Source organism: Oceanicella actignis (assembly GCF_900111545.1).
GTDB lineage: Bacteria > Pseudomonadota > Alphaproteobacteria > Rhodobacterales > Rhodobacteraceae > Oceanicella > Oceanicella actignis.
The window spans coordinates 1-83,304 of the sequence record NZ_FOHL01000011.1; the positions used below are offsets into that span (position 1 = coordinate 1).

The 83,304-nt window shown below is 72.6% G+C and carries 83 protein-coding genes and 2 pseudogenes; 56 read left to right on the forward strand and 29 right to left on the reverse strand.

The annotated features are described in order from the left end of the window. On the forward strand, positions 1-1,887 hold a 1,887-nt coding region (gene acs / locus BMW67_RS14035; protein ID WP_072747826.1), incomplete at its 5' end, for an acetate--CoA ligase. 567 nt (positions 1,888-2,454) lie between these two features. On the opposite strand, the gene BMW67_RS14040 is transcribed toward acs, so the two are convergent. The 6 genes from BMW67_RS14040 to BMW67_RS14065 all read right to left on the reverse strand — a co-directional run bounded on the left by BMW67_RS14040 (position 2,455) and on the right by BMW67_RS14065 (position 7,623). Then, positions 2,455-3,270: an arginyltransferase gene (locus BMW67_RS14040; protein WP_072748309.1), complete on the reverse strand. Its 816-nt coding sequence runs from the start codon at positions 3,268-3,270 to the stop codon at positions 2,455-2,457. A 133-nt stretch (positions 3,271-3,403) separates the two neighbouring features. Then, complete coding sequence (locus tag BMW67_RS14045; RefSeq protein ID WP_083581585.1) at positions 3,404-3,862, reverse strand: DUF2852 domain-containing protein; 459 nt, start codon at positions 3,860-3,862, stop codon at positions 3,404-3,406. Between the two features lie 98 nt (positions 3,863-3,960). Next, a complete protein-coding gene (locus BMW67_RS14050) occupies positions 3,961-4,650 on the reverse strand; it encodes a TetR/AcrR family transcriptional regulator (RefSeq protein WP_072748310.1) in 690 nt (229 codons plus the stop codon). Between the two features lie 42 nt (positions 4,651-4,692). Next, positions 4,693-5,580, reverse strand: coding sequence for a polyphosphate kinase 2 (ppk2, locus tag BMW67_RS14055; RefSeq protein ID WP_072748311.1), 888 nt, complete (start codon positions 5,578-5,580; stop codon positions 4,693-4,695). A 136-nt stretch (positions 5,581-5,716) separates the two neighbouring features. Further along, positions 5,717-6,655 carry a homoserine O-succinyltransferase gene (locus tag BMW67_RS14060; protein ID WP_072748312.1) on the reverse strand — a complete coding sequence of 313 codons (939 nt, stop codon included), beginning with the start codon at positions 6,653-6,655 and terminating at the stop codon, positions 5,717-5,719. Positions 6,656-6,750: 95 nt separating this feature from the next. Further along, positions 6,751-7,623 carry an ATPase gene (locus tag BMW67_RS14065; protein WP_072748313.1) on the reverse strand — a complete coding sequence of 291 codons (873 nt, stop codon included), beginning with the start codon at positions 7,621-7,623 and terminating at the stop codon, positions 6,751-6,753. 170 nt (positions 7,624-7,793) lie between these two features. On the opposite strand from BMW67_RS14065, the gene BMW67_RS14070 reads away from it, so the two are divergent. Beyond that, positions 7,794-8,273 carry a DsrE family protein gene (locus BMW67_RS14070; protein ID WP_072748314.1) on the forward strand — a complete coding sequence of 160 codons (480 nt, stop codon included), beginning with the start codon at positions 7,794-7,796 and terminating at the stop codon, positions 8,271-8,273. A 77-nt stretch (positions 8,274-8,350) separates the two neighbouring features. Here BMW67_RS14070 and rplI read toward each other — a convergent pair whose 3' ends face one another. From rplI to rpsF, 3 genes are read right to left on the reverse strand one after another with little or no spacing between them, the layout of a single operon-like run. Next, positions 8,351-8,992, reverse strand: coding sequence for a 50S ribosomal protein L9 (rplI, locus tag BMW67_RS14075; RefSeq protein WP_072748315.1), 642 nt, complete (start codon positions 8,990-8,992; stop codon positions 8,351-8,353). An 11-nt stretch (positions 8,993-9,003) separates the two neighbouring features. Then, positions 9,004-9,231, reverse strand: a complete 228-nt coding sequence (gene rpsR, locus BMW67_RS14080) for a 30S ribosomal protein S18 (RefSeq protein ID WP_072748316.1) — start codon at positions 9,229-9,231, stop codon at positions 9,004-9,006. Between the two features lie 32 nt (positions 9,232-9,263). Further along, positions 9,264-9,647, reverse strand: a complete 384-nt coding sequence (gene rpsF / locus BMW67_RS14085; RefSeq protein ID WP_072748317.1) for a 30S ribosomal protein S6 — start codon at positions 9,645-9,647, stop codon at positions 9,264-9,266. 230 nt (positions 9,648-9,877) lie between these two features. Between rpsF and fabD the strand changes: the two genes are divergently transcribed. The 26 genes from fabD to cysE all read left to right on the forward strand — a co-directional run bounded on the left by fabD (position 9,878) and on the right by cysE (position 30,896). Then, positions 9,878-10,822 (forward strand): ACP S-malonyltransferase, encoded by a 945-nt coding sequence (gene fabD, locus BMW67_RS14090; RefSeq protein ID WP_072748318.1) that lies wholly within the window; start codon positions 9,878-9,880, stop codon positions 10,820-10,822. Positions 10,823-10,826: 4 nt separating this feature from the next. Next, complete coding sequence (gene fabG, locus BMW67_RS14095) at positions 10,827-11,564, forward strand: 3-oxoacyl-[acyl-carrier-protein] reductase (protein ID WP_072748319.1); 738 nt, start codon at positions 10,827-10,829, stop codon at positions 11,562-11,564. A 243-nt stretch (positions 11,565-11,807) separates the two neighbouring features. Continuing rightward, entirely contained in the window at positions 11,808-12,041 is a 234-nt protein-coding gene (locus BMW67_RS14100) for an acyl carrier protein (protein WP_072748320.1), read from the forward strand. A 134-nt stretch (positions 12,042-12,175) separates the two neighbouring features. Further along, complete coding sequence (fabF, locus tag BMW67_RS14105; protein ID WP_072748321.1) at positions 12,176-13,435, forward strand: beta-ketoacyl-ACP synthase II; 1,260 nt, start codon at positions 12,176-12,178, stop codon at positions 13,433-13,435. Positions 13,436-13,442: 7 nt separating this feature from the next. Beyond that, a complete protein-coding gene (gene mltG / locus BMW67_RS14110; RefSeq protein ID WP_072748322.1) occupies positions 13,443-14,426 on the forward strand; it encodes an endolytic transglycosylase MltG in 984 nt (327 codons plus the stop codon). Between the two features lie 147 nt (positions 14,427-14,573). Further along, the gene (locus BMW67_RS16070; protein ID WP_125459057.1) at positions 14,574-14,960 is read left to right on the forward strand and encodes a hypothetical protein; all 387 of its coding nucleotides are present in this window, start codon (positions 14,574-14,576) and stop codon (positions 14,958-14,960) included. Between the two features lie 4 nt (positions 14,961-14,964). Next, complete coding sequence (locus tag BMW67_RS14115; RefSeq protein ID WP_370426857.1) at positions 14,965-16,179, forward strand: DNA-packaging protein; 1,215 nt, start codon at positions 14,965-14,967, stop codon at positions 16,177-16,179. A gap of 135 nt (positions 16,180-16,314) precedes the next feature. Then, entirely contained in the window at positions 16,315-17,478 is a 1,164-nt protein-coding gene (locus BMW67_RS14120) for a phage portal protein (RefSeq protein ID WP_072748323.1), read from the forward strand. Then, a complete protein-coding gene (locus BMW67_RS14125; protein WP_072748324.1) occupies positions 17,478-17,729 on the forward strand; it encodes a GTA head formation protein, RCAP_rcc01685 family in 252 nt (83 codons plus the stop codon). Before BMW67_RS14120 ends, BMW67_RS14125 begins: the two co-directional genes overlap by 1 nt. 61 nt (positions 17,730-17,790) lie before the next feature. Next, the gene (locus BMW67_RS14130; protein ID WP_072748379.1) at positions 17,791-18,366 is read left to right on the forward strand and encodes an HK97 family phage prohead protease; all 576 of its coding nucleotides are present in this window, start codon (positions 17,791-17,793) and stop codon (positions 18,364-18,366) included. A gap of 148 nt (positions 18,367-18,514) precedes the next feature. Beyond that, entirely contained in the window at positions 18,515-19,678 is a 1,164-nt protein-coding gene (locus tag BMW67_RS14135) for a phage major capsid protein (protein ID WP_072748325.1), read from the forward strand. Between the two features lie 201 nt (positions 19,679-19,879). After that, the gene (locus BMW67_RS14140; RefSeq protein WP_072748326.1) at positions 19,880-20,164 is read left to right on the forward strand and encodes a phage fiber-tail adaptor protein; all 285 of its coding nucleotides are present in this window, start codon (positions 19,880-19,882) and stop codon (positions 20,162-20,164) included. Positions 20,165-20,189: 25 nt separating this feature from the next. Beyond that, on the forward strand, positions 20,190-20,765 hold the full coding sequence (locus BMW67_RS15870; RefSeq protein WP_072748327.1) for a head-tail connector protein: 576 nt from the start codon (positions 20,190-20,192) through the stop codon (positions 20,763-20,765). After that, positions 20,762-21,121: a head-tail adaptor protein gene (locus tag BMW67_RS15875; protein ID WP_245728541.1), complete on the forward strand. Its 360-nt coding sequence runs from the start codon at positions 20,762-20,764 to the stop codon at positions 21,119-21,121. Before BMW67_RS15870 ends, BMW67_RS15875 begins: the two co-directional genes overlap by 4 nt. Then, positions 21,118-21,534 (forward strand): DUF3168 domain-containing protein, encoded by a 417-nt coding sequence (locus BMW67_RS14155; RefSeq protein ID WP_072748328.1) that lies wholly within the window; start codon positions 21,118-21,120, stop codon positions 21,532-21,534. The genes BMW67_RS15875 and BMW67_RS14155 overlap by 4 nt, the downstream gene beginning before the upstream one ends. Positions 21,535-21,554: 20 nt before the next feature. After that, positions 21,555-21,962: a phage major tail protein, TP901-1 family gene (locus BMW67_RS14160; protein ID WP_072748329.1), complete on the forward strand. Its 408-nt coding sequence runs from the start codon at positions 21,555-21,557 to the stop codon at positions 21,960-21,962. Positions 21,963-21,965: 3 nt separating this feature from the next. Beyond that, positions 21,966-22,289, forward strand: a complete 324-nt coding sequence (locus BMW67_RS14165) for a gene transfer agent family protein (protein WP_072748330.1) — start codon at positions 21,966-21,968, stop codon at positions 22,287-22,289. Next, positions 22,286-22,510, forward strand: coding sequence for a rcc01693 family protein (locus tag BMW67_RS14170; RefSeq protein ID WP_072748331.1), 225 nt, complete (start codon positions 22,286-22,288; stop codon positions 22,508-22,510). The genes BMW67_RS14165 and BMW67_RS14170 overlap by 4 nt, the downstream gene beginning before the upstream one ends. Positions 22,511-22,512: 2 nt before the next feature. Further along, entirely contained in the window at positions 22,513-23,145 is a 633-nt protein-coding gene (locus BMW67_RS14175) for a phage tail tape measure protein (protein WP_072748332.1), read from the forward strand. 34 nt (positions 23,146-23,179) lie between these two features. Further along, complete coding sequence (locus BMW67_RS14180; RefSeq protein ID WP_072748333.1) at positions 23,180-23,803, forward strand: DUF2460 domain-containing protein; 624 nt, start codon at positions 23,180-23,182, stop codon at positions 23,801-23,803. Then, entirely contained in the window at positions 23,803-24,690 is an 888-nt protein-coding gene (locus BMW67_RS14185) for a DUF2163 domain-containing protein (RefSeq protein WP_072748334.1), read from the forward strand. Before BMW67_RS14180 ends, BMW67_RS14185 begins: the two co-directional genes overlap by 1 nt. Beyond that, positions 24,665-25,129, forward strand: coding sequence for an NlpC/P60 family protein (locus BMW67_RS14190; protein ID WP_072748335.1), 465 nt, complete (start codon positions 24,665-24,667; stop codon positions 25,127-25,129). The genes BMW67_RS14185 and BMW67_RS14190 overlap by 26 nt, the downstream gene beginning before the upstream one ends. Positions 25,130-25,133: 4 nt before the next feature. Next, on the forward strand, positions 25,134-29,057 hold the full coding sequence (locus BMW67_RS14195; RefSeq protein ID WP_072748336.1) for a baseplate multidomain protein megatron: 3,924 nt from the start codon (positions 25,134-25,136) through the stop codon (positions 29,055-29,057). Further along, a complete protein-coding gene (locus BMW67_RS14200; protein WP_072748337.1) occupies positions 29,050-29,748 on the forward strand; it encodes a DUF2793 domain-containing protein in 699 nt (232 codons plus the stop codon). Before BMW67_RS14195 ends, BMW67_RS14200 begins: the two co-directional genes overlap by 8 nt. 27 nt (positions 29,749-29,775) lie before the next feature. After that, a complete protein-coding gene (locus BMW67_RS14205) occupies positions 29,776-29,994 on the forward strand; it encodes a hypothetical protein (RefSeq protein WP_072748338.1) in 219 nt (72 codons plus the stop codon). A 95-nt stretch (positions 29,995-30,089) separates the two neighbouring features. Then, on the forward strand, positions 30,090-30,896 hold the full coding sequence (cysE, locus tag BMW67_RS14210) for a serine O-acetyltransferase (protein ID WP_072748339.1): 807 nt from the start codon (positions 30,090-30,092) through the stop codon (positions 30,894-30,896). Positions 30,897-30,905: 9 nt separating this feature from the next. Here cysE and BMW67_RS14215 read toward each other — a convergent pair whose 3' ends face one another. From BMW67_RS14215 to mazG, 9 genes are all read right to left on the reverse strand, one after another. Then, the gene (locus tag BMW67_RS14215) at positions 30,906-32,984 is read right to left on the reverse strand and encodes a calcium-binding protein (protein ID WP_072748340.1); all 2,079 of its coding nucleotides are present in this window, start codon (positions 32,982-32,984) and stop codon (positions 30,906-30,908) included. A 176-nt stretch (positions 32,985-33,160) separates the two neighbouring features. After that, complete coding sequence (locus tag BMW67_RS14220; protein ID WP_072748341.1) at positions 33,161-34,483, reverse strand: pyruvate dehydrogenase complex dihydrolipoamide acetyltransferase; 1,323 nt, start codon at positions 34,481-34,483, stop codon at positions 33,161-33,163. Between the two features lie 10 nt (positions 34,484-34,493). Next, the gene (locus BMW67_RS14225) at positions 34,494-35,891 is read right to left on the reverse strand and encodes a pyruvate dehydrogenase complex E1 component subunit beta (RefSeq protein WP_072748342.1); all 1,398 of its coding nucleotides are present in this window, start codon (positions 35,889-35,891) and stop codon (positions 34,494-34,496) included. A 14-nt stretch (positions 35,892-35,905) separates the two neighbouring features. Further along, positions 35,906-36,940, reverse strand: a complete 1,035-nt coding sequence (pdhA, locus tag BMW67_RS14230; protein ID WP_072748343.1) for a pyruvate dehydrogenase (acetyl-transferring) E1 component subunit alpha — start codon at positions 36,938-36,940, stop codon at positions 35,906-35,908. 329 nt (positions 36,941-37,269) lie between these two features. Further along, positions 37,270-37,575 (reverse strand): FtsB family cell division protein, encoded by a 306-nt coding sequence (locus BMW67_RS14235; protein WP_072748344.1) that lies wholly within the window; start codon positions 37,573-37,575, stop codon positions 37,270-37,272. A gap of 128 nt (positions 37,576-37,703) precedes the next feature. After that, positions 37,704-38,984, reverse strand: coding sequence for a phosphopyruvate hydratase (gene eno, locus BMW67_RS14240; RefSeq protein WP_072748345.1), 1,281 nt, complete (start codon positions 38,982-38,984; stop codon positions 37,704-37,706). Between the two features lie 59 nt (positions 38,985-39,043). Then, positions 39,044-39,463 carry a Fur family transcriptional regulator gene (locus BMW67_RS14245; RefSeq protein WP_072748346.1) on the reverse strand — a complete coding sequence of 140 codons (420 nt, stop codon included), beginning with the start codon at positions 39,461-39,463 and terminating at the stop codon, positions 39,044-39,046. 136 nt (positions 39,464-39,599) lie between these two features. Then, positions 39,600-40,613, reverse strand: a complete 1,014-nt coding sequence (locus BMW67_RS14250; protein ID WP_072748347.1) for a Fe(3+) ABC transporter substrate-binding protein — start codon at positions 40,611-40,613, stop codon at positions 39,600-39,602. 82 nt (positions 40,614-40,695) lie between these two features. Next, a complete protein-coding gene (gene mazG, locus BMW67_RS14255; protein ID WP_072748348.1) occupies positions 40,696-41,613 on the reverse strand; it encodes a nucleoside triphosphate pyrophosphohydrolase in 918 nt (305 codons plus the stop codon). A 199-nt stretch (positions 41,614-41,812) separates the two neighbouring features. Between mazG and BMW67_RS14260 the strand changes: the two genes are divergently transcribed. From BMW67_RS14260 to lpdA, 5 genes are all read left to right on the forward strand, one after another. Continuing rightward, positions 41,813-43,087 (forward strand): RSP_2647 family RNA methyltransferase, encoded by a 1,275-nt coding sequence (locus BMW67_RS14260; protein WP_083581590.1) that lies wholly within the window; start codon positions 41,813-41,815, stop codon positions 43,085-43,087. Positions 43,088-43,157: 70 nt separating this feature from the next. After that, complete coding sequence (queA, locus tag BMW67_RS14265) at positions 43,158-44,210, forward strand: tRNA preQ1(34) S-adenosylmethionine ribosyltransferase-isomerase QueA (protein ID WP_072748349.1); 1,053 nt, start codon at positions 43,158-43,160, stop codon at positions 44,208-44,210. A 90-nt stretch (positions 44,211-44,300) separates the two neighbouring features. Beyond that, entirely contained in the window at positions 44,301-45,593 is a 1,293-nt protein-coding gene (locus BMW67_RS14270; protein WP_072748350.1) for an MFS transporter, read from the forward strand. A gap of 81 nt (positions 45,594-45,674) precedes the next feature. Further along, positions 45,675-46,250: a DUF924 family protein gene (locus tag BMW67_RS14275; RefSeq protein ID WP_072748351.1), complete on the forward strand. Its 576-nt coding sequence runs from the start codon at positions 45,675-45,677 to the stop codon at positions 46,248-46,250. A gap of 123 nt (positions 46,251-46,373) precedes the next feature. Beyond that, a complete protein-coding gene (gene lpdA, locus BMW67_RS14280; RefSeq protein ID WP_072748352.1) occupies positions 46,374-47,774 on the forward strand; it encodes a dihydrolipoyl dehydrogenase in 1,401 nt (466 codons plus the stop codon). Positions 47,775-47,810: 36 nt separating this feature from the next. Here lpdA and BMW67_RS14285 read toward each other — a convergent pair whose 3' ends face one another. Together BMW67_RS14285 and BMW67_RS14290 are read right to left on the reverse strand one after the other, a co-directional pair. Continuing rightward, on the reverse strand, positions 47,811-48,527 hold the full coding sequence (locus BMW67_RS14285; protein ID WP_072748353.1) for a VIT1/CCC1 transporter family protein: 717 nt from the start codon (positions 48,525-48,527) through the stop codon (positions 47,811-47,813). After that, the gene (locus BMW67_RS14290; protein WP_072748354.1) at positions 48,524-49,339 is read right to left on the reverse strand and encodes a crotonase/enoyl-CoA hydratase family protein; all 816 of its coding nucleotides are present in this window, start codon (positions 49,337-49,339) and stop codon (positions 48,524-48,526) included. Before BMW67_RS14290 ends, BMW67_RS14285 begins: the two co-directional genes overlap by 4 nt. Before the next feature lie 105 nt (positions 49,340-49,444). Here BMW67_RS14290 and BMW67_RS14295 point away from each other — a divergent pair, with 105 nt between their 5' ends. After that, positions 49,445-50,422, forward strand: a complete 978-nt coding sequence (locus tag BMW67_RS14295; RefSeq protein WP_072748355.1) for a LysR substrate-binding domain-containing protein — start codon at positions 49,445-49,447, stop codon at positions 50,420-50,422. On the opposite strand, the gene hpt is transcribed toward BMW67_RS14295, so the two are convergent. Beyond that, positions 50,377-50,931 carry a hypoxanthine phosphoribosyltransferase gene (hpt, locus tag BMW67_RS14300; protein WP_072748356.1) on the reverse strand — a complete coding sequence of 185 codons (555 nt, stop codon included), beginning with the start codon at positions 50,929-50,931 and terminating at the stop codon, positions 50,377-50,379. The genes BMW67_RS14295 and hpt overlap by 46 nt on opposite strands. 126 nt (positions 50,932-51,057) lie before the next feature. Between hpt and BMW67_RS14305 the strand changes: the two genes are divergently transcribed. Beyond that, positions 51,058-51,522 carry a type II toxin-antitoxin system RatA family toxin gene (locus BMW67_RS14305; protein ID WP_072748382.1) on the forward strand — a complete coding sequence of 155 codons (465 nt, stop codon included), beginning with the start codon at positions 51,058-51,060 and terminating at the stop codon, positions 51,520-51,522. Between the two features lie 336 nt (positions 51,523-51,858). Here BMW67_RS14305 and BMW67_RS14310 read toward each other — a convergent pair whose 3' ends face one another. Next, positions 51,859-53,799, reverse strand: coding sequence for a putative bifunctional diguanylate cyclase/phosphodiesterase (locus BMW67_RS14310; protein WP_125459059.1), 1,941 nt, complete (start codon positions 53,797-53,799; stop codon positions 51,859-51,861). A gap of 144 nt (positions 53,800-53,943) precedes the next feature. Between BMW67_RS14310 and BMW67_RS14315 the strand changes: the two genes are divergently transcribed. Then, positions 53,944-55,920 carry a hypothetical protein gene (locus BMW67_RS14315; protein WP_125459060.1) on the forward strand — a complete coding sequence of 659 codons (1,977 nt, stop codon included), beginning with the start codon at positions 53,944-53,946 and terminating at the stop codon, positions 55,918-55,920. Positions 55,921-56,067: 147 nt separating this feature from the next. On the opposite strand, the gene nusB is transcribed toward BMW67_RS14315, so the two are convergent. The 7 genes from nusB to BMW67_RS14350 form a co-directional block, all read right to left on the reverse strand. Next, positions 56,068-56,589, reverse strand: a complete 522-nt coding sequence (gene nusB / locus BMW67_RS14320) for a transcription antitermination factor NusB (protein ID WP_072748359.1) — start codon at positions 56,587-56,589, stop codon at positions 56,068-56,070. Then, entirely contained in the window at positions 56,586-57,125 is a 540-nt protein-coding gene (locus BMW67_RS14325) for a 6,7-dimethyl-8-ribityllumazine synthase (protein ID WP_072748360.1), read from the reverse strand. Before BMW67_RS14325 ends, nusB begins: the two co-directional genes overlap by 4 nt. 1 nt (position 57,126) lies before the next feature. Continuing rightward, complete coding sequence (gene ribB, locus BMW67_RS14330; RefSeq protein WP_072748361.1) at positions 57,127-58,245, reverse strand: 3,4-dihydroxy-2-butanone-4-phosphate synthase; 1,119 nt, start codon at positions 58,243-58,245, stop codon at positions 57,127-57,129. 340 nt (positions 58,246-58,585) lie between these two features. Continuing rightward, the gene (locus tag BMW67_RS14335; RefSeq protein ID WP_072748362.1) at positions 58,586-59,188 is read right to left on the reverse strand and encodes a riboflavin synthase; all 603 of its coding nucleotides are present in this window, start codon (positions 59,186-59,188) and stop codon (positions 58,586-58,588) included. 508 nt (positions 59,189-59,696) lie between these two features. Beyond that, positions 59,697-60,734, reverse strand: coding sequence for a tRNA (adenosine(37)-N6)-dimethylallyltransferase MiaA (gene miaA / locus BMW67_RS14340; protein WP_083581594.1), 1,038 nt, complete (start codon positions 60,732-60,734; stop codon positions 59,697-59,699). Positions 60,735-61,222: 488 nt separating this feature from the next. Next, positions 61,223-62,173 carry a pseudouridine-5'-phosphate glycosidase gene (locus BMW67_RS14345; RefSeq protein WP_072748363.1) on the reverse strand — a complete coding sequence of 317 codons (951 nt, stop codon included), beginning with the start codon at positions 62,171-62,173 and terminating at the stop codon, positions 61,223-61,225. Beyond that, positions 62,170-63,354 carry a PfkB family carbohydrate kinase gene (locus tag BMW67_RS14350; RefSeq protein WP_083581596.1) on the reverse strand — a complete coding sequence of 395 codons (1,185 nt, stop codon included), beginning with the start codon at positions 63,352-63,354 and terminating at the stop codon, positions 62,170-62,172. Before BMW67_RS14350 ends, BMW67_RS14345 begins: the two co-directional genes overlap by 4 nt. 377 nt (positions 63,355-63,731) lie before the next feature. On the opposite strand from BMW67_RS14350, the gene rpsB reads away from it, so the two are divergent. The 20 genes and pseudogenes from rpsB to istB form a co-directional block, all read left to right on the forward strand. Further along, positions 63,732-64,529, forward strand: a complete 798-nt coding sequence (gene rpsB / locus BMW67_RS14355; RefSeq protein WP_072748364.1) for a 30S ribosomal protein S2 — start codon at positions 63,732-63,734, stop codon at positions 64,527-64,529. Between the two features lie 156 nt (positions 64,530-64,685). Then, positions 64,686-65,579 carry a translation elongation factor Ts gene (tsf, locus tag BMW67_RS14360; protein WP_072748365.1) on the forward strand — a complete coding sequence of 298 codons (894 nt, stop codon included), beginning with the start codon at positions 64,686-64,688 and terminating at the stop codon, positions 65,577-65,579. A 186-nt stretch (positions 65,580-65,765) separates the two neighbouring features. Next, positions 65,766-66,566, forward strand: coding sequence for a UMP kinase (pyrH, locus tag BMW67_RS14365; protein WP_083581598.1), 801 nt, complete (start codon positions 65,766-65,768; stop codon positions 66,564-66,566). 33 nt (positions 66,567-66,599) lie between these two features. Further along, the gene (frr, locus tag BMW67_RS14370) at positions 66,600-67,163 is read left to right on the forward strand and encodes a ribosome recycling factor (RefSeq protein WP_072748366.1); all 564 of its coding nucleotides are present in this window, start codon (positions 66,600-66,602) and stop codon (positions 67,161-67,163) included. A gap of 57 nt (positions 67,164-67,220) precedes the next feature. After that, complete coding sequence (uppS, locus tag BMW67_RS14375; RefSeq protein ID WP_072748367.1) at positions 67,221-67,988, forward strand: polyprenyl diphosphate synthase; 768 nt, start codon at positions 67,221-67,223, stop codon at positions 67,986-67,988. Continuing rightward, positions 67,985-68,797 carry a phosphatidate cytidylyltransferase gene (locus BMW67_RS14380; RefSeq protein ID WP_072748368.1) on the forward strand — a complete coding sequence of 271 codons (813 nt, stop codon included), beginning with the start codon at positions 67,985-67,987 and terminating at the stop codon, positions 68,795-68,797. Before uppS ends, BMW67_RS14380 begins: the two co-directional genes overlap by 4 nt. Positions 68,798-68,808: 11 nt before the next feature. Beyond that, on the forward strand, positions 68,809-69,993 hold the full coding sequence (gene dxr, locus BMW67_RS14385) for a 1-deoxy-D-xylulose-5-phosphate reductoisomerase (protein WP_072748369.1): 1,185 nt from the start codon (positions 68,809-68,811) through the stop codon (positions 69,991-69,993). A gap of 27 nt (positions 69,994-70,020) precedes the next feature. Continuing rightward, entirely contained in the window at positions 70,021-71,346 is a 1,326-nt protein-coding gene (rseP, locus tag BMW67_RS14390; RefSeq protein WP_072748370.1) for an RIP metalloprotease RseP, read from the forward strand. A gap of 63 nt (positions 71,347-71,409) precedes the next feature. Then, the gene (gene bamA, locus BMW67_RS14395) at positions 71,410-73,929 is read left to right on the forward strand and encodes an outer membrane protein assembly factor BamA (protein ID WP_177174519.1); all 2,520 of its coding nucleotides are present in this window, start codon (positions 71,410-71,412) and stop codon (positions 73,927-73,929) included. A 67-nt stretch (positions 73,930-73,996) separates the two neighbouring features. Further along, positions 73,997-74,722 carry an OmpH family outer membrane protein gene (locus tag BMW67_RS14400; protein ID WP_072748371.1) on the forward strand — a complete coding sequence of 242 codons (726 nt, stop codon included), beginning with the start codon at positions 73,997-73,999 and terminating at the stop codon, positions 74,720-74,722. A 169-nt stretch (positions 74,723-74,891) separates the two neighbouring features. Beyond that, positions 74,892-75,386, forward strand: coding sequence for a 3-hydroxyacyl-ACP dehydratase FabZ (fabZ, locus tag BMW67_RS14405; protein WP_072748372.1), 495 nt, complete (start codon positions 74,892-74,894; stop codon positions 75,384-75,386). 19 nt (positions 75,387-75,405) lie between these two features. Continuing rightward, a complete protein-coding gene (lpxA, locus tag BMW67_RS14410; RefSeq protein WP_072748373.1) occupies positions 75,406-76,218 on the forward strand; it encodes an acyl-ACP--UDP-N-acetylglucosamine O-acyltransferase in 813 nt (270 codons plus the stop codon). Between the two features lie 4 nt (positions 76,219-76,222). Next, positions 76,223-77,155: an LpxI family protein gene (locus tag BMW67_RS14415; protein WP_072748374.1), complete on the forward strand. Its 933-nt coding sequence runs from the start codon at positions 76,223-76,225 to the stop codon at positions 77,153-77,155. A gap of 25 nt (positions 77,156-77,180) precedes the next feature. After that, positions 77,181-78,362 carry a lipid-A-disaccharide synthase gene (gene lpxB, locus BMW67_RS14420; protein WP_072748388.1) on the forward strand — a complete coding sequence of 394 codons (1,182 nt, stop codon included), beginning with the start codon at positions 77,181-77,183 and terminating at the stop codon, positions 78,360-78,362. Between the two features lie 88 nt (positions 78,363-78,450). Beyond that, positions 78,451-79,149: a ribulose-phosphate 3-epimerase gene (gene rpe, locus BMW67_RS14425; protein WP_072748375.1), complete on the forward strand. Its 699-nt coding sequence runs from the start codon at positions 78,451-78,453 to the stop codon at positions 79,147-79,149. A 378-nt stretch (positions 79,150-79,527) separates the two neighbouring features. After that, a complete protein-coding gene (locus BMW67_RS14430) occupies positions 79,528-79,785 on the forward strand; it encodes a sulfotransferase family protein (protein ID WP_072748376.1) in 258 nt (85 codons plus the stop codon). A gap of 52 nt (positions 79,786-79,837) precedes the next feature. Beyond that, a pseudogene (locus BMW67_RS14435) lies at positions 79,838-80,425 on the forward strand (helix-turn-helix domain-containing protein); the annotation flags it as partial. A gap of 76 nt (positions 80,426-80,501) precedes the next feature. Then, a pseudogene (locus BMW67_RS14440) lies at positions 80,502-80,804 on the forward strand (hypothetical protein); the annotation flags it as partial. Between the two features lie 185 nt (positions 80,805-80,989). After that, the gene (gene istA / locus BMW67_RS14445) at positions 80,990-82,498 is read left to right on the forward strand and encodes an IS21 family transposase (RefSeq protein WP_072746054.1); all 1,509 of its coding nucleotides are present in this window, start codon (positions 80,990-80,992) and stop codon (positions 82,496-82,498) included. Then, positions 82,495-83,304, forward strand: an 810-nt coding sequence (gene istB / locus BMW67_RS14450) for an IS21-like element helper ATPase IstB (RefSeq protein ID WP_072746055.1), incomplete at its 3' end; no start/stop codon positions are given. The genes istA and istB, both read left to right, overlap by 4 nt.

An 83,304-nucleotide genomic window follows, 5' to 3' on the forward strand; every position in this document is an offset into this window, starting at 1 on the left:
GACGCGGCGGGCTACGAGCGGATGTATGCGCGCTCGATCTCGGATCCCGAGGGTTTCTGGGGCGAGCATGGCCGTCGGCTGGACTGGATCCGGCCGTATGCGAAGGTGAAGAACACGTCCTTCGCGTATCCCGACGTGTCGATCCGCTGGTTCGAGGACGGGACGCTGAACGTGTGCGCGAACTGCGTGGACCGTCACCTGAAGGAGCGGGCGGACCAGACGGCGATCATCTGGGAATCGGACGATCCGGGGGTGAGCGAACACATCACCTACGCCGAGCTTCACCGCCAGGTGTGCCGCTTTGCGAACGTTCTGCGGGCGATGGGGGTGTCGAAGGGCGACCGGGTGGTGCTGTATCTGCCGATGATCCCGGCGGCGGCCTATGCGATGCTGGCCTGCGCGCGGATCGGGGCGATCCACTCGGTGGTGTTCGCGGGCTTCAGCCCCGACGCGCTGGCCGACCGGATCAACGATTGCGGCGCGAAGCTGGTGGTGACGGCGGACGAGGGCCCGCGGGGCGGGCGCGCGACGCCGCTCAAGGCGAATGTGGACAAGGCGCTGGCCAAATGCGGCGGCGACGTGCGCACGCTGGTGGTGCGGCGCACGGGGGCCGAGGTTCCGTTCGATCCGGCGCGCGACGCCTGGTACGAGGACGAGGCGGCGCGGGTTTCGGACGACTGCCCGATCGAGGAGATGAACGCCGAGGACCCGCTGTTCATCCTCTACACCTCGGGCTCGACGGGCAAGCCCAAGGGGGTGCTGCACACGTCGGGCGGCTACCTGGTCTACGCGTCGATGACGCACCAGTACGTGTTCGACTATCACGATGGCGACATCTACTGGTGCACGGCGGATGTGGGCTGGGTGACGGGGCACAGCTACATCGTCTACGGGCCGCTGGCGAACGGGGCGACGACGCTGATGTTCGAGGGCGTGCCGACCTGGCCCGATCCGGGGCGGTTCTGGCAGGTGTGCGAGAAGCACAAGGTGAACATCTTCTACACGGCGCCGACGGCGATCCGGGCGCTGATGGCCAAGGGCCCCGAATGGGTCGAGAAGCACGACCTGTCGAGCCTGCGGATCCTGGGCTCGGTGGGCGAGCCGATCAACCCCGAGGCGTGGGAGTGGTATCACCGCCATGTCGGCAAGGGGCGCTGCCCGATCGTGGACACGTGGTGGCAGACCGAGACGGGCGGGATCATGATCGCGCCGCTGCCCGGGGCGATCCCGGCCAAGCCGGGCTCGGCGACGAAGCCGTTCTTCGGGGTGCGCCCGGTGGTTCTGAACGAGAAGGGCGAGGAGATCGCGCAGACCGAGTGCGAGGGCGTGCTGGCGATCGCCGACAGCTGGCCGGGGCAGATGCGCACGGTCTACGGCGATCACGCGCGCTTCGTGCAGACCTATTTCGAGATGTTCAAGGGCTACTACTTCACCGGCGACGGGTGCCGGCGCGACAAGGACGGGTATTACTGGATCACGGGCCGGGTGGACGACGTGATCAACGTGTCGGGGCACCGTCTGGGCACGGCCGAGATCGAGAGCGCGCTGGTGGCGCATCCCAAGGTGGCCGAGGCGGCGGTGGTGGGCTTCCCGCATGACGTGAAGGGGCAGGGGATCTATTGCTACGTCACGCTGATGGAGGGCGAGGCCTATGACGACGCGCTCAAGGCCGAGCTGCGCAACTGGGTGCGTCAGGAGATCGGCCCGATCGCGACGCCGGACGTGATCCAGTGGGCGCCGGGTCTGCCCAAGACGCGCTCGGGCAAGATCATGCGGCGCATCCTGCGCAAGATCGCCGAGAACGAGACCGGCGCGCTGGGCGACACCTCGACGCTGGCCGATCCGTCGGTGGTCGAGGAGCTGATCCGCAACCGCGCCGCAACCTGACCGCCCGCCGCCCCGCGCGGCGAACCCGCCGGGGCGCGCCGCCCGGGGCCGCGCGCATCCGCGCGCCGGCCCCCCGCAACAGGCCCCGCGCCGCCCGACCGGCGCGCGGGCGAAACGAACCACATCCCGCGCCGCCGCGGGGGCGAGGCGCGGGGGCGTTTGACCTCGCCGCAGGATCCTGAAACGCGCCGCCCGTCGCCGCCCGGCGCGGCGATCTGGCGGCGCATCAGTCGGCACATCAGACGGCATGGCGGGCGGGGGCCCGTCGCCCGTTGCGCCGCGCGGCGGGGAATGCGGCACGGCGCCATTGCGCGCCGCACAAGGTTTGCGCCGACGGACCCGCCATCGGTCAGACCCCGCCCTGGCGCGGGACGCCGGCGGCTGGGCAGGATGAGGGGATGAGGGCTGGCTTGGCGCCGCCGCCGCGTCTTCGCCCCAGCCACGGCGCGCCCCGAAGGCGCGCGCCGGCGCTGCGCCCGACAACGCGGGACGCACGGTCGGGCAGGGCGGCGCCGGTCCTTTCTCGGCCCGGGCCGGCGCGCCCTGGCGCGGGGGATGGGCGGCCGCTCAGCCGCCGATCAGGCGCGCAACCTGATCGGCCACGGGGTCGACGGAAAGGACCTGATCCTCTTCGACCGACACCTCGGCGGGGTCCTCGACCCTGCGCCAGGCCTCGCGCTGGTAGATCTCGAAGGGGCGGAAGCGGGCCTTGTAGTCCATCTTCTCGGAGCCGGGCACCCAGTAGCCCAGATAGACATAGGGCAGCCCGGCCTGGCGGGCGATCTCGACATGATCGAGGATCATGAACGCGCCGAGGCTGCGGCGCGGCATGTCGGGATCGTAGAAGCTGTAGACCATGGACAGCCCGTCCTCGAGCACGTCGGTCAGACAGGCGGCGATCAGGCGCTCGCGATCATGTTCGTCGCGGATCGTGTATTCGATGACGCGCGTGCGCACGGGCGTCTCCTCGATCATGGCGGCGAACTCGTAGACGTCCATCTCGGCCATGCCGCCATCGGCGTGGCGACTGTTCAGATAGCGGCGGAAGAGGGTGTATTGCTCGTCCGTCGCGACGGCCGCGGCGGCGTGGCGCGCGACGTCGGCGTTCCTGCGCAGGATGCGCCGATGCGTGCGGCCGGGGCGGAAATCGGCGACGGGAATGCGGCTGGACAGGCAGGCCGAGCAGCCCAGGCACGAGGGCCGATAGACCACCCCCTGGCTGCGCCGGAAGCCGCGCAGCGACAGAAGATCGTTGAGCTGCGCCGCATCCGGGGTGCGCAGGGTGGTGAAAAGCTTGCGCTCGGATCGCCCCTCGAGATAGGGGCAGGGCTGCGGCGCGGTCACGAAGAACTGCGGCGAGATCTTGCCCGAGTGATGAGTCATCTTGATCCGATGCCGTGATGCGCGCGGAGGAAAGAAACGTCCGTCGGCCAGACTAGCAAGGCGCGGGGCGCGCGTCACCCTTTTCGCGCGTCGCCCGCGCCTCGGTTGCGCGGCGCGGGCGGGCTGCGGCGCGTCAGGCGCGCGGGTCCGGAGCCGGTGCGGCCGGGGTCGAGGCCGCCGCGGCGCGGCGCTCGGCCATGAACTGGTCGAACTCGGCCTGATCCTTGGCGCGGCGCAGGCGGGCGAGGAATTCCTCGAAGGCGGCCTGTTCCTCCTCGAGGCGGCGCAGCGTGGCCTCGCGATAGGCGTCGAAGGCGGCGTTGCCTGTGCCCTCGGCGCAGGCGGCGCGGCGGCTCCAGCTTCGGTTGCGGCAGTTCTTGCGTCCCATGCGTCCGCTCCAGATCATGTAGAAGAGAAGGGCCAGTCCCACCGGCCATGCGAGAACGAATGCCGCCACCATGGCGGCGATCCAGGCCGGCCGGCCCATGGCGTCGAGGCGCTCTTCGGCGACGCGCAGCCAACCGGCCACGGCGTCGAGCCCCGTTCGCGGCGCGCCCTCGTCGGTTCGGGCGGCGTGTGCGGCATGCGTCATCGAGCGATCTCCCATCCTGCGGGGTGAATGTTATTAACATTAACATAAGTGGCGCCGCGGGCGCCGCGCCGCAAGGGGCGCGGCGAAGATTTTCGCGCTCAGCCGCCGGCGGCGTCCGGGCCGTGCGGCGGCGCGCCGCCAGGGGCTTCGTCCTCGCGCAGCACGCCAAGGCCGCGCAGATAGACCAGCGCGCCGCTTTCGAGCAGCTCGTCCGGCGCCCAGGGGGCGCGCAGGCCCGCATCCTGGCGCGCGACCAGCTCGACCACGCCATGGGCCAGCGCCCAGACATGCATCGAGACCATCAGCGCCGGCGGGCGGCGGTCGGGGGGCAGGCGGGCGATCAGCGCCTCGGCCGCGGCGGTCATCGCCGCCATGGCCCGGTCGGACGCGGCCTGAAGCGCCGGATCGTCGGCCGGGCGGATGCCGGATTCGAACATGGCGACGTAGTAGGCGGGCTCGCGCCTGGCGAAGGCCAGATAGGCGCGCCAGACGGCCTCGAAGGCGGCCAGCGGGCTGGGGCCGCCCATGGTGCGCGCATGTTCGAGCAGATCGGCGAACAGGGCGAAGCCGCGGCGGGCGACCTCGGCCAGAAGGGCCTCGCGATCCTTGAAGTGGCGATAGGGCGCGGCGGGCGACACGCCGGCCTCGCGCGCGGCCTCGGCGAAGGTGAAGCCGTGCGGCCCCTTGCGCGCGATCAGCGCGCAGGCCGCCTCGACCAGCGCCTCGCGCAGGTTCCCGTGGTGATATCCCTTGCGCCCGCCGCCGGGCGCGCCTTCGGCGCCGGTCATGGCGCCGTTATATGTGGGCCCGCGGCGGGGGGCAACGCGCGCTCAGGCCAGCGGGATGGTCAGCGGATCGCCGGCGATGGCCGGATCGCGCCGCCCGATCGCGCCAGGGTCGCGGCCCTCGTAATCCACGGCCGAGAGGATGGCGCGCATGATCTCGAGCCGCGCGCGGCGCTTGTCGTCGGCGCGCACCACGGTCCAGGGCGCGGCGGCGATGTGGGTGCGGCCGAACATCTCGCGGATGGCGTCGGTGTAGTCGTTCCAGCGCCCGAGGGATTCGACGTCGATGCGCGACAGCTTCCATTGCTTGAGCGGGTCGCGCTCGCGCGCCAGAAAGCGGCGCAGCTGCTCGGCCCGGCTGATGGTGAGCCAGAACTTGAGCAGGGTGACGCCCTCGCTGACCAGGGCCTGCTCGATGCCGGGAACCTGCAGGAAGAAGCGCTCGCGCTCTTGCGCGGTCGAGAAGCCGAACACCCGTTCGACGACGGCGCGGTTGTACCACGAGCGGTCGAACAGCGCCATTTCGCCCGAGGTGGGGAAGTGGCGCACGTAACGCTGGAAATACCACTGGCCGCGCTCGGCCTCGGTGGGGGCGGGCAGGGCGACGACATGCGCGCGGCGCGGGTTGAGGTTCTCGGTCACGCGGCGGATGGCGCCGCCCTTGCCGGCGGCGTCGCGGCCCTCGAACACGGCGATCAGGCGATGGCCCGAGGCGGCCATCCAGGCCTGGAGCTTGACCAGCTCGATCTGCAAGATGCGGTAGGCCTCGCGGTATTCCTTTCCGCCGAGGCGGCGCGGGTAGGGATAGTTCGGGTCGAGGATGACCGAATCGTCCCTGGCCTTGCGCACGGTCTCGCGAATCTCGTCCGGCGCCTCGGATTCGAAGAAACGGGTCACGGCGCCGTCGAAGGGCGTGCGGGCTGGGTCGGTCATCGGGCCTCCTCGGGCGTGGCGAAAGCGTGCGCGCCCAGCTTGCGCGCGGCGGCGGGGCCGGCGCAAGGGGCGCGGCGGCCCGAGGCCCGGCCCCGCCGCGAGGGGCGGCGTAGGCCGCGCCGCGCGCTCGGCCGGGTCAGGCGGTCTGCGGCTGCGCCTCGACGGGGGTTCCGATGCGGGCGATGTCGTAGGGCGTGGTCTGGTAGATCTCGTTGATCCAGTTGCCGAACAGCAGATGCGCGTGGCTGCGCCAGCGGTTCTCGGGCGGGCGCGAGGGATCGTCGCCGGGAAAGTAGTTGACCGGCAGCTGGATGTTCTCGCCGCGGGCGACGTCGCGCTCGTATTCCTCCTGCAGCGAGGTGGTGTCGTATTCGATGTGGTTGAACATGTAGAGCGCGCGCCGCCCGGCGTCCTCGATCAGGCAGGGGCCGGTCTCGTCGGCGGCGGCGAGGATGCGCAGATGGGCCGGCACCTCGTGCGCGCGCACCTCGGTCCAGCGGCTGACCGGCACGACGAAATCGTCCGAGAAGCCGCGCAGATAGGGCGAGGCCGGGGCCAGGTTGCGATGGCGGAAGCAGCCGAAGGCCTTGCGCGCGAGCGGGTGCTTGGGCACGCCGTGGAAGTGGTGGATCATCGCCTGCGCGCCCCAGCACACGGCGAAGGTCGAGTGCACGTTGGTCTGGGTCCACTCGAAGACGCGGGTCAGCTCGGGCCAGTAGGAGACCTCTTCGAACTCTAGCAGCTCGACCGGCGCGCCGGTGATGATGAGCCCGTCGAACTTGCGCGCGCGCGCCTCGTCGAAGGTGACGTAGAAGGCCTCGAGGTGGTCGGGCGCGGCGTTGCGCGGCGTGTGGCTGCCCATGCGGATCAGCGTCATCTCGATCTGCAGGGGCGTCGCGCCGATCAGGCGGGCGAACTGGGTCTCGGTGCGCTCCTTGTTCGGCATCAGGTTCAGAAGCCCGATCTGGAGCGGGCGGATGTCCTGCCTCAGGGCGGTCTCCTCGGACATGACCATCACGCCCTCGCGCGCGAGGACGTCGATGGCGGGCAGTCCAGAGGGGATCTTGATGGGCATGGATCAGGTCTCCGTCACGGCATGATGCAGGTCGCGCGGGGCGTTCCCGCCCGACGATCTAACGCGGCGCGCGCGCGCGGGCAAATCCTGCGCGTTCACGACGGCGCATGGGCGCGCTCGAGCGCCTCGGCGACCAGGCGCAGGAAGTCGTCCTCGGTCTGGACGGCGGCCACGTCGTCGGCCTCGACCGCGACGCCCCAGTTGCGCGCCAGCGCCTCGTAGAGCGGGCGGCGGTGGGCGATGATGCGCGCGAAGCCCCAGCGGATGAAGGCGTCGGGGTCGGCGTCGCCTTCCTCGCAGCCGGTCTCGTCAAGGAACTCGCGCCACAGCCGGTGCAGGAGGTCTTCGTTGTAATACATGGGCTTGGGGGCGCGGTCGAAGCGGGCCTTGAGGGCGTCTTCATGCTCGCGCCCGCCGCGGATGTAGACCAGCAGCACCGCGCGCGACAGGGCGCTGAGCACGGGGTCGTGGCGGTCGTCGGGGTTGACGACCTCGCAGATCGAGCCCGACGTGTCGCAGATGAAGTTGGCGTAGTCGTAGATGTCGCGGGCGCGGTCGATGAAGGCGCGCGCGTCCAGCGTCGCGGCGATCTCGGCCTCGCGGTGCAGGCGCTGGCGGCGCAGATACTCGTCGAAGGGCATGCCGCCGCGCGCCGGATCGCCGGGCTTGCCCAGCCAGGTGGAGAGCGGCGTGAGGTTATGGAAGCTGAGCTTCGAGCGGATCTGCAGCGAATCCGAGCGCAGCAGCGCGCGCAGCGTCGGGTTCTTCATCGCCTCGCGCTTGAAGTCGTCGTCGATGCGCTCGCCGAGATAGCGCGTGCCGATGCGGTAATCGACCGAGTAGTGGAACCAGTCGCCCTGCTCGCGCAGCAGCGAGGACAGGCGCGTCTTGCCCACGCCGGACATGCCGATGAGCGCCACCGCCTTGCGCGGGGCTTCGAGCCAGGAGCGGGCGTCGGGCAGGTGCATGTGTGATCTCCGATGGATGGTCCGCGCCGATGGTGTTAGCCGCGCGCGGCGGCGAAGGGAAGCGGCGCCCGACGTGATCGCCGCCCCGTTGCGCGCGGGCCCGGGGCGGGTCATGCTGACCGCGCGGGCCGCCGGGTTGCGGCCGGCCCGCCGACAAGGGAGGAGCCGAGATGTTCGCAAGACCGATGCTGGCCGCGCTGGCGGCGGGGGCGCTGCTGCTGGCGGCGCCGGCGGGGGCGCGCGCCGAAGGGAGCGCCGCCGAGGCCGCGCAGCGCGACGAGGCGCCGATCCGCGTGGCCATCCACGTGGACGAGAGCGATCCGGCGCGCATCAACATGGCGCTGAACAACGCGGCCAATCTGCGCCGCCACTATGCCGAGGAGGGCCGCGAGGTCGAGATCGAGATCGTCGCCTACGGCCCCGGCCTGCACATGCTGCGCAAGGACACGAGCCCGGTGGCCGAGCGCATCGCGGCCATGTCCATGGAGTTCGAGAACCTGACCTTCTCGGCCTGCGGCAACACCATGCGCGGCATGAGCAAGCGCGAGGGCAAGCCGGTCGAGCTGCTGCCCGAGGCGCGGGTGACGCCCTCGGGGGTGGTGCGGCTGGTCGAGCTGCAGCGCGCGGGCTGGGCGTATGTGCGGCCCTGACGGGGGCAAGCGAAAGGGCCGCGGCTTGCGCCGCGGCCCTTGATGCGCATCGCCCGCGGGCGGGCGATCGGGCTCGATCAGACCTGGGGCTGATCGTCCGCGCGGCTGTCCTCGTCCACGATCGGGCCCTCGTCGCCGCGGGCGTCGATCACGTCGTCGGCGGCCGCCGCGCCCACATCGTCGAACAGCTCGGCGATGTCGAACTCGGCCTCGGCCTCTTCCTCGGCGCGCAGCTGCTGGATGGTCTTGCCCGAGGCCTGGATCTCGGCCTCTTCGGGCGAGCGGGCGACGTTGAGCGTGATGGTCGCCGTCACCTCGGGATGCAGCGTGATCACGACCTGGTGCAGGCCCAGCTCCTTGATCGGGCGCGACAGCTCGACCTGGCGGCGCTCGATCGAGAAGCCGCCCTCGGTCGCGGCCTCGGCGACGTCGCGCGGGGCGACCGAGCCGTAGAGGGCGCCGGCCTCGGAGGCCGAGCGGATGATGACGAACTGCTGGCCGTCCAGCTTGGCGGCGACGGCCTCGGCCTCCTTGCGCAGCTCGAGGTTGCGGGCCTCGAGCTGGGCGCGCTGCTCCTCGAAGCGGGCGAGGTTGGCCTTGGTCGCGCGCAGGGCCTTGCCCTGGGGCAGCAGGTAGTTGCGGGCGTAGCCGGGCTTGACGTTCACGACGTCACCCATCTGGCCCAGCTTGGCCACACGTTCCAGAAGAACGACTTCCATGGCGCCTCTCCTCACTTCACGACGTAGGGCAGCAGGGCGAGGAAGCGGGCGCGCTTGATGGCGCGCGCAAGCTCGCGCTGCTTCTTGGCCGACACCGCGGTGATGCGGGAGGGCACGATCTTGCCGCGCTCGGAAATGTAGCGCTGCAGCAGCTTGACGTCCTTGTAGTCGATCTTCGGGGCGTTCTCGCCCGAGAAGGGGCAGGACTTGCGACGGCGGAAAAACGGTCTGCGGGACATGGCTCTTTATCCTTCCTCAGTCTTGCGCCGGATCAGTCGCGCCGGGGGCGGGGCGCGCGGTCGCGGCCGCCGCGGCCGCGGTCGTCGCGCGAGGCCTTGGCCTGGAGCACCGCCGAGGGACCTTCCTCGTGCTCCTCGACCTTCACGGTCAGCACGCGCATGACGTCGTCATGCAGGCGCATGAGGCGCTCCATCTCCTGCACCGCGGCCGAGGGCGCGTCGGTGCGCATGAAGGCGTAGTGGCCCTTGCGGTTCTTGTTGATCTTGTAGGCCATGGTCCTCAGGCCCCAGTATTCCGAGCCGACGACCTTGCCGCCATTGTCCTGAAGGATCTGCCCGAAGTGCTCGATCAGCCCTTCGGCCTGCGCGTTGGACAGGTCCTGACGCGCGATGAAGACGTGCTCGTAGAGAGCCATGCGTCACCCATTTTCTTGCGGGCGCTTCAAAATGCGGATCGGCCATCCCCTGGGCCCGCATACGAGAGGCGCCGCGGCGTTTTCGGACGGGGATCGGGGCCGTATCGCGCGAATCGGGCGTCGATGCAAGGGGGCCGTCTGGACGGCACGCCCCCGCGCGGGTAGAAGCGCCCGCAGGCGCGCCGCCCGGGCGGCGCGGCCAAAGGCGGTGCAGCAGTGCAGGAGCGGTCATGACGCGCGCTTTCATCTTTCCGGGCCAGGGCGCCCAGACGGTCGGCATGGGCAAGGACCTGGCCGAGGCCTACCCGGCCGCCGCGGCGGTGTTCGAGGAGGTGGACGACGCGCTGGGCGAGAAGCTCAGCGCGCTGATCTGGGAGGGTCCGGCCGAGGCGCTGACGCTGACGGCCAACGCGCAGCCGGCGCTGATGGCGACCTCGATCGCGGCGCTGCGCGCGCTCGAGGCCGAGGGCGCGGGCGTCGCCGACGCGGCCTTCGTGGCGGGGCACTCGCTGGGCGAATACTCGGCGCTGTGCGCGGCGGGGGCGTTCTCGGTGGCGGACGCGGCGCGGCTTCTGCGCCGCCGCGGCGAGGCGATGCAGGCCGCCGTCCCGGTGGGCGAAGGCGCGATGGCGGCGATCCTGGGGCTTGACCTGGCGGCCGTGCGCGAGGTCGCCGCCGAGGCCGCCCAGGGGCAGGTCTGCGAGGCGGCCAACGACAACGACCCGGGCCAGGTGGTGGTGTCGGGCGCGCGCGCGGCGGTCGAGCGCGCGGTCGAGCTGGCCAAGGCGCGCGGCGCGCGGCGGGCGGTGCTGCTGCCCGTGAGCGCGCCCTTCCATTGCGCGCTGATGGCGCCGGCGGCCGAGGCGATGGCCGAGGCGCTGGCCGAGGTGACGATCGAGGCGCCGGCCGTCCCGGTGGTGGCGAATGTGCGCGCCGAGGCGGTGAGCGATCCCGAAGAGATCCGCCGCCTGCTGGTCGAGCAGGTGACCGGCTCGGTGCGCTGGCGTGAGAGCGTGATGTGGATGGCCGCCCAGGGCGTGACCGAGACGGTCGAGCTGGGCGCGGGCAAGGCGCTGTCGGGGCTGGTGCGGCGGATCGACCGCAACCTGTCCTGCCATGCGGTGAACACGGCCGCCGACGCAAGGTCGGTGGCCGAGGCGATCAGGAAGGGATGAATCGATGTTCGATCTGACGGGCAAGCGCGCGCTGGTGACCGGCGCGTCGGGGGGCATCGGCGGCGCGATCGCGCGGGCGCTGCATGGCGCGGGCGCGACGGTGGGGCTGAGCGGCACGCGCGTCGCGCCGCTCGAGGCGCTGGCCGCCGAGCTGGGCGAGCGCGCGCATGCGCTGCCCTGCGATCTGACGAAGGACGCCGATCTGGCCGAGCTGCCCAGGCGCGCGGCCGAGGCCATGGGTGGCGTGGACATCCTGGTCAACAACGCCGGGCTGACGCGCGACAATCTGATGATGCGCATGTCCGACGAGGACTGGGAGCTGGTGCTGCGGGTCAACCTGACGGCGGCGTTCAAGCTGTCGCGCGCGGTGCTGCGCGGCATGATGAAGGCGCGCTGGGGCCGCATCGTCAACGTCACCTCGGTGGTCGGGGTGACGGGCAATGCCGGGCAGGCGAACTACGCGGCCTCGAAGGCGGGTCTGACGGGCATGAGCAAGTCGCTTGCGCAGGAGGTCGCCTCGCGCGGGATCACGGTGAACTGCATCGCGCCGGGCTTCATCGAGACGGCGATGACCGAGGTTCTGAACGACGCGGTGCGCGAGCGCACCCTGGCCGCGATTCCGGCCGGGCGCATGGGAACGCCCGAAGAGATCGCCGCGGCGGCGCTGTATCTGGCCTCGCCCGAGGCGGCCTATGTGACGGGGCAGACGCTGAACGTCAACGGCGGCATGGCGATGATCTGAGCGCCCCGGCATCCGGGCGGAAAGCATTTGCCACCGCCCGGGCGTATGCTATAGGCGCGGCCATCGCGGTCCGCGACGCGCCCGCGCCCCGGGCGGGCGCGGCCCCGGTTCGGAAGGCCGGCGCCCTGGGGCGCGGATCGGAAGACGAAACGGAACACGGTCCGGCTTCGCCGAGGCGAGACCGGGCGAGCGATTCGGAAAATGCGTAAGCCCGCGGGGCTTCGACAAAGTGAGGACCAAGAAATGAGCGACATCGCCGAGCGCGTTAAGAAGATCGTCGTCGAGCATCTGAGCGTGGACGAAGACAAGGTGGTCGAAAGCGCCAGCTTCATCGACGACCTGGGCGCCGACTCGCTGGACACCGTCGAGCTGGTCATGGCGTTCGAGGAAGAGTTCGGCATCGAGATTCCCGACGACGCCGCCGAGTCGATCCAGACCGTCGGCGACGCGATCAAGTTCATCACCGAGAACTCCTGATCGCCCGCGGGCCCGCGCCATCAAGGCGGCGCCCGGACCGGGCGCCGCTTTCGCGTTGAGGCCGGCGCGCGCTTGCCAGCCGGCGGGCGCGCGGCTAAGTTCCCGCATCGTTCACGAATAGTGAGGACGCTGAAGTGAGACGTGTTGTCGTCACCGGGCTGGGCCTGCTTACCCCGCTGGCCTGCGGAGTGGATGAGACCTGGTCGCGGCTTCTGGCCGGCAAGTCGGGGGCGGGGCGGATCAAGCATTTCGACCCCTCGCATCTGGCCTGCCACATCGCCTGCGAGATCCCGCTCGGCGACGGCTCGGACGGAACCTTCAACCCCGACGACTGGGTGCCGGCGAAGGATCGGCGCAAGTTCGACCGCTTCATCACCTACGCGCTGACCGCGGCCGAGCAGGCCGTGCGCGACGCGGGCTGGACTCCCGAGGACGAAGAGGCGCGCCAGCGCACCGGCGTGCTCATCGGCTCGGGCATCGGCGGCGTCGAGTCGATCGCCGAGACGGCCGTGACCCTGAAGGAGCGCGGGCCGCGGCGCGTGTCGCCCTTCTTCATCCCCGGCGCCCTCATCAATCTGTGCTCGGGGCAGGTGTCGATCAGATACGGCTTCAAGGGCCCGAACCATGCCGTGGTCACGGCCTGCTCGACCGGGGCGCACGCCATCGGCGACGCCGCGCGGCTGATTCGCCACGGCGACGCCGACGTGATGATCGCCGGCGGCGCCGAAAGCCCGATCTGCGAGATCGGCGTGGCCGGCTTCGCCGCCTGCAAGGCGCTGAGCACCGCCTTCAACGACCAGCCCGAGAAGGCCAGCCGCCCCTACGACCGCGACCGCGACGGCTTCGTGATGGGCGAGGGCGCGGGCATCGTCGTGCTCGAGGAATACGAGCACGCCAAGGCGCGCGGCGCGAAGATCTACGCCGAGGTGCTGGGCTACGGCCTGTCGGGCGACGCGTATCACATCACCTCGCCCGCGCCCGATGGCGACGGCGGGTTCCGCTCGATGTCGGCGGCGCTGCGCGATGCAGGGCTGACGCCCTCGGACATCGACTATGTGAACGCGCACGGCACCTCGACCCCGCTGGGCGACGAGATCGAGCTGGGCGCGGTGGCGCGCCTTCTGGGCGACGCGGCGAAGAACGTGACCATGAGCTCGACCAAGTCGTCGATCGGTCACCTTCTGGGCGCAGCCGGCGCGGTCGAGGCGATCTTCTGCGCGCTGGCGATCCGCGATCAGGTCGCCCCGCCCACGCTGAACCTCGACAATCCGTCGGTGCAGACGGATCTGGACCTTGCGCCGCACAAGGCGGTGCGGCGGCGCATCGACGTGGCGCTGTCGAACTCGTTCGGCTTCGGGGGCACCAACGCGTCGCTGATCCTGGGCAAGGTCTGACCGGCCCATGCGCCACCTGGCCGCGAACGCGCTGACGCTGCTGGTCGTTCTGGGCGTGGCCCTTGCGGCGGCGGTGGGTTGGGGCGTTCGCAGCTTTCACGCGCCGGGGCCGCTCGAGGCGCCGGCGACGGTGATCCTGGACAAGGGCGATTCGCTGGCCGTCGCCTCGCGCAAGCTGGCGCAGAGCGGCGCGATCTCGGACCCCCTGATCTTCCGCCTTGGCGCGCGCTATCGCGGCGATGCGGGGCGGCTGCGCTTCGGCGAATACGAGATCCCCGCCCGCGCCTCGATGGCGCAGATCCTCGACATCCTGGTCTCGGGGCGGGCGGTGCAGCACCTGGTGACGATCCCCGAGGGGCTGACCTCGTGGGAGGTGGTGCAGCGGCTCAACGCCGCCGAGATCCTGTCGGGCGAGATCGCCGAGATCCCCGAGGAAGGCTCGCTCGCGCCCGACACCTACGCGGTGGCGCGGGGCGAATCGCGTGCGGCGCTGATCGCGCGGATGCAGGCTGCGCAGGAGCGGATCCTGCAAGAGGCCTGGGCCGCGCGCGACAAGGACCTGCCGCTGGCCAGCCCGCGCGAGGCGCTGATCCTGGCGTCGATCATCGAGAAGGAAACCGGCGTGCCGGACGAGCGGCGCGTGGTGGCCTCGGTGTTCGTGAACCGTCTGCGCAAGGGTATGCGGCTGCAGACCGACCCGACGGTGGTCTACGGGCTGACGCAGGGCAAGGGAGGGCTCGATCGCGGCCTGCGCCGCAGCGAGCTGGCCAAGCCCACGCCGTGGAACACCTATCTGATCGACGGGCTGCCGCCGACGCCGATCGCCAATCCGGGGCGCGAATCGATCTTCGCCGCCGTGCAGCCGGCGCGCACCGAGTTCCTGTATTTCGTTGCGGACGGCAGCGGCGGACACGCCTTTGCGCGCACGCTGGCCGAGCACAACCGCAATGTGGCGCGCTGGCGCAGGATCGAGCGCGAGCGCGCGGACTGAATGCGCGCAACCCTGAAGATTCCTGTTGACAGAGCGCGCGCTGTAAGGTAGTAGTTCACGCACACTGGGAGAGGTGGGCGAAGAGGCCCCGGCGCAAGCGCCGGGGCCTTCGCTTTTGCGGCGCATCCGTTGGGGGAAGGACGCTGCATGAACACGCATGACATGGCGGCGGCGGGGCGCAGGTTGCGCGACCGCCCGCTCGAGGCGCTGCGCAACGCGCGGGCGCTCTACCGGCAATTGTCCGAGATCATGGCCGCCGAGATCCGCGCCCTGGGCGCGGGGCTGGCCGCGCTGCCCGAGGACGACCGGCTGCGCAAGCTGGTCGAGCTTCACAACAAGACCCTGTCGCAGCTGATGGAATTCGAGGCGCGAGTTGAAAAGCAGATCGCCGAACGCATCGGGCGCGGCCGAGGAGAGCTGGACCTCGGCGCCGCCAGAAGGGAAATCCTGGGCAAGCTGGCTCGCCTCAAGGCCGCGCTCGGAGCAGGAGCGGATTCTGGCGCAGCTCAGCCCGAATGCGCTGCGGGCGCTTGAATACATCTTCGATGTGTGGGCGCTGCCGGGGCATCAGCTGCCGCCGCCGGGCGAATGGCGCACCTGGCTGATCCTTGGCGGGCGCGGCGCGGGCAAGACCCGCGCCGGCGCCGAATGGGTGCGCAGCATGGCCGAGGGGCCGACGCCGCTTGCGCCCGGGCGGCGCCGGCGCGTGGCGCTGATCGCCGAGACCTTCGACCAGGCGCGCGAGGTCATGGTCGAGGGCGAAAGCGGCATCCGCGCCGTCTCGCCGCCCGACCGGGCCCCGCATTACGAGGTCACGCGCAAGCGCCTGGTCTGGCCGAACGGCGCCGAGGCGCGGCTGTTCTCGGCGCAGGATCCCGAAAGCCTGCGCGGGCCGCAATTCGACGCCGCCTGGTGCGACGAGCTGGCCAAGTGGAAGCATGCGCGCGAGGTGTGGGACATGCTCCAGTTCGGCCTTCGCCTGGGCGACGCGCCGCAGCAGATCGTCACCACGACCCCGCGCCGCGTGCCGCTCCTGACCGAGCTGATGCGCGCGCCCGACACGGTGGTGACGCACGCGCCGACCGAGGCCAACCGGGCCAACCTGGCGCCGGGCTTCATCGAGGCGGTCGAGCGCCGCTTCAAGGGCACCTCGCTGGGGCGGCAGGAGCTGATGGGCGAGCTGCTGACCGAGGCGCCGGGCGCGCTGTGGACCCGCGCGACGATCGAGCGCGGCCGCGCGGCGCCGCCCGATGCGTTCGAGCGCATCGTCGTGGCGGTGGACCCGCCGGTGACGGGCAAGGCCGGCTCGGACGAGTGCGGGATCGTCGTCGCGGGGCTGGCGCGGGGCGTCGCCTGGGTGCTGGAGGACGCCAGCGTGCAGGGCGCGGCGCCGCGCGCCTGGGCCGAGCGCGCGGTGGCGGCCTATCACGCGCATGAGGCCGATCGGCTGGTGGCCGAGGTCAACCAGGGGGGCGATCTGGTCGAGGCGCTGGTGCGCCAGGTGGACCCGCTGGTCAGCTATCGGGCGGTGCGGGCCACGCGCGGCAAGGCGGCGCGGGCCGAGCCGGTCGCCGCGCTCTACGAGCAGGGGCGCGTGCGTCACGGCGGCCTGTTCCCGGCGCTCGAGGACCAGATGTGCGCCTTCACGGGCGACCGCTCCGAGGGCAGCCCGGACAGGGTCGATGCGCTGGTCTGGGCGGTGACCGAGCTGATGCTGAGCGCGGGCGGCGCGCCGCGCGTGCGGCGGCTTTGACCGCGCCATGAGCGGGGCGCGCAGGCGCCCGGCAAGGACGATCGACGCGGGGCGCGGCCCCGGCTCCGGGCGCGGGGCCGGGGCCTTTTCGCGCCTGCCGGACATTCACGAGCATGCGGAGGGCAAGGAAGCGACATGGTGTTCAACTGGCTGCGGACGGCGAAGGCCTCGCCGGACGAAAGGAAGGCCTCGGCGACGGGGCCGGTGATCGCTTATCAGAGCTCGGGGCGGGTGGCTTGGTCGCCCCGGGACAAGGTCTCGTTGACGCGCAACGGCTTCGCCGGAAACGTCATCGGGTTCCGCTGCGTGCGGATGATCGCAGAGGCCGCCGCCTCGGCGCCGCTGGTGCTGACCGACGGCGAGCGGCGGCTCGAGGATCACCCGGTGCGGCGGCTGCTGCGCGCGCCCAATCCGGGCCAGCTGGGCGCGGCCTTCATGGAGGCGCTCTATGGGCATCTGATCCTGCACGGCGACGCCTATGTCGAAGCGGCGGGGCGGATGAGCAACGGCGCGCCGGCCGAGCTGCACGCCTTGCGCCCCGACCGCATGCGGGTGGTGCCGGGCCCCGACGGCTGGCCGCAGGCCTATGAATACGCGGTGGGCGCGCGCAAGGTGCGCTTCGAGATGGGCGAGAGCCGGCCGATCCTGCATCTGAAAAGCTTCCATCCGCTCGACGACCATTACGGGATGTCGCCGCTCGAGGCCGCGGCGGCGGCCATCGACGTGCACAACGCGGCGGGGCGCTGGTCGAAGGGGCTGCTCGACAACGCCGCCCAGCCTTCCGGCGCGATCATCTACAAGTCGCCCGACGGCGCGACGCTGACGCAGGATCAGTATGACCGCCTGGTCGCCGAGCTCGAGGCCAACCACCAGGGCGCGCGCAACGCCGGGCGGCCGATGCTGCTGGAAGGGGGCCTCGACTGGAAGCCGATGGGCTTCTCGCCCTCGGACATGGAGTTCCAGGAGACGCGCGCCGCCGCCGCGCGCGACATCGCCATCGCCTTCGGGGTGCCGCCGATGCTGCTGGGCCTGCCCGGCGACGCCACCTACGCCAATTATCAGGAGGCCAACCGCGCCTTCTGGCGCCAGACGGTGCTGCCGCTGGTGCGCCGCGTGTCGGGCGCGCTGGCCGCCTGGCTGGGCGAGGAGATGGGCGAGCGCCTCGAGCTGACGCCTGACATGGACGCCATTCCCGCCCTGGCGCCCGAGCGCGAGGCGTTGTGGCGTCGGGTCAGCGCGGCCGACTTCCTGACGGATGCCGAGAAGCGGGCGCTTCTGGGCCTGCCGCCGGCGGCGTGATGCATACGAGCTTGCGCGGCCGCACGCCTGGCTCGCGCTACCTCTATGAGCCTTTCGACAGCGCGCATGCGCGGGTCGAGGCCTTGGAGCGGGTGCTGGACGAGCGGTGGGCGGCGCTGGAGCGCACGCTTCAGCACGTGGAGAGCGGCCTTGACCGCATGGAGCGGCGCATGTGGCTGGCCGTGTTCTCGGTGGCGGCGGCGCTGGCGGGGCAGTTCGCGGCCATGTTGATCGGCGGGCTGGCGCGCTAGCGGCCCGCCGGGCGCGGCCTTGGCCGCGCGCAATTCAGGGGAAAACCGGATGCAGGCAACGATGACGCCCGCCCCTTGGGGGCTGCGGGCCTTGGAAGGACTCGAGACGAAATACGTCGCCTTCGACCAGGCGGCGACCGTCGCGGAAAACGGAGCGATCGAGGGATACGCTTCGCTTTTCGGCGCGACGGACCAGGGCGGCGACGTGGTCGAGCGCGGCGCTTTCGCGCGCTCGCTGGCGGCGCTGCGCGGCGCGGGACGGTCGGTGAAGCTGTTGTGGCAGCACGATCCCGCGCAGCCCATCGGCGTGTGGGACGAAGTGCGCGAGGACGAGAAGGGTCTGTTCGTGCGCGGCCGTCTGATGCCCGAGGTGCGGCAGGGCGCCGAGGCGCTGGCGCTTTTGCGCGCGGGGGCGGTGGACGGGCTGTCCATCGGCTACCGGGCCGTGCGTTCGTCGCGGGCGCCGGGCGGCGGACGGGTCCTGCACGAGATCGAGTTGTGGGAGGTGTCGCTGGTCACCTTCCCGATGCTGCCCCAGGCGCGGGCGCAGCAGGCCAAGGCCGATCCCGAGGCCGATGCGCTGAGCCTGGCGCTGGCCGAGGCCTTCGCCCAGGCGCGACGTCAGCTGCGCGGGTGAGGCCCGGGCGCGAGACGGCCCCAGCTCCGGCGCGCGCGCCGGGCTGGCGGCGGGGGCGCTCGCCGCCCCGAACGGGATGCGGGCCGGGCCTTGCCCGGCCTTGCGCCGAAACCTTGTCTTCCTCAACCAGATCCAGGGAAATCGAAGCATGACCATCTCCAACGCCGGCGCCCTCGAGACCAAGTCCGCCGTGCAGAGCTTTCTGAACGAGTTCAACGCCTTCCAGGAGGAAATGAAGATGCGCTTCCAGCGTCAGGAGGAGCGCATCGAAGCGCTCGACCGCAAGTCCGCCGTCGCCGCCCGCCCCGCGCTGAGCCGCGCCGCCGAGGCCGAGCCCGCGCACAAGAAGGCTCTGTCGGCCTATCTGCGCACCGGCGAGGATGACGGGCTGCGCGGGCTCGAGATCGAGCGCAAGGGCCTGACCACCGCGGTCAACGCCGAGGGCGGCTACCTGGTCGACCCGCAGACGGCCGAGCGCATCCAGAGCGTGCTGACGGGCGCGGGCTCGCTGCGCGCGGTGGCCAATGTGGTCCAGGTCGAGGCCAACAGCTTCGACGTGCTGGTCGATCGCGGCGATGTCGGCAGCGGCTGGGCGACCGAGACCGACCCCGCGGCCGAGACCGGCTCGGCGCAGATCGAGCGCATCTCGATCCCGCTGCACGAGCTGTCGGCCATGCCCAAGGCCTCGCAGCGGCTGCTGGACGACGCCGCCTTCGACATCGAGGGCTGGCTGGCCGGGCGCATCGCCGACAAGTTCGCTCGCGCCGAGAGCGTGGCCTTCATCTCGGGCGACGGCGTGAACAAGCCGCGCGGCATCCTCAGCTATCCGACCGCGCCCAACGGGACCGAGACCTGGGGCCAGATCGGCTACGTCACCACGAACGAGGTGGGCGACTTCAGCTCGGTCAACCCGGCCGACGCGATCGTGGACCTGGTGTATGCGCTGGGCGCGCAGTATCGCGCCAAGGCGGTGTTCGTGATGAACTCGAAGACCGCCGGCGCCGTGCGCAAGATGAAGGACGCCGACGGCCGCTTCCTGTGGGCCGACAGCCTGGCGGCGGGCGAGCCCTCGCGCCTCATGGGCTACCCGGTCGTGATCTGCGAGGACATGCCCGACGCCACGGCCGGCGGCTACGCCATCGCCTTCGGCGATTTCGGCGCCGGCTACACCATCGCCGAGCGGCCCGACCTGCGCATCCTGCGCGACCCGTTCTCGCAGAAGCCGCATGTGCTGTTCTACGCCACCAAGCGCGTGGGCGGCGACGTGACCGACTTCTCGGCCATCAAGCTGCTGAAGTTCGACATCGCGTGACGCCGCGGGCGGGGCGCGACCCCGCCCCGGCTTGCCGGACGCGCCGCCTCGCCCGCCCGGGCGCGGCGGCGCGCAAGGCCCCCGCGCCGCGCCGCAAGGCGCCTCTCCCTCCCGTCAGCGGCGCGGGGGCCGCTCGGGCGCGCGGCGCCCATGACCGGCCGGGCGCCGGCCCTTTCGTCGTCTCAAGCCAAGGAGCATGCGATGAGCAGCTTCGTGACCAAGACCGCGGCCGAGATGCGCCGTTTCGTCGTCGACTGGCCGCTCGAGCCCGGCGAGACGCTGGAAGGCGCGCCGGGCTGGTTCGTCATTCCGCAGGAGCTGGACACGCAGGGCGTGCGCGTCGCGGCGGTGCGCGATCTTGGCGCGCGCAGCGAGGTGACCCTGGCGGGCGGGCTGGCGGGGCGGCTCTACCACGTGGCCTGCCGCGCGCGCACCAGCGCGGCGCGGGTGCTGACGCGCGGCTTCCTGCTGCGCGTCGAGGCCTGAACTTCTGGATCGGAGACATGTCGGGATGCTGACTGAACTCGCTTCGCCGCCCGTCGAGGCGCTGCCGCTGGCCGCGCTGTCGGATCACCTGCGGCTGCCGTCGGGCTTTGCCGGGCACGAGGAGCCGGGGCTCGAGGGCTACATGCGCGCGGCCCTGGCGACGGTCGAGAACATGACCGGCAAGGCGCTGCTGACGCGCCGCTTCCGCTGGCGCGTGCGCGAATGGCCGCGCGGCGACCGGGCGACGCTGCCGGTGGCGCCGGTGCGCGCGCTGGCGTCGGCGGCGCGCATCGGCCCGGACGGCGCCGCGTCGGCGCTGGACCTTGCGCGCCTTGCGCTGATCGAGGACGCGCACGCGCCCGCCCTGACGGGCGCGGGCGGCGGGCTTTTGCCGGGCATTCCCTGCGGCGGCGCGATCGAGGTCGAGTTCGACGCCGGCTACGGCGCCTCGTGGGACGAGGTTCCCGCCGATCTGCGCCAGGCGGCGATGATGCTCGCCGCCCATTTCCACGAGCAGCGGCACGTCGCGGCCATGAGCATGCGCGCCGCCCCGATGGGCGTGCAGGCGCTGCTGGCGCCTTACCGGAGGGTGCGGCTGTGAGCTGGGCGCGCGAGACGGTCCTGGCGCCGGTGCTCAATCGCCGCCTGACGCTGGAGGAAGAGGTGCGCGCCCCCGACGGGGCGGGCGGCTGGACGCGCGCATGGCGCGAGCTTGGCGTTCTGTGGGCGGCGGTGCGCGCGCGCGCCGGGCGCGAGCTGGACGAGGGCGGCCGGGCCCTGTCGCGCGTCTCGCACCGGATCCTCGTGCGCGCGGCGCCGATGGGTTCGGCGGCGCGGCCGCGCGCGGACCAGCGCCTGCGCGAGGATGGCCGCGTTTTCCGCATCCGCGCGGTGACCGAGGCGGATGCGCGCGGCCGCTACCTGTTGTGCTGGGCGGATGAAGAGGCCGAACAATGACTTACGCGCTGTCTCTCGTCTTGCAGGAGGGGGTGTGGCAGGCGCTGGCGAACGCGCCGCAGCTGGTCGGGCTGATCGACGGCCGCGTCTATGACGCGCCGCCCCACGCCGCCGCGCCCGACGCCTCGGACCTGCCCTACGTCACGCTTGGCGACGAAGAGGCCGAGGCCTGGTCGGCCGGCGGGCTGGAGGGCGCGGTGCACGATCTGACGATCTCGGTGCACGCGCGCGGCGAGGGCTTCGCCGAGGCCAAGCGCATCGGCGCGGCGATCAGCGAGGCGCTGACCGAGGCGCCGCCGCCGCTGGCGCAGGGGCGCGTGGCGATGGTCGAGTTCCTGTCGGCGCGCACGCGGCGGCTGAGCGACGGGCGGCGCCGGATCGACCTGCGATTCCGCTTCAGGGTTCACAAGTAACCAACGGCAAGGAAACGAAAATGGCGGCTCAAAAGGGCAAGGATCTGCTGCTCAAGATCCATGACGGCACGGCGTATCGGACGGTGGCGGGGCTGCGCGCGACGCGCATCTCGTTCAACGCCGAGACGGTGGATGTGACCAATGTCGGCTCGACCGATCGCTGGCGCGAGCTTCTGGCCGGGGCGGGGGTGCGCTCGGCGGCGGTGAACGGCTCGGGGGTGTTCCTGGACGACGCCACCGACGCGCGCATGCGCGAGCTGTTCTTCAACGGCGAGATCGCCGACTGCGAGGTGATCGTGCCCGATTTCGGACGCATCTCGGGTCCGTTCCAGATCACGGCGCTGGAATATTCGGGCCAGCATGACGGCGAGGCGGTCTACGAGGTCGCCCTGGCCTCGGCCGGCGCGCTGACCTTCGCGGGGATCTGAGCCATGGCCAATCCTGCGCGCGGCGAGGTCGAGATCGTTCTGGACGGGCGCCCGCACGTCATGCGCCTGACGCTGGGCGCGCTGGCCGAGCTGGAGGCGGCGCTGGGCGCCGAGGGGCTGGTGGGGCTGGCGCGCCGCTTCGAGGAGGGCAGCTTCTCGGCCGCCGATCTGCTGCGTCTGATCGGCGCGGGGCTGCGCGGCGCGGGCGCGTCCATCAGCGACCAGGAGCTGGGCGCGATGCGCATCGAGGGCGGCGTGCACGGCGCGGCGCGCGCGGCGGCGCGGCTGCTCGAGGCGACCTTCGCGCCGCTGGAGGAGATGGGATGAGCGCCGGCGCCGGGTCCCGGGTGGACTGGGCGGGGCTGATGCGCCTGGGGCTGGGCGAGCTGCGCCTGGCGCCCGAGGCGTTCTGGTCGATGACCCCGCGCGAGCTGGAAGCGGCGGCGGCCCCGTGGCGGCGGCGCTTTGCGCGGCCGATGAGCCGCGAGGCGCTCGAGCGGCTGCGCGCGCGTTTTCCGGACGCGGCGCCGGGTGAGAAGCAGGAGTGAGCATGGGCGATTTCGAGGATCTGCGGGGGGCGGCCGAGGGCGCCTCGACCTTCCGCGAGGAGATGCGGCGGGTGCGCGCCGAGATGCGCGCCTCGAGCGAGCAGGCGCGCAGCCTGTCGAGCACCCTCGGCGGCTCGCTGCGCGGCGCGTTCGATCGGCTGATGTTCGGCGGGGCGCAGGCTTCGGACGTGCTGCGTCAGCTGGGGCGCGATCTGGCCGGACGGGTGTTCGACTCGGCGGTGCGTCCGGTGCAGGGGGCGGTGGCCGACGGCATCGGCGGCGCGCTGACCAAGGGGTTGGGCGGCCTGCTGGGCGGGATGAGCCTGTTCGCCGACGGCGGTGCGTTCTCGGCCGGGCGGGTGAGGGCCTTTGCCGGCGGGGGCGTGGTCGAGGGGCCGACCATGTTCCCCATGCGCGGCGGGACCGGGCTGATGGGCGAGGCGGGGCCCGAGGCGATCCTGCCGCTGCGCCGCGGCGCCGACGGGCGGCTGGGCGTGGCGGCGGCGGGCGGCGGAGGCGGCGCGCGGGTGACGGTCAACATCACCACGCAGGACGCCGAAAGCTTCCGCCGCTCGCGCGCGCAGGTGGCCGCGCAGATCGCCCGCGCGGTGCGCGCGGGTCAGAGGCATCAGTGAGCCGCGCGCGCCGCGGCAGGACGAGGAGGGCCCGATGAGCTTTCATGAGGTGCGGTTCCCGACGCGGCTGTCGGTCGGGTCCACGGGCGGTCCCGAGCGGCGGACCGAGATCGTGACGCTGGCCAACGGCCACGAGCAGCGCAACGCCGCCTGGGCGCATTCGCGCCGGCGCTACGATGCGGGCATGGGGCTGAGCTCGCTGGACGATCTGCACGAGGTGCTGGCCTTCTTCGAGGCGCGCATGGGGCCGCTGCATGGCTTCCGGTGGAAGGACTGGATCGACTGGAAGTCCTGCGCCCCCTCGGCCGCGCCCGCGCCCACCGACCAGACGCTGGGGGTGGGCGACGGGGCGGCGGTCTCGTTCCAGCTGACCAAGAGCTACGCCTCGGACGCGCAGACCTATGTGCGCCCGATCCGCAAGCCCGTGGCCGGCACGGTGCGCGTGGCGGTGGACGGGATCGAGCGGACGGACGTCTCGGTCGATCCGACCACGGGCGTGGTCACCTTCGCCTCGCCCCCCGCCCCCGGCGCGCTGGTGACGGCGGGGTTCGAGTTCGACGTGCCGGTGCGCTTCGACACCGAGCGCATCGAGATCAGCCTGACGGCGATGGAGGCGGGCGAGATCCCCTCGATCCCGGTTGTGGAGGTGCGTGTCTGATGCGCGAGCTGACGCCTGCCATCGACGCCGCGCTGGAAAGCGGCGTCACGACGCTGTGCCGGTGCTGGGCCATCGAGCGGCGCGACGGGGTCGTGCTGGGGTTCACCGATCACGACCTGCCGCTGTCCTTCGAGGGCATCGACTTCGCGCCCGAGACGGGCTTCACGCGCACCGAGCTCGAGCGCAGCCTGGGGCTGAGCGTGGACAACATGGAGGCGACGGGCGCGCTGCGCTCGGACGCCATCACCGAAGAGGACATCGCGCTGGGCCTTTACGACGGCGCGCGCGTCACGCAGTGGCTGGTGGACTGGACCGCGCCCGAGAACCGCATGGTCGCCTTCGCCGGCCGCGTGGGCGAGATCCGGCGCGGCGCCCAGGCCTTCGAGGTCGAGTTCACCGGGCTGTCCGATGCGCTCAACCGGCCGATGGGGCGGGTCTATCTGCGCTCGTGCGACGCCGAGCTGGGCGATGCGCGCTGCGGCGTGACGCTGACGGCGGCGGCCGGCTCGGTGCTTGCGGTCCTTGACGGGCGGCGGCTGCGCGTCGCCGGCTTCGAGGATGCGGAGGCCCATCCCGAGGGCTGGTATGCGCTGGGCCGCCTGGTCTGGCGGACCGGGGCGAATGCGGGCCGGACCGAGTCGGTTCTGGGCTTTGCGCGGCGCTCGGGCGGGGTCGAGATCGAGCTGTGGAAGGCGCCGGCGGCCGCGCCCTCGGCGGGCGATGCGTTCGACCTTTATCCCGGCTGCGACAAGAGCGCGGCGACCTGCCGCGACAAGTTCGCCAATCTGACGCGCTTTCGCGGCTTTCCGCACATGCCCGGCGAGGACTGGGCGGCGGGCTATCCGGGCTCGGAGGAAGATCATGACGGCGGATCCCTGTTTCGTTGACGCGCGCGCCGCGGCCATCGTCGCCGCGGCGCGCGGCTGGCTGGGCACGCCCTATCGCCATCAGGCCAGCCTGCGCGGGGCGGGGGCCGATTGCCTGGGTCTGGTGCGCGGCGTCTGGCGCGAGGTGATCGGCCCCGAGCCCGAGGCGCCGCCGCCCTACAGCCCCGACTGGTCCGAGCCCAGCCGCGACGAGCGGCTGTGGCGCGCGGCGGCGCGGCACATGACGCCGCTTGCGCCCGAAGAGGCGCGGGCGGGCGACGTTCTGCTGTTCCGGATGCGGCGCACGGCGCCGGCCAAGCATCTGGGCATTCTGACCTGCATGGGCGGCGAGGGCGAGCCGCGCATGATCCACGCCTACAGCGGCCGCGGCGTGGTGGAATCGTCGCTGGGGCCATCCTGGCGGCGGCGCATCGCGGCGGCTTTCCGGTTTCCGAGGTAAGCACATGGCGACATTGGTTCTGGCCGCGGCGGGCGCGGCGCTGGGCGGCGCCGCGGGCGGCGCGGTTCTTGGCGTGGGCGCGGCGACGATCGGGCAGGCTGCGGGCGCGATCGTCGGCGGGCTGATCGACCAGAAGGTTCTGGGCTCGGGGTCCGAGGCGGTGGCGCGGGGCAAGGCCTCGACGCTGCGGATCCAGACCTCGCAGGAGGGCGCGCCGATCCCGCGCGTTCAGGGCCGCATGCGCGTGGCGGGGCAGGTCATCTGGTCCACCCGCTTCAAGGAGCACGTCGCCCGGCGCGGCGGCGGCAAGGGCGGCGGGCCGACGGTCAGCGAATACAGCTACACCATCAGCTTCGCCGTCGCGCTGTGCGAAGGCCCCATCGAGCGCATCGGCCGGGTCTGGGCCGACGGCAAGCCGCTGGACATGGAGGCGATCTCCTGGCGGCTGCACAAGGGCGACGAGAGCCAGGGCCCGGACCCGCTGATCGAGGCGGTCGAGGGCGAGGCCCCCGCCTATCGCGGCGTCGCCTATCTGGTGTTCGAGGACCTGCCCGTGGGTTCCTTCGGCAACCGCATGCCGCAGATCAACGTCGAGGTGTTCCGCCAGCCGCGCCCCGGGGCGGTGCCGACCGGCGAGGACGGCCTGCCGCTGCGCGAGGTGGTGCGGGCGGTGGCCATGTCGCCGGGCACGGGCGAGTTCGTCTACGACACCATCCCCGTGCGCGAGATCCGCGACGAGGGCGACGAGCGCTACGTGAACGTGAACACCTCGTCGGGCAAGGCGGATGCGCTGGTCTCGCTCGATCAGCTCGAGACCGAGCTGCCCGCCTGCCGTTCGGTGTCGCTGGTCGTGAGCTGGTTCGGCACGGATCTGCGCGCCGAGCAGTGCGAGCTGCGCCCGGGCGTCGAGAACGCCGAGGCCGAAACCGCGCCCGAGCCCTGGTCGGCGGGCGGGACCGACCGCGCCGGCGCGCATCTGATCGGGCGCGACGCGCAGGGCCGGCCCGTGTTCGGCGGCACGCCCTCGGACGCCTCGGTGGTGCGCTTCATCCGCGAGATGAAGGCGCGCGGGCTGCGGGTGATGTTCTACCCCTTCATCCTGATGGACATTCCCGCGGGCAACGGGCTGACCGACCCGTGGAATCCGTCGCAGGAGCAGCCCGCCTATCCCTGGCGCGGGCGCATCACCACCAACCGCGCGCCCGACGTGCCGGGCACGACCGACATGACGCCCTTCGCCGAGGTCGAGGCGCAGGCCTTCTTCGGCGACGCCGAGCCCGAGGATTTCGAGCTGTCGGGCGATCGGGTGATCTATTCGGGGCCCGACGAATGGCGCATGCGCCGCTTCATCTTGCACTATGCGCATCTGTGCAAGGCGGCGGGCGGGGTGGATGCGTTCTGCATCGGCTCGGAGCTGCGTTCGCTGACGCAGATCCGCTCGGGCCGCGAGAGCTACCCCGCCGTCGAGGAGCTGCGCCGCCTTGCGCGCGACGTGCGCGCGGTGCTGGGCCCGCAGACGAAGATCGGCTACGCTGCGGACTGGTCCGAGTATTTCGGCCATCAGCCCTCGAACGGCGACCGCATCTTCCACCTCGACCCGCTCTGGGCCGACGAGGCGATCGACTTCGTGGGCGTCGACTACTACATGCCCCTCACCGACTGGCGCGACGGCGAGGATCATCTCGACGCGCGCGAGGCGCGCTCGATCTACGACCTCGACTATCTTAGCAGCCGCTTCGCCGCGGGCGAGGGGTATGAGTGGTATTACGCCTCGGAGGCGGACCGCGACGCGCAGATCCGCACGCCGATCGTCGACGGCGCCCATGGCGAGGACTGGATCTGGCGGCCCAAGGACCTGCTCAGCTGGTGGTCGAAGGCGCATCGCAACCGCGTCGACGGCGTGCGCTCGGCGGCGCGCACGCCCTGGCGGCCGCGCATGAAGCCGATCTGGCTGACCGAGATCGGCTGTCCGGCCGTGGACAAGGGCACGAACCAGCCCAACGTGTTCGTGGACCCGAAATCCTCGGAGAACGCGCTGCCGCGCTACTCGAAGGGCACGCGCGACGACCTGATCCAGCGGCGCATGCTGCAGGCGGCGGCGCGCCATTGGTCCGACCCGGCGAACAACCCGGTCTCGGACGTGTATGGCGGGCCGATGCTCGACCTCGACAACGTCTATGTCTGGACGTGGGACGCACGGCCCTGGCCCGAATTCCCGTCCCGCTCGGACATCTGGTCGGACGGCGCCAATCACGAGCTCGGCCACTGGCTGGACGGGCGCACGGCGGGCGCCTCGCTGGCCGAGGTCGTGGCCGAGATCTGCGACCGCGCGGGGGTGACCGAGGCCGACGCCTCGGAGCTGCACGCGATCGTGGACGGCTTCGTGCAGGAGCGCACCGCCAGCGCGCGCGAGGCGCTTCAGTCGCTGATGCTGGCCTATGCCTTCGACGCCTACGAGACGGGCGGGCGGCTGCGCTTCGTGATGCGGGGCGGCGCGCCGCGCGCCGAGCTGGCTTCGGGCGATCTGGTCGAGGACCCCTCGGGCGGCGCGCCGTTCGAGCTGGTCCGCGCGCCCGAGGGCGAGGCGCTGCGCGACGTGCGCATCGGCTATCTTCGCGGCGACGCCGACTACCTGGCGGGCGCCGAGGAGATCCGCTCGCCCGAGAGCGGGGCGCTCGGGGTGCAGGGCTCGGAGCTGCCGCTGGCGCTGACGCGGGCGACGGCGCGGCGCATCGCCGAGCGCTGGGCGCTCGAGACGGCGGCTGGGCGCGAGACGGCGCGCTTTTCGCTGCCGCCTTCGCGCCTTGCGCTCGAGCCCGGCGACGTGGTGCGGCTGCTGGACGCGGGCGGGGCCGAGTATCGCATCGAGCGCATCGCCGACGGCGTGGCGCGGCGCATCGAGGCCACGCGCGTGGACGGCGCGCTTTATGCGCTGGGGGCGCGGCCGGTGTCTTCGGACCCCGGCGCGCCGCTGCCCGGAAGCGACGCGCCCACGCCGCCGGCCTTCCGGCTGCTGGACGTGCCCTTCGCGCGCTTCGGCGGGTCCGAGACCGAGGCGTATCTGGCGGCCTGGTCGGCCAACTGGCCCGGCTCGGTCAGCATCTACGCCTCGGACCGCGACGAGGGCTACGCCTTCGCCGCGCGGCTGCGCCGGCCTTCGACGGTGGCGCGGCTCGTGGACCCGCTTCCCGCCTCGCAGCCCTGGCGCTGGAGCCGGGGGGGGCGCGTGCGGGTGAAGATGCTGTCGGGCGAGCTGCTGTCGGCCGACGAGCTGGCGGTGTTCAACGGCGCCAATCTGGCGGCGCTGGCGGCCGCCGACGGGCAGTGGGAGCTGCTTCAGTTCCGCGAGGCGGCGCTGGTCGGTCCTGGGGAATACGAGCTCTCGGGCTTTCTGCGCGGGCTTGGCGGCACCGAGGCGCTGATCGGCGATCCGGCCCCGGCGGGGGCGGTGCTGGTGATGCTGGGCGAGCAGCTGGCGGCGTTCGAGGCGCCGCGCGGGCTCGAGCGGCATTACCGCATCGGCCCGAGCGGGCGGGACCTGAACGACGACAGCTTCCAGCACGCCGTGTGGACGCACCAGGCCACGGGGCTGCGGCCCTGGGCGCCGGCGCATCTGCGCGCCGAGCTGACGGCGGGCGGAGACGTGGCGCTGAGCTGGGTGCGGCGCTCGCGCCGCGACATCGACGCCTGGTCCGACGGCGAGACGCCGCTGGACGAGGCGTTCGAGCGCTACCGGGTGCGGGTCTACGCGCCCGGCGGCGCCGTGGCGCGCGAGGTCGAGGCCGACGGCCCCGGCTTCGTCTACGACGTCGCCATGCAGGCGGCGGACGGCTTCGGGGGCGGCCTTGCCGGGGTGAGCTTCGGCGTGGCGCAGATCTCGGAAGCCTTTGGTCCTGGAATCGAAGGAAAGGCGACGCTCAGTGGTTGAGACGGCAAATCTCTCGTTGCCGCTTCTGGCCGCCGGTCAGGCGCAGAAGCACGTCACGGTGAACGAGGCGCTGACGCGCCTCGATTCGCTTTTCATGCTGGCGGTGGAAAGCCGCGCGGTCATGTCCCCGCCGGCGGGGGCGGCCGAGGGCGACCGCTACATCGTGCCGGCCGGCGCCTCGGGCGACTGGGCGGGGCGGGACGGCGACATCGCCGTCTTCGTCAATGGCGGCTGGGATTTCGTCACCCCGAGGACGGGCTGGCGGGCCTTCGTCGCCGACGAGGGGCTGGACGCGGTGTTCGCCTGGGGCGTGTGGTCGGTTCCGGCGGCGGCGGCCGGCGGCGCGCAGATGAGCGTGCTGCAATTCGATCACGCCATCGCGCCGGGCGGGGCGCAGGATACGGCGGGGCTGATCCCGGCGGGCGCGATCGTGATGGGCGTGACCGCGCGTGTGATCGGGGCCATCGGCGGCGTCACGGGCTGGTCGCTGGGCGTGGCCGGGGCGCCGACGCGCTATGGCGCGGGGCTGCCGACGGCGCTCAACGCCGCCGCGGCGGCGGGCTGCGGCGGGCCGCTGGCCTATCCGCAGGCGACGCCGCTGCGCCTGACGCCCGAGGGCGGCGACTTCGCCGGCGGGCAGCTGCGCATCGCCATCCACCACCTGACGCTGACGGTCCCCGATGCGGTGTGAGGCGCGCGCGAGCGGCGGAGCGGCGCCATGACGCTTGCGGCGCTGGGGGCGGCGGCGCTGGACGCGCTGCTGGCGGCCTGCGTGCTGAGCACCGCGGCCTCGATCATCGTGGCGGCCACGCCGACGCCGCGCGACGACGGCCCGGCGGGGCGGCTCTATCGCTGGCTCGAGGTGCTGGCCTTCAATTTCGGCCATGCCGGCGCGCCGCCGCCGAACCGGGTCGGGGGGCGCTTTCGCCCGGACTGACGCGCGGGCTCGTGAAGGGGGCGGGGGCGGGTTTCGCTTGAACTCGCCCCCGAAAGCGCGATGTTGTGACATGAGTCCATTCGCCGGAGCCGCTCATGACCACCGCATCGCGCACGCGCGCCGCCGTCGCCAAGATCGACCCGATTTGGGAGCGCATCCGCGCCGAGGCAGAGGAGATCGCGCGCAACGAACCGCTTCTGGGCAGCCTTGTGCACGCCGTGGTCCTGCATCACGACTCGCTCGAGGGCGCGCTCAGCTACCGCATCTCGCAAAAGCTGGAATCGCCCGAGATGCCGGCGCTGCTGCTGCGCGAGATCGCGGACGAGGTGCTTGCCCGCGACGAGGGCGTGCGCGAGGCCGTGCGCGCCGACATCCTTGCGGTCTACGAGCGCGACCCGGCCTGCCACCGTCATGTGCAGCCGCTGTTGTTCTTCAAGGGCTACCTGGCGCTGCAGGCCTATCGGATCGCGGCGCATCTGTGGCGCGCGGGGCGGCGCGACATGGCCTATCACCTGCAGATGCGCACCTCGGAGCAGTTCGGGGTCGACATTCACCCGGGCGCGCGCATCGGCAAGGGAATCATGATCGACCATGCGCACTCCATCGTCATCGGCGAAACGGCGGTGGTGGGCGACGACTGCTCGATGCTGCATTCGGTGACGCTGGGCGGCACGGGCAAGGAGGACGGCGACCGGCACCCGAAGGTGGGCCGGGGCGTGCTGATCGGCGCCGGGGCGAAGGTTCTGGGCAACATCCGCATCGGCGATTGCAGCCGCATCGCCGCCGGCTCGGTGGTGCTCAAGGACGTGCCGCCGTGCAAGACGGTGGCGGGCGTGCCGGCGCAGGTCATCGGCGACGCCGGCTGCGAACAGCCGGCGCGCAGCATGAACCAGCAGGTCTGACGGCGCCGGTCAGAGCAGGAAGTCGCCCGCGTCGAGGGCCGGCTTGCCGTTGAGGATGATCGCCAGATCCGCCGCGCCGTCGCCGTCGACGTCGCCCTGCACATGGGTCTTGCCGCCGGCGTTGAAGATGATGAGCTCGCCCGCCGCGCCGGTGAACTTGGTCCCGGCCAGGGCGAAGGCCTGATCGCCCGCGGCGCCGAGGTCGGCGTCGATGCCGCCGAGGTCGATCTTGTCGGGTCCGTCGCCGAAATCCTGGATCACGTCGGCCGCCCCGGGCGCGCTGTCCTCGACCTTTTCGAAGACGAACACGTCGGCGCCGGCGCCGCCGCGCAGCTTGTCGGCGTCTCGGCCGCCGATCAATCTGTCGGCGCCGCGGCCGCCCGTCAGCGTGTCGGCGCCCCGGTCGCCGATCAGCGTGTCGCGCCCGTCATTGCCGATCAGCAGGTCGTCGCCGACGCCGCCATCGACCGTTTCGTCGGCGGCCAGGCCCCGGAACACGTCGTCGACGCCGAAGGCCTTGCCGTCGATGACCGAGTATCCCTGCGAGAAGTTGAAGGCCTCGAGACCATGAAAGCGCGACCCCTCGGCCGCGCCGGCGTTCTTGGACTGGTTGGCGAGGTTGATGATCCAGCCTTCCTTCTCGATGTCGAGCGCGCCGAGATTCACGGTGTCGAAGCCGGCGCCGCCGCGCAGGACGTAGGTCGATCCGGGCTGAACGGTGATCTCGTCGTCGCCATGCCCGCCATGGACCATGGCGTCGCCTTCGCCAAGCTGAATGCTGTCGTTGCCGCGGCCGCCATAGATGCGGTCGTCGCCGCCGCCGCTCGAGATGGTGTCGTCTCCGGCATAGCCGCGAATGATGTTGGCGCCGGCATTGCCGCTGATGTCGTCCGCGTTGTTCGAGCCAAGACCCTTGATGTCGTCGGTTCCCATCAGAAAGAGGCGTTCGATGCTGGACGACGTGATGCGGAAGCTGACGCTTGAAAAGACGGAGTCTTCGCCTGCGCCGCCGGAGATCGCGGCGCCGCTTTGGTAGATCTCGAAGACGTCGTTTCCGTCGCCGCCGTAGATCTCCGTGCGTTGCGAGAAGCCCTTGTTGGGCTCGATCGTGCCGCCGGCGTAGACGAAAAGGTCGTCGCCGGCGCCCAGAAACACGTTGCCGAGCAGCGTGCCGTCCAGCATGTGAAACGCGTCGTTGCCGCCGCCCAGATTCACACGGCCGCGGATGTCGCCCGAATTGGTCACGATCTGCGACGCGTCGTCGCCGCTGACCACGTCGCTCTGCCGGAACAGGAAATCGGGCGTTTCGATCACGCCCGTGTTGTCCAGAACCGCCCGCCCGGTCATCTCGACGGCGGTTTCGCCGCCGCTGATCACGCCCGAGTTGACGACCTGGCCGAAGCCGGCTCCGTAGAGGTCGTTGGGCCCCGCGACGACGACGCCGACCGGGGCGTTGATGACGCCTGAATTGCCGAGAACGGCCACGCCATGCATCTCGACGGCGGTCTGACCCGCCGAGATCGTGCCCGTGTTGACGATCTGGCCGGCCTTGCTCATCGCATCAAGGTTGCCCGCCTCGACCACCACCCCGCGCCAGGCGCTGATGAGGCCCGAATTCTCGACCCTCAGATAGCCGGTCGCGGAAGGGTCCTGGACGATGACGCCGATGGCGTCGTCGATCGCGGCGGAGCCGGTGCTGATCGTTCCGACGTTGACGACCGTGGCGCCCCATCCCTCGAGCCAGACGCCCTTGCCGGCGACGATCTGGCCCTCGTTGATCACCGAGCCGCCCTGATCCCCGTCATTCTGGACCAGCAGGTAGACGCCCGTGGATGGGCGCGCGGCGCGGATCGAGCCCTCGGACCCGATCTCGACCGAGTTGCGGGGGCCCGCATTCGCGGCCACGCCCGCCGAGGTGGTGACGAGGTCGCCCTCGATCACGACCCGGGCGTTCGATACGCCGCTCTCGATCAGGAAGCCGTATGAATTCGCGTAAAGGCCGCTTCCCTGGGTCAGCACCCATGCGTCGGTGGAGCCGGCGACATTGACGCTGCTGGTCGAATTTCCTGAAATGAAGTTGACGGCCATAATATTTCCCCCTTGAGCCTCGCCGCGCCGGGTCTGCGCGAACCAAGTTGGTCCATTTTTCCTGTCAGCGACGCAGCGGCAATTTCGTTTTTCGTTCATCATTGCGCCCGAAAAAGGGCCGCCGGGCGATGCGCCGGCGGCCCTTGAAGGCGTTTGGGTGGCGTGGCGGGCGGCGCTCAGGCCAGAAGGGTCATCGGGTTTTCGAGGTTCTCCTTGATCGCGGCCAGGAAGCGCGCGCCAAGCGCCCCGTCGATGACGCGATGATCGACCGACAGCGTCACGCGCATCACCGTGGCCGGGACGATCTGGTCGCCCTTGACGACGGGTTTGCGCACGCCCGCGCCCACGGCCAGGATCGAGGCGTGGGGCGGGTTGATGACGGCGTCGAAATCGTCGATGCCGAACATGCCCAGATTCGAGATCGCGAAGCTGCCGCCCTGATACTCGGCGGGGGCGAGCTTGCGCGCGCGGGCGCGCTCGGCCAGGTCGCGCATCTCTTCCGACAGGGCCGAGATGGACTTGGCGTCGGCGCCGCGCAGCACGGGGGTGAAGAGCCCGCCCTCGACCGCCACCGCCACGGCGACGTCGGCGCGGCTGAACTTCAGGATCCGGTCGCCCGCCCAGACCGCGTTGCAGTCGGGCACCTGGCGCAGCGCCAGCGCGCAGGCCTTGATGATGAAGTCGTTGACCGAGAGCTTCACCCCGCGCGGCTCGAGCGCCTTGTTGAGCTGGGCGCGGAATTCGAGCAGCGCGTCCAGCTCGATGTCGCGGCGCAGGTAGAAATGGGGGATGGTGCTCTTGGCTTCGGACAGGCGCGCGGCGATGGTGCGGCGCATGCCGTCGAGCGAGACCTCCTCGAAGGGCGCGTCGGCGTAAAGCTTGCGCACGTCCTGGGCCTCGGCGCCCTTGGCGGGCTGGGCGGGGGCCTGCGTCTGCGCCGGCGCGGCGGGGGCGGGCTTGGCCGGGGCGCGCGCGGCGGCCTCGACGTCGGCGCGCACGATGCGCCCGTGCGGCCCGCTGCCCTTGATCGCGGCCAGATCGACGCCCAGCTCGCGGGCAAGGCGCCGGGCGAGGGGCGAGGCGAAGATCCGCCCGCCTCCGGCCGCCGCCGGCGCGGGCGCCGCGGTCTGCGGCTGGGCGGGGGCGGCCTGATCGGCCCCGGCGGGGGCGGCCCCGACCTCTGCCTTGGCCTCCGCCTTGGCCGGAGCGGCCGCGGGGGCTTCCTGGGCGCCGGCGGCGGCCTCGGCCGGGTCTTCGCCCTCTTCGGCGAGGATGGCGATGGGCTCGTTGACCTTCACCCCCTCGGTTCCCTCGGGGATGAGGATGCGGGCGATGACGCCCTCGTCGACCGCCTCGAACTCCATGGTCGCCTTGTCGGTCTCGATTTCGGCGATGACGTCGCCGGCCGAGACCTTGTCGCCCTCCTTGACGTGCCACTTGGCGAGGGTGCCTTCCTCCATGGTCGGCGAGAGGGCGGGCATCAGGATCTGGATGGCCATGGTCGCCTCCTCAGCGGTAGCAGACGGATTTGCAGGCGGCGACGACCTCGTCGGTCGTGACCAGGGCGAGGCGCTCGAGATTGGCGGCGTAGGGCATGGGCACGTCCTTGCCGGTGCATGAGAGCACGGGCGCGTCGAGCCAGTCGAACGCCTCGCGCGAGATGGTCGCGGCCAGGTGATCGCTGATCGAGCACACGGGCCAGCCCTCTTCGACCGTGACGCAGCGGTTGGTCTTGCGCACGCTCTCGAGCACGGTCGGCATGTCCATCGGACGCAGGGTGCGCAGGTCGATGACCTCGGCCGAGATGCCCTCGTCGGCCAGGCGTTCGGCCGCCTCGAGGGCGTAGGTCATGCCGATGCCGAAGCTGACGATGGTCACGTCCTCTCCCTCGCGCCAGATGCGCGCCTTGCCGAAGGGGATGGTCAGATCGTCCACCTGCGGCACCTCGAACGAGCGGCCGTAGAGGATCTCGTTCTCGAGGAAGATGACCGGGTTGGGGTCGCGGATGGCGGTCTTGAGCAGCCCCTTCGCGTCGGCCGCCGAATAGGGCATGACGACCTTGAGGCCGGGCACATGCGCATACCAGGCGGCGTAGTCCTGGCTGTGCTGGGCGGCGACGCGGGCCGCGGCGCCGTTGGGGCCGCGGAAGACGATGGGGCAGTTCATCTGCCCGCCGGACATGTAGAGCGTCTTGGCCGCCGAGTTGATGATCTGGTCGATCGCCTGCATGGCGAAGTTGAAGGTCATGAACTCGACGATGGGGCGCAGGCCGGCGAAGGCGGCGCCGACGCCGAGGCCCGTGAAGCCGTGCTCGGTGATGGGGGTGTCGATGACGCGGCGCGCGCCGAACTCGTCGAGCAGGCCCTGGCTGACCTTGTAGGCGCCCTGGTATTCGCCCACTTCCTCGCCCATGAGGAAGACGCTTTCGTCGCGGCGCATCTCTTCGGCCATGGCGTCGCGCAGGGCCTCGCGCACGGTCTGCTTCTTCATCGGGGCGTCGGCGGGCCAGTCGGGGGCGCGCTCGGCCGCCCGGGGCGCGGCCGGGGGCTGCGCGGCGGAGGGCTGCGCGGCGGGTTCGGCGGGCGCCTGCGCCGCGGCGGTCTCGGCGGCGGGGGCCTCGGCCGCGGGGGCCTCGGCGCCGGCGGCGGCCTCGGCCGCGTCTTCGCCCTCTTCGGCGAGGATGGCGATGGGCTCGTTGACCTTCACCCCCTCGGTCCCCTCGGGCACGAGGATTCGGGCGACGACGCCCTCGTCGACGGCTTCGAACTCCATGGTCGCCTTGTCGGTCTCGATCTCGGCGATGACGTCGCCGGCCGAGACCTTGTCGCCCTCCTTGACGTGCCACTTGGCGAGGGTGCCTTCCTCCATGGTCGGCGAGAGGGCGGGCATCAGGATCTGGATGGCCATGCTGCGCTCTCCCTTCAGGCGTAAATGTCGGTCCAGAGCTCGGAGACGTCCGGCTCGGGGCTTTCCTGGGCGAAGCGCGCGGCTTCGTTGACGATGGCGCGGATCTCCTTGTCGATGGCCTTGATGTCGTCCTCGGAGGCCATGCCGGCCTTCACCAGCAGATCGCGCACATGGTCGATGGGGTCGCGGGTCTCGCGCACTTTCTGGACCTCTTCGCGGGTGCGGTACTTGGCCGGGTCCGACATGGAGTGGCCGCGATAGCGGTAGGTGTTCATTTCCAGGATGTAGGGGCCCTTGCCGGCGCGGCAGTGCGCGGCGGCCTTGCGCGCGGCGTCGCGCACGGCCAGCACGTCCATGCCGTCGACCGCCTCGCCGGGAATGGCGAAGGCCTCGCCGCGGGTGTAGAGCGCGGGGGTGGACGAGGCGCGGTCAAGCCGCGTGCCCATGGCGTACTGGTTGTTCTCGATGATGAAGATGCAGGGCAGCTTCCACAGGCTGGCCATGTTCATGGCCTCGTAGATCTGGCCCTGGTTGGCGGCGCCGTCGCCGTAATAGGTGAAGCTGACGTTGTCGTTTCCGCGGTAGCGGTTGGCGAAGGCGAGCCCGGCGCCGATGGGCACCTGCGCGCCGACGATGCCGTGCCCGCCGTAGAAGTTCTTCTCGCGCGAGAACATGTGCATCGAGCCGCCCTTGCCCTTGGAATAGCCCGTGGCGCGGCCGGTCAGCTCGGCCATCACGCCCTTGGGGTCCATGCCGCAGGCCAGCATGTGGCCGTGGTCGCGATACGAGGTGATGCGCTGGTCGCCTTCCTTGGCGGCCGCCTCGGCGCCGACCACGACGGCCTCCTGCCCGATGTAGAGATGGCAGAAGCCGCCGATCAGCCCCATGCCGTAGAGCTGGCCGGCCTTTTCCTCGAAGCGGCGGATGAGCAGCATGTCGCGGTAGTAGCGCAGCAGCTCGTCCTTGTCGGCGTCGGGCTTGGCGGGCGCCTTTCCGGCGGCGCTGGTCTTGGCGGGCGCTTTGGCGCCGGCGCGTCTGGCGGTGGCCATTCGGTGTCCTCCTCGACCGCTTGAGCGGTTCGTCGACCGTTGAACTTTCGTAGCACTCTAGAGCCGCCGTGCGGGAAAATCACGCGCCTATCGCAACGTCAGCCCTGCGGCGGGCGCATGGCCGGTTTGCGCGCAGCCGGCCGGAGCGCGCCGGGCGCGCCGGTTCCCGCGCCCCTCGTGCGATGGTGGGCGGCGTGGGGGTGAGGCGGGCGGCGTGGGGGTGAGGCGGGCGGCGCATGCAATTCAGCGCTTGGTCGCATGAAGATGGCGCACGCGCCCGGCCCAGATGCGTCAAGCGCGCGCTCGGCGCACGACAACGACGCGCGCGCTCAGCGCACGACGATCTCGTCGGGGCGGATGTAGCCGAGGGTCTTGCGCGCGCGCTCGTCCAGAAGGTCGAGGTCGAGGCTGCGTTCCGACAGGCGCTCGGTCAGGTTCTGCATGCGCGCGCGCTCCTGGCGCAGCATTTCGAGCTCGGCGCGCAGCCGCGCCTCCTGCGCCTCGAGCCGCATGCGCGCCAGAATGCCGGTGTCGCCCTGAATCGCGGCGTGGGCGAAATAGACGGCGGCCCCGAGGATGGCCAGGCAGAACAGCGCGGCGGCGGCGGCGCGGGGCGTTGCGACGGCGTCGGGCATGGGCGTGCGACCTCGGTTCGGCGGCTGCTGCCGGCTTGCGCGCGCCACGTTTGCGGCGCGTTTGAGGAAAATCGCACGAAAACGCGGCCCCGCCAAGGGGCCGCGCATGGGCTTGTCGCCGCCTCGGCTCAGCCGCGGCCGCGGATGAACGAGCCGCCGGCATAGACGGCGGCCTCGCCCAGCTCCTCTTCGATGCGGATGAGCTGGTTGTATTTGGCCAGCCGGTCCGAACGCGCCAGCGAGCCGGTCTTGATCTGCCCGCAGTTGAGCGCGACGGCGAGGTCGGCGATGGTCGCGTCCTCGGTCTCGCCCGAGCGGTGGGACATGACCGAGGCATAGCCGGCGCGGTGGGCGATCTCGACCGCCTCGATGGTTTCGGACAGCGTGCCGATCTGGTTGACCTTCACCAGCAGCGCGTTCGCGCAGCCCTGGGCGATGCCGTCGCGCAGCCGCGCGGGGTTGGTGACGAACAGATCGTCGCCGACCAGCTGGCACTTGCCCCCCAGCTGCTCGGTCAGGATGCGCCAGCCCTCCCAGTCGTCCTCGGCCATGCCGTCCTCGATCGAGACGATGGGATAGTCGGCGACGAGCGCGGCCAGATAGTCGGCCATCTCGGCCGAGCTCAGGGTCTTGCCCTCGCCCTCGAGCCGATAGGCGCCCTCGACGTGGAATTCGGTCGAGGCGGCGTCGAGCGCCAGATGCACGTCCTTGCCGGGGGCGTAGCCGGCCTTCTCGATCGAGGCCATGATGAAGTCGAGCGCCTGGCGCGTCGAGCCGATGTTCGGCGCGAAGCCGCCCTCGTCGCCGACCGAGGTCGCGTGCCCGGCGGCGGCCAGCTCCTTCTTGAGGGTGTGGAAGATCTCGGCCCCCATGCGCACCGCGTCGCGCATCGTCGCCGCGGCGGTGGGCATGATCATGAATTCCTGGATGTCGATCGGGTTGTCGGCGTGCTGGCCGCCGTTGATGATGTTCATCATCGGCGTGGGCATGACGCGCGCCGAGGTCCCGCCGACATAGCGGTAGAGCGGCAGGCCGACGCTTTCGGCCGCCGCGCGCGCCACGGCCAGCGAGACGCCCAGGATGGCGTTGGCGCCGAGGCGGCTCTTGTTCGGGGTTCCGTCCAGCTCGATCATCGCGCGGTCGATGGCCAGCTGCTCGGTGGCGTCCACGCCGGCCAGGGCCTCGAAGATCTCGCCGTTGACGGCGTCGACCGCCTTCTGCACGCCCTTGCCCAGATAGCGCTCGCCGCCGTCGCGCAGCTCGACGGCCTCGTGCGCGCCGGTCGAGGCGCCCGAGGGCACGGCGGCGCGGCCGAAGCTGCCGTCCTCGAGCGTGACGTCCACCTCGACGGTGGGGTTGCCGCGGCTGTCGAGGATCTCGCGTGCGGTGATGTCGATGATGGCGCTCATGCGGTGGTCTCCAGCTGGTCGGGGCGCGGATGCGGCCCCAGGGGTGGATGCGGCGGGCGTCAGCCCTTGCGCTTGATGGGGACGCCGTAAAGCTCGAGCTTGTGGCCGCGCAGCTCGTAGCCCAGACGGCGGGCGATGCGTTCCTGAAGCTCCTCGATCTCGGGATCGACGAATTCGATCACGTCGCCGGTGGTCAGGTCGATGAGGTGGTCGTGGTGTTCGCGCTCGGCGTCCTCGTAGCGGGCGCGGCCGTCGCCGAAATCGACCTTCTCGAGAATCCCGGCCTCTTCCAGCAGCTTGACGGTGCGGTAGACGGTGGCCAGCGAGATGTTGGCGTCCTCCTGCGCGGCGCGCCGGTGCAGCTCCTCGACGTCGGGATGGTCGTCGGCCTCTTGCAGAAGGCGCGCCAGCAGCCGGCGCTGGCCGGTCATGCGCAGCCCCTTGGCCTCGCAGCGTTCGATGATGCTTTCGCCGGGCATGGCGTCTCCGTCCGGGGCGAAACGGGAGGGTCGCCGGGTTGATAGCGCATCGCCGCGGCGGGCGAAAGAGCCGAGGGCCGGATGCGCGAGCGCCCCCGCCGGGGGCGGGGGCGCGGTCGGGCGCGGGGCGCGCGGGTCAGCCGTCGAAATCCACCTTCTCGACCAGCTTGAGCGCGGCGGGGCGGTTGCGCGCGATCTCGACCAGGGGCAGGTCGTCGGGGGTGAACTCGCCCCAGCTGCGGATCAGCTCGGAGGGCGGCACGCCGGGCTTGACGGGGTATTCGGCGTTGAGCTCGGCGTAGAGGCGCTGCGCCTCGTCCGAGACGAGGAACTCCATCAGCTTGAGGGCGTTCTCGCGGTTGGGCGCCGAGCGGGTCATGGCCACGCCCGAGACGTTCATGTGCGCGCCGCCGTTCTCGAAGGTGGGGAAGACGATGCGCACGCTTTCGGCCCATTCGCGCTGCTCGGGATCGGCCAGCATCTTGGCCATGTAGTAGGTGTTGCCGATGGCGACGTCGCATTCGCCGGCCCAGACGGCCTTGACCTGGGCGCGGTCGTTGCCCTGGGGCTTGCGCGCCAGGTTGGCCTTGACGCCGCGCAGCCATTCCTCGGTCGCCTGTTCGCCGTGATGGGCGATCATCGCCGCGGTCAGCGCCAGGTTGTAGGGATGCGCGCCCGAGCGGGTGCAGATGCGCCCGCGCCACTTGTCCGAGGCGAAGTCCTCGTAGGTGGTGATCTCGCCGTCCTTCACGCGCTCCTTCGAGGCGTAGGCGACGCGCGCGCGGGCGGTCAGGGCGAACCAGCGCCCCTCGGGGTCGCGGAAGGCGGCGGGGATGTTGGCCTCGAGCGTCGCCGAGCGCACGGGCTGGACGACGTCGGCCTCGACCAGCTCGTTCAAGCGGCCGATGTCGACGGTGAAGACCAGATCGGCGGGCGAGCGGCGGCCCTCGGCCTTGAGGCGCTCGACCATGCCCTTGTTGAGGAAGACCGAGTTGACCTTGATTCCGGTCTTTTCGGTGAAGGCCTCGAACAGGGGATCGATCAGCTCGGGCTGACGGTAGGAATAGACGTTCACCTCGTCGGCGGCCGCGGCCGGCAGGACGGCGGCGGCGCTCAGGGCGAGGGCGGCGAGAAGATCGGTTTTCCGCATGGATGGGCTCCGTCGTTGAGGGACGGCCCTGCTTTAATCCGAGAAAAAGAGTCGGGTCAATGCCTGATGAAAAAAATCTGGATTAGCCGCCGCGCGCGCCTCCGTCCCCTTCTCCGTCCCCGTCTCCGTCCCGGTCCGACGCGGCGCGCTCGCGCGCCTTCTCGGCGTTCCAGAGCGCGTCCATCTGTTCGAGCGTCGCCTCCTCGGGGCGCAGCCCCTGGGCGGCCAGGGCGCGCTCGACGGCGCGGAAGCGGCGCTCGAACTTGGCGCAGGCGCGCCTGAGCGCGGTTTCGGGATCGACGTCCAGCCGGCGCGCCAGATTGGCGGCGGCGAAGAGCAGGTCGCCCATCTCCTCCTCGATCGCGGCCGGATCGGACGCGGCGGCGGCCTCGGCCAGCTCGCGCGCCTCTTCGGCGATCTTGTCGGCGACGCCGCCGGCATCGGGCCAGTCGAATCCGACGCGCGCGGCGCGGGCCTGCAGCTTGGCCGCGCGGGTCAGGGCGGGCAGGGCGCGCGGCAGCCCGTCCAGCGCGCCGGCGGGAGCGTGCTGCGCGCCTGCGCGCTCGCGGGCCTTCATCTCTTCCCAGGCGCGGGTCTGCGCGGCGGCGTCGCGGGCGGGGTCGGGCGCGGCGAAGACGTGCGGATGGCGGCGGACCATCTTGTCGGATATGGCGCGCAGCACGTCGTCGAGACCGAACAGCCCGCGCTCTTCGGCCATCTGGGCGTGGAAGACGGCCTGGAACAGAAGGTCGCCCAGCTCGGCGGGCAGCTCGTCCCAGGCCTCGCGCTCGATGGCGTCGACGACCTCGTGCGCCTCCTCGATGGCGTAGGGGGCGATCGAGCGGTGGTCCTGCTCGAGATCCCACGGGCAGCCATGGCCGGGCTCGCGCAGGCGGCGCATGATCTCGCGCAGGCGTTCGAGGCCGCCCTCGGGGTCGTTCACCAGCCGGTCCGACAGCGGACGGGGCAGGGGGCGCGCGGGATGGGGACGGTCGGACATGGTCGGCTCCTGGCGGGGACGGGTTCGGCGGCCGGGGATCGGCGCGCGCAGTATGGCGCGCGGGCGCGGCGATGCAACGGCCGGGGGCGCGGGGTCGCCTTGCGCGGGCCGGGCGCCTTGGCCGCGGGCGCGCGCATGGGCTGTTCCGTCGGATGCGCGAAGGCTGTAGTGAGGGGCCCGACGAGTCAGGAGAGCCCCGATGAGCAGCGCAGACAGCGATCACCCCTCCGCCCGGGCCCGCGAGGCGGCCGAGGCCGCGCACCCTTCCGCGCCGGCGGGCGACGACCCGGCGACGCGGCCGACGGTCCGCCTGCGGCCCAAGGCGGGGCGGCGTCTGTCGGCGGGCGCGCCCTGGGCCTATGCGGACGAGCTGGTCATGGACCGGCGCACGCGCAAGCTGGCGCCGGGCAGCCTGGTCGAGCTGCAGGACGCCGAGCGCGCGCCCCTCGGGCTGGCGGCCTTCAACCCCGACAGCGTGATCGCCGCCCGCCTTCTGGACGAGGACCCGGCCGCGCGCGTGGACGCCGACTGGTTCGCCGCGCGCATCGCCCGCGCCCAGCGGCTGCGCGAGGCGCTGTTCGACGCGCCCTTCCACCGCCTGATCCATGCCGAGGCCGACGGCCTTCCGGGGGTGGTGATCGACCGCTTCGGCGACGCGGCGGCGGTGCAGCCGAACGCGGCCTGGGCCGATGCGCGGATCGAGGCGCTGGTCGATGCGCTGGTCCGCGTGACGGGGGTGCGGACGGTGGTGCTGAACGGCGCCTCGCGCGCGCGCCGGGCCGAGGGGCTGGAGGACGGCGTGCGGGTGCTGCGCGGCGGGCTGGACGGCCCCGTGCCGACGCCGATGAACGGGGCGGTCTACATGGCCGATCTGACCGGCGGGCAGAAGACTGGCCTGTTCTACGATCAGCGCCCGAACCACGCCTTCGTCGCGCGGCTGGCGCGCGGGGGGCGGATGCTGGACGTGTTCAGCCATGTGGGCGGCTTCGCGCTGGCGGCGCTGGCGGCGGGGGCGACGCATGCGCTGGCGGTGGACGGGTCGGCGCGCGCGCTCGAGCTGGCCGAGGAGGGCGCGCGCCGCTCGGGCGTGGCGGATCGCTTCGAGACGCGCCGCGCCGACGCCTTCGAGGCGCTGGCGGCGCTGGCCGAAGAGGGCGCGCGCTTCGAGACGGTGGTGTGCGATCCGCCCGCCTTCGCGCCCTCGCGACAGGCGCGCGAGGCCGGGCTGCGGGCGTATCGGCGCCTTGCGCGCATGGCCGCGCCGCTGGTGGCCGAAGAGGGATGGCTGACGCTGTGCTCGTGCTCGCACGCCGTCGACGCCGAGGCCTTCCGCGCCGCCTGCGCGCAGGGGCTGCGCGCGGCGGGAAGGCGCGCGCGGCTGATCTGGTCGGGGCGCGCGGGGCCCGACCACCCCGTTCACCCGGCGCTGCCCGAGACGAGCTATCTCAAGGCGTTGGTCTTCGCCCTCGACTGAGCGGCGCGCCCCCTTGCGCCGCGCCGCGCGCGCCGGTAAGGGGGCGCCTTCGCCGCAGACGGAGAACGAAATGCGCGTCGACGAATTCGATTTCGACCTGCCCGAAGAGCTGATCGCCCTGCGCCCGGTTCGCCCGCGTCGCGCGGCGCGTCTGCTGGCCGCGCGGGGCGATGCGATCGACGATCTTCGCGTGGCCGATCTGCCGCGGCTGCTGCGCGCGGGCGACGTTCTGGTGTTCAACGACACGCGGGTCATCCCGGCGCGGCTTTTCGGCGAGCGCCGCCGCCAGACGGCCGACGGCTCGGGCGTGGCGCGCATCGAGGCGACCTTGCTCGAGCGCGCGGGCGCGGATGCGTGGCGGGCCCTGGCGCGGCCGGCGAAACGTCTGCGCGAGGGCGACGAGATTCTCTTCGCCGGCGGGCTGCGCGCGCGCGTGGCCGAGCGCGGCGCGGGCGGCGAGGTGGCGCTGGTCTTCGACCGCGCGGGGCCCGAGCTGGACGCGGCGATCGCGGCGGCGGGCGTGATGCCGCTGCCGCCCTACATCGCCGCCCGCCGCCCCGCCGACGCGCAGGACGAGGAGGACTACCAGACCGTCTTCGCCGCGCGTCCGGGCGCGGTGGCCGCGCCCACGGCCGCGCTGCATTTCGACCAGCCCCTTCTGGCCGCGCTCGACGAGGCGGGTGTGCGTTCGGCGCGCGTGACGCTGCATGTGGGGGCGGGCACCTTCCTGCCGGTCAAGGCCGAGCGCGTCGAGGATCACCGCATGCACGCCGAGTGGGGCGAGATCTCGGCCGAGGCGGCCGAGACGATCGCGCGCGCGCGCGCCGAAGGGGGGCGGGTCATCGCAGTCGGAACCACGGCGCTGCGGGTGCTCGAAACCGCGGCGGACGAGGACGGGCGCCTGCGGCCGTGGTCGGGCGAGACCGACATCTTCATCACGCCCGGCTATCGCTTCCGCGCCGTGGACGGGCTGATGACGAACTTCCACCTTCCGCGCTCGACGCTGATGATGCTGGTCTCGGCGCTGATGGGGGTCGAGCGCATCCGGCGCATCTACGCCCATGCGGTGGCCGAGCGCTACCGCTTCTATTCCTACGGCGACGCGTCGCTGCTGATCCCCTGAGCGCCGCGGCGGCGCGTCCAGAAGTCGCTTCGGTCACGAAACATTCCGTCTTCGCGGCTATCATGCCGGCGAATCTCACGCGAGGCGCGCATGCTTTCCATTCTTTCCAACTCCTGGGCGCTGCTGTTCGGCATGTTCCTGCTGATGCTGGGCAACGGCATGCAGGGCACGCTGCTGGGTCTGCGCGGCGCCATCGAGGGCTTTTCGGTCGACGAGATGGCCTATGTCATGTCGGCCTATTTCCTCGGCTTCCTGGGCGGCTCGCGGCTGACGCCGCTGCTGATCCGGCGGGTGGGGCATGTGCGCGTCTTCGCGGCCATGGCCTCGATCATCTCGGCCGTGTTCGTGCTTTATGCGCTGGCCCCCAGCGTGCTCGGCTGGGCCTTGATGCGCCTGGTGGTGGGGTTCTGCTTCTCTGCCGTCTATGTGGTGGCCGAAAGCTGGTTGAACGACTCGGCCACGAACGAGACGCGCGGGCAGCTGCTGTCGATCTACATGATCGTGCAGATGGTCGGCATCGTCACGGCGCAGTTCGCCATCAACCTGGGCGATCCGGCGGGATACGAGCTGTTCATCGTCATCTCGGTGGCGGTGTCGCTGTCCTTCGCGCCGATCCTGCTATCGGTCAGCCCGGCGCCCGTGTTCAAGGCCAGCAAGCCGATGTCTTTCCGCCGGCTCTACGAAAGCTCGCCCCTGGGCTGCGTGGGCACCTTTTTCCTCGGCGCGGTCTTCTCGGCCATGTTCGGCATGTCGGCGGTCTACGGCGCCGAGGCGGGGCTGACGACCCGGCAGATCTCGATCTTCGTGGCGGCGATCTATGTGGGCGGGCTGGTGTTCCAGTATCCCGTCGGCTGGCTGTCGGACCGGGTGGACCGGCGGCTGCTGATCATCGGCGTGACGGCGGTCGCCGCGCTGTCGGCGGCGGGGGCGATGGCGTCGGGCGGGCGCTTCGAGGCGCAGGTGGCCGCGGCCTTCATGATCGGCGGCATGGCCAACCCGCTCTATTCGCTGCTGATCGCCTACACGAACGATTTCCTCGATCCCGAGGACATGGCGTCGGCCGCCGGCGGGCTGATCTTCATCAACGGCGTCGGCGCGGTGAGCGGGCCGGTGCTGATCGGCTATGCCATGAGCGCCTTCGGCACGCTCGCCTATTTCGGCTTCATGGGGGCGGTGATGGGCGCGATCACGCTTTACGCGCTCTACCGCATGACGCAGCGGCCCTCGGTGCCGGTGGACGAGACGATCGCCTACGCGCCCGTGGCGCCGACGGCCTCGGCGGTGGTGGTCGAGCTGGCGCAGGAATACGCGGTCGAGCAGAGCGAGGCGCATGACGCGGAGCAGGCCGAGGCCGAAAAGGCCGAGGAGCGCCAAATTCCTTGACATGACCTTGCGTCGGGTATGCGCTGAAGACAGGCGCCGGCCGGCCCGTCGGCGCCGGGGAATGCCGAAGGAGACGCGGAGATGAGCGCGACGCCGCAGGAGATACTCGAGTTCTGGCTCAACGATGTGGGCGAGAAGCGTTGGTACGAGGCTTCCGACGATCTGGACGAGGCCGTGCGCCGCCGCTTTTCGGGCGGCTGGCGCGCGGCGCGGCTCGGGGCCTTCGATCACTGGCTGGTCGATCCGTCCTCGGCGCTGGCGTTGATCATTCTGCTGGACCAGTTCCCGCGCAACATGTTCCGCGGCCGCCCGCAGGCCTTCGCGGCCGATGAACGCGCGCTGCGCCTGGCCAAGCTGGCCATCGCCCGCGGGCACGATCTGCGCGTGCCCGAACCTGCGCGGCAGTTCTTCTACCTGCCGCTGATGCACTCCGAGGCGATCGCCGACCAGGACCGCTGCGTGCGCCTCGTGGCCGCGCGCATGCCGCAAGGCCGCGCCCGGAACCTGCCCCATGCGCGCGCCCATCGCGAGGTGATCCGCCGCTTCGGGCGCTTTCCCTTCCGCAACGCCGCGCTGGGGCGCGCATCGACGCCCGAGGAAGAGGCCTATCTGGCGGCCGGCGGCTATGCGCGCACGGTGCACGACATGGCCGCCTGAGCGCCCCTCGCGGCCGAGCGTTGCGCGCGGCGCAGGGCGCCCTTGCGTCATTGAGCGGTTGCCTTCGCCCGCGCGGCGCGCTTGTCTTGCGTCAACACGCAATCGCGCGCGAGGGAGATCCGCATGAGCTCGTCCAAGGACAATTTCGACGTCATCGTCATCGGCGCCGGCCCGGGCGGCTACGTCGCCGCCATCCGCGCCGCGCAGCTGGGCCTGCGCGCGGCGGTGGTCGAGCGCGAGGCGCTCGGCGGCATCTGCCTCAACTGGGGCTGCATCCCGACCAAGGCGCTGCTGCGCTCGGCCGAGGTGCTGCACCTGATGCGCCGCGCGGGCGAGTTCGGGCTGAGCGCCGACAAGGTCGGCTTCGACCTGGGCAAGGTGGTCGAGCGCTCGCGCAAGGTGGCGGGGCAGCTGTCCTCGGGCGTGCAGCACCTGCTGCGCAAGAACAAGGTCGAGGTCGTGATGGGCCAGGCCGATCTGCCCGCGCGCGGCCAGGTGCGCGTGCGCTCGGACAAGGGCGAGCGGATCCTGCGCGCGCCGAACGTGGTGCTGGCCACGGGCGCGCGCGCGCGCGAGCTGCCCGGGCTCGAGGCCGACGGCGATCTGGTCTGGACCTACCGCCACGCGCTGCGCCCGCCGCGCATGCCGCGCAAGCTGCTGGTCGTCGGCTCGGGCGCGATCGGCATCGAGTTCGCCAGCTTCTACCACGCGCTCGGCGCCGATGTGACGGTGGTCGAGGTGATGGACCGCATCCTGCCGGTCGAGGATGAAGAGATCTCGGCCTTCGCGCGCAAGCAGTTCGTCAAGCAGGGCATGAAGATCATGGAGGGCGCGAAGGTCGTCGCCCTGGATCGGGCCGGGGGCCGGGCGACGGCCCATGTCGAGCGCGGCGGCAAGACCGAGACGCTCGAGGTGGACACGGTGATCTCGGCCGTGGGCATCGTCGGCAATGTCGAGGGGCTCGGGCTCGAGGCGCTGGGGGTCAGGATCGACCGCACCCATGTGGTGGTGGACGAGATGTGCCGCACCGGCGTCGAGGGGCTGTGGGCGATCGGCGATCTGGCCGGGCCGCCCTGGCTGGCGCACAAGGCCAGCCACGAGGGGGTGATGGTCGCCGAGGCGATCGCGGGCGGCAAGCCGCATCCGGTGCGTCCCGAGTCGATCCCCGGCTGCACCTACTGCCAGCCGCAGATCGCCTCGGTGGGCCTGACCGAGGCCGAGGCCAAGGCCGCCGGCCACGAGGTGCGCGTGGGCCGCTTCCCCTTCATCGGCAACGGCAAGGCGATCGCGCTGGGCGAGCCCGAGGGCATGGTCAAGACCGTGTTCGACGCGCGCACCGGCGAGCTTCTGGGCGCGCACATGGTCGGCGCCGAGGTGACCGAGCTGATCCAGGGCTACACGGTCGCCCGCACGCTCGAGACCACCGAGGCCGAGCTGATCGAGACCGTCTTCCCGCATCCGACCCTGTCCGAGATGATGCACGAATCGGTGCTCGACGCCTTCGGCCGCGCCATCCACTTCTGATCGCCCGCGCGCCCCGCCATGGCGCGCGGGGCGCGCTCAGCGAAAGGCCAGACCCACCGCGAAGGCCGAGGCGGCGCCCGCGCCGCCCACCAGCAGGGTCTCGGCCAGGCGCCGGCGCAGGCCGCCGCCATTCACCCGCCAGCGCATGACGCCAAGCCCGCCAAGCGCCAGCGTCGAGGCGCCGAAGGACAGCGCCAGCGCCAGATCGCCCGGCGCCAGCGCGAACCAGGGCGCCAGCGGCGCGAAGCCGAAGGTCACGAAGCTCAGAAAGGTGGCCAGCGCGCGCAGCGCCGCGTTGCCGGCGTCCGGGTCGGGCAGGCCCAGACCCAGCCGCACCGCCAGCTCGGCCCGCAGCCGCGGGCGGCGGGCCAGGATGCGGGCGATGACGGCGGCCTCGTCCTCGGTCAGCCCGGCGCGGCGCATGGCCGCCAGGGAGGCGTCGTCGCGGGGCGCGCGCGTGCGCGCCAGCGCGCTCTCGCGTCGAAGGGCGGCGTTGACCATGTCGCGCTCCGAGCGCAGCGACAGATACGCGCCCAGCCCCATCGACGCCCCGTCCGCCACCAGATTGGCCAGCCCGAACAGCAGCACCGCCGCGGCGCCGATCTCGTGCGCCTCGTCCGCGCCCGCGCCGGCGAAGCCGGCGACGACGGCCAGGGTGGTGACGATGCCGTCATTGCCGCCATAGACGATCTCGCGCAGATAGGTCTCGATGCGGCCGCGCGGGGCGGGGTCGGCGGGAGGCTGCGCGCTCACAGCTCGTCGAAGGCGCCGCCGCGCCCCTTGCCGGCGGCGAAGCGCGCCGCGCCGTGCACGCCCTCGGCGGCGAAGGCGTCGGCCGAGCGCCACTCGAGCGCGAAGGCCTCGGGCGCGCTCAGCGACCATTGCGCCAGCGCCACCCGCCGGTCGGCGCGCATGCAGGCCTGGGGAAAGCGCGCCAGCTCCTGCGCCAGCTCGAGCGCGGCGCTCAGCGCGCCGCCGGGCGGGGCCGCGCGCTCGGCCAGCCCGATGGCCAGGGCCTCTTCGGCCGCGACCTTCCTTCCGCTCAGGATCAGATCCAGCGCCCGGCCCTGGCCGATCAGCCGCGGCAGGCGGATCGCGCCGCCGTCGATCAGCGGCACCCCCCAGCGGCGGCAGAACACGCCGAAATATCCCTCGGGGGCGACGACGCGCAGATCGCACCACAGCGCCAGCTCCATGCCGCCGGCCACCGCCGCGCCGTTCACCGCCGCGATGGTCGGCTTGGACAGGCTCAGCCTTGTCGGGCCCATGGGACCGGGGCGGGGCGGCCCCTCGAGATCCTCGGGCGCGCGGATGGCCATGCGTTCGAACCACGCCTCGGGCATGCCCTGCGCCGCGCGGGTCAGATCGAAGCCGGCGCAAAAGGCCTCGCCGCAGCCGGTCAGGACGGCGACGCGCGCCGCCGGATCGGCGTCGAAGGCCAGGAAGGCCTCGAACAGGGCCTGGGCGGTTTCGGGATCGACGGCGTTGCGCCGCTCGGGGCGGTCGATGGCGATGACCCGCACGGGGCCCTCGTCGCGGATGCGCAGCGTGGAATCGGCGGTCATGGGGCGCTCCTGGCTTGGCGACGGGCCGAGCATGGCCGCGCGGCGCGGCCGCCGCAAGCCTTGCGCGCCCTTCGCGCCGGCGCGCGGCGGTGGTAGGAAGGCGGCATGAACATCACGCTTCGTCAGCTGCGCTACTTCCTGGCCGTGGCCGAGCATCGCCATTTCGGCCGCGCGGCCGAGGCCTGCGCCGTCTCGCAGCCGGCGCTGAGCATCCAGATCCGCGAGCTTGAAACCGCCCTCGGCGCGACGCTGATCGAGCGCGCGCGCGGCGAGGCGATCCTGACCCCGGCGGGGCGCGAGGCGGCCGAGCGGGCCGCGCGCGTGCTTGCCGAGGCGCGCGAGCTCGAGGCGATGACGCGCCGGGGGGGCGGCTTGCGCGGGCGGCTGTCGCTGGGGGTCATTCCGACGGTCGCGCCCTATCTGTTGCCGGCGGCGCTGCCGCTGATGCGCGCGCGCGACATCGCGCTGGAGCTGGGCGTGCGCGAGGCGCAGACGGCGCGGCTGATGGACGAGCTGCGCGCGGGCCGCCTCGACGCGGTGATCGCCGCGGCGCCGCTGGGCGACGCCTCGCTCGAGGAGGCCGAGCTGTTCGAGGATCGTTTCCTGCTGGCAGGCTCGCCGGCCAGGCTGGCGGCGCTGCGCGGCCGCGGCGGCCCGCTGCGTCCCGACGGGCTCGACGCCGAACAGCTGCTGCTGCTGGACGAGGGGCATTGCCTGGCCGATCAGACGCTGGCCGCCTGCGCGCTGGCGCGTCCGCGCATGGCCGATCTGCGCGCGGCCAGCCTCGCCACCCTGGCGCGCCTGGCGGCCGAGGGATTCGGCATGACGCTGCTGCCCGAGATCGCCGCCGCCCCCGAGGCGGCCGCCGCGCCGGGGCTGGAGCTGGCGCGGTTCGATCCGCCCGAGCCGGGGCGGCGCGTGGTGCTGGCGCGCCGCGCGGCCGCGCGCGCGCCCGGCGGCGGGCGCGACTGGTTCGACGAGCTGGCCGAGCTGCTGCGCGAGGCCGCCGCGGCGGCGCCGCGCCCGCCGCTGGGCGCTCAGCCCTCGGCGGGCGGTTCGATGAAGCGCACCTTGCCGATGTAGCTCAGGTTGCGGTTGCGCTGGGCGAAGTCGATGCCATAGCCGACGACGAACTCGTCGGGGATCTGGAAGCCGATGAAGCGCGCGGTCACGTCCACCTCGCGCCGCGCGGGCTTGTCGAGCAGCGCGCACACCTCGAGCCGGCGCGGATTGCGCGCGCGCAAAAGGTGCAGCACGTGATGGAGCGTGAAGCCGGTGTCGACGATGTCCTCGACGACCAGCACGTCCTTGCCCTCGATCTCGCCGCGCAGGTCCTTGAGGATGCGCACCTCGCGGCTCGACTCGGTCGCGTTGCCGTAGGACGAGGCCTCGATGAAGTCGATCTCGACCGGCAGGTCCAGCTCGCGCGCAAGATCGGCGATGAACACGAAGCTGCCGCGCAGCAGGCCGATGACGATCAGCTTCTCGGTGTCCTTGAAATGCGCGGTGATCTCGCGCGCCAACCCCTCGACGCGGGCGGCGATCTCCTTGGCCGAGATCATCTGGTCGATCACATAGGGCTTGTCGGTCATCCGTTTCTCCGGCGCTGGGGGGCCTGGGCGCGTTTTGCCTCATCGGGGCGGCGGTGGAAAGGGGTTGAAGGCGCGGGGGGCGCGGGGGTATCGATGCGCGGCCGCGACCGCACGCACGGAGCCATCATGCCGACTCACGCCGAGAAGCGCCGCGTTCCCTACTCCGCGGCCGAGATGTATGCGCTGATCGCCGACGTGAAATCCTATCCCGAGTTCCTGCCCTGGTGCGAGGCGGCGCGGGTGCGTTCGCGCCGGCCGGGCGACGAGCCCGGCGTCGAGGTGATGGAAGCGGACCTGGTCATCTCGTTCAAGGTGTTTCGCGAGCGCTTCGGCAGCCGCGTGACGCTGCGCCCCGACGAGCGGCGCATCGACGTCGAGTATCTGGACGGCCCCTTTCGCCACCTGCGCAATCACTGGCGCTTCGTCGAGGTCGAGCCGGGCAGCTGCGAGATCGATTTCTTCGTCGATTTCGAGTTCCGCTCCTCGGTGCTGCAGGCGCTGATCGGGATGGTGTTCAACGAGGCGATGCAGCGCATCGTGCGCGCCTTCGAAAGCCGCGCCGAGGCGCTTTACGGCCGCCGCGCGCTCTAGGCTGCGCGCCGCCGCCGGGGCGCGGCGGGTTTCTTGGACGGCGTCGCGGTCCGTTCTTCGCCGATCCGCGCAGGAGATTCGTCGCCGGCGATCGGCGGCGCCGTCCTTTCCGGCGTCGACGAGGGATGCGGCCGCGGCCCGCAAGGCCCGCATGCGCGGCGCCGACGCCGCGCCCGGCGAGGGATGGTCTGCGGCGGGCGGGTCGCGAGCTCGGCCCGCGCCGAAGACGCGCGGGGCGGCGGGCAGCGATGCGCATGCGCGGGCGGGCCATGCCGGGCGTTTGCGCAGGCGCAGGGCGCCGCGGCATGCGCCGCCGCCCGGGCGCCGCGCCGGCGCTCAGGACGCCGCGACGGCGAGGCGGCGCCCGAGCAGCCAGGCGCGCGCCATATGGGCGGGCATGGGGCGGGCGATTCCGAAGCCCTGGAGCAGGTCGCAGCCCATCTCGGTCAGGATGCGCCGCTCCTCTGCGGTTTCGACGCCTTCGGCCAGCGCCTCGATCTCGAGCGAGCGCGCGAGGCCGATCATCGCCGCCGCCAGCTTGCGCTTGCGCGCCGAGCGGTCGAGGCCCGAGATGAAGCCGCGATCGATCTTGATTCGGTCGACGCGGAACTTCTGCAGGTTCGAGATCGATGCGTGGCCGGTGCCGAAATCGTCGAGCTCGATCGAGAAGCCGACCGCGGCCAGCGCGGCGACGTTGCGGATGATCGGGTCCGAATCGTCGTCGATCAGCGCCGATTCCAGGATCTCGACGGCGACGTCCTCGGGGCGCAGGCCGGCGCCTTCGACGTCCCAGGCCAGCTTGTCGACGAATTGCGCGTCGCGCAGCTCGCGCGCCGAGACGTTGAGCGCGACGCGGCCCGAGAACAGCCCCTCGGCGCGCCAGGCGGCGCATGCCGCCAGGGCGCGGCGCGCGCACAACTCTCCCATCTGGTCGATCAGACCGCTTTCCTCGGCCAGGGCCAGGAACGCCCCGGGCGCCAGAACGCCCTGTTCGGGATGGCGCCAGCGCATGAGGCTTTCGAAGCCCAGCGTCCGGCCCGTGCGTGCGCAGATCTGGGGCTGGAACCACGGTTCGATCTGCGATTGTGCGATGGCTTCGCGCAGCTCGGACAGCATGCGGCGGCGGCGCTCGATCTGCTCGCGCCCGCCATCGGACAGGATCTCGATCCGCGTCCGGGCGGTCTTCGCGGCGGCCAGCGCCGCGTCGGCCGAGACGAGCAGCTGCTCGGCCGTCCTCTCGGACTGATCGGCCTTGGGCAGCGCCGCCGCGATCCCCGCCCGTGCCGCCACGCGGATCTCGCCCACCGACCTGTCCGCGGCCACCATGGGTTCGGCCAGGCGCGCGATGGCGCGTTCGGCCAGCTGGTTGAGGCGCTCGACCGCATCCTCGCCCATGGCGATGACGTAGAACTCGTCCGCGCCGGCGCGGGCGAGCACGTCGTCCGCGCGCGCCTCGGCGCGGAGGATGCGCGCGACGTGGCGAAGGACCTGATCGGCGACGGCGTGCCCCCAGGCCTGGTTGAGGCTGCGGAAGCGGTCGATGTCGATGCGCAGCGCCGCGACGCCGGTTCTTGCGGCCGCCGCGCGCGTCGCCAGATCCCTTGCGCTCTTGAGCAGACGGCGGCGATTGGCCAGGCCGGTCACGGGGTCGAGATTGGCAAGGCGCATGCTGCGCGCGGTTTCCTCCTCGAGCCGGCGCGCGCGGGTCTCGATGCGGCTGAGGGCGGGGCCGACCGCGAACACCGCCAGGAGGGCGAGGATCGCGGGCACGCCGAGGGCCGCGCCGTGCCAGGCGACGCGCGCGGCGAATCGCGATCGCTCCGCTTCTTGCCGGTGGATCGGGCGCGCCTGTTCGAGCCGGGCGATGAGCGCGTCCAGATCGCGCTCGAGCGCATCCGGCGCCGGGGCCTGCGCGCCATCGAGCAGACGCCGCGCCAGCGCCGCGGCGCCGTCCTCGCGCGCGAGGTAGATGCGGGCGAGCGGATCGCTCGGGTCGCGATCGGCCATGGCCGCGGACAGGGCGCCGAGCCGCGCAGCCGCCTCGCGCGCATGGGCGTCGAGCCGCGCGCGAAGGGCCTCGCCCGCATCGGCCGATTTCATTTCCTCCACGTCCGCGCGCATCGCCTGGGCCGCGCCCAGCGCGGCTTCCATCTGTTCGGCGCAGATCCGCGCCTCGAAGGCCTTCGCTCCGAGGTGGCGCACCAGGAACAGGCCGCCGCTCAGCGAGACGGCGACGACGAGCATGGTTGCGACGAGGGTTGCGGTCAGTCTGCTCACGCAAGAAGATCCTTCGAGGGGCGCGGCAGGGCGGCGGGCTTGACCCCCGCAGCCGCGATCTTCTATCGCGCGCGGCGTTTCCGGGACATTCTCGGCACAAGGCGTAAACAAGACGCCAACGGGCGTTGCTTGGACGGGGCGGGCATGAGCGAAAGACTCACGACGGCGGCGTTCGCCGCGTTGGCGGCGTTCTGGCTGTGGCTGGCGCTGGCCGCGGCGCCGCCGGGTCCGTTCACGGTGGACGATTTCTTCTACATCGTTTCCGCGCGCCGGATCTGGCAGGGCGCCTGGCCCGTGTTCGACAACGGTTTCGCCGATCTGGGCGCCGAGGAGCTCAAGCTCTGGTTCCTCGTCGAGGGGCCGCGGGGGCTGACGCCGCAATATCCGTTGGGCTTTGCGCTGCTGGCGGCGCCGTTCGACGCGCTGCTGGGGCTGCGGGGGTTCTTCGTCGTCAACGCGCTGGGGGCGCTGGCGATGGTGTGGGGGTGCTGGCGGCTGGCGCTTGGCACGCTGGGGGATCGGCGCTGGGCCTTCGCGGCCGCCGCGACGCTGGCGCTGGCCAGTCATCTGGTCGAATACGCGACCGGGCTCTGGCCGCATGGCGCGTCTGCGGGCGCGGCGGCGGTCTCGGCGGCGCTGTTCTTCGAGGCCGAGGCGCGCGAGGGGCGGGCGCGGGCGCGCGGGGCGGCCTTGGCGGGGCTGATCGGCGCGGTGGGGCTGTCGATGCGGCTGGATGTCGGCCTGCTTGCGCCGACATTGTTGCTCTGGGCCGTGCTGTGCGCGCGCGCGCCGCTTGCGCTGCTGGCCTGGGGAGGGGTCGGGGCGGCGCCGGTTCTGGCGCTGTCCTCATGGGCCAATTTCCAGCGTTTCGGCACGCTCAACCCGGTCAGCTACGGCGTGGGGCGCGAGGGCGGGGTGGATCCTGCCGCGCATATGGGCCCGGCGCTGGCGGTCCTGTCGGCGCTGGGGGCGGCGGCGCTTTGGCGGGCGCTTCGCGCGCGCGGCGCGGCGCCGGGAAAGGCGATGGCGGCCGCCCTGGGCGTTCTGGCCGCCGCGGGGCTGGGCGCGGCGCTGGCCGCGCCGCACGCGCTGTGGGCGGCGTTGGCGCGGGCGGCGCAGGGCGCGCATGCGATCCTGATCGACATCGGCGCCTATTCGCGCGCGGACGAAGAGGCGCGCATCATGCGCGACGCCGCCGGCTATCTGACCTTCGTCGGGCATTACAAGAAGGCGCTCTTGCAAGGCGCGCCATGGATCGGGCTGTGCGCGGCGGCGCTGCCTTCGCTGGCCGCGCCGGGCGCCGAGAGGCGGGGCGTCGCGCTGTGCCTGCTGGCGCTGGCGACATGGGCCGCGCCTTTCGTCTGGCTTGAATGGCACGGGGGGCTGGCCAGCAACATGCGCTACCTGACGCCGGCTCTGGCCTTCGCGGCGGTGGCGGCGGCGGTCGGGGCGCGGCGCCTTGCGCGGATCGCGGGGCGGCCCGAACCCCGCGCGCTGCGCCTGACGGCGGCGGCGGTTCTGGGAGCGACGGCGGCTTCGATGGCCTTCGGGCTTGCGAGCGGGGCCGCGGCGGCGCCCTATGCGATGCTGTCGCTGTCCAGGCAGGCGGGGCTGGCCGCGGCCGCGTTCGGCGCCGCGGCGTTGGCGCCGCTTGGCGCGTCGGCGCGACGCGTCGCGGCCCGCGCCGCCCTGGGCGCGGCGGCCGTGGGCGTGGTCGCGGGGGCGGTCACGGCGCATCTCTACGACCTGCGCATGAGCTTCGCACGGCGCGAAGCGGCCGTTCAGCTCGCCGCGCTGCACTCGGATCTGCCCGACGATGCGCTGCTGCTCACCTTTCACCCGCAAAGCTTCGCCGACCGTTTCCTGCGGCATGGCCAGCTTTACAATCTGCGTCGCACGACGCGGGATGCGCTGGATCTGGATCGGCGGCCGATCGACCGGGCGTTCGACGAGGGGCGGCGGGTGTTCGCGGACGAACTGTTCTGGACCTACGTCCTTTCGCTTCAGCCCGGCCTGCGCGCAAGGCCGACGGGGCCCGAGACGCAGCCGGGCTTCGGCATGGTCGAGGTCTTTCGGGATGCGCCCGCGAAGGATGGGGCGCGCGCGGCCGAGGGGCGCTGAGCCCCTGCCTGCGCGCCTTGGCGCGCGCGGCGACTGCGGCGCAGCCGCGCCGAGGGCGCGGCGGCGAAGACGACCGATGGGCGTTGAGCGCGGCGCCGGGGGCGCGCCCGCGTCCTCGGCCGCGTCCGGCCCCCGCTCGCGCCCGCCTCAGGCGAAGGCGTCGGGGCGGATGCGGCGCGCCATGTGGTCGAGCACCGCGTTGACGAAACGCGCCTCTTTGCCCTCGGGATAGAAGGCCTTGGCGACGTCGACGAATTCGTTGATGACGACCTTGTGCGGCGTGCGGCTTTCGGTCAGCAGCTCGGCGCCGGCGGCGCGGAACAGCGCGCGCAGCGTCGGGTCGATGCGCCCCAGCGGCCAGCGCTCGACCAGCGCCTGGTCGGTGATCTGGTCGATCTCGATCTGCCGCGTCACCGCCCCGGCCAGAAGCGAGCGGAACAGGGCGATGTCGGCCTCGCGATACTCGACGTCGTCGATGCGCTGGCCGAGGCGGTGGGTCTCGAACTCGGCCTGAACGGCGCGCATGTCGGCGCCGGTCGCCTCCATCTGGAACAGCGCCTGCACGGCCGCGAGCCGCGCCGCCGAGCGGGCGAGGCGCCGCTCGAGCCGCGGATCGGGGCGATCCTCGGGCGCGGCGGGGGGCTCGGGGGCGTCGGTCGGGGCGCTCATGCCAGCCCCTCCGCGTCCGGCCCGCCGGCCGCTTGCGCGATCTGCACGCCCTCGCCGATGCGGGCGGGGCGGAAGCGGCGCGCCAGCGCGATGAGGTGCAGCGCTGCCTCGGCCGCGCCGCCGCCCTTGTTCATGCGCGCGGGGTCGGCGCGGACCTCGGCCTGGGCCATGTTCTCGACCGTCAGGATGCCGTTGCCGATGCACAGCCCCTCGAGCCCGAGCAGCGTCAGCCCGCGCGAGCTGTCGTTGCACACGGTCTCGTAATGGGTCGTCTCGCCGCGGATGACGCAGCCCAGCGCCACGAAGCCGTCGAAGCGCCCGGCGCGCGCGGCCAGGCGGATGGCGGTGGGGATCTCGAGCGCGCCGGGCACCTCGACCAGCTCATGCGTCGCGCCGGCCGCCTCGAGCGCGGCGCGCGCGCCCGCGATCAGGTCGTCGGCGATGCGGCGGTAGAAGGGCGCCGCCACGATCAGCACGCGCGGCGCGGGGCTCAGCCGGGGCGCGGGAAGGGCGCCGTGCTCTTCATGCGAGGCCATGTCAGTCTTCCTTGCTCGCGATGGGTTGGGTGCGGACGATCGACAGCCCGTAGCCTTCGAGCCCGATGACCTTGGGCGCGGGCGAATTGGTCAGCAGGATCATCTCGGCGACGCCGAGCGCGCCGAGGATCTGCGCCCCGACGCCGTATTCGCGCAGCGCGCCGGCGGCGTGGCCGTCGCGCCCCAGCACCTGCGCCGTCAGCGCGCCGGGCGCGCGCGGGCGCAGCAGCACCACCGCGCCGCGCCCCTCGGCGGCGATCATGCGCATGGCGCCCTGGAGCTGGCCGTGGCGCTCGGGATGGATGGCGAAGAGGTCGTCGATCGGGTTCTCGACATGCATGCGCACCATGACCGGGCCGCCGTCGGACAGGTCGCCCTTGGTCAGCGCCAGGTGCTCGGCGCCGTCGAGCTCGTTGGTGAAGACGTGCAGCAGCCAGTCTCCGCCATGCAGCGAGCGCACCGGACGCACGGCGGTTTCGCGCACCAGGTGGTCGTGGCGGCGGCGATAGGCGATCAGGTCCGAGATCGCGCCGATCTTGAGCCCATGCTTGCGCGCGAACTCCACGAGGTCGGGCAGGCGGGCCATGGTGCCGTCGTCGTTCATGATCTCGCAGATCACGCCCGAGGGGTTGAGCCCGGCCAGCCGCGCCACGTCCACCGCCGCCTCGGTATGGCCCGCGCGCACCAGCACGCCGCCCTCGCGCGCGCGCAGCGGGAAGACGTGGCCGGGGGTGGCGATGTCCTGCGGGCCGCTCTGGGGGTCGATGGCCACGGCGATGGTGCGCGCGCGGTCATGGGCCGAGATGCCGGTGGTCACGCCCTCGCGCGCCTCGATCGAGGTGGTGAAGGCGGTCTCGTGGCGCGACTGATTCGACGCCGCCATCATCGGCAGGCCGAGCTTGTCGAGCCGCTCGCCCGTCATCGCCAGGCAGATCAGGCCGCGCCCGTGCTTGGCCATGAAGTTGATGGCCTCGGGCGTTGCCATCTGGGCGGGGATGACCAGGTCGCCCTCGTTCTCGCGGTCCTCGTGATCGACAAGGATGAACATGCGCCCGTTGCGGGCGTCCTCGATGATCTCCTCGATCGGAGAGATGGCGGAGCGCAGGTCGTCGGCGGTCATGGGGCGCGGATCCTTCGGTGGTCTCGGGCGTCGGTCTCGGGCGTCGGTCTCGGGCGTTGGTCCTGGGCGGTCGTGTCGGGCGTCGGTCCTGGGCGGTCGTGTCGGGCCGCGTCCCGGCGCGGCGCGCGGCCCGGTCAGGGCCAGATAGCGCGGCGCGCGGGCGAAGGCCAGAACCTATCGCCCCGCGCGGGCCGCCGCCGGGGGACGGTCCCGGCCGCGCGCCGGCGCCGCGCAAGACGGGCCGAGGGGGCTTCGCGGGGATCGGCGGGGCGGGGCGGCGGGTCGGGGCGGCGGGCCGGGGCGGCGCCCCTGGCGGCCGGATGCGCGCCGGCGGGGCGGCTCAGCCGGCCTCGGCCAGGCGCGCGACATAGCGCGCGAGGGTGTCGATCTCCAGATTCGCCTCGTCGCCGGGGCGCGCCTCGGACCAGGTGGTGCGCTCGCGCGTGTGGGGGATGATGTTGACGCCGAACGAGTCGCCCTCGACCTCGTTCACCGTCAGCGAGACGCCGTTCAGCGCCACCGATCCCTTGGGCGCGATGAAGCGGGCCAGCGCGTGGGGGGCGGTCAGGCGCACGCGCGTCGAGTCGCCGTCGGGGGTCATGGACTCGATGCGCGCCAGCCCGTCCACATGCCCCGAGACGATATGCCCGCCCAGCTCGTCGCCCACGCGCAGCGCGCGTTCGAGATTCACGCGCCGGCCCGGCGTCCAGCGCCCCAGATTGGTGCGCGCCAGCGTCTCGGCCGAGACGTCGGCCTCGAACCAGCCGCGTTCGCCCTCGCGCCCATGGGCGACGACGGTCAGGCACACGCCGTCGCAGGCGATCGAGGCGCCGATGTCGGCCGCGGCGATGCGCGGATCGCACAGGATTCGCGCGCGCATTTCGCCCGCGCGCCGCTCGACGGCGGCGATCTCGCCCAGATCGGTGACGATGCCAGTGAACATGTCGGGCTCCTTGTCGTTGCGCCCGCGGCGGGGCTGCGCCGGCGGCCGGCGCGACGGTTCCGCGGCAAGGGGTAGTGCGCCGGCGCGGTCAGGGCAAGAGGCGCCGGCGCCGCGCGGGCGCCCGGGCCGCGGATGCGCCGCGCGCCCTTCGCCCTGCGCTTCGGGCATGGGCGCGGCTTGTCGCCGGCCGCCGCGCCGGGCCTGGGCCGCGCGCCTTGCCGCGGGGGTGGCGGGGGGCGCATCGCGCCGCCGCTCTAGCGCGCCGCTTTCCTCGGCGGACCGCCCGCGCGCCCGGTCGTTCGGCCGTGGAGGCTTTCGCCGCCGGCGCCGCTTGTCGCCGGCCGCCGCGCCGGGCCTGGGCCGCGCGCCTTGCCGCGGGGGTGGCGGGGGGCGCATCCCGTGGTTGCTCTTGGGCCGTTTCCCTCGGCGGACCGCCGGGGCGGCGCTTGCCGGTCGGGGGGCGGCCCGGCCTTGCGCCGCCGGGGCGCGGCGCCCGGCCGATCGCGCCTCAGCTCTTCTGCACAAGCGCCAGCGCCGTCCGGGCGTCCGGGGCGGCGGGCCAGGCGCGCATGCGGTTGCGCAGCCAGGTCAGCTGCCGCTTGGCGTAGTTGCGGGTCGCCTGCACGGCGCGCGCGCGGGCCTCGTCCAGGGTCATGCGGCCGTGCAGATGGGCGATGAGCTCGCGCGCGCCGATGGCGTTCATCGCCTGCGCCGAGGCGGGCGGGTCGAGGGCGGCCGCGGCCGCGGCCTCGTCCAGCGCGCCCTCGGCCAGCATGGCGTCGAAGCGGGCCTCGATGCGCGCGTAAAGGGCCTCGCGCTCGGGCATCAGCCGCACGAGGCGCGCGCGCTCGGGCGGCAGGGGCGGCGGCGGGGTCCGCGCCTGAAGCGCGGACAGGCCGAGGCCCGTGGTCTCGAGCGCCTCGAGCGCGCGCATCAGCCGCATGGGGTTGCGCGCGTCGATCCGCGCCAGCGTGTCGGGATCGCGCGCGGCCAGGGCCTCGCGCAGCGCCGCGGCGCCGCCCCGGGCGAACAGGGCCTCGACGCGGGCGCGGATCTCGGGCGGGGTCGGGGGAATGGGCGCCAGCCCCTGGGTGAGCGCGGCGAAGTAGAGCCCCGTGCCGCCGACGACGATGGGCGTCTGCCCGCGGCGGGCGCAGTCCTCGATGGCGCGGGCGGCCTCGGCCAGCCAGCGGCCGGTCGAATGGGCGTCCTGCATCGGGACATGGCCGTAGAGCAGGTGCGGCGCGCGCGCCTCGTCATCCGCCGAGGGCCGGGCCGAGAGCACGCGCCAGCCCCCATAGACCTGGATGGCGTCGGCGTTGATGACGCAGCCATTCAGCCGCTCGGCCAGCGCCAGCGCCAGCGCCGACTTGCCCGAGGCGGTGGGCCCGGCGACCAGCACCGGACGCAGGGCCAGCGCCGCCTCGGACAGCGGCGCGGGCAGATGCGCCGCCTGTGCGCCTTGCTGCGCCGCCTGCGCGCTTTGCTGCGCCGTCTGTGCGCCTCGCCGCGCCGCCTGTGCGCCTTGCCGCGCCGCCCTGGGCATCTCGGCAAGCGCCCGTTGCCGCGCCCCGCCGGGCGCCCCATCCGCAGCACCGTCCCGCGCGCCGCGCCGCTCCGCCTCCTGCGACCGTTCCGGCGTCCCGCTGCGCGCTTCGTCCGGGGCGCGGCTCTCGGCCCCGTTCGCAGCCGCGCCCGCGGCCCCGTCAGGCGCCCCGGCATGCGCGCCGCGCCGCTCCGCGTCCTGCGGCCGTTCCGGCGTTCCGCCGCGCGCCCCGTCCGGCGCCGGGTTCTCAGCCCCGCCCGCGGCCCCGCCCGCGGCCCCGTCAGGCGCCTCGTCCCGCGCGCCGCGCGGCTTCGCGTCCTGCGGTCGCTCCCGCTTTGCGCTGTGCGCTTCGTCCGGCGCCTGGGTCTTGGCCCCGCCGTCAGCCCCGCCGTCAGTCCTGTCTCGCGCCGCGCCCGGCGCCCCATCCGCAGCCCCGTCCCGTGCGCCGCCCTCCGCGCCCGGGGCGGGCGCGCCCTCTTCGCGGGGCATCAGTCCAGCGCGGCGAGCGCCGCGGCGATCTGCGCGCCGAGGCGGGCGTTGGCGCGCACCAGCGCGCCGTTGGCCTCGAGGCTGTCGCCGCCGGTCAGCTCGAGGATGCGGCTCAGCATGAAGGGCGTGACCGCCTTGCCCGTCACGCCCTGCGCCTCGGCCTCGGCGGCGGCCTGGGCGATGAGCGGGTCGAGCCGCTCGGCGGGGATCTCGTGCTCGGGCGGGATCGGGTTGGCGACCAGCTGCCCGCCCTCGAGCCCGAGCCGCGCGCGCATGCGGTGGGCGGCGGCGATCTGCTCGGGCCTGTCCATGCGCAGCGGCGCGCGCAGGCCGCTCTCGCGCGACCAGAAGGCGGGGAAGGCGTCGGTGCCGTAGCCGATCACGGGCACGCCCTGGGTCTCGAGCACCTCGAGCGTGCGCGGCAGGTCCAGGATCGCCTTCGCCCCGGCCGCGACCACCGTCACCGCGGTGCGCCCCAGCTCGGTCAGGTCGGCCGAGATGTCGAAGCTGCGCTCGGCGCCGCGATGCACGCCGCCGATGCCGCCGGTGGCGAAGACCTCGATCCCCGCGAGGCGGGCGCAGATCATGGTCGCCGCCACGGTGGTCGAGCCGGTCGCTCCCGAGGCCAGAGCCGCGGCCAGGTCCGCGCGGCTGAGCTTGAGCGCCCCCTCCTCGCGCGCCAGCGCCTCCATCGCCGCGGGCTTGAGGCCCACGCGGATCTCGCCGCGGCGCACGGCGATCGTGGCCGGAACGGCGCCGGCGGCGCGCACCTCGTCCTCGACCTCGCGTGCGACCTCGAGATTGCGCGGCCAGGGCATGCCGTGGGTGATGATGGTGCTTTCAAGCGCCACCACGGGCTGGCCCTGCTCCAGCGCGGCGGCGACCTCGGGCGAGAAGGCCAGCGGCGGCGCGGCGTGCTGGCGGCGGGGCAGGGGCGGGCGTGCGCTCATGGTGCGGTCTCCTCGAGCAGGGCGCGGGCGGCGGCCAGGCCTCTGGCCAGGGCGCGGTCGGGCGGTTCGGCGCAAAGGCGCGCATGGACGTAGGCGGCGGTCAGCGCGTCGCCCGCGCCGGTGACGAGGCGCGCGCGCCGGTCATGGCCGAGCGGCGGCGGAGTCAGGCTTGCTCTCTCGCCCGCCGCCGTCAAGACCGCCGCGGCGCGCGGCCCGTCGGTGACCAGCGCCTCGTCCGCGCCCATGTCGCGCAGCGCGCGGGCGGCCTCGGGCGCGTCGACAAGGGGGCGGCCGGCCAGGGCTTCGGCCTCGGCGCGGTTGGCCGAGACCAGCCACACGCCGGCCCCGCCGGTCCTGCGTGCGCGCAGGCCCTGCGCCAGCGCCGCGCGCAGCCGCGCCGCCTTGGCCGGCGAGGCGGCGACCAGCGCCAGGGGCGGCCGCGCGGCCCGCCGGGCCAGCGCCGCCAGGCTGTCGGCGGGCAGGTTGGCCTCGGCCAGCCAGCAAGCGGCGCCCGTCGCGCCCGGCGCGGCGGCGATGGCGGCCGCGAGCGCCTCGGGCGTCAGCGCCGCGCAGCCCGGCAGATCGGCCACCGCGGCGAAGAGCGCGCCGCGCGCGTCCTCGATGGCCAGATAGACGCCCGTGGGCGCGTCGGTCCGCGCCAGATGCGCCGCGACGGCGCGCGCCGCAAGCCAGCGCTCCAGCTCGTCGGCCGGGGCGTCGCGGCCGACGGCGGCGAGCAGGGCGGCGGGGCGGCCCTGCGCGGCCAGCGCGACGGCGATGTTCAGCGCCACGCCCCCCGGCCGGCGCAGCACGCGCCCGGGCAGGTCGGCCCCCGGGGCGAGCGGGGCGGCGAGCGGGGCCTCGGGCCGTGCCTCGGGCCGTGCGCCGGACAGGGCCGGCGGCGCGTCGGGGGCGTCGGGCCGCGCGTCGGGCGCGGCGGGCGGCGCAGGGGGCAGGGCGCGCGGCGCATCGGGCCGGGCATGGGGCAGGGCGTCGCGCGCCGCATCGGCGGCCGGGCGCCGCGCCGCGCCCGGCGCGCCGTCGGGTCGGCCGCCCGCCGCAGGGCCGAGGGCGGCGTCGCCCGCCGACGTTTCGGGGCGGCCGATCAGATCCCAATGCGCGGCGCCGATGCACAGCGTCAGGGCGCCGCGCGGCGCGTCGGGCTGGTCGGGGCGGGGCATGGCGGCTCCTGAAGCGGGCCCCGGGCGGGGCGGGGTCCGGGGTCATGCCGCAGTCGGCGCGCGGGCGCAAGAGCCCCGGGCCGGTTCGGCGCCGACGGCCCGCGCCCGGGCGCCGGCGCATCCGGGACGCGGCGATCGACGCGGGATCGACTCGGGATCGGCGCGGGATCGACTCGGGATCGGCTCGGGGCCGGCGCCGCGGGCCGCGGGCCGCGCATGGGCGCCGCAAGGTTGCGTCGGCGCGGGCAAGGGTGTATTGGGCGCTCGTTCAACCCGCATGCGGGGCCTGGGCCGGACGGGGAGACATCCCGGACGGTCCGCCGGTTGGGCTCAGGCTCTACCCCCGCAGAGGCGCAAACCGGAAAGAGGAAAGCAGCATGGCTCTGCCTGAATTCACCCTTCGCCAGCTTCTCGAGGCCGGCGTCCACTTCGGCCACCAGACGCATCGCTGGAACCCGCGCATGGCGCCCTACATCTACGGCGCGCGCAACGGCATCCACATCATCGACCTGACGCAGACCGTGCCGATGCTGGACGCGGCGCTGCAGGCCGTGCGCGACACCGTCGCCAAGGGCGGGCGCGTGCTGTTCGTGGGCACCAAGCGCCAGGCCGCGCCGCTGGTGGCCGAGGCCGCCGAGCGCTGCGCGCAGTATTACATGAACCACCGCTGGCTGGGCGGCACGCTGACCAACTGGAAGACGGTGTCGAACTCGATCAACCGTCTGCGCGAGCTGGACGAGAAGCTGGACAACGGCGCCGAGGGCTTCACCAAGAAGGAGCGCCTCCAGATGGAGCGCGAGCGCAACAAGCTCCAGGCCTCGCTGGGCGGCATCCGCGAGATGGGCGGCCTGCCCGACATGCTGTTCGTGATCGACACGAACAAGGAGGCCCTGGCCGTCGCCGAGGCGCGCAAGCTGGGCATCCCGGTGGTGGCGATCCTCGACACCAACTCGGACCCGGTCGGCATCGACTACCCGGTGCCGGGCAATGACGACGCCTCGCGCGCCATCGCGCTCTACTGCGACCTGGTCGCGCGCGCCGCGCTCGACGGCATGGCGGCGCAGATGGGCGAATCGGGCTTCGACATCGGCGAGCTGGAAGAGGCCCCGATCGAAGAGGCCCTGCCCGAGGCCGAAGAAACCCCCGCCGGCGAGGCGCCCGCGGCGCAGGCCTGACGCCCGTCCGCGCCGCCGCCGGGCGGCGCGGGACCGCGAGACGACCTTCATCGGCCCGCCGCCGCCCATGCGCGGGGGCGGGCCCCGTTCGACATTCCCGGGTCCGGGGCGACCGCCGCGCGCGGCGCCCGGCCCGACGGACCGAGGAGACGATCCATGGCGATCACCGCTGCACTCGTGAAACAGCTGCGCGACATGACCGGCGCGGGCATGATGGACGCCAAGAAGGCGCTGACCGAGACGGGCGGCGACATCGAGGCGGCCACCGACTGGCTGCGCACCAAGGGCCTGGCCAAGGCCGCCAAGAAGTCGGGCCGCACCGCCGCCGAGGGGCTGGTGGGCGTGGCCGTCAAGGACGGCAAGGGCGTGGCCGTCGAGGTCAACTCCGAGACCGATTTCGTGGCCCGCAACGCCGAGTTCCAGAAGATGGTGTCCGACATCGCCGCCGCCGCGCTGGACGCCGCCGACGTCGAGGCCCTGCTGGCCGCCGATCTGGGCGGCAAGTCGGTCAAGGACGTGGTGACCGACAAGGTCGCCACCATCGGCGAGAACATGACCGTGCGCCGCATGGCCGCGGTCGAGGGCGACGTGGTCGCCTCGTACGTGCACAACGCAGTCGCCGAGGGGCTGGGCAAGATCGGCGTGCTGGTCGCGCTCAAGGGCTCGGACAAGGACGCCATGGCCGCCATCGGCCGCCAGGTGGCCATGCACGTCGCCGCCACCAACCCCGCGGCGCTGTCCGAGGCCGATCTCGACCCCGCGCTGATCGAGCGCGAGAAGCAGGTGCTGACCGAGCAGGCCCGCGAATCCGGCAAGCCCGAGAACGTGATCGAGAAGATGATCGTCGGGCGCATGAACAAGTTCTTCGAGGAGGTGTGCCTTCTCAAGCAGAGCTTCGTCATCAACCCGGATCTGACGGTCGAGAAGGCGCTCAAGGAAGCGGGCGCCGACATCGAGATCGTCGCCTTCGCGCGCGTGCAGGTCGGCGAGGGCATCGAGAAGCAGGAAGAGGACTTCGCGGCCGAGGTCGCCAAGACCATGGGCGGCTGAAGACGCCGCCGCTTCGAACCCGGCCCCGGCGCGCTGGTCGCGGCGGGGCCTTTTCGCGCCCGCCCCGCGCCCGCGCCCGCGCGCCGGCGCGGGCGGCGCGTCGGCCCGGGGGGCGGGGATTGCGGCTTGCATGACCTGCGCCCTTCGGACAGATTGCCCCGAACCCACGAGCAGGGAGACTCGCGCATGGCCCAGGAAACCCCCCAGTCGGAACGCGACCCGTCCCCCGCCGCTCAGACCCCCTCGGCCGCCGTCCCGGCCGAGCCGCGCCCCCGCCCCGTCTGGCCGCGCGTGCTGCTCAAGATCTCGGGCGAGGCGCTGATGGGCGATCAGGGCTTCGGCCTGCACCCGCCGACGGTCGAGCGCATCGCGCGCGAGGTCAAGAAGGCGCATGATCTGGGCATCGAGATCTGCCTGGTCATCGGGGGCGGCAACATCTTCCGCGGGCTTCAGGGCTCGGCGCAGGGGATGGAGCGCGCCTCGGCCGACTACATGGGCATGCTGGCGACGGTGATGAACGCGCTGGGCATGCAGTCGGCGCTCGAGGGGATGGGGGTGTTCACGCGCGTCATCTCGGCCATTCCCATGGACCAGATCTGCGAGCCCTACATCCGCCGCCGCGCCATCCGCCACCTTGAGAAGGGGCGCGTGTGCATCTTCGCCGCCGGCACGGGCAACCCCTACTTCACCACCGACACCGCCGCCACGCTGCGCGCGATGGAGATGAACTGCGACGTGCTGATGAAGGGCACGCAGGTGGACGGGGTGTATGACAGCGATCCGCGCACGAATCCCGACGCCAAGCGCTTCGACCGCATCACCTATGACGAGGTGCTGACCCGCAACCTCAAGATCATGGACGCGTCCGCCATCGCGCTCGCGCGCGACAACAACCTGCCGCTGATGGTGTTCTCGCTGCATCAGCCGGGCGGCTTCGCCGAGGTGCTGAGCGGGCGCGGCCGCTTCACCATCGTCGAGCAGGGCTGACGGCGCCGCGCGCCATCCTTTCAGGAGCAGGACATGACCGAGGACATCGACATCGACACCGACGACCTGCAGCGCCGCATGGACGGCGCGCTGGCCGCGCTCAAGGCCGAATTCGCGTCGCTGCGCACCGGCCGCGCGTCGGCCTCGATGCTGGACAACATCCTTGTGGACGCCTATGGCGCGCCGACCCCGATCAACCAGGTCGCGACGGTCAACGTGCCCGAGCCGCGCATGATCACCATCAACGTCTGGGACAAGTCGCTGGTCGGCAAGGTCGAGAAGGCGATCCGCGCCTCGGGGCTCGGGATCAACCCGGTGGTGGACGGCACCATCCTGCGCCTGCCCATCCCCGAGCTGAACGAGGAGCGCCGCCGCGAGCTGGCCAAGGTCGCCGGCCAGTATGCCGAGCAGGCGCGCATCGCCGTGCGCAACGTGCGCCGCGACGGCATGGACATGGTCAAGAAGGCCAAGGCCGCCGGCATGTCCGAGGACGACCAGAAGATGTGGTCGGACGAAATCCAGTCCATGACCGACAAGACGATCGCGCGCATCGACGAGTTGCTCGAGCGCAAGCAGGCGGAGATCATGCAGGTCTGACGGCCTCGGCCCGGGCGCGGCCGCGCGGCGCGCGCGGCCATGCGCAAGGAGAAGCGGATGTTCAAGGCCCCTGACGCGGCGGGCGGAAACGGGGCGTGCGCGGCCAGGCCCGCGCACGTCGCCATCATCATGGACGGCAACGGCCGCTGGGCGCAGCGGCGCGGCCTGCCGCGCCTTGCGGGCCATCGCCGGGGCGTCGAGACGGTGCGCGCCATCGTCGAGGCCTGCCCGGCGCTGGGCGTGCGCTGCCTGACGCTCTACGCCTTCTCGACCGAGAACTGGCGCCGCTCGGAAGACGAGGTGCGGGGGCTGATGAACCTGTTCCGCGTCTACATCCGCAAGGAGGGGCGCGCGCTGGCGCGCCAGGGCGCGCGGGTGCGCTTTCTGGGCGACCGGCGGCCGCTGGACGCGGATCTGGTGCGGCAGATGGCGCTGCTCGAGGAGGCGACGGCGGGCAACGAGCGGCTGTCGCTGAACATCGCGCTCAACTATGGCGGCCGGGCCGAGATCCTGGCCGCGGCGCGGCGGCTGGCGCGCGAGGCGGCGGCGGGGCGGCTCGACCCCGAGGCGCTCGACGACGCCGCCTTCGAGGCCCGCTTCGCCGACGCGCTGCACACGCGCGGGCTGCCCGATCCGGACCTGGTCATCCGCACCTCGGGCGAGATGCGCATCTCGAACTTCCTGGTCTGGCAGGCGGCCTATGCCGAGCTGGCCTTCGTGGACGAGTGCTGGCCCGACTTCACCCCCGAGCTGTTCGCCCGCACGCTCGAAGGCTACGGCCGGCGCGAGCGCCGCTTCGGCGGCGTGGGCGCGGCGGGCGCATGAGCGCGGGCGCCTTCGCCGATCTGCGCGTGCGCGCGATCTCTGGCGCGGCGCTGGCGCTGGCGGCCGGCGCGGCGCTGTGGCTGGGCGGCTGGGCCTTCGCGGGGCTGATGGCGGCGGCGGCGGCGGCCATGGTCTGGGAACTGCGGCGCATGCTGGCGGGCCGCTTCGACGCGGCGGGCGCGCTGGGCGCGGCGGCGGCGGCGGGTGCGGTGTTGGCGACGCAGGCGACGCAGATGCGCTGGGGCGTGGCGGCGCTGCTGCTGGGGGCGCTGGCGGCGTATCTGGCCGACCGGCGGACCGCCGGATGGCGCCGCGCGGCCTTCGCGCTGGGGGCGGGCTATGTCGGCCTGGCCTGCGCGGCCTATGACGGGCTGCGCGACGATCCGCTTTACGGCGCGGCGGCGGCGCTTTGGGTGTGGCTGACGGTCATCGCCTCGGATGTCGGCGGCTATTTCGGCGGCCGGATGATCGGCGGGCCCAGGCTGTGGCCGGCGGTCAGCCCGAACAAGACCTGGGCGGGGCTTGCGGGCGGCGTGGCGCTGGCCTCGGCGGCGGGGGCGGCGTTCTCGGCGATGACGACGGGCACGCTGGCGCATGAGGTCATGCTGGTCTCGGCGGCGCTGGCGGTGGTCAGCCAGGGCGGCGACATCGCCGAAAGCCGCCTCAAGCGCGCCTGCGGCGTCAAGGATTCCAGCGCGCTGATCCCCGGGCATGGCGGCGTTCTCGACCGCATGGACGGGCTTCTGGCGGCGGCGCTGGCGGCGGCGCTCATCACCTTCTGGCGCGGCCGTTCGGTGTTCGTGTGGTGAGGGGCGCGGACATGGCCCGGGGCGGGCGGCGCAGGGTCACGATCCTGGGGGCGACGGGCTCGATCGGGCGCAGCACGCTCGACGTGCTGCGCGCCATGGGCGGGCGCGAGGCGTTCGAGGTCGTCGCGCTCACGGGCATGAGCAACATTCCCGCCCTGGCCGCCGCCGCGCGCGAGTTCGGCGCGCAGCTTGCGGTCACGGCCGATCCGGCGCGGCTGGACGAGCTGCGCCGGGCGCTGGCCGGCTCGGGGGTGCGCGCCGCCGCCGGGCCCGAGGCGGTGATCGAGGCCGCCGCGCTGCCGGCCGACTGGTGCATGGCGGCGATCCTGGGCGCGGCGGGGCTTGCGCCGACGCTGGCGGCGCTGCGCGCCAGCGCGACGGTGGCGCTGGCGAACAAGGAATGCCTGGTCAGCGCGGGCGATCTGTTCCTGGCCGCGCAGCAGGCGGCCGGCGCGGCGCTGCTGCCGGTCGACAGCGAGCACAACGCCATCTTCCAGGCCATGGCCGGCGCGCGCGCCGCGCAGGGGGTCGAGCGCGTCATCCTGACCGCCTCGGGCGGCCCGTTCCGCGACTGGCCGCGCGCGCGCATGGCCGCCGTCACGCCCGAGCAGGCGGTGGCGCATCCCAACTGGGACATGGGGGCCAAGATCTCGATCGACTCGGCCTCGATGTTCAACAAGGCGCTCGAGATGATCGAGGCGCGGCACCTGTTCGCCCTGCGCCCCGAGCAGATCGAGGTGCTGGTGCATCCGCAGTCCATCGTCCACTCGATGGTGGGGTATCGCGACGGCTCGATCCTGGCGCAGCTGGGCCCGCCGGACATGCGCGTGGCGATCGGCTACGCGCTGGGCTGGCCCGAGCGGCCGGCGCTGCCGGTCGAGCGGCTGGACTTCGCGCAGCTCTCGCGGCTGGATTTCGCGCCGCCGGACGAGGCGCGCTTTCCGGCCCTGCGCCTTGCGCGCGAGGCGATGCGCGCGGGCGGTCTGGCCGGCGCGACGCTGCTGGCGGCCAAGGAGGCGGCGCTCGACGCCTTCATCGCGCGCCGCATCGGCTTTCTGGACATGGCCGCCGTGGTCGAGGAGACGATGTCGCGCCTTGCCCCCTTCGCGCCGGCGACCCATCTTGACGAGGTGTTCGCCGCCGACGCCGAGGCCCGGCGCGCGGCGGCCCGCATCATCGACGCCCGCGCCGCCTGAGCGCGCGCCCGCGCAAGGAGACGCCTCATGGACGCCATCGCGCAGATCCCGCTTCTGGGACCGCTGCTGACGACCGTCATCCCCTTTCTGATCGTGCTCGGCATCGTGGTCTTCGTGCACGAATACGGCCACTACATCGTCGGGCGCTGGTGCGGCATCCATGCCGAGGTCTTTTCGATCGGCTTCGGCAAGGAGCTGTTCGCCTGGGTGGACCGGCGCGGCACGCGCTGGCGCGTGGCGGCGCTGCCGCTGGGCGGCTATGTGCGCTTTCTGGGCGATTCCGATCCCGCCTCGGCGCGGCCCGACAACCCGGCGCTGGCGGCGATGAGCGACGAGGACCGCCGCCGCGCCTTTCCCGCCGCGCCCTTGTGGAAGCGGGCGGCGACGGTGGCGGCGGGGCCGGTCTTCAACTTCCTTCTGTCGATCGTCATCTTCGCGGGCATGGCGCTGACGCTGGGCGTGGGCGACGAACGCCCGGTCATCGGCCAGACCTTCGAGGTTCCGGGCCACCCCACGGCGCTGCGTCCGGGCGACGAGGTTCTGGCCGTGGACGGGCGCCCGGCAACCGATTTCTCCGATCTGCTCGAGCTGGCCTCCGAGGGCGAGCGCCACCGCCTGCTGGTGCGCCGCGACGGCGCGACGATCGAGCTTGAAACCGGCCCGCTGCTGCCGCCGGCGGTGGGGGGCGTGGCCTCGGGCGGGCCGGCGGACAAGGCCGGAATCGCGCCGGGCGACGTGATTCGGGCGGTGAACGGCGTTCCGGCGAGCAGCTTCGCCGATCTGCAGAAGGCCGTGCGCGAGGCGACGCCGCCGCTGACGCTGACCATCGAGCGCGAGGGCCGCGTCTTCGACGTCGCGCTCGAGCCGCAGCTGACCCCGACGCCGACGGCCGACGGGATCGAGATGCGCCCGCTCATCGGCGTCACCGCCGCGCCGCTGGTCGCGCCCATGACGCGCACGCCCGGCCCGCTCGAGGCGCTGGCCTTCGGGGCGACGCGGACCTGGTCGGTGATCGACGGCTCGCTGCGCTACGTGGCGGCCATCATCGGCGGCGAGGCCGACAGCTCGTCGCTGGGCGGGCCGATCCGCATCGCCTCGATGTCGGGCGAGGCGGCCGAGGCGGGGCTGCCCAGCTTTCTGGGCATGATCGGGATGATCTCGGCCTCGATCGGGCTGATCAACCTGTTCCCCATTCCGGCGCTCGACGGGGGGCATCTGCTCTTCTATGCAATCGAGGCGGTGCGTGGTAGGCCGTTGAGCGACCGGCTGGCCGAGGCGGCGACGGGGATCGGGATCGCGCTGGTGATCCTGCTGATGATCTTCGTGACATACAACGACCTGGCCGGCATGTAGAACGCGCGACGGCGCATCCGCCGGCCCTGGGCGGCGGAGCGCGGAACAAGGCGGAGTGGGATGATGAGGGGCGGTTCGGTGAACTGTGAGCGGCGGGCGGCGATCGCGGCGGCGGCGCGCAAGGCGGCGGGCTGGGGCGCGGCCTCGGGGCGCGCGGCGCGGCTGGGGGCCGGGCTGTGCGCGGGGCTGGCGCTGGCCGCCGGGGCGGCGCCGGCGCTTGCGCAGGCCCAGGGTCCGCAGGCCGGCCCGGCCGCGGCGGCGCGCAAGGCCGCTGCCGAGCCCGGCGCGCGCCGCGTCGCCCGCATCCTGGTCGAGGGCAACCGGCGCGTGTCGGATGCCACGGTCAAGGCCTACATGACGGTGCAGGAAGGCGACTCGGCCACGGATGACGACGTCAACGCCTCGTTGCGGCGGCTGATCGACACGGGGCTGTTCGAGGATGTCAGCATCGCCTGGCTGGCCGACGGCCTGCTGGTGCAGGTGGTCGAGGCGCCCTCGATCAACCGCGTGGTGTTCGAGGGCAACGACGCGCTCGACGACGACGCGCTGCGCGGCGTGGTGCGCTCGACGCCGCGCGCGCCCTTCTCGCGCGCGCAGGCGGATGCGGACGCGCGCGCCATCACCGAGATCTACCGCCGCGCCGGCCGCTACGGCGCCACGGTCACGCCCAAGATCGTCAAGCGCGAGGGCAACCGCGTCGATCTGGTCTTCGAGATCGACGAGGGCGCGCGCACCGGCGTGCGGGCCATCGAGTTCGTGGGCAACAAGGCGTTCTCGGACCGGCGGCTCAAGGGCGCGATCCAGACGTCGGAATCGGGCATCCTGGGCTGGCTCTTCACCTCGGACGTCTACGACCCCGACCGGCTGGAATTCGACAAGGAGCTGCTGCGCCGCCACTACCTGGACCGCGGCTACGCCGACGTCGCCATCCGCTCGGCCACGGCCGAGCTGACGCCCGACCGCGAGGATTTCGTCATCACCTTCGTCATCGACGAGGGCGAGGTCTACACTTTCGGCGACGTCACGGTGCAAAGCGACCTGCCGGGGCTGGACGGCGAATCGCTGCGCGACGCGCTGACCATGAAGCCGGGCGAGACCTACAGCGCCCGCCAGGTGGACAAGACCATCGAGGCGCTGACCTACCGCGCGGGGCTGGCGGGCTACGCCTTCAACGCCGTGCGTCCCGTGGCGCGCAAGAACCCCGAGACGCGCACCGTCGACGTGACCTTCCAGATCGCCGAGGGCCCGCGCGTCTATGTCGAGCGCCTCGAGATCGAGGGCAACACCCGCACCATCGACCGCGTCCTGCGCCGCCAGTTCCGCTTCGCCGAGGGCGACGCCTACAACGCCCAGGCCATCGCCGAGGGGCGCAACAACCTGCGCAAGCTGGGCTATTTCTCGAAGGTGGACGTGCGCACCGAGCAGGGCAGCGCGCCCGACCGCGCGGTGGTCAAGGTCTCGGTCGAAGAGCAGCTGACGGGCTCGATCTCGTTCGGCGTCGGCTTCTCGTCCGCCGACGGCGTGCTGGGCGACATCTCGATCTCCGAGCGCAACTTCCTCGGCCGCGGCCAGCGCGTCTCGGCGCGGGTCAACTACACCGGCGACGAGCAGGCGCTGACCTTCTCGTTCGAAGAGCCGGCGCTCCTGGACCGCGACCTGGCGGTGGGCTTCAACCTGGGCTACGTGCAGGTGGACCGCACCGACACCAGCTCGTATCAGGAAACGAATGCGGGCTTCCGCCCCTATGTCGAGTTCCCGCTGAGCGAGGACGAGCGCCTGCGCCTGCGCTACCGCCTGTCCTCGGACGAGATCCGCGACGTGACCACCTATGCCTCGCCCGCCATCGTGGGGGACGAGGGCACGCGCTACACCTCGTCCATCGGCTTCGACTATCTGTGGGACCGGCGCGACGATCCGATCGAGCCGAGCAACGGTTTCATCTACAGCTTCAAGCAGGATTTCGCCGGCCTTGGCGGCGACAGCTTCTATTCGCGCTCGGTGGCGCGGGCCAAGGGCTGGCGGCCGGTGATGGGCGAGGATTCGGGCGTCGTCGCCAGCCTCGAGCTCGAGGCCGGCGCGCTCTTCAGCCTGGGCGACGATCCGCGCGTGACCGACCGCTTCTTCCTGGGCGGCGACACCTTCCGCGGCTTCGAGAACGGAGGCATCGGGCCGCGCGACGTCAGCCGGGTGGACATCTACGAAGACGGCGGGACGGGCGCCTTCTCGCGCACGCGCACGCGCGACGACGCGCTGGGGGGCAACTACTACGCCGTGATGCGGGCCGAGCTGACCTTCCCGCTGGGCCTGCCCGACGAGCTGGGCTTCTACGGCGGCGCCTTCGCCGACATGGGCACGCTGTTCGGGCTTGACCGCACGCGCTACGCCGAGACCGGGCCGGGCGCGACCAATGCCGGCAACACCGTCGTCATCGACGACGGGATGAGCCTGCGCGCCTCGATCGGCGTGTCGCTGTTCGTGGACAGCGCGCTGGGGCCGCTGCGCTTCAACTTTGCCTACCCGTTGCTGGCGGAGGATTACGATGAGAAGGAATACTTCCGCTTCACCGCCGGCACGCGATTCTGAGCCTCCGCGCCGCGCCGGCGCCCGGGCGGGCGGGGCGCGGACGGGGACGCTGACGCGGGCGCTGGCCGTGGCGCTGGCCGCCGCGCCGGCGCCCGCCGCGCTGGGCCAGACCGACGGCGCCGGGCCGGCTCCGGCGCCGGCCCCCCCGCCGCCACCCGAGCCGCCCGCTGCGTCGGCTCCGGGGGCGGCTCGGGCGGCGCCGCTGATCCTTTACGTCGATCCCGACCGGGTGATCGAGGCCTCGGCCCCCGCCGCGGCGCTGCGCCGGCAAGAGGCCGAGCTGCGCGCGCGCCTCGAGGCGCAGCTGGCGCGCGTCAAGGCCGAGCTCGAGGCCGAGGAGCTGGAGCTGAGCAAGCTGCGCGACACGCTTGCGCGCGACGAATTCAACGCCCGCGCCCTGGCCTTCGACCGCCGCGTGCGGCGCGAGCGCGCCGCCGCGCAGGAGCGGGGCGCGATGTTCGTGCGCTTCGTCAACGAGGCGCGCGCCGCCCTGGCCTCGGCGCTGCCGCGGGTGATCGAGGCGCTGCGGCGCGAGCGCGGCGCGGCCTTCGTGCTGAACGCGGGCGCGGCGCTGGCGGCCGATCCGGCGCTGGACGCCACCGACGAGGCCGTGCGCCGCTTCGACGCCGCCATGGACGGCGTGACCTTCGACCCGCCGGCCGAGCTGCTGTCCGACGCGCCCGCCGCCGATGACGGCGAGGGCGACGATGACGCCGCGGGCGCCGCGCCCCCGGCCGGCGACGGGAGCGCGCCGCCTGCCGGGAACGGAGCCGGGAACGCGGCGCCGCGCTAGCCCCGCGCGCGGCCCTGGCGGGGCCTCGGGGGGGCGCATCGGCGCGAAATCGGCGGCGAAACGGCCCTCGATCGGCCCGCGCGGGGCGTTTTGCCTTGCGCCTTCCCTTGACGCGCGCTTGCGGGGCGTTATTGAGGGGGCGCCTTTCAGATCAGCAGCGAGGGCCGCAATGACCGACGAGACGACCTCCGCCGAAGCGCAAGCGCCCGGGCGCGCGGACATCGCCCGCATCAAGCGGATGATCCCGCATCGCTATCCCTTCCTTCTGATCGACGCGGTGCGCGACATCCGCAAGGGCGAAAGCGCGGTGGGGATCAAGAACGTCACCGTCAACGAGCCCTTCTTCCAGGGGCATTTCCCGGCCGAGCCGGTGATGCCCGGCGTGCTGCTGGTCGAGGCCATGGCCCAGACCGCCGCCGTGCTGGTGGTGGACACGCTGGGCATGGAGGGCGAGGAGATGCTCGTCTACTTCATGACCCTCGACAAGTGCCGCTTCCGCCAGAAGGTGACGCCCGGCGACCAGGTCGAGCTGCACACGCGCATCCTGCGCGGGCGCGGCAAGGTGTGGAAGTTCTGGGGCGAGGCGCGCGTCGGCGGCAAGGTCGCGGCCGAGGCCGAATATTCGGCCATGATCGTCATGCCCGGCGACCGGCAGCGCGGCTGAGCGCGCGGAAAGGACGGCCATGAGCATCGATCCCTCGGCCACGATCCATCCCTCGGCCGTCGTGGCGCCGGGCGCGCGCGTGGGCGCGGGCGCCCGGGTCGGGCCCTTCTGCGTGCTGGGCCCCGAGGTCGAGCTGGGCCCCGAGGTCGAGCTGATCTCGCATGTGGCGCTGGCCGGGCGGGTCAGCATCGGCGCGGGCACGCGGGTCTGGCCCTTCGCCTCGCTCGGGCATCAGCCGCAGGACCTCAAGTATCGGGGCGAGGAGACGCGCCTGGTCATCGGCCCGCGCTGCATGATCCGCGAGGGCGTGACCATGAATCCCGGCACGCTGGGGGGCGGCGGGCTGACCCAGGTGGGCGAGGGGTGCCTGTTCATGGCCAACGCCCATGTCGGCCATGACTGCCGCGTGGGCGACGGGGTGATCGTGGCCAACTCGGTGGCGCTGGCGGGCCATGTGACGGTGGGCGACCGGGCGGTGCTGGGCGGCAACGCGGCGGTGCACCAGTTCTGCCGCATCGGGCGCGGGGCGATGATCGGCGGTCTGACCGGGGTCGAGCGCGACGTGATCCCCTTCGGCTCGGTCACGGGCGACCGCGCGCGGCTGGCCGGGCTGAACCTGGTGGGGCTCAAGCGCATGGGCGCCCCGCGCGACGAGATCCACGCCCTGCGCGCCGCCTTCCGCGAGATATTCGCCGAAGGCTCGGACGCGCCCCTGGCCGAGCGCGCCCGCGCCGCCGCCGCCCGCCATGAGGGCCGCGCTCTGGTCGCCGAGCTGGTCGCCTTCGTGCTGGCCGACAGCGCGCGCGGCCTGTGCACCCCCGGCGGGGGCTGAGCCGATGGGCGCGGCGGCTCGGGGGCGGGGCGCCGCTCGGGGCCCGCTCGGGCTCATCGCCGGAAACGGCGCGCTGCCGCGCCTGGTGGCCGAGGGCTGCGCGCAGGCCGGGCGCGACGTGTTCGTGATCCGGCCCGCGGGGGTCGAGGCGCCCTGGGCCGACGCGCTGCCCCATCTGGACGCGCCCTTCGAGAAGCTCGGGAGCATGCTCGGCGCGCTGCGCAAGGCGGGCTGCGTCGAGGTCTGCTTCGCCGGCGCGATGACGCGCCCGCGCCTCAACCCCCTGCGGTTCGACCTGACGGCGGCGCGGCTGGCCGCGCGCGCCCTGCCGCTCTTGCGCAAGGGCGACGACGAGATGCTGCGCGGCCTTGCGGCGCTGATCGAGGCCGAGGGGTTCCGCCTGGTTCCCGCCCACGCCTTCACCGAAGAGCTGCTCGCCCCCGAGGGCGTGCTGACCCGCGCGGCGCCCGACGCGGGCGACCGCGCCGACGCCGCGCGCGCCGCGCGCATCGCCCGCGCGCTGGGGGCGGTCGATGTGGGGCAGGGCGCGGTGGTGGCGCAGGGGCTGTGCCTTGGCGCCGAGACCATCGCGGGCACCGACGCCATGCTGGCGCAGGTGGCCGCGCTGCCCAGCCCGCCGCGGCCCGAAGGGCGCCCGCTTGGGGTGCTGTTCAAGGGGCCGAAGCCGGGGCAGGACCGGCGCGCCGACCTGCCCGCCATCGGCCCCGACACGATCCGCGCCGCCCATGCGGCGGGCTTGCGGGGCGTGGCGCTCGAGGCCGGGGGTGCGCTGATCCTCGACCGCGCGGCGACGGTGGCCGAGGCCGACCGGCTGGGTCTGTTCATCTGGGGCCGCGCGCCCGAGGCCGCGCCGCAGGCCGAGGGGGCGCCGCAGGCCGAGGGGGCGCCGCATGACGACGCGGCCGGGCAGGCATGAGGAGCCGGGCATGAGCGCCGGGCCGCTGCGCATCCACCTGATCGCGGGCGAGCCCTCGGGCGACCGGCTGGGCGCGGCGCTGATGCGCGCGCTGACGCGGATCTCGGCGCGGCCGGTGACCTTCTCGGGCGTGGGCGGGCCGCTGATGCAGGCGGCGGGGCTGCGCAGCCTGTTTCCCGCCGACGAGCTGGCGGTGATGGGCCTGGCCGAGGTGCTTCCGCGCCTGCCGCGCCTGCTGGCGCGCATCGACCAGGCGGCGCGCGACGTGGCGCGCGCGCGCCCCGACGCGCTGGTGACCATCGACAGCCCCTCCTTCTCGCTGCGGGTGGCGCGGCGCGCGCGGCGCGCGGCGCCGGGGCTGCGGACCATTCACTACGTCGCGCCCTCGGTCTGGGCCTGGCGGCCGGGGCGCGCGGCGAAGATGGCGCGGCACACCGACCATGTCCTGGCGCTTCTGCCCTTCGAGCCGCCCTACATGCAGGAAGCGGGCATGAGCTGCGACTTCGTCGGCCACCCGGTGGTCGAGCGCGGCGGCCCCGAGGATCACGACGCGGCGGGGCTGCGCGCGCGCCTCGGGGTGAGCGAGCGCCCGCTGCTGGCGCTGCTGCCGGGCAGCCGCGCGGGCGAGGTGGCGCGCCTGGCCGCCCCCTTCGCCGCCGCCGCGGCGCGGCTGAAGGCGGCGCGCCCCGATCTGGCGGTGGTCGTGCCCATGGCCGAGGGCGTCGCCGCGCAGGTGGCCGAGGCCGCGCGCGGCTGGCCCTTCGCCGCGCATCTGCTCGACCCGCGCGGGCGCGATCCGGCCGAGGCCGAGGCCGAGAAGTTCGCCGCCCTGGCCGCCGCCGACCTGGCCCTGGCGGCCAGCGGGACGGTGACGCTCGAGCTGGCGGCCATGCGCACGCCCCATGTCATCGGCTACAAGGCGAACGCGCTGACGGCGGCGCTGCTGCGGCGCCTGATCCGGGTCGACACCGGCAATCTTGTCAACCTGCTGACCGGGCGCAAGGAGATCCCCGAATTCTTTCAGGACGACTGCGCCCCCGAGGCGCTGGCCGGCGCGCTGGCGCCGCTCTTGTCCGACGGCCCGGCGCGCGAGCGGCAGCTGGCCGCCGCCGACGAGGCGCTGGCGCTTCTGGGCCGCGGCGGTCCCCCGCCCAGCGAGCGCGCGGCGCGCTCGGTGCTGGCGCGGATCGGCGCGCCGATGCGATGACTCGCGCCTTGGCCTCTTTCCCCTCGCCCCCGCCCGTCCGGCCGGGCTATAGGAGGCGCCGAACCCGGTCCTCAGCGGAGCCCAGACCATGACCTTCGACCGTTCGATCAAGATCGCCCCGTCCATTCTTTCGGCCGATTTCGCCGATTTCGGCGCCGAGATCCGCGCCGTCGAGGCGCAGGGCGCCGACTGGGTGCATGTGGACGTGATGGACGGCCATTTCGTGCCCAACCTGACCTTCGGCCCGCCCGCCGTCGCCGCCTTCCGCCCGCATGTCAAGACGGTGATGGACGTGCATCTGATGATCGCCCCGGTCGATCCGTGGATCGAGGCCTTCGCCCGCGCGGGCGCCGATGTGATCACGGCGCATGTCGAGGCCGGCCCCCACATCCACCGCACGCTTCAGGCGATCCGGGCGGCGGGCTGCAAGGCGGGAGTGGCGCTGAACCCCGGCACGCCGGCCTCGGCCGTGGCGCATCTTCTGGACGTGGCCGACCTGGTGCTGGCGATGACGGTCAACCCCGGCTTCGGGGGGCAGAGCTTCATCGAGGGCCAGCTCGACAAGATTGCCGAGCTGCGCGCCATGATCGGCGACCGCCCGATCCACCTTCAGGTCGATGGCGGGGTGACGCCGGTCACCGCGCCCCTGGTCGCGGCGGCGGGGGCGGATGTGCTCGTGGCCGGCTCGGCGGTGTTCAAGGGCGGCTCGGCCGCGCGGCCCGAGCCCTATGGCGAGAACATCCGCGCCATCCGCGACGCGGCCGAAGGCGCGCGCGCCCGCGGGTGACCACCGCGCGGGGGGCCGGCGACGGCGGTCGCGCAGCGGGGGCGCCGGCGCCCGGCCCGAAGGGCGGCGAGCGCCTCGCGCCCTGATCCGTCGTCGCCTTGGCGGCGCTTCGATTCATGCTCGACGCGGCATGCCGGCATGATTATCGTCACGCGCGATGCGGGCGCGTGGGAGACAACTTCAAAGACCGACGCGCGGCGGAGCGGGCTCGAGGCGACCCGAGGTCGGCGCGCATGCGGCGTCTTGTTTGTCTTCCTGCCCGTCCCGAAACGGATGGCGTTCGTGGTCTTCGCTCAGGGATGCGGAGCCCGGTGAAAGGTCGAAGCCGCAAGGAGCCGAGCGCGCGGGTTGGCCCGGAGCACAAATGCGGAGAGCTTGATGCTTCCATTCATCTGCAAGCAGGCGATCAGAGCCAACAAGAAAAGCAACATCGTCTATCTGAACAACCCGAAGGTCGGGTGCAGCACCGTCAAGTTCAATCTCTGGAAATGCGTGTCGCCTGAAACGCATGGACCCGACGTCGACGTTCACGACCTGAAGGCGTCGCCATTCTCGAGCCAGATCGCCGGGGAGGGCTGGCTGAAGCGAGCGAACATCTTCACCTTCGTCAGGAATCCATACAAGCGGACCCCCTGAAGCCGTTCCCTTAACCTTCTTTCCGTGCGATGGGGGAAAGGAGGGCGATCCCATGGGACAATCATCGACAGCGAAGAGCCGTGCGTCGCGTGACGCGGCGACGAAGATGGCCGAGCAGCGCCTGAGCGTGCTGGAGCTGGCCAAAGAGCTTGGCAATGGTGAGCCGGAAAAGCAATCGATCCAGTGAATCGATTGCCCGGCGAACGAGGCGTGCAGACGCCGGGGCATGGACCGCACCAGCTTCTACGAATGGCGGCGGCGGTTCCAGACGCACGGCTTCGAGGGGCTCAAGGACCTGCCGCCGATCCACAAGAGCCACCCGCAGACCACCCCGCCGGAAACGGTGGAGAAGATCAAGGACCTGGCGCTGGAACATCCCTCCCATGGCTGCAACCGCTTCGAGGCGATGCTGGCGCTGGAGGGGTGAGCGGGCGAACGCCACTGGTTCGAGAGAGCCCGCGAACGCGTCTCGTCCATCACCATCCAGAAGATCCTGAACGAGAGCGGCCTGGGCACGCGGTATGACCGCTGGCTGGCGCTGGAGGCCGAGCACGCCGAGCGGGCCATCGAGCTCAGCGCCGAACAGGTGGCGTTCCTCGAGAAGCAGAGCCCCTGCTTCCGCGAAAGGCACGTGGAATCAGGCGGACACTTCTAAAAACCTCGCGTTCCCCGGCCTGATCTGATTCACTCCGGTTGACCTGGATCGGAGGCGGCGCATGGCTCATTCACCCGGATTTTTCGACCTTGACGAGCGGTATGCGGCGTTGTCGGCGACGGGGGATCCGCTTGAACGTCTTTCGTCGGCAGTGGATTTCGAGATGTTCCGGCCGGCTCTGGACGCCGCGCTGAAGCGGTGGGACCGGCCGAAGGGCGGCCGTCCGCCGATGGACGCGGTGTTCGGCCCCTCGCTCGGACCGATGGCGTTCGGGGCCTCACTGTTCAAGGTCTTGGTTGTGCAGAGCCTCTACGGGCTGGCGGACGAGCGGACCGAGTTCCAGATCCGGGACCGGCTGAGCTTCATGCTGATGAGCGACAACCAAGTTGGCCGCGAACGTCAACCAAGATGGCCGGTGGCCCCAGGCGGAGGGAGGGCGTAGCCCGACCGTAGACTGGGGCCACCGGCTTCGCTCTCTTCTTGGGGGTGGGTGCTGGCCGCTGCGGGCCGGTAGGGTCGAGATCTCTGAAGCCAAACGGAGATACGACCGTGCCGGGCAAACCCGTCACCGACCAGCAAGTGAGATTATACATGACCGACCGTCTCCAGCACAGCCAGCGTGTCGCTGCCGCCCGCGCGGGGTTCAGCGAACGCACCGCCCGCAGGATCGAGGCTGATCCGCGCCTTCCCTCCCAACACAAGGCCGCCCGGAGCCGCACTGTGCCCGACCCGCTCGCGGCGGTTTGGGAGCCGGTGCTGCTGCCGATCCTCAAGCGCGACCCCGCCGTTCAGGCCGTCACCTTGATGCGGCGCCTCCAGTTGACGCATCCCGAAGCCTTCCCGGACGACCGCGTCCGCCGGACGCTTGAGCGCCGGGTGCGCGACTGGCGGGCCTTGCACGGGCCAGAGCGCGACGTGATCTTCCGTCAGACACCCGAGCCGGGGCGCATGGCGCTGTCCGATTTCACCGACGCCAGCGCCTTGGGCGTGACGATCGGCGGGCAGCCTCTCGAACACCGCCTGTATCATTTTGTCCTGGCCTGCAGCAGCTGGGAACATGTCGCCGTGGTTCTGGGCGGCGAGAGCTTCACCGCGCTGGCCGAGAACCTGCAGAATGCCCTCTGGACGCTCGGCGGGGCGCCGCATGAACATCGCACCGACAGCCTCTCGGCGGCATACCGCAACCTCGACGCCGCAGCCGCGGAGGACGTCACCAGGCGGTATGAGGCCTTCTGTGCCCATTACGGCATGCTCGCGAGCCGCAACAATCGTGGCGAGGCGCATGAGAACGGGTCGGTCGAGGCGCACAACAACCACCTCAAGGTGGCGCTCGACCAGGCCCTGATCCTGCGGAGCTCACGGGACTTCGCCGATCTCGCATCCTGGCGGCGCTTCGTGGATGAGCTCGTTGCCCGCCGGAACCGGCGGCGAGAGGCTGCCCTGCGCATCGAGATGGCGGCGCTCAAGCCGTTGCCTGCCCGCCGCACGACCGACTTCACCGAGGTGATTGCGCGCGTGACGAAGACCGGGGGCTTCCTGGTTCACCAGGTCTTCTACTCCGCGCCCTCGCAACTGATCGGCCAGCGGCTGCGGGTCCATGTCTATGATGACCGGATCGAGGCCTTCCTTGGCGCCACACATGTCGTCACCCACCCGCGGCGCCGCGGTCGTGAGGACGGCCTGCGTGTCCATTGCGTCAACTATCGACATGTCATCCACGCCCTGCGCCGGAAGCCCCAGGCTCTGGCAGGCTCGGTCTATCGCGACGGCCTGTTCCCGCGCTCGGAATACGCCGAGGCCTGGACCGCGCTCTCCGCCGCCTTGCCCCGCCGCGACGCCTGCCGACGGATGGTCGACCTGCTCTGCCTCGCCCATGACGAAGGCTGCGAGGCCGAACTGGCCCTCGTGATCGCCGACAGCCTCCGTCAGGGCGAGCTGCCCGAGGCACACAGATTGAAGGAACGGCTGGAGCCGCCGAAGCGGGCTCTCCCGGAGGACACGCCCGTCGCGCTGACAGAGCTGGCCAGCTTCGACGCGCTGCTGGAGGGCCGCGCATGACCGCCCCCGCCGCACCTCGCCCCGTCGATGTCCACGCGCTGCCCACCATGCTCACCGCGCTGCGTCTGCCGAGCTTCCAGCGCCATTGGCAGGCACTCGCGGAACGCGCCGATACCGAGGGGTGGCCGGCCTCCCGCTTCCTCGCGGCCCTGGCCGAACTGGAGCTGGCCGAGCGGGATGCCAGGCGCATCCATCGTCACCTCCAGCAGTCCCAGTTGCCCGGAGGCAAAACCCTTGGCGCCCTCGACTTCAAGGCCCTGCCCGGGGTGACCAAGGCCCGGATCGAGGCTCTGACCGCAGGGGATTGGATCGAGACCGGCGCAAACCTCATCGCCATCGGCAACTCGGGCGCGGGCAAAACCCACGTCCTGTGCGCCATCGGGCATGCCCTTGTCGAAGCCGGCAGGCGCGTCCTCTGCACCAGCACGACCGACATGGTGCAAAAGCTCCAGGCCGCCCGCCGCGACCTCGCCCTCGAGGCCGCCCTTGCCAAGCTCGACAAGTTCGATCTCATCATCCTCGATGACATCACCCATGCCCAAAAAGATCAGGCCGAGAGCTCGGTCCTCTTCGAGCTGATCGCACGGCGCTACGAGACCAGAAGCCTCGCCATCGCGGCCAACCAACCCTTCAGCGCCTGGGACAAGATCTTCCCCGACCAGGCTGTCACCGTCGCCGCAATCGACCGCCTCGTTCACCACGCCACCATCCTCGAGATGAACGGCGACAGCTACCGAAGGCGGGCCGCGGCCGGACGACAAGCCGCCAAGCTTGACGCAGGAGCGACAACCTCCAGCGACAACCTC

Excerpts from the sequence above, each read along its gene's own strand:
- ppk2 (WP_072748311.1), bottom strand. The coding sequence starts at position 5,580 with ATGACCGACCCAGCCCGCACGCCCTTCGACGGCGCCGTGACCCGTTTC.
- tsf (WP_072748365.1), top strand. The coding sequence starts at position 64,686 with ATGGCGATCACCGCTGCACTCGTGAAACAGCTGCGCGACATGACCGGC.
- uppS (WP_072748367.1), top strand. The coding sequence starts at position 67,221 with ATGTTCAAGGCCCCTGACGCGGCGGGCGGAAACGGGGCGTGCGCGGCC.
- BMW67_RS14165 (WP_072748330.1), top strand. The coding sequence starts at position 21,966 with ATGGCCAATCCTGCGCGCGGCGAGGTCGAGATCGTTCTGGACGGGCGC.
- BMW67_RS14220 (WP_072748341.1), bottom strand. The coding sequence starts at position 34,483 with ATGGCCATCCAGATCCTGATGCCCGCCCTCTCGCCGACCATGGAGGAA.
- mazG (WP_072748348.1), bottom strand. The coding sequence starts at position 41,613 with ATGTCCGACCGTCCCCATCCCGCGCGCCCCCTGCCCCGTCCGCTGTCG.
- fabZ (WP_072748372.1), top strand. The coding sequence starts at position 74,892 with ATGACCGACGAGACGACCTCCGCCGAAGCGCAAGCGCCCGGGCGCGCG.
- rpsB (WP_072748364.1), top strand. The coding sequence starts at position 63,732 with ATGGCTCTGCCTGAATTCACCCTTCGCCAGCTTCTCGAGGCCGGCGTC.
- hpt (WP_072748356.1), bottom strand. The coding sequence starts at position 50,931 with ATGACCGACAAGCCCTATGTGATCGACCAGATGATCTCGGCCAAGGAG.
- BMW67_RS14155 (WP_072748328.1), top strand. The coding sequence starts at position 21,118 with ATGACTTACGCGCTGTCTCTCGTCTTGCAGGAGGGGGTGTGGCAGGCG.
- BMW67_RS14270 (WP_072748350.1), top strand. The coding sequence starts at position 44,301 with ATGCTTTCCATTCTTTCCAACTCCTGGGCGCTGCTGTTCGGCATGTTC.
- BMW67_RS14205 (WP_072748338.1), top strand. The coding sequence starts at position 29,776 with ATGACGCTTGCGGCGCTGGGGGCGGCGGCGCTGGACGCGCTGCTGGCG.
- BMW67_RS14350 (WP_083581596.1), bottom strand. The coding sequence starts at position 63,354 with ATGCCCCGCCCCGACCAGCCCGACGCGCCGCGCGGCGCCCTGACGCTG.
- miaA (WP_083581594.1), bottom strand. The coding sequence starts at position 60,734 with ATGCCCAGGGCGGCGCGGCAAGGCGCACAGGCGGCGCGGCGAGGCGCA.
- nusB (WP_072748359.1), bottom strand. The coding sequence starts at position 56,589 with ATGAGCGCCCCGACCGACGCCCCCGAGCCCCCCGCCGCGCCCGAGGAT.
- BMW67_RS14275 (WP_072748351.1), top strand. The coding sequence starts at position 45,675 with ATGAGCGCGACGCCGCAGGAGATACTCGAGTTCTGGCTCAACGATGTG.
- BMW67_RS14190 (WP_072748335.1), top strand. The coding sequence starts at position 24,665 with ATGACGGCGGATCCCTGTTTCGTTGACGCGCGCGCCGCGGCCATCGTC.
- BMW67_RS14315 (WP_125459060.1), top strand. The coding sequence starts at position 53,944 with ATGAGCGAAAGACTCACGACGGCGGCGTTCGCCGCGTTGGCGGCGTTC.
- BMW67_RS14100 (WP_072748320.1), top strand. The coding sequence starts at position 11,808 with ATGAGCGACATCGCCGAGCGCGTTAAGAAGATCGTCGTCGAGCATCTG.
- rpe (WP_072748375.1), top strand. The coding sequence starts at position 78,451 with ATGACCTTCGACCGTTCGATCAAGATCGCCCCGTCCATTCTTTCGGCC.
- BMW67_RS14295 (WP_072748355.1), top strand. The coding sequence starts at position 49,445 with ATGAACATCACGCTTCGTCAGCTGCGCTACTTCCTGGCCGTGGCCGAG.
- BMW67_RS14415 (WP_072748374.1), top strand. The coding sequence starts at position 76,223 with ATGGGCGCGGCGGCTCGGGGGCGGGGCGCCGCTCGGGGCCCGCTCGGG.
- frr (WP_072748366.1), top strand. The coding sequence starts at position 66,600 with ATGACCGAGGACATCGACATCGACACCGACGACCTGCAGCGCCGCATG.
- ribB (WP_072748361.1), bottom strand. The coding sequence starts at position 58,245 with ATGACCGCCGACGACCTGCGCTCCGCCATCTCTCCGATCGAGGAGATC.
- BMW67_RS14225 (WP_072748342.1), bottom strand. The coding sequence starts at position 35,891 with ATGGCCATCCAGATCCTGATGCCCGCCCTCTCGCCGACCATGGAGGAA.
- pyrH (WP_083581598.1), top strand. The coding sequence starts at position 65,766 with ATGGCCCAGGAAACCCCCCAGTCGGAACGCGACCCGTCCCCCGCCGCT.
- BMW67_RS14045 (WP_083581585.1), bottom strand. The coding sequence starts at position 3,862 with ATGACGCATGCCGCACACGCCGCCCGAACCGACGAGGGCGCGCCGCGA.
- BMW67_RS14380 (WP_072748368.1), top strand. The coding sequence starts at position 67,985 with ATGAGCGCGGGCGCCTTCGCCGATCTGCGCGTGCGCGCGATCTCTGGC.
- rpsF (WP_072748317.1), bottom strand. The coding sequence starts at position 9,647 with ATGGCTCTCTACGAGCACGTCTTCATCGCGCGTCAGGACCTGTCCAAC.
- BMW67_RS14290 (WP_072748354.1), bottom strand. The coding sequence starts at position 49,339 with ATGACCGCCGATTCCACGCTGCGCATCCGCGACGAGGGCCCCGTGCGG.
- pdhA (WP_072748343.1), bottom strand. The coding sequence starts at position 36,940 with ATGGCCACCGCCAGACGCGCCGGCGCCAAAGCGCCCGCCAAGACCAGC.
- BMW67_RS14170 (WP_072748331.1), top strand. The coding sequence starts at position 22,286 with ATGAGCGCCGGCGCCGGGTCCCGGGTGGACTGGGCGGGGCTGATGCGC.
- BMW67_RS14160 (WP_072748329.1), top strand. The coding sequence starts at position 21,555 with ATGGCGGCTCAAAAGGGCAAGGATCTGCTGCTCAAGATCCATGACGGC.
- BMW67_RS14185 (WP_072748334.1), top strand. The coding sequence starts at position 23,803 with ATGCGCGAGCTGACGCCTGCCATCGACGCCGCGCTGGAAAGCGGCGTC.
- BMW67_RS14245 (WP_072748346.1), bottom strand. The coding sequence starts at position 39,463 with ATGCCCGGCGAAAGCATCATCGAACGCTGCGAGGCCAAGGGGCTGCGC.
- BMW67_RS14065 (WP_072748313.1), bottom strand. The coding sequence starts at position 7,623 with ATGCACCTGCCCGACGCCCGCTCCTGGCTCGAAGCCCCGCGCAAGGCG.
- BMW67_RS14060 (WP_072748312.1), bottom strand. The coding sequence starts at position 6,655 with ATGCCCATCAAGATCCCCTCTGGACTGCCCGCCATCGACGTCCTCGCG.
- lpxA (WP_072748373.1), top strand. The coding sequence starts at position 75,406 with ATGAGCATCGATCCCTCGGCCACGATCCATCCCTCGGCCGTCGTGGCG.
- BMW67_RS14235 (WP_072748344.1), bottom strand. The coding sequence starts at position 37,575 with ATGCCCGACGCCGTCGCAACGCCCCGCGCCGCCGCCGCCGCGCTGTTC.
- fabD (WP_072748318.1), top strand. The coding sequence starts at position 9,878 with ATGACGCGCGCTTTCATCTTTCCGGGCCAGGGCGCCCAGACGGTCGGC.
- BMW67_RS14260 (WP_083581590.1), top strand. The coding sequence starts at position 41,813 with ATGAGCAGCGCAGACAGCGATCACCCCTCCGCCCGGGCCCGCGAGGCG.
- BMW67_RS14305 (WP_072748382.1), top strand. The coding sequence starts at position 51,058 with ATGCCGACTCACGCCGAGAAGCGCCGCGTTCCCTACTCCGCGGCCGAG.
- cysE (WP_072748339.1), top strand. The coding sequence starts at position 30,090 with ATGACCACCGCATCGCGCACGCGCGCCGCCGTCGCCAAGATCGACCCG.
- BMW67_RS14215 (WP_072748340.1), bottom strand. The coding sequence starts at position 32,984 with ATGGCCGTCAACTTCATTTCAGGAAATTCGACCAGCAGCGTCAATGTC.
- BMW67_RS14335 (WP_072748362.1), bottom strand. The coding sequence starts at position 59,188 with ATGTTCACTGGCATCGTCACCGATCTGGGCGAGATCGCCGCCGTCGAG.
- BMW67_RS14120 (WP_072748323.1), top strand. The coding sequence starts at position 16,315 with ATGGTGTTCAACTGGCTGCGGACGGCGAAGGCCTCGCCGGACGAAAGG.
- queA (WP_072748349.1), top strand. The coding sequence starts at position 43,158 with ATGCGCGTCGACGAATTCGATTTCGACCTGCCCGAAGAGCTGATCGCC.
- BMW67_RS14195 (WP_072748336.1), top strand. The coding sequence starts at position 25,134 with ATGGCGACATTGGTTCTGGCCGCGGCGGGCGCGGCGCTGGGCGGCGCC.
- mltG (WP_072748322.1), top strand. The coding sequence starts at position 13,443 with ATGCGCCACCTGGCCGCGAACGCGCTGACGCTGCTGGTCGTTCTGGGC.
- lpdA (WP_072748352.1), top strand. The coding sequence starts at position 46,374 with ATGAGCTCGTCCAAGGACAATTTCGACGTCATCGTCATCGGCGCCGGC.
- BMW67_RS14135 (WP_072748325.1), top strand. The coding sequence starts at position 18,515 with ATGACCATCTCCAACGCCGGCGCCCTCGAGACCAAGTCCGCCGTGCAG.
- BMW67_RS14180 (WP_072748333.1), top strand. The coding sequence starts at position 23,180 with ATGAGCTTTCATGAGGTGCGGTTCCCGACGCGGCTGTCGGTCGGGTCC.
- rseP (WP_072748370.1), top strand. The coding sequence starts at position 70,021 with ATGGACGCCATCGCGCAGATCCCGCTTCTGGGACCGCTGCTGACGACC.
- BMW67_RS14140 (WP_072748326.1), top strand. The coding sequence starts at position 19,880 with ATGAGCAGCTTCGTGACCAAGACCGCGGCCGAGATGCGCCGTTTCGTC.
- BMW67_RS14325 (WP_072748360.1), bottom strand. The coding sequence starts at position 57,125 with ATGGCCTCGCATGAAGAGCACGGCGCCCTTCCCGCGCCCCGGCTGAGC.
- fabG (WP_072748319.1), top strand. The coding sequence starts at position 10,827 with ATGTTCGATCTGACGGGCAAGCGCGCGCTGGTGACCGGCGCGTCGGGG.
- BMW67_RS14040 (WP_072748309.1), bottom strand. The coding sequence starts at position 3,270 with ATGACTCATCACTCGGGCAAGATCTCGCCGCAGTTCTTCGTGACCGCG.
- BMW67_RS14050 (WP_072748310.1), bottom strand. The coding sequence starts at position 4,650 with ATGACCGGCGCCGAAGGCGCGCCCGGCGGCGGGCGCAAGGGATATCAC.
- BMW67_RS14130 (WP_072748379.1), top strand. The coding sequence starts at position 17,791 with ATGACGCCCGCCCCTTGGGGGCTGCGGGCCTTGGAAGGACTCGAGACG.
- BMW67_RS14345 (WP_072748363.1), bottom strand. The coding sequence starts at position 62,173 with ATGAGCGCACGCCCGCCCCTGCCCCGCCGCCAGCACGCCGCGCCGCCG.
- BMW67_RS14070 (WP_072748314.1), top strand. The coding sequence starts at position 7,794 with ATGTTCGCAAGACCGATGCTGGCCGCGCTGGCGGCGGGGGCGCTGCTG.
- BMW67_RS14125 (WP_072748324.1), top strand. The coding sequence starts at position 17,478 with ATGCATACGAGCTTGCGCGGCCGCACGCCTGGCTCGCGCTACCTCTAT.
- BMW67_RS14250 (WP_072748347.1), bottom strand. The coding sequence starts at position 40,613 with ATGCGGAAAACCGATCTTCTCGCCGCCCTCGCCCTGAGCGCCGCCGCC.
- BMW67_RS15870 (WP_072748327.1), top strand. The coding sequence starts at position 20,190 with ATGCTGACTGAACTCGCTTCGCCGCCCGTCGAGGCGCTGCCGCTGGCC.
- rplI (WP_072748315.1), bottom strand. The coding sequence starts at position 8,992 with ATGGAAGTCGTTCTTCTGGAACGTGTGGCCAAGCTGGGCCAGATGGGT.
- BMW67_RS14175 (WP_072748332.1), top strand. The coding sequence starts at position 22,513 with ATGGGCGATTTCGAGGATCTGCGGGGGGCGGCCGAGGGCGCCTCGACC.
- BMW67_RS16070 (WP_125459057.1), top strand. The coding sequence starts at position 14,574 with ATGAACACGCATGACATGGCGGCGGCGGGGCGCAGGTTGCGCGACCGC.
- bamA (WP_177174519.1), top strand. The coding sequence starts at position 71,410 with ATGAGGGGCGGTTCGGTGAACTGTGAGCGGCGGGCGGCGATCGCGGCG.
- BMW67_RS14430 (WP_072748376.1), top strand. The coding sequence starts at position 79,528 with ATGCTTCCATTCATCTGCAAGCAGGCGATCAGAGCCAACAAGAAAAGC.
- dxr (WP_072748369.1), top strand. The coding sequence starts at position 68,809 with ATGGCCCGGGGCGGGCGGCGCAGGGTCACGATCCTGGGGGCGACGGGC.
- eno (WP_072748345.1), bottom strand. The coding sequence starts at position 38,984 with ATGAGCGCCATCATCGACATCACCGCACGCGAGATCCTCGACAGCCGC.
- rpsR (WP_072748316.1), bottom strand. The coding sequence starts at position 9,231 with ATGTCCCGCAGACCGTTTTTCCGCCGTCGCAAGTCCTGCCCCTTCTCG.